The organism is Pseudomonas sivasensis, assembly GCF_021391435.1.
Lineage (GTDB): Bacteria > Pseudomonadota > Gammaproteobacteria > Pseudomonadales > Pseudomonadaceae > Aquipseudomonas > Aquipseudomonas sivasensis.
Genome location: NZ_CP090029.1, coordinates 5,851,296 through 5,962,159, shown reverse-complemented (window position 1 = coordinate 5,962,159; position 110,864 = coordinate 5,851,296). Strand labels below are relative to the sequence as shown.

The following is a 110,864-nucleotide window of genomic DNA, read 5'->3' as shown; positions in this document are numbered from 1 at the left end:
GAATGCCGGGGCCTGCGTGCGGGCTCCGGCTTCAACGATACGGGTACTTACATGAAGCAATATCTCGAACTACTGAACGACGTCGTGACCAATGGCCTGACCAAGGGCGATCGCACCGGCACCGGCACCAAGGCCGTGTTCGCCCGTCAGTATCGGCATAACTTGGCCGACGGCTTCCCGCTGCTGACCACCAAGAAGCTTCACTTCAAAAGCATCGCCAATGAGCTGATCTGGATGTTGAGCGGCAACACCAATATCAAGTGGCTCAACGAAAACGGCGTGAAGATTTGGGACGAATGGGCCACCGAAGACGGCGACCTGGGCCCGGTCTACGGCGAGCAGTGGACTGCCTGGCCGACTAAAGACGGCGGCACGATCAACCAGATCGACTACATGGTGCACACGCTCAAGACCAACCCCAACAGCCGTCGCATTCTGTTCCACGGCTGGAACGTCGAATACCTGCCGGACGAAACCAAGAGCCCACAGGAAAACGCGCGCAACGGCAAACAAGCCCTGCCACCGTGCCACCTGCTGTACCAGGCGTTCGTGCATGACGGCCATCTGTCGATGCAGTTGTACATCCGCAGCTCCGACGTATTCCTTGGTCTGCCATACAACACCGCGGCCCTGGCGTTGCTCACCCATATGTTGGCCCAACAGTGCGACTTGATCCCTCACGAGATCATCGTCACCACTGGCGATACCCATGCCTACAGCAACCATATGGAACAGATCCGGACCCAACTGGCGCGTACACCGAAGAAGCTGCCGGAGTTGGTGATCAAGCGTAAGCCGGCGTCGATCTACGATTACAAGTTCGAAGATTTTGAGATTGTGGGCTATGACGCTGATCCAAGCATCAAGGCCGATGTCGCTATCTAGCGTCTGACGCCGTCCAATGTGGGAGGGGGCTTGCCCCCGATTGCGGTGGGTCAGTCACCCAATACTTAACTGACCCACCGCCATCGGGGCAAGCCCCCTCTCACATTTGGCCCGTTTAATGGCCGTGGCTTCTGCCTACATGTGAGGGCTCAGCCTCGCTGGCCTGCATACTCCCGCTGACCTCCAACTGCTGCAAAATCCCACAGTGATCCCCGCCGCCACAGCGTTGGCGCAAGTCCAGCAACTGCACCTGCAACGCCAATAGCCCGTCGATCCGCGCTTTCACATGGTGGATATGCTCGTCGACCAACGCATTCACGCTTTCGCATTGGTCCTGTGGACTGTCGCGCAGGCTGAGCAGGCTGCGGATTTCTTCGAGGGTCATGTCGAGGCTGCGGCAGTTGCGGATAAAGATCAGCCGCTCGGTGTGCGCCTGGGTGTACACGCGGTAGTTGGCGTCGGTGCGCGCCGGCGGCGGCAGCAGGCCTTCTTTCTCGTAATAACGGATGGTTTCCACCTGACAGTCAGTCAGTTTGGCCAATTCGCCGATCTTCATCGCAGCAATCTCCAAATGGGTGCTTGACCCTATAGTGGCTACAGGGTCTTTACTTGGCAACAGGCACCTTTACGGACGCGACCGAATGAGCGACTCCATCCACACCCCGCATAAACACGATCACGATCACGATCATGATCATGATCATGATCATGGCCCTAAGAAACTCACGCCTGTGCATAACCACGGCCACGGTGGTGCCTGCTGTTCCGGCACTCCAGCACCCGAGTTGGTGCAATTGAGCGAAGCGCCCACCGCCGGCTCGCGCCTCAGCACCTTCCGCATCGAAGCCATGGACTGCCCCACCGAGCAAACGCTGATCCAGAACAAACTGGGCAAGTTGGCGGGTGTGCAGCAACTGGAATTTAACCTGATCAACCGCATCCTCGGCGTCACCCACGACTTGCCGAGTACCGCGCCGATCATCGATGCCATCAAGTCTTTGGGCATGCAGGCCGACCCGATCGAGGAAGGTACCCCGGCTGCCGAACCGCCTGCCAAAAAACACTGGTGGCCGTTGGCGTTGTCCGGCGTCGGTGCGTTGGGCGCCGAAGTGCTGCACTTCACGAATGCCGCGCCGACGTGGGTCATTGCCCTCGTGGCGCTGGTGTCGATCCTCAGCGGCGGCCTCACCACCTATAAAAAGGGCTGGATCGCCCTGAAGAACCTCAACCTGAACATCAACGCCTTAATGAGCATCGCCGTGACGGGCGCGATCCTGATCGGCCAGTGGCCGGAAGCCGCCATGGTGATGTTCCTGTTCACCGTCGCCGAGCTGATTGAAGCCAAGTCCCTGGACCGTGCGCGCAATGCCATCAGCGGCTTGATGCAGATGACCCCGGAACAGGCCACGGTGCAGCAGGCCGACGGTAACTGGGTTGAGCAGGAGGTTAAAAGCATCGAACTGGGCGCCATCGTCAGGGTTAAACCCGGCGAGCGCATCGGCCTGGACGGTGAAGTCACCGCAGGTCAATCCACCATCGACCAGGCGCCGATCACCGGGGAAAGCCTGCCGATTGAAAAAACCGTGGGCGATAAAGTCTTCGCCGGCACCATTAACCAAGCCGGCTCCCTGGAATACAAAGTCACGGCAGCGGCCAATAACTCCACACTGGCGCGGATCATCCACGCCGTCGAGCAAGCACAAGGCGCACGGGCTCCGACCCAGCGCTTCGTCGACAGTTTTTCCAAGTTCTACACCCCGGCCGTCTTCCTGTTTGCCTTGGGTGTAGCGATTATTCCGCCGCTGTTCATGGCCGGTGTCTGGTTCGACTGGATCTACCGCGCCCTGGTGCTGCTGGTGGTTGCCTGTCCCTGCGCGTTGGTGATCTCCACTCCGGTGACGATCGTCAGCGGCCTGGCGGCGGCGGCGCGCAAAGGCATCCTGATCAAGGGCGGCGTGTACCTGGAGGGTGGTTACAAGCTCGACTACCTGGCGCTGGACAAGACCGGCACCATCACGCACGGCAAACCGGTGCAGACCGATTACTTGGCGTTGTTCCCAAACGTCGAGGACAGCGCACCGGCCCTCGCCGCCAGTTTGGCTGGGCGTTCTGACCACCCGGTGTCGTTGGCCATCGCGAATGCGGCTGTGGATAAAAACCTGCCGGTGCACGTTGTGGATAACTTCGAAGCCCTGGCCGGTCGTGGTGTGCGCGGCGATATCAAGGGTGAGACTTACCACTTGGGCAACCACCGTCTGGTGGAAGACCTCGGCCTGTGCTCGCCTGAGCTGGAAGAAAAGCTGTTCGCGCTGGAGAAGCAAGGAAAGTCCGTGGTGTTGCTGCTCGATAAGTCCGGCCCCCTGGCGCTGTTCGCCGTGGCCGATACCGTCAAGGACAGCAGTCGCGAGGCCATTCAGCAATTGCACGAGTTGGGCATCAAAACCCTGATGCTCACCGGCGACAACACCCATACCGCCCAGGCGATTGCGGCCCAGGTCGGCATCGACCAGGCTCAAGGCGACCTGTTGCCCACCGACAAACTGCAAGCCATCGAAACCCTCTACGGCCAAGGCCACCGGGTGGGTATGGTCGGCGACGGCATCAACGACGCCCCGGCCCTGGCCCGCGCAGAGATCGGTTTTGCAATGGCCGCCGCCGGTACCGACACTGCCATCGAGACTGCCGACGTGGCGCTGATGGACGATGATTTGCGCAAGATACCGGCATTCATTCGTTTGTCGCGGCAAACGTCGAGTATCCTCAAGCAGAACATCGCCCTGGCGCTGGTGATCAAGGCGATCTTCCTCGCAGTCACTTTCCTGGGGATGGCCACCATGTGGATGGCGGTCTTCGCCGACATGGGCGTGAGCCTGCTGGTGGTGTTCAATGGCCTGCGCCTTTTGCGCAAATAAACGATGAGAGGGCGGTGTGCTGAGTGCTGAGCTGAAGGCGTTTTTTATGGTCGCCCGCCTGGGCAGCATTACCCAGGCGGCGAAAAAACTCGGCCTGAGCCAGCCCACAGTCACCACCCAGATCCGAAACCTGGAAAGCCAGTACGGCGTTGAGCTGTTCTACCGCGGTGGTCGCCGCCTCACGGTCAGTGATGACGGCGCCCGGTTGCTGCCGATGGTCAAGGCGTTGTTGCAGCAGGAAGCGGACATCGAGTTTTTCCTGCGCAACAGTGGTCAACTCCAGGGCGCTTTGCGCATTGCCGCGACAGCGCCGTATTACATCCTCGACCTGGTCAAAGCCTTTCGCGAACGCCTGCCCCATGTGGAGGTGTCGGTGGACATCGGCAATTCTCAGCAGGTACTCGAAGCGCTGGACGAGTACCGCGTAGACGTCGCCGCCTCTTCGCAGTTGCTGGAAGACCCGCGCCTGATCCGCCGCGTATTGGGCACTGATCCTCTGGTGTTGGCGGTGCATCGCAATCATCCCCTGGCCAAGCTTGATCATGTGCCATTGACTGCCCTGGCCGGACACACCTTATTGATGCGCGAAGCAGGTTCCACCACCCGACGGCTTACCGAGGACATGTTGCAGGGTGCTGGGGTGAGCTATGGGCCGTTGCTGGAGATCGGCAGTCGCGAGTCAATCCGGGAGGCGGTGCTGCGCAATATCGGTATCAGCATCATTGCTCGACAGGAAGTGCCCCATGATCCGCAGTTGCGGGTGTTGACCATTGAGAATGCGCCGCAGATTCCGGAGTACCTGTACTGCCTCAAAGAACGAAAAGGCGCTCGCCTGCCGGCGGCGTTTCTAGGGTTGGCGCAGGAAATGTCGCCAATTTAGAGGTTTGGTGGCTGCCTTGAGGGCCAATCGGGGGCAAGCCCCCTCCCACATTTTGATCTGCGAACACATTCCAAGTGTGGGAGGGGGCTTGCCCCCGATTGCGGTAAACCAGACACCCCCCTCCAAATCACCTACACAAATCCACCAATACCACTATCACTCCCTTTTGCCTTTCTGCCACAAGAGGGACGCATTGCCCGCCTAGCATGGCCTTCATCAGTTTGATGAGGTGCCACCATGAACACAGTCCTGACTCAACCCGGCGCGCCAATGAAAGTGCGCGGTATCCAGAAACGCTTCGGCGCCTTTACCGCGCTGGACCACGTGTCCCTGGACGTCGCCGCCGGCGAGCTGGTGTGTCTGCTGGGTCCGTCTGGCTGCGGCAAGACCACCTTGCTGCGTTGCATCGCCGGCCTGGAGCGCCAGGACAGCGGCGAACTTTACCTGGGTGATCGCGATGTTTCCCTGCTGCCACCTCAGGCGCGGGACTACGGCATTCTGTTCCAGTCCTACGCGCTGTTTCCCAACCTGACCATCGAAGCGAACATCGGCTACGGCCTCACCGGCAGTGGTCGCGATGAAGTGCGCCAGCGTGTCGGGCAGATGCTGGAACTGGTCGGTCTGGTCGGCAGCGAAAAGAAATACCCCGGCCAGCTGTCCGGCGGCCAACAGCAGCGCGTTGCCCTGGCCCGCGCCTTGGCGCCGGCCCCTTCGTTGCTGCTGCTGGACGAACCCATGTCCGCCCTCGACGCCCGCGTGCGTGAGCACCTGTGCACCGAGCTGCGCCAGCTGCAACGGCGCTTGGGCATCACCACGCTGATGGTCACCCACAACCAGGACGAAGCCATGTTGATGGCCGACCGTATTGCCGTAATGAACAACGGTAAGGTCGAGCAATACGCCACGCCCCAAGAAATTTACGACCGCCCGGCCACGCCGTTCGTGGCGGAGTTTGTCGGCCAGGGCAACTGGCTGCCGTTCAGCCGCAACAGTGCCAGCCATGCCCAGGTCGGCGGGATGAACATGCGCTTGGCCGAGGATGCCGGTGTGGCCACGTCCGGCCGCCTGTTCTGCCGACCGGAAGCCATCAGCGTCAACCCGCCAGTGCACGAAGAAAACCTGTTCGCGGCCAAGGTCCGCGAGATCACCTTCCTCGGCAACCGCTGCCGCATGAGCTTTGAACTGGACCAACTGCCTGGCCACCCGCTGCTGGCCGAACTGGCCCCGGAGGCGATGCCGCGCCTGGGCGCTCAAGACATCTGGGTCGCCTTGCCGCCGCGCAGCCTGCAGGTGTTTGCCTGAGATGGCCGCTGTCATGACTCTGCCGCGGCAAGTTTCCCGTGCCGAAACCGGCGACCGTATTTTTGTGCTCGGCGGCAAACTGCTCTGGCTGTGCCTGCTCAGTGTTGCCGTGTTGATGCCGCTGCTGGCGATCTTCTGGCGCGGCTTCAGCAGCGAGGCCGGGCAGGGCGGTGGCCTTGCGGCCGCTCGGGATTTAATCACCAGCGAGAACTTCCACTGGCTGCTGGGCAATAGCCTGAAAGTCTCCCTCAGCGTGGCGGCCATTGTCGTACCGCTGGCCTACCTGTTTGCCTACGCGCTGCAACGCACGTTGATTCCAGGCAAGGCGATCTGGCGAGGCCTGTCGCTGCTGCCGTTGATGGCACCGTCGATGCTGCCGGGCATTGCGCTGGTTTATCTGTTCGGTAATCAGGGCATGCTGCGCGGGCTGCTTTCGGACAACATCTACGGCTTCTGGGGGATTGTGCTAGGGGAAGTGATCTACACCTTCCCGCACGCGTTGATGATCCTGTTGTCGGCGCTGTCCCTGGCGGATGCGCGGCTGTTCGATGCCGCCTCCAGCATGGGCGCCAGCCCGGCACGGGCGTTTCGCAGCATCACCTGGCCGGCCACGCGCCAGGCGGTGTTCGCCGCATTCTGCCTGGTGTTCACCTTGACCATTACCGACTTCGGCGTGCCCGTGGTGGTCGGTGGTGATTACCAGGTGCTGGCGTTGGAAGCCTACAAGGCGGTGGTCGGCCAGCAACAATTTGGTCGCGGCGCGTTGATCGGCATGGTGTTGCTACTGCCGGCGCTGTTCAGTTTTGGCGTGGATGCGTGGTTGCGCCGGCGTCATGGCGACGCCATGAGTGGCCGCGCCCAGGTGTTCCAGCCCACGCCATCGCGGGTAAGGGATGGCTGCTACCTGGCCATCGTCCTACTGATCTGCGCGGTGTTGCTGCTGGTGTTCGGCATGGCGGTGTACTCCTCGCTGGTGAAATTCTGGCCGTACAACCTGTCGCTGTCGCTGAACCACTACCAGTTTGAAGACACGGCGGGCGGCGGCTGGCTGGCCTATCGCAACAGCCTGCGCATGGCCTTGTGCACGGCACTGATCGGCAGTGTGCTGATCTTCACCGGCGCCTATCTGATGGAAAAAACCAAAGGTCAGAAGGGCCTGAACCTGGCGCTGCGCATGCTCAGCTTTGTCCCGATGGCCGTGCCGGGTTTGGTGCTGGGCCTGGGCTACGTGTTCTTCTTCAACCTCAACGGCAACCCATTGCACGTGTTCTACGGGACCATGACCCTGCTGGTGGTGTGCACCATTGCTCACTATTTGACCACTGCGCAGATGACCGCCACCACCGCGTTGCGCCAGCTGGACGCCGAGTTTGAAGCCGCCGCGCTGTCGCTCAAGGCGCCGCTGTACCGTCATTACCTGCGCGTCACCGTGCCGATCTGCCTGCCGGCGCTGCTGGACATCGTGCGCTACCTGTTTGTATCGGCGATGACCACCGTATCGGCCGCGATTTTTCTCTACAGCCCCGACACCATCCTCGCCGCCGTCGCCGTGTTGAACATGGACGACGCCGGCAATGTGGGCGGCGCGGCGGCCATGTCGACCCTGATCCTGTTCACCTCGGCCGGCGTCTCGCTGCTGCTGGCGTGGGCCTCACGTGGCGCGCTGCGCCGATCCCAAGCCTGGCGCCAGACCGCGCCCGGCCAATAACCCTTAAAGGAGGTATTCCATGTTCAAGCCCCTGGCGCTGGTCGCTGCCGTACTCACTGCATTCAGCCTGAATGCCTTCGCCAAAACCGAACTGACCGTGTACACGGCCCTCGAAGCCGAGCAGTTGAAGACCTACAAAAAGGCCTTCGAGCAAGCCAACCCTGATGTTGAAATCAAGTGGGTACGTGACTCCACCGGCATCATCACGGCCAAGCTGCTGGCCGAGAAAGATCGCCCGCAAGCCGACGTGGTGTGGGGACTGGCGGCCTCCAGTCTGGCGATCCTCGACCAGCAGGGCATGCTCGACAACTACGCGCCTAAGGACCTGGACAAGATCGGCAAAAACTACCGCGACGCTGCTAACCCCCCGGCCTGGGTCGGCATGGACGTGTGGGCCGCGACCATCTGCTTCAACACCGTCGAAGCCGAGAAACAGGGCCTGACCAAGCCGGTGAGCTGGCAAGACCTGACCAAGCCTGAGTACAAGGGCAAGATCGTGATGCCCAACCCGGCATCGTCCGGCACCGGTTTCCTGGACGTAAGCGCGTGGCTGCAGGCCTTCGGCGAGAAACAAGGCTGGCAGTACATGGACGACCTGCACCAGAACATCGGTCAGTACGTTCACTCCGGTTCCAAGCCTTGCAAGCTGGCGGCTTCGGGAGAATTCCCGATTGGTATTTCGTTTGAATACCCGGCGGTACAGCTCAAGCGTCAGGGCGCGCCGCTGGACATCATCCTGCCCAAAGAAGGCCTGGGTTGGGACATCGAAGCGACTGCCGTGATCAAGGGCAGCGCCCATGCCGACGCGGCGAAGAAACTGGCGGACTTTTCTGCCAGCCCTGCGGCGATGGAGTTGTACAAGGACAACTTTGCCGTGCTCGCCCAGCCGGGAATCGCCAAGCCGCAGACCGAATTGCCAGCGGACTACGAGCAGCGTTTGATCAAGAACGACTTCGGCTGGGCCTCCAAAAACCGCGACAGCATCCTGACTGAATGGCGTAAGCGCTATGACGGCAAGTCGGAGAAGGTAGCGGGTCAGTAAGGTTTTCGTTAGGGCTGATGGCCCTAGCGGGAGCAAGCCCCCTCCCATAGTCGACCGAGTTCCTGCATGAGAATGCGGTCAACTGTGGGAGGGGGCTTGCCCCCGATGGCGGTCTTGAAAACAGGACATCACTAAATGACACACCACAGCGACCTGCTGATCATCGGCGCCGGCATCCTCGGCCTTTCCCACGCTTATGCAGCCGCCAAACGCGGCCTCAAGGTCAAAGTCTTCGAGCGCAGCGCCACGCCGTTGGGCGCCTCGGTGCGCAACTTCGGCCAGGCTCTGGTCACCGGCCAACCACCGGGGCCGATGCTCGACCTGGCGCGGGAAAGCCGTGCGATCTGGGGGCAGTGGGCGCAAGTCGCCGGGCTGCAACTTAAGCGCAACGGCTCGTACTTGTTCGCCCGCACCGAAGCTGAAGAACACCTGCTGGAAGCCTTCTGCGCCGGTCGCGCGCAGGAGTACGGCTATAACGTCGAGTTGCTGCAAGGCGCAGCAATGAAGGACCTGTACGGCGGCCAGTTCCGCCACCACCGCGCCGCGCTGCACGGCAAGGACGATCAACAGCTGTATTCGCGCGAGGCGATTCCGGCGCTGATCAACTACCTGACGCAAGCGCTGAACGTGGAGTTTCATTTCTCCACGCTCGTGCGCGACGTGGAGCCGGGGCAACTGCACAGCACGGCGGGGAGCTTTCGTGGCGAGCAGATCATCGTCTGCTCCGGCCACGATTACCAAACCCTGCTGGCCGAATCGATTGCGCCGCTCAACCCGCAGGTCTGTCGCCTGCAAATGCTGCGCGCCCGGCCGGTGCTCAACCTGAACCTGCAACACGCCTTGCTCACCGGCCTCAGTTGCGTGCATTACGGTGCTTTCGCCGACTTGCCGGAAGCCGCGCCGGTGCAGGCGCAGATCCTTCGCGAAGCACCGTACCTGCATGAGCATGGCATTCACTTGCTGATCAGCCCAACGCCTCACGGCGAACTGATCATCGGCGATTCCCACGAGTACGGCAGCGATGCGTCGCCCTTCAACGCCGAACAGGTCGACGACTGGATGATCGAACTGGCCCAGCAGACCCTGGGCTGCAAGATCCAGGTAGTGGAGCGTTGGCAGGGCGTTTATGGCTCGCGTGGACCGGCGCCGTTCTCGTTCTTGCGGGCGGCGCCAGGCGTGAGTGCAGCGTTGATGCACACCGGCGTGGGCATGAGCGTGGGACCAGCGATGGCCGAGCGCAATATCCGCGCGTTGTGTGGGGAGGCGTGATGAACCGGGAACAGGTGATTACCGACGTCTTCGGTTTGTACGAACAGCACGGCACGGCGGACTACATCGGTGAGCCGGTGTCGCAGATCGAACACATGTCCCAGACCGCGCAGTTGGCCATGGCAGAAGGTTTCGATGATGAAGTGGTATTGGCAGCGTTCTTCCACGACATCGGCCATCTCTGCGGCCAGGGCGGCGCGAACATGGGCGGTTATGGCGTGGTCAGCCATGAGCGGTTGGGGGCGGATTACCTGCGTCGGGCAGGGTTCAGCGAACGCATGGCCAGGCTGGTGGAATATCACGTGCAGGCCAAGCGCTACCTGACCTTCAGCCAGCCGGATTACTACGCGCGCCTGAGCGAAGCCAGCCGTCGAACCTTGGCTTATCAGGGCGGCGTGATGACGGCCGATGAGGCACGGGCCTTCGAGCAAGACCCGCTCTGTCACGTCAGCCTGCGCATGCGCCACTGGGACGAACAAGCCAAGGACATGCACGTGCCGCTGCTCGACCTTGAAGTGCTCAAGGCCAAGGCTCGCAAGGTGCTGGCAGCTTAGGTCTCGTCGAGGCGTTGGGCGAGGGCCTCGATTTGCTCTTGGCGTTCAGCCTGGCTCAGCTTGGCGTGGGGGTTGAGCGACGACCATTGCGGATGGGCACGGGCTTTGTGCAGCGCCTCCGGCAACTTGCCTTCGCGCCAGGTTTTGTCCTGGGGCGTATCGACCTTAATGCTGTGCATCGCCGCGTGGCCGCGCAGGCTCAGGGCCTTGAGCAACTGGCGTTGGCGCAGGGCGAGCAGGCGCAGGACGCTATCATCGACGGTCAACTCGCGTTGGCCCTTGATCTTGCCCAGCAGGCGGCTGCCATAGCTGCGCGCGGTTTGCAGCGCGCCCCCGGCGATGGCTCCGGCCAGGGCAGCGGCGCCCAGCGTCAGCCCGCCAACCAGCAGATCCACGCCGGCACCCGCCGCCGCGCCGGCAGCGATCCCGCCACCCACGCGCACGCCGAGTTGCTTGAGGGTTTCCGGGTTGAACAGGTCGTCGCCCCAGCGGCCATCCAGCAGCGGCAAGTCGCTGGCGGCCGCGTCTTGTGGGCGGAAACCGAACAGCTTGAGCAGGGCCTCCACACATTTTTGTTCGCGCTGGCGCACGGCCTTGCGCAAATCGCCGATGGCGTGCTGCTCATCTTCAGTGACCACGCTGCGCCTGCACGCGGCGCAGTCGATCAATAATTCGGCGATCAACCGCGCGGCGCTTTGCTGGCGGGCTTGGCGTTGGGCTTGCTGATCAAGGACCAAGCGTTCCAACTGCGGTCGTGCGTTTTCCAGCAGCAGGGCCAGACTTTCATACAGACGACGCTCGCCGTCTTCCGGCGGCGCGACGCTGTCGAAACGCACCAGCGCATGCAGGCCGAGGCGGGCCAGGGCTTCGCGCCAGTCCGGTTCGCGGTGGTCGCTGCTGCTGACGAAATTGAGCACCGGCAGCAAGGGTTTGCCGCAACTGGCCAGTACTTGCAGCTCATCGCGGTACTTGGCCAGAACCGGCTCGCGGGCATCAATCACATACAGACCGGCGTCCGAGGCCAGCAGTTGGCGCAGCACTTTGGCTTCCTGCTCGAAACGCTGGCGCGCTTCGCTGCCTTCGAGGAACCGCGCCAGGCGCGCCGGGCCGTCCAAGCGTTCGCCGGGTCGGTCGAGACGTTCCAGGTAATCAAGCAGGGCGATGGCATCTTCCAGGCCGGGCGTGTCGTACAGCTCCAGCAGGGCTTCGCCGTCCACCGACAGGCGCGCGCCTTCCACATGCCGCGTGGTGCTGGGACGATGGGAGACTTCACCGAAGCCCACATCCCGGGTCAGGGTGCGCAGCAGCGAGGTTTTGCCCACGTTGGTGTGGCCGACCACGGCGAGTTTCAGCGGTTTAGTCATGACCGGTCTCCAGCCAGTTCAACGGCGCGCAGTCGGCGAAGGGCAGCTCCAGCTGATGCAGCGCGGTGTGCCAATCGCCGAGGCGTTCGGCATCCAGCGCTTGGCCGGGCGGCGCTTGCAGCAGCCAGACGCGGGTGGCTGCGGCGCTGCGCGCGAGTTCGGCGATCAGCGCGAGGCTGCCGCGATCCGGCGAACGGCGCGGGTCGCAGGCGATGGCCAGGCGCGCGGGCGGGAAGCGGGTGAGCTGTTCCAACAGCTTGTTGCGCGATTCACGGCTGTCGAGGATGCCGGCGTTTTTCACTTGGGCTGGTAGCTTGGGCGGCCAGGGGTGTTGGTCGTCCAGCTCGATGGCCACCAACAGGGCGCCGTCGCTTTCAAGCTCACTGACGCCGCCGGTAACGTGGTGCAGTTGCTCGGGCGCGGCGTCGTTGACGCCGAGGCGTTCACTGCTTGGCATCAGGCGTTCACGCAGTTGGCTATAGCCCGGTAGGTTCAGGTCCAGGCGCAAGGCCGCGCGTCCTACTTTCCAACGCCACAGGCACAACAGGGCGAGGATGAGTCGGGGCAGCAGGCCGTAGACCAGCAACACGCCCACCAACCAAGCGGCCCAGGCTTGGCGGGCGCTTTCGATATTGAGGGCGGAGTCGCCGCTGGCGCGGATCATCTCGACGGTCGGTACATTGAAACCAAGCACAGCGGGCAGGGCGCCGAGGGCCTGGGTGACGGCGACGAAGGTGTCGGCACCGAGAATGGTGGTTTCCCACACAAAGCCGTAGCGCCTTGTGGCGAGCAGTGTCAGCAGAATGACCAGCGCGCTGAGCAATGCCAGCAGCCACAGTCCGTTGACCAGCACACCGACTGCCCAGCGATTGAGTTTCTGGCGCTGCAACAACAGCAATAACGCCGGGGCCAATTGCGCGGCCTTGGCGTCACGGGCGAGTTTTTCACTGAGCCACAGCCATAAGCGACCAAGGCTGGCGCTGTGCTCTCCAGCAAACAGCAGGCCCAGTGCCCAGCTTATCAACAGGATCAGATTCAAACCGAGCAGGCTGCCCAGGGCCCAGAACACATTCACCGGGGTCAAACCGTTGCTCAGTGCCGCGAAGGCCAGCCCGGCGCCGCTAATAACGGCGACTAGCGCCAGCAGCACCAGTGCCAAACGCGCACCTTGCAGCCAGCGGGTGAGGGCGGCAGTCAACCCATCGCGCTCGGCCAGATGCAAGGCGCGATGCTGGATGCGCGTCGGCAGATCGCCGCCGGCCGTGCGGGCCAGGCGGTTGGCTTCCAAGTCCTCCAGGGCGCCTGCGTGTTCTTCACGCAGGCGCACGGTTTCTGTCAGCCAGAGTTTTTGCAGCGGGTTCAGTGCAGTCACGCGCCGTCCTGTTGAGCAAGTGAGGTTGGAGCATAACCGCTAGGTCTTGGCTCTGGTATTCTCGTCGCCATGAAAAAAACTCTCCCTTTAAGCCTGATCGCAGCCCTCGGTGAAAACCGCGTGATCGGCGTCGATAACAGCATGCCCTGGCATTTGCCGGGGGATTTCAAATATTTCAAGGCCACCACCCTTGGCAAGCCAATCATCATGGGGCGCAAGACCTGGGATTCTCTGGGTCGACCGCTGCCTGGGCGCTTGAACCTGGTGGTCAGCCGTCAGACCGATCTTAAGCTTGAAGGTGCGGAAGTTTTTCCGTCACTCGATGCCGCCGTGGCGCGGGCTGAAGCCTGGGCGCTGGAGCAGGGCGTGGATGAGTTGATGCTGATCGGTGGCGCGCAGCTGTATGCGCAGGGACTGGAGCAGGCGGATCGGTTATATCTCACGCGCGTGGCGCTGAGTCCGGAAGGGGATGCGTGGTTTCCGGAGTTTGATGCGAACCAGTGGACGTTGGTTTCCAATCTGCCAAACCCAGCCGAAGGTGATAAGCCGGCTTACAACTTCGAAGTCTGGGAAAAAGCCTAAAAGCATCGGGGGCAAGCCCCCTCCCACATTGAAGTGCATTCCAAATGTGGGAGGGGGCTTGCCCCCGATGACGGTCTATCAGGCCTGCGCTAACTCCGCATGCTCATCCGCATCCAACAACGCCTTGTCCGTCTGCCCCATGATCTGGCTGGTAATTGCCCCTGCCGTCATCGAACCATTCACGTTCAACGCCGTACGGCCCATGTCGATCAGCGGCTCCACGGAAATCAGCAGCGCCACCAGTGAGACCGGCAAGCCCATGGCCGGCAGCACGATCAGCGCGGCAAACGTCGCACCGCCTCCCACGCCAGCAACACCGGCCGAACTCAGGGTCACAATCGCCACCAGGGTCGCGATCCATAGCGGGTCCAACGGGTTGATGCCCACGGTCGGCGCCACCATCACCGCCAACATGGCAGGGTAGAGGCCGGCGCAACCGTTCTGGCCGATGGTCGCGCCGAACGAAGCAGCGAAACCGGCAATGGATTGCGGAATGCCGAGGCGGCGAGTCTGCGCCTCAATGCTCAGCGGGATAGCCGCCGCGCTGGAACGGCTGGTGAAGGCAAACGTCAGCACAGGCCAGACCTTGCGGAAGAAGCGCAGCGGGTTGATCCCGGCCAGCGACAGCAGCAGGCCATGCACCACGAACATCAGGCCCAGGGCCAGGTACGACACCAGCACGAAACTGCCGAGCTTGATGATGTCTTGCAGGTTGGAACCGGCGACCACTTTGGTCATCAGCGCCAATACGCCGTACGGGGTCAGTTTCATCACCAGGCGCACCAGACGCATCACCCAGGCTTGCAGGGTGTCGATGGCGTTGAGCACTTTCTGGCCTTTTTCCACGTCATCCTTGAGCAGTTGCAGCGCGGCAACCCCCAGGAAGGCAGCAAAGATCACCACGCTGATGATCGACGTCGGCTTGGCGCGGGCCAAGTCGGCAAACGGGTTTGACGGCACAAACGAGAGCAGCAACTGAGGGATGTTCAGGTCGGCGACCTTACCTGCGTAATCACTCTGGATCACTTGCAGGCGCGCCATTTCCTGGGTGCCGGCCACCAGGCCCTCGGCCGTGAGGCCGAACAGGTTGGTCAAACCGATACCGATCAATGCCGCAATCGCGGTGGTGAACAGCAGCGTGCCGATGGTCAGGAAGCTGATTTTGCCCAAGGACGCCGCGTTATGCAGGCGCGCCACAGCGCTGAGGATCGAGGCAAATACCAGCGGGATCACGATCATTTGCAGCAACTGCACGTAGCCGTTACCGACTAGGTCGAACCAGCCGATGGAGGCCTTGAGCACCGGGTTGCCGGCACCGTAAATGCTGTGCAGCGCCACACCAAACGCCACGCCCAGGACCAGGGCAAACAGAACCTTCTTGGCGAGGCTCCAGTTTGTGCGACGGGTTTGCGCCAGGCCCAATAGCAGGGCCACGAACACGAGTAAGTTGAGAATCAGGGGCAGATTCATTGAAGCTCCGTTGAGAAGGCAGCCAATCGCGTGAGCCTGCGATTGCGAACCGGAAATCCTAACAGCTTGAAATATATTGATTTAATACCAATATGGAATGGTGACTGTCGTTTTTGGAATAAGCCTTTGACGCTCAGGCGTATGCCGTTGGCGGGATCAGGACGCGCGCGGTCGCGCTCAACATGGGAACTGTCACGAGTATTTGTTAGCGTCGATGTCTTTCACTCAGGGAGACAACGTCTATGAAGCTCGCGCCGAAACTACTGGTATCCGCCGCACTTTGCCTGGGACTCGCCAGCCAGGCGTTTGCCGCCACGGAGTTGAAACACTGGCCCGCACCTGCGGCCAAGCAACTGAACGACATGATCGCCGCCAACGCCAACAAGGGTAACTACGCGGTGTTCGACATGGACAACACCAGCTACCGCTACGACCTCGAAGAGTCCCTGCTGCCCTACATGGAAAACAAGGGCCTGATCACCCGCGACAGCCTTGATCCTTCGCTCAAGCTGATGCCGTTCAAAGACACGGCCGACCATAAGGAAAGCCTGTTCAGTTACTACTATCGTCTGTGCGAAGTGGACGACATGGTCTGCTACCCCTGGGTCGCCCAGGTGTTTTCCGGCTTCACCCTCAAGGAACTCAAGGTTCAGGTGGATGAGCTGATGGCGTCCGGCAAGCCCGTGCCGGTCAGCTATTTCGAAGGCGACGTGGTGAAGAAGTCCGAGGTGCAGCCGCCGAAAGTCTTCACCGGCCAGACCGAGCTGTACAACAAGCTGATGGAAAACGGCATCGAGGTGTACGTGATGACGGCCGCTTCCGAGGAACTGGTGCGCATGGTCGCGGCGGATCCGAAGTACGGCTACAACGTCAAACCTGAAAACGTCATCGGCGTGACCACCCTGCTCAAGGACCGCAAGACCGGCGAGCTGACCACCGCCCGCAAGCAGATCACCGCCGGCAAATACGATGAGAAAGCCAACCTCGGCCTGGAGCTGACCCCTTACCTGTGGACCCCGGCGACCTGGATGGCGGGTAAACACGCGGCGATCCTCACCTACATCGACGAATGGAAAAAACCGGTGATCGTCGGCGGCGACACGCCGACCAGCGACGGTTACATGCTGTTCCACGATGTAGACGTCGCCAAGGGCGGCGTGCACCTGTGGATCAACCGCAAAGACAAATACATGACTCAACTCAACGGCATGATGGCCAAGCATGCTGCGGCGCAGGCCAAGGAAGGGTTGCCGGTGACGGCGGATAAGAACTGGGTGATCGTCAAGCCGGATGAGATTCAATAACCACGGCTCTACGCCGGTAAATGTGGGAGGGGGCTTGCTCCCGATAGCAGGGTGCCAGTCGGTGCATGTGTTGACTGACCCATCTATATCGGGAGCAAGCCCCCTCCCACATTGTGATCCTCAGTGTTTTGGAGAATTGCTCCAGGCAAAAAAATGCCCCGCACTTGGCGGGGCATTTTTATTGGGGCGAGGCTTACAGGCCGTCGAGCATCGCCTTGTTACGCACAGCACCCTTATCGGCGCTGGTGGCCAGCAGGGCATAAGCCTTCAGCGCGGTGGTCACTTTACGTGGACGTTTTTCAACCGGCTTCCAACCTTTCTTGTCCTGTTCGACCCGGCGCGCCGCCAGTTCTTCATCGCTGATCAACAGGTTGATCGAACGGTTCGGAATGTCGATCAGCACCTTGTCGCCATCCTGCACCAGGCCAATCGCGCCACCGGCAGCGGCTTCTGGCGAAGCATGGCCGATGGACAGGCCCGAGGTGCCGCCGGAGAAGCGGCCGTCGGTCAGCAGGGCGCAGGCTTTGCCCAGGCCTTTGGATTTCAGGTAGGACGTCGGGTAGAGCATCTCCTGCATACCCGGACCGCCTTTCGGGCCTTCGTAGCGGATGATCACGATGTCGCCTTCTTTCACTTCGTCGGCGAGGATGCCGCGAACCGAGCTGTCCTGGCTTTCGTAGATCTTGGCGCGACCTTCGAAGACGTGGATGGACTCATCCACACCGGCGGTTTTCACCACACAGCCATCGAGGGCGATGTTGCCGTAGAGCACGGCCAGGCCGCCTTCTTGGGAGTAGGCGTGTTCGACACTGCGGATGCAGCCGTTTTCACGATCGTCGTCCAGGGTGTCCCAACGGGTCGACTGGCTGAACGCAGTCTGAGTCGGGATGCCCGCCGGGCCGGCCTTGAAGAAGGTATGCACGGCTTCGTCGTCAGTCTGGGTGATGTCCCACTTGGCGATGCCTTCGGCGAGGGACTTGCTGTGCACGGTCGGCAGGTCAGTGTGCAGCAGGCCGCCACGGGCCAGAGAGCCTAAGATCGAGAAGATCCCGCCGGCGCGGTGCACGTCTTCCATGTGGTACTTCTGGATGTTCGGCGCGACTTTGCACAGTTGCGGCACGTGACGGGACAGGCGGTCGATGTCGCGCAGGTCGAAATCGATCTCGGCTTCCTGGGCGGCGGCCAGCAAGTGCAGGATGGTGTTGGTGGAACCGCCCATGGCGATGTCCAGGGTCATGGCGTTTTCGAACGCCTTGAAGTTGGCGATGTTGCGCGGCAATACCGAGTCATCGTTCTCGGTGTAGTAACGCTTGCACAGCTCGACGATGGTGCGACCGGCCTGCAGGAACAGTTGCTCGCGGTCGCTGTGGGTCGCCAGGGTCGAACCGTTGCCCGGCAACGCCAGGCCCAGGGCTTCGACCAGGCAGTTCATCGAGTTGGCGGTAAACATGCCGGAGCACGAACCGCAGGTCGGGCAGGCGCTGCGCTCGTATTCCGCAACCTTCTCGTCAGAAGCGCTGGAATCGGCGGCGATGACCATGGCGTCGACCAGGTCCAGGCCATGGGAGGCGAGCTTGGTCTTGCCGGCTTCCATCGGGCCGCCGGAGACGAAGATCACCGGGATGTTCAGGCGCAGGGAGGCCATCAGCATGCCGGGGGTGATCTTGTCGCAGTTGGAGATGCAGACGATGGCGTCGGCGCAGTGGGCGTTGACCATGTACTCCACGGAGTCGGCGATGATCTCGCGGCTTGGCAGCGAGTACAGCATGCCGTCATGGCCCATGGCGATGCCGTCATCCACGGCGATGGTGTTGAATTCTTTTGCTACGCCGCCAGCGCGTTCGATCTCGCGGGCGACCAGTTGGCCCAGGTCCTTGAGGTGGACGTGGCCCGGTACGAACTGGGTAAAAGAGTTGGCAATCGCGATGATCGGCTTCTTGAAGTCGTCATCTTTCATCCCCGTGGCACGCCACAGTGCGCGCGCGCCGGCCATGTTGCGGCCGTGGGTGGATGTTTTCGAGCGGTAATCAGGCATTGGAGCACTCCGGGCGGCTAATCGGTATCAAAGGGGAGTGAGCTTCTAGTGACGTCTGGAACACCCGAAAAATGGCCCTGGTGTCCGGAAGTTGCCGCAAACGTGACGGGATCGCCGTGCGCATTGGCCTTGAGCTCATAAACCCGCCGGGGGATGACTGGCGATGAATAGGGCCGATTCTACACCGCTGGCGGCTGGAGGGAACGGGGCAATACTCATGTCCGTGGGCTTTGTTTAGACTAGCGACCCTTTGCCCCCCACCCCCCTCCAAAGGAATTGGAATGCCCGGTATCCATCGTTTTCTTGGGTTTTACCTGCTGATCGGTCTGATCCAGGGAATCGTCTTCAATTACTCCGATCAGCTCTATCGCTTGAGCGAAACTCTGTTTTTTGTCACCTACACCGTTGTGTTGGTCGGCGGTACCACCTTGCAGTTGCTGGGGGAAAAAGCCCTGCGGTGGCGGTCGCTGCTACCTACGCTGGCGTTCACCCTGTTGATGGGCGGCATGACGCTGTGGGTCTGTTACGGCCTCGACCATGTCGGCAATAGCCGTTGGGCGATCAATTCCTGGTTTATCAGCGTGATGTTGTTGAGTTATGTCTGTGCCACGTTTCTGTTCGCCTGGCCCGCCGAAAAAGGGCAGCGCTGGCGTTATGAGGACCTGTTTCAGCAGGCCTGGAACAGCGTGTTCATCGTGCTGTACGCCCTGATCCTGGTGGGGGTGTTCATGTTGTTGCTCAAGCTATGGGGCCGACTGTTCCTGATGCTGGGCATCGAATTTTTTGAGCATCACTTCTGGAGCCAGCGATTCCTGTGCATCAGCTTGCCGTTGGTGTTCGCCCTGGGCATGTACCTGGCGGCGCGCAGCGAGAAAGTCATCGGCCAGATGCGCGGCATGCTGTTCAGCGCCTGTGGCTTGTTGTTGCCGTTGATCGCCCTGATCAGTCTGCTCTTTACCCTGACTTTACCGTTCACCGGGCTCCAACGAATTTGGGCGACGGGTTATTCAACGCCCATTCTTCTGGTGCTGGCAGGTGCGCAACTGTTCTTGCTCAACGGTGTTTTTCAGGAGGGTGTTCAGCCTCGGCCGTACCCCAAATGGTTAACGCGTTTTATCGAGTTGAGCCTGCTGTGTCTGCCGATTCTCGCCGCCATCGCGTTTTATTCGAGCTGGCTGCGGGTGGAGCAATATGCCTTGTCGCCACAACGCTTCATTGCGCTGGCGGCGGCGCTATTGTGTGGCTTGTATGGCCTGGCGGCCGTTTGGGCGGTGGTGTTGCGTTCGCCGATCTGGCTCGCCAACTTGCGGGTGACCAACCCGGCCCTGGCGTTGCTGTTTTGTGGGCTGGTGGTGTTGGTCAATACGCCAATCCTCGATCCGGTACGTTTGAGCGTCGACGATCAGGTCCGGCGTTTGCTCGACGGGCGCACCAAGGCTGAAGCGTTCGATGCGGACTACTTGCGGTTTGGCCTGGAGAAAGCAGGCGAGGAGGCGTTTGCAAAGTTACAGGTCGACTTGGATCAGGAACGCATTCTGGACCCGGATTCACGCCGCGCCTTGCGTGAGCGGATGGACGACACGGCGCTGAGTTTCACCGAGCGCTATGCAAAGGAACAGGCGGAGCGGCCCAAGCCCGAACTGGAATGGATCGGCCCGGAGCCCAAAGGTAGCGAGCAATTTGCCGAGCTCAGCCTGAGCACGGACTCCCCTTGCGAGTTGGGTTGCGTGCTGTGGGCGGTCGACCTGGATCAGGATGGCCAACCCGAAGTGCTGGCAATGCCGAGCACCAGTTATCGTCACGACTCCAAGCCGCCACGCATTTTCGTGCTGGATGAGAAGGGCGAATGGGACGATCGTGGTCCGTTGTTGTGGACGCAGCTGCCGGACGGTTATGTCGACACGGAGACGCTGATCCACGATATCCGCGAAGGAAAGGTTTCGCTGGTCAAACCCCGTTATTTGCAGTTGCAGACCAGCGATATGCTGCTTACGCCGGTGATTCGGGAGCCTTAGCGGCCCGCACGGCTGTTGGTCATCAGCCCCCACAGGCTGAGCACAATAAAACCGATGGCGATGGTGATGAGCAGATAATCGCCGGCCTGTGCCAGTGCGGCGCTGCTGATGGCCGCCGTGAGAAACATGATGCTGTTCCCGGCCGATGCCGCGGTGCCCGCACTGCTTGAGAACAACAGCATCGCTGCGGAAATCGCAGCAGGCCGAACCAGGGTGACGGCCAGGGCGCTGATCAGCATTGGGATGAGCAAGGTCACGGTGCTGATGGCTTTCAGGCTCACGATCAGGGTTAACAGTGCGCCAGCAACGAGCAGTAGTCCGAGACCGATGTTGATTTGCCGGGACAGCGTCATGCGTTTTTGCAGGTGCGAGGCTGCGACGCCCCCGAGCAAGTAGGCCACGCCATACACCATCAGCACCAACGCATATTGGTACTCGGACAGCTTCAGCGCATCCATGAAAATCAGCGGTGTCACGCTGATCAAGGCGAAATAGCAGGCAAACACCAGGGCGGCGATCCACCAATAGCGCAGAAAGTCGCGATTGGCGGCGACTGCTTTGAGCGTGCTCAGGATCGAAACGGGTGCGCGGTGCGGGCTGGCAGCCTGGGAAGGCAGAATGCAGAACGCATGGATCAACATGCCCAATGCCATGAGCGCAAACCCATAGAAGCTCCCTTGCCAGTCGAAGGTGGTTTGCAGCCAGGAGCCGATCAGTGGTGCTAGGGCGACAAATGAGCCGCTCAGGGTCATGTAATAGAGGCGTACCCGGGCTCGGTCCTGTTCGTCGAACAGGTCTTCCACCAGTGCATGGCCCAACACGAAGAAGCCGCACCCCATGGCCTGCACCGTGCGAAACAGCAGGAACGTCAGGTAATCCGGGGCCATTGCGCAGCCTATCGCCCCGAGGATCGACAGCGTGATGCAGCCGAGCAGCACTTCCTTGCGGCCCCATTTATCCGACAGCGGGCCAGTGACCAGTTGGGAGATCGAAAACACCAAAGTGAACAGGCTGATGGACAGTGCGATGTCTGCGCTGGGCGTATCGAACTGGGCAGACAGGGCGGGAAACGAGGGCAGCAGGATATTGATCGGGAAGAAGCTGATCAGGGAAATGCAGGTGATTAGGATGAAGCGGGAGAGAGACGGCCCAGACATTGTTTTTGTTTTCCGGAGTAAAACCAGAAACCGATACTAGTCTGCGAAAAGTGGAATTCAATCAAAAGCGTTGAGAGAAATTTCCTGAATGGACGTGGCTTGCTTGGGTATGAAACGTTTTCACGGCAACCACAAAACAAATGTGGGAGGGGGCTTGCCCCCGATTGCGTAGTGTCAGCCCCCTATTAGCTGGCTGACACACGGCTATCGGGAGCAAGCCCCCTCCCACATTTTTATCTGTGCTTGCCTGTTAGCTATTCGGCAACAACCGGCACGTAATGCTCTTGATGTAGCGTGTCTCGGCAATTGCCGGGTGCACCGGGTGATCCGGACCCTGGCCGCCACGCTCAAGCATCTGGATATTGCGGTCCAGATGACGGGCGCTGGTCAGCAGAATGTTCTGCAGGTCGTCTTCCGGCAGGTGCATGGAGCACGAGGCGCTGACCAGGATGCCGTCCTTGCTGAGCAGACGCATGGCTTGCTCGTTCAGGCGGCGGTAGGCGCCTTCGCCGTTCTTCATGTCTTTTTTGCGTTTGATGAAGGCCGGTGGGTCGGCGACGATCACGTCGAAACGCTCTTCGCTGGCTTTCAGTTCTTTCAGCGCTTCGAAGACGTCGCCTTCGATGCAGGTCATTTTTTCGGCAACGCCGTTCAGCGCAGCGTTGCGCTCTACGCCGTCGAGGGCGAAGGCGGAAGCGTCGACGCAGAACACTTCACTGGCGCCGAAGGCCGCTGCTTGCACGCCCCAGCCGCCGATGTAGCTGTACAGGTCGAGTACGCGTTTGCCTTTGGCGTATGGGGCCAGGCGTGCGCGGTTCATGCGGTGGTCATAGAACCAGCCGGTTTTCTGGCCTTGGATCACTGGGGCTTCGAATTTCACGCCGTTTTCTTCCAGCGCGACCCACTCAGGCACCAGGCCGAACACGGTTTCGACGTAGCGGTTGAGGCCTTCGGCGTCGCGCGCGGCGGAGTCGTTCTTGAACAGGATGCCGCTCGGCTTGAGCACTTGGGTCAGTGCGGCGATCACGTCTTCCTTATGGGCTTCCATGGTCGCCGAAGCGATCTGCACCACCAGGATGTCGCCGAAACGGTCGACTACCAGGCCCGGCAGCAGGTCGGAATCGCCGTAGACCAGGCGGTAGAACGGCTTGTCGAACAGGCGATCACGCAGGGACAGGGCAACGTTGATGCGGTGCACCAGTAGCGACTTGTCCAGCGGCAACTTGATATCGCGCGACAGCAGGCGTGCGCAGATCAGGTTGTTCGGGCTCATGGCCACGATGCCCAGGGTCTTGCCGCCGGCCGCTTCCAGGATAGCCTGGTCGCCTGCCTGGAAGCCGTGAAGAGGTGTGGCGGCCACATCGATTTCGTTGCTGTAGACCCACAGGTGGCCGTTGCGCAAACGACGATCGGCGTTGGCTTTGAGACGCAGGCTTGGCAGGGACATGACGTCGCTCCGGAAAAAAGAGCGGGAGTATACCTTGTTGCGTAGGAAATCGCGGCGCCGCCGGACATGTGGCCAGCACCCAAATTTGGTCCGGCTCCATCCGGTTTTTGAGGTGTCGGTCAGCTTTGCTTAGGGGGTAGAATCCTCGCCTAGCCCAGAGTGTGTACTTATGTCCCAAGAGCTTTCCGCCGAACAGATCCAGCAGGCCCTGCAAGGCATCAGCGTACCGCCCCAACCGCAAATCATGGTGGATTTGCAAATGGAGCAGTACATGCCTGACCCGGACCTGGAAGTGATCGCACGGTTGATCTCCCAGGATCCCGGCCTGTCCGGCGCGTTGCTGAAGATTGTCAACTCACCGTATTACGGTCTGAGTAACAAGATTGCCTCGATCCAGCGCGCAGTGAACCTGTTGGGCAGCCGGTCGATCATCAACCTGATCAACGCGCAGTCCATCAGGGGCGAGATGAGCGACGACACCATCGTCACCCTCAACCGCTTCTGGGACACCGCCCAGGATGTGGCCATGACCTGCCTCACACTGGCCAAGCGCACGGGTTCCCAGACCGTAGACGAGGCCTATGCCTTGGGCTTGTTCCACGATTGCGGGGTGCCGTTGATGCTCAAGCGCTTCCCCAACTATATGACCGTGCTGGAGCAGGCCTACGCCAATGCCGGCCCTGACTGCCGCGTGGTCGACACCGAGAACAATGCGTTCAACACCAACCATGCGGTGGTTGGCTACTACACCGCCAAGTCCTGGCGCCTGCCGGAACATGTGACCGATGCCATCGCCAACCACCACAACGCCCTGGCGGTTTTCAGCGATGAGTCGTCGCGCAACCCGCAGGTGAAGAACCTGCTGGCAATCCTGAAGATGGCCGAGCACATCTGTTCGTCCTACCGGGTGCTGGGCAACCAGTCGGTTGACCATGAGTGGAACGCCATCGGCCCTCTGGTGCTGGACTACGTGGGCCTGTCGGATTACGACTTCGAGAGTATGAAGTTGTCGATCCGCGAACTGGGCGCGCACTGACTCCCCCCTTCAAGAGGTACACATGCCCGAGTTACCAGAAGTCGAAACCACCCGGCGCGGGATTGCGCCGCACCTGGAAGGCCAGCGCGTCAGCCGCGTAGTGGTACGTGAGCGGCGCCTGCGCTGGCCAATCCCGGAAGACTTGGACGTGCGCCTGTCCGGGCAGCGCATCGTGCTGGTAGAGCGGCGGGCCAAGTACCTGTTGATCAATGCCGAGGTGGGCACCTTGATCAGCCACTTGGGCATGTCAGGCAATTTGCGCCTGGTGGAAGTCGGTATGCCAGCGGCCAAGCATGAGCATGTGGATATCGAGCTGGAATCGGGCATGGCCCTGCGCTACACCGACCCACGGCGCTTTGGCGCGATGCTCTGGAGCCAGGATCCGCACAACCATGAGTTGCTGATCCGTCTGGGGCCGGAGCCGTTGACGGACCTGTTTGATGGCGAGCGCTTGTTTCAACTGTCCCGCAGGCGGTCGATGGCGGTTAAGCCGTTCATCATGGACAACGCGGTGGTGGTGGGCGTGGGCAATATCTATGCGACGGAAGCGCTGTTTGCGGCGGGGATTGATCCGCGTCGTGAGGCGGGTGGTATTTCACGCGGGCGGTATTTGAAGCTGGCGATTGAGATCAAACGCGTGCTGGCGGCTGCCATTGAGCGGGGCGGCACCACGTTGCGGGACTTTATCGGCGGGGATGGGCAGCCGGGGTATTTCCAGCAGGAGTTGTTCGTCTACGGCCGGGGTGGCGAGGCGTGCAAGGTCTGTGGGACTGAGCTGCGCAACGTGGTGCTGGGGCAGCGGGCGAGTGTGTTTTGCCCCAAGTGCCAGAGCTGATTGTTGTGTGATGGCGGATATAACCATCGGGGGCAAGCCCCCTCCCACATTTGAAATGCATTACAAGTGTGGGAGGGGGCTTGTCCCCGATAAGGCCCTGACAGGCGCTGAAGAACCTCAGGCCTTACCGGTAATCTTCCGGTACTTCTCCATCAGTTCCTCTTCAGTCTCCGGACGCGCCTCATCCAGCGGAATGCAATCCACCGGGCACACCTGTTGGCACTGAGGTTCGTCATAGTGGCCGACACACTGGGTGCACAGGTTCGGATCGATCACGTAGATCTCCTCACCTTGGGAAATGGCAGCGTTCGGGCACTCGGGTTCGCAGACGTCGCAATTGATGCAATCGTCGGTGATGATCAGGGACATGGAAACTCCTGCCAGGGCTGTCAGCCAGGGCATCTGAAAACTAATGCGCGCAATTGTGCCGCATTGGCGCCCGCAGTGCGAGCCGGTCTGACTTGTGGCTTTTGATTTTTGTGGTGAGCGGGCTTGCCCCGCGCTGGGCTGCGAATTAGCCCCAATCCAGGCGACCGGGGTTCACCTAAAGCTACGCAGTGCTCTTATTGGGGGCTTCTCAGCCCGGCGCGGGGCAAGCCCGCTCACTACAGGTAAACCGGCAAACCTCGGCTACTTCTTGAAGCGCAGCGTCAGCGCGTCCGCCACGGCAGGGTGCACGAACTTGGTGATATCTCCGCCCAAAGCAGCGATTTCACGGACTAACGTCGAGGAAATGAACGAATAACGTTCCGAAGGCGTGAGGAACAGGCTCTCAACGTCCGGCGCCAGTTGGCGGTTCATGTTGGCCAGTTGGAATTCGTATTCGAAGTCCGATACCGCACGTAGGCCGCGCAGGAACACATTGGCGTTCTGCTCTTTGGCAAAGTGCGCCAGCAGCGTCGAAAAGCCCACGACTTCGACGTTAGGCAGGTGCTTGGTGACCTCACGCGCCAGCTCCACGCGCTGTTCCAGGGGAAACAGCGGGTTTTTCTTGGGGCTGGCCGCGACCGCGATGATCACATGGTCGAACAAGCGAGAGGCGCGTTCGACCAGATCGCCATGGCCTTTGGTAATCGGGTCGAAGGTTCCTGGGTACAACACTCGGTTCATCGCGTCGTCCTGGCGGAGTCCGTTGGGGAACCGGATGGTATCGCAGCCATCCCGGTCGGCCAAGTCGACTTATGTAGATACATGCCGCTGATCGAGCGTTTTTTCATGCTGTTTTCAGACGTTCGGCCAATGCTGTGGCCAGTTGGGCGGTCAATCCGTACACCGACAATTGGGGGTTGGCCCCAATGCTGGTGGGGAATAACGAGCCATCGTGGATCGACAGATTACGTAATTGGTGATGGCGACCCAGGCTGTCGGCCACGGCGTTTTTCGGGTCTTCACCCATCGCGCAACCGCCCATCACATGGGCGCTGCCCAGGGTCGTGCGATGCAGTTCCAGGTTCAAACCGTCAATCAGTTCGCGGGCTTGCGCCAAGGTCTTTACGTAGCGCGCATCGTGATGCAGCGGCTTGACCGACTTGGCCCCCGCTGCAAACTGAATTTCGGCCATGCTGTGAAAGGCCCGGCGCAGGCCGTCCCAGGCGTAGGGTGAAACCTGATAATCGAGAACGGGAGTGCCGTCGCCCCGCAAATCTACCGTTCCACCAGGGCTGTCGGGGTGAAAACCGTCGCGCAAAAGGGCGAGCATGGCGTGAGTATTCGGCAATTGGCTCATGTCCAGCGCATTCCCGGTGCCGTAACCGCCGAACAGCGTGCTGGCCAATCCTGGGTGTAAGGGCGGCGCTTCCAGCTTGTAGGACATTTTGCCGGTCGTGCCGTCCTGCCATTGGAAGTGATCGGAGTAGATCGACTGCGGTGCACCGTAGAACGGGTTGATCACCTCGTCGAACAACCCGGCGGAGAAATTCACAAGGTGCAAAAAGGTGCGCTTGCCCAAGCGCGAGTGCGGGTCGGGTGCGTCCGAGCGCATCAGCAACGCCGGGCTGTTGATACCGCCGCCCGACAGGACGTAGTGTTTTGCCTTGACTGTGATCTTGCGCCCGGTCGGCGATACGCAGCGCTCATCCATGGCCACGCATTCCAGGCTGCTGATCGTGTCGCCGCTGTATTTGAGGTGTTCGGCGCGGGCCAGGTAGAGCAACTCGCCGCCTTTCTCCAGGGTGGACGGTATGGTGGTCACCAGCATCGATTGCTTGGCATTGACCGGGCAACCCATGCCGCAATAGCCCAGGTTGAAACAGCCACGCACATTGCGCGGGATCACATGCCAGCTGTAGCCAAGTTTTTCGCAGCCTTTGCGGATCACGTCATTGTTGGCGTTCGGCGGCATGGCCCAAGGCGCGATGCCCAGGCGTTGTTCCATTTTTTCGAACCACGGCGCCATCTCGGCGCTGCTGTGGCCTTTGACCGCGTATTCACTGGCCCAGTGAGAGAGGGTGGCGTCCGGTGTGCGGAAGCTGGAGGTCCAGTTGATCAACGTGGTGCCGCCCACTGCCCGACCCTGCAGGATAGTAATCGCGCCGTCCTTGCTCATGCGGCCGATGCCTTCCTGATACAGGCTGGTGTAGGCCTCGTCCTCCAGCAACTTGAAGTCGCTGCTGGTCTTGAGTGGGCCTTCCTCGATCAGCAGCACTTTATAGCCGGCGGCGGTGAGGATCTCGGCCGTGGTGCCGCCACCGGCGCCGCTGCCGATGATGGCGACGTCGGCTTCCAGCGTCAGGTCATTGTCGAGGGCGGCGCCGTTGTGGGTTTTCCAGCCACGGGCCAGGCCTTCGCGGAACAGATCGGGTACGGGCATCAGGATCGTCTCTTGTTTTTATTGTTGAGGGGATGCGGATCAGATCTTCGGCGGGCCGGGATAGCCGCAATGGGCCCAGGATGCGGGCTGGAAGTACCAGGCCATGATCACCAGCTTTAGCAATGAGCCCTGGCCCATGCGCAGCAGGTTCAGGTAGCTGTTTTCCCAGCGGTGCAGGAAGTTGTGGATCTGCTCTGTGCTGGCGTTCTCCCAACTGCCCCAGATACCGGTCAACGGACCTCGGGTGATGGCCATGCCCAATACGTCGAACAGCTGCTGGGTGAGCTTGAACATCTCGGGCGACAGGCGCTGCAGGCTGAAATCGAGTTTTTTCAGAGTGTCTTCAACGCCGTTGGCAACTTCCTGGGCGCTGGCTACACCTTCCAGCAATACCGGAATAACCGCGCGTAAAAACGGCAGATCGCTGCTGCGCAACAGGGCAAAGCCGCTGGCCGGTGTGCTGCTGGAACAGCCGCTGAGGCTGGCGCCAAGCCCAGCGGTGGCGAGGAAAGCGCTGGCGCACAGGCCGATTTTCAAGACGCCGCGCCGCGACAGCGCGGGTGAATCAGTGAGGCTAGGGTTCATTGTTATTGTTATCCCGTGGGTGGCGGTGTCAGCGAACGAACAGCTTCTGGATCAACTTCTGAATAGCCTTGCCATAAGGCGGGTAGATCAACTTAGCGGCGTTCAGGCGCTGCTTCACCAGCACACCCTTAGCCTTGCTGAAGGTCAGGAAACCTTCATGCCCGTGGTAATGGCCCATGCCCGAAGGGCCGATGCCGCCAAATGGCATGTCGTCCTGGGCCACGTGCAGCAGGGTGTCGTTCAGGCACACGCCGCCGGAATGGGTCTCGTGCAGCACTCTGTTCTGTTCGCCCTTGTCGTAGCCGAAGTAATACAGAGCAAGCGGGCGAGGGCGTTGGTTGATGTAGGCAAACGCCTGGTCGATACCGCGATACGGCACGATCGGCAGCACTGGGCCGAAGATCTCGTCCTGCATCACAGTCATGTCGTCGCTGACATCCAGCAGCAGGCTGTGGGCCATGCGGCGCGCCTGGCCTTGCTCGTACAGCGGAATCAGCGTCGCGCCTTTATCGGTGGCGTCCTTGACGTAGCTATTGAGCCGAGCCAATTGCCGTTCATTGATGATTGCGGTGTAGTCCGGGTTGTCTGCCAGGGTCGGATAAAATCCGCGAACGGCTTTGCTGTAAGCCTCGACGAAGCCCTCGACACGGTCTTCTGGCACCAGCACGTAATCCGGCGCCACACAGGTTTGCCCGGCATTCAAGGCTTTGCCGAAGGCGATGCGTTCGGCGGCGTCCTTGAGCGGTACATCGGCGGAAACGATGGCTGGCGACTTGCCGCCCAGCTCCAGGGTGACCGGCGTGAGGTGCTCGGCCGCTGCGCGCATCACGTGTTTGCCGATACTGGTGGCGCCGGTGAACAGCAGGTGGTCGAAGCGCAGCTTGGAAAACGCCATGCCCACGTCGGCTTCCCCCAACACCACGCACACAAGATCCTCGGGGAAGATTTTCGCCAACAGGGTTTTGAGTAGTTCGCCGGTTGCGGGAGTGGACTCGCTGAGCTTGAGCATCACCCGGTTACCTGCCGCCAACGCGCCGACCAACGGTCCGATGGCCAGGTACAGCGGGTAGTTCCACGGCACGATCACCCCGACCACGCCCAGCGGTTGGTAAATGACCTTGGCTGAGGCCGGTTGAAAGGCAATGCCTACAGCACGGCGGGAAGGTTTCATCCACCCTTTGAGGTGTTTGCTGGCGTAGTGAATGCCATGCAGGCTTGGCATCAATTCGGCGAAAAGCGTCTCGTCGGCGCTGCGGTGGCTGAAGTCCTGGCTGATTGCGTTGATCAGCGCCTGACGCTCGTCGCTGAGCAGGTCGCGCAGGGCCTTGAGCCATTGCTGGCGTTGTGCTGCCGGCGGCATGGGGTTGGCGGCGTAGGCGCGACGTTGAGCGTCGAACAGGCCCTGGAGCTGATCCAGCACCTGGGAATCTTGCAGGTAGGCAACGTTGGCAGACATGGCGCAGCACCGATTGTTATTGGTCTGCCTGGATTTTTAGAGTCATTGCTCTAAATTGTCAAATAACATTGCGGCAACATGCAGATTTATCCTGGCAAGGATAGGTCGTAAGATGCGCCATCACGTGTATAGAAGCTGATTCCCCTATGGCACCACGAGTAAAGACCAGCGAGCGCATTGTGCAAACCAGCCTGGAGCTTTTTAACCAGCAGGGTGAGCGCAGTATCAGCACCAACCATATCGCCGCCCATATGGAAATTTCGCCGGGCAACCTGTACTACCACTTCCCCAACAAGCAGGCGATCATCGCCGTGCTGTTCCGTGAGTACGAAGCGCTGGTAGACAGTTTTCTGCGTCCGCCACAGGGGCGCGCCGCGACGGTTCAAGACAAACGTTTCTACCTGCAGGCCCTATTGGCAGGGATGTGGCGCTATCGCTTCCTGCATCGCGACCTTGAACATCTGCTGGAGAGCGATCCCGAGCTCGCCACCGGTTATCGGCGCTTTTCCCAGCGTTGCCTGACCCAAGGCAATGCGATCTACCGGGGGTTCGTCGACGCTGGCATCCTCAATATGGACCCTGTTCAAACCGAAGCTCTGACCCTCAACGCCTGGATCATCCTCACGTCGTGGGTGCGTTTTCTGTGCACCACCAATGAAAATTCTGCCCATTTGAGCGCCGAAGCCATCAAGCGCGGGGTGTATCAGGTGCTGGTGCTGGAGGCCGGTTTTGTCACGCCTCAGGCGAAAGAGGACGTGGATGCGCTGTTCAAAGAGTTTTACGTGCCGCTGAACCAGGCACTGGAAGAAGTGAAGTAGGCCTTTCCCACTGCATTCGTAGGAGTTCGTCATGCCGCTTGCCCAACTGATCAGTCCCCAGCAATTGGCCGAGCGCCAGAAGTCGACCGGGCTGGTGATCCTGGACTGTCGTTTTGCCCTGGAAGACCCGGATTACGGACTTTGCAGCTACGCCGAAGGGCATATCGACGGCGCGCAATATGCCGACCTGGAACGCCATCTCAGCGGCCCGGTAATCAAGGGTGTGACCGGCCGCCACCCATTGCCGGCGGCGGACACTTTTGCCGAGCAATTGCGGGCCTGGGGCATCCATGCCACTACCGACGTGGTGCTCTATGACGACGGCCCCGGCGCATTTGCCGCCCGCGCCTGGTGGCTGCTGGCCTGGCTGGGCAAGCGCGATGGCGTGTTTATCCTGGATGGCGGCCTCAAGGCCTGGCATGTAGCTGGTTTCCCGTTGAGCCTGGACGCGCCGGTGACAGAGCCTGGCACCTTCGCGGGTACGCCGGACAATCATCTGTTGCTGGACGCCGAACACCTGCAAAAACGCTTGGGCCAACCCGGCCTGACCTTGATCGATGCCCGTGCCCAAGCGCGTTTTCGCGGTGACGTTGAACCTATTGATCCGATTGCCGGGCATATCCCCGGTGCGCAATGTGCGGCGTTCAACGAAAACCTGGGCAGCGATGGACGTTTCCTGCCGGCCGACCAACTCAGGCAACGCTTCGCCGCGCAGTTGCAAGGCCGCTCGCCGGAAGATCTGGTGGCGTACTGCGGCTCGGGTGTGACGGCCTGCCACAACCTGTTCGCCCTGAGTCTGGCGGGTTATCCGTTGGGCAAGTTGTATGCGGGGTCGTGGAGCGAGTGGATTACCGATCCTGCGCGGGCAATTGCGACTGGCGACTGATTTACCGGTCGTGTAAACCCAATCCAAATGTGGGAGGGGGCTTGCCCCCGATTACGGAGTATCAGTCGACACATTATTGACTGTTCCACCGCAATCGGGGGCGAGCCCCCTCCCACATGTTTAACCGTGTTTTGACAGTAACCATTGGGGAATGCGCCGCTCCAAGTAGTAGCTGGGGCGTTTCAGTGAGCCATCGACGAAGCCCACGTGCCCACCTTTGGCCGTCAGCTCAAACTCGGTGCACGCCGACAGCTCGCTGGCCTCGGGCAAGCTGTGGGCGAATACGAACGGGTCGTCGGCAGCCTGGATAATCAACGTCGGCGTGCGTATAGCACCCAGGTAGTAGCGACTCGACGCGCGGCGGTAATAGTCCTCGGCACTCAAGAACCCGTGCAGCGGCGCGGTGACCCGGCCATCGAAGTCCCAGAAGGTACGCATCTTCTCCAGTGAGCCGAGCGCATCCAGGGTTTTCAGCCCGTCCTCCCGACCATCCTGCAAAAACTGACGCTGCTTGACGCGGATATACGCGAGCATCTCGCGCATGAAGTGCTTCTGGTAAACGCGCGAGAAGCCTATCCCGATGCGGTCCGCACACTGGTCCAGGCGAAACGGCACCGACACCGCCGCCGCCCCTTGCAACCCGGATGCCTCGCCGGTTTCCCCCAGGTGCTTAAGCAGCACATTGCCACCCAGCGAATAACCCACCGCATACAGCGGCGCCAGCGGGCGCTTGGCGCGTAGATGCGCAATGGCGGCGGCCAGGTCTTCGCTGGCGCCCGAGTGATAGCTGCGGGCCAACAGGTTGGGCTCGCCCGAGCAACCACGCCAGTTCAAGGCCGCACTGGCCCAGCCTTGCGCTGCGAGGACTTTTTGCAGGCCGGCTACATAGGGGGAATTGGACGAGCCGGTCAGCCCATGCAGCACCAGCACCAACGGCGCCTGCGCGTCATGCGGGCCATGCCAGTCGAGGTCGAGAAAGTCGCCGTCTTCCAGCCACAGGCGTTCGCGTTGGCGTTCGATATGGGTGGTAGGGCGCCACAGCGGCCCCCACAGGGTTTGCAGGTGAGGGTTGCCGAGGCCGAAGGCGGGGGTGAATTTTTCAGAGGAAGGGGTCATGCAGATCTCTGTGGCAAGCGCGTTTGCTGTGGTGAGCAGGCTTCTGTGGTGAGCGGGCTTGCCCCGCGCGGGGCTGCGGAGCGGCCCCAGACCAAGCGACCGAGTTCTAGCTGATGGTGCGCGGTGTTTTTATTGGGGCCGCTCCGCAGCCCAGCGCGGCGCAAGCCCGTTCACCACAAAAGCTGGATTGCTCTCAGTTCTCGACCAACCGATGCCACAACGCGTAATACACCCGCCCGGATTTCTGCTCCCGGTGCAGTCGCCACGCGCCCGGCAGTCCCAAGGAAGATGGCGCAGTCTCGCTTTCAGTGTAGATCCAAGCGTCGGGCGCCAGCCATTGGCGTTCTTCCAGCAGCGTGCACACGGTCGGCAAGAGGTTCTGGTTAAACGGCGGGTCGAGGAACACTACGTCGTACTCGCTGGCCGCCTGGGTTTCCAGGTAGCGCAGAGCATCGGCAGTTTGTACCTGGCCATTGGTGCAACGCAGGGTGCCCAGGTGTTCCTTGAGGCTGGAGACCGCCACATTGCTGGCATCCAGCGCCTGTGCCTGAGACGCGCCACGGGACAACGCCTCCAGGAACAGTGCGCCACTGCCGGCGAACGGGTCCAAGACCTTAGCGCCCGCGATATACGGCGCGAGCCAGTTGAACAGGGTTTCACGCACGCGATCCGGCGTTGGGCGCAGGCCCACGACATCGGGGAAGCTCAGCTTGCGGCTGCCCCATTCACCGCCAATGATGCGCAGTTGGCCCACACCGTTGTGTACGTTGTGGACAGGTTTTTTCGGGCGAGATGAACTGGCCATTAATGCTCCGGAACCCCGAGCGGCTGCTCGGCGGGTTTATCAGTGGGGGGCGGTAGTGGCTTTTGCGCAATCGTCGGGCCGGCGGTCACGATGACCATCTTATCGGCGCTCAAGTGTTTATTCATTGCAGCCTTGACCTGCTCTACGGTCAGGGCCTGGGATTGTTTCATGAAATCTTCCAGATAGCTCAGCGGCAGGTTATAGAAACCCATGGCGCCCAGCTGACCGACGATATCGGCGTTGCTGGCGGTAGACAGCGGGAAGCTGCCGGCCAGCTCGCGCTTGGCGTCATCCAGCTCTTTTTGCGTCGGACCGTTCTTGAGGTAATCGGCCACGACGTCTTCGACCAGGCGCAGGGTGCCGCCGCTCATTTCGGCGCGTGTCTGCAGGTTGATCATGAACGGACCGCGTACCTGCATCGGTGAAAAACCGGAGTAAACACCGTAGGTCAGGCCACGCTTTTCACGTACTTCGCTCATCAAACGGGTGCCGAAACCACCGCCGCCGAGGATCTGGTTACCCAGGGACAAGGCCGCGTAGTCCGGGTCGGCGCGGTCGATGCCGAGTTGGGCGAACAGCAAGTGCGTCTGCTTGGATGGGAACTCGATATGGCTCAGGCCGGCCTTTGGTTCAGTCGGCTGGGCAATCTTCGCCAGGGCCGGGCCTTTAGGCAGCGATGCGGACACCTTTGCGGTCATGGCTTCAGCTTCGGCGCGGGTCAGGTCGCCTACCACCGCAATCACCGCATTACCGGCGGCGTACGCCTTGGCGTGGAACGCCTGCAACTGCGCCTGGCTAATTTTCGGCACGCTTTCAGGTGTGCCTTCGCTCGGGTGCGCATAAGGGTGATCGCCGTACAAGCGCTTGAACAGCTCCAGGCTGGCGAGTTTGCCGGGGTTTTGCTTCTGATATTCGAAGCCGGCGAGGATCTGATTCTTGATGCGGGCCAGGGAGTCGGCCGGAAAGGTCGGCTTGCCGATCACGTCGTCAAACAGCGCCAGGGCGGCGTCGCGTTTATCGCTTGCACTCAGGCTGCGCAGGGATACCAGTGCCATGTCGCGGTAAGCGCCATTGCCGAAGTCGGCGCCCAGGCCTTCAAAACCACTGGCGATCTGGCTGACGTCCTTGCCCGGTATGCCTTCGTTGAGCATGGCGTTGGTCATCAACGCCAGGCCCTGCACATCGCCATCCTGGCTGCTGCCGGCGGCGAACAGGATGCGCATGTCGAACATCGGCAGTTCATGAGCCTCAACAAACAGCACCTTGGCGCCTTCGGCGGTGGTCCAGGTTTGCACGTCGAGCTTGCGGTTGGTGGGTGCCTTGCCGTCCAACTCCGCCAAGGATTGCAGTTTGTTGGCTGACTGGGCTTTTTCAAGCGCCGGGCTCGCGACCGATTCACTTGGGCGCAGGAAATACACGGCGCTCGCCGCGATCAGGGTAACGGCGATCAGGCCAGGCAGGATCAGGCTTTTGCGATCACTCATGAGCAGTCTCCTCAGGCAGAACATGGGCGACGCTCAGACGCTCGCGGGTGAAATAAGTACGCGCGGCCTTCTGGATATCTTCAGGCGTCACGCTTTGCAGGTCGGCGAGTTCACTGTCCATCAGCTTCCAGGACAGGCCGACAGTTTCCAGGGAGCCGATGGCCGTGGCCTGGCTGGTGATGGAGTCACGCTGATAGACCAGGCCGGCGATGACCTGAGCGCGGATGCGTTCCAGTTCTTCGGCGGTTGGCGGCTTGGCTTTGAGTTCTTCGAGCAGTCGCCACAGGCCGGCTTCGGCTTGGGCAACGGTCTTTTTCTTCTGCTGGTTTGGGGTGGCCGACAGCATGAACAGGGTGTCGCCGCGGGTATAAGCGTCGTAATTGGTGGAGGCTGCCGAAACCAGCTCTTCACCGCGTTCCAACTGCTCCGAGATGCGCGCACTGTAGCCGCCATCCAACAGGGCCGAAATCAGGCGCAGGGCTTGCACCGAGCGTTTGTCTTCGGCAGTCGCCAGGCCAGGAACGTTGAAACCGAGCATCACGCTCGGCAATTGGGTCTGCACGTGCATCGTCAGCAGGCGCTCGCCGGGTTCAGCCAGCTCCATCGGGATCTTCGCGGGCGGTACGTCACGCTTGGGGATCGGGCCAAAGTAGCGTTGGGCCAGGTTTTTCACCTCGTCCGGAGTTACGTCGCCGACTACCACCAGGGTGGCGTTGTTCGGCACGTACCAGGATTGGTACCAGTGGCGCAGTTCTTCGACCTTCATGCGGTCCAGATCGGCCATCCAGCCGATGGTCGGCGTGTGGTAGCCGCTGGCTGGGAAGGCCATGGCCTTGAAGCGCTCGTAGGCCTTGGACATCGGGTTGTCGTCGGTGCGCAGGCGACGTTCTTCTTTAATAACCTCGATTTCGCGGCTGAACTCGTCGGCCGGTAGACGCAGGCTTGCCATGCGGTCGGCTTCAAGTTCGAAGGCCACGCCCAGGCGGTCACGGGCCAGGACTTGGTAATAAGCGGTGTAGTCATCGCTGGTGAACGCGTTTTCTTCGGCACCCAGGTCGCGCAGGATCAGCGAGGCTTCGCCGGGGCCGACTTTGGCGCTGCCCTTGAACATCATGTGTTCCAAGGCGTGGGACAAACCAGTCTGGCCCGGGGTTTCGTAGCTCGAACCCACTTTGTACCAAACCTGGGAAACCACCACCGGGGCGCGATGATCTTCGCGCACGACGACCTTGAGGCCGTTGTCCAGGGTGAATTCATGGGTGGGTTGTGGGTCGGCAGCCAAGGCTGTAAGAGGCAGACAAACTGTGCTGAACAGCAGGCCTGCGGCGCGGCGGGCTAGAGCATTCATTCGTTTTTAAACCTGTTGGGCTGCCCGCTTGGTCTTAGCGTCAGCGGGCGAGGAGGTGCTAGGATACTGGTCGAATATACGGACGGCCACTGCGGCAGTCTTGTTGAGGCCCTATTTAGGCCTTACAAAATGTTGCGCATGAACGAGCTGGCTAAAAAACAGTCTGTTACGCATCGAATTTTATTTACCGACGTGCCGCTCTGGCACTTCGCTACCTTGAGATAGCCGTCTCCATGTTTGGTTCCAACGACGACAAGAAGACCCCAGCTGCGGCTGGCGAGAAGAAAGGCCTGTTCGGATGGCTGCGCAAAAAGCCGCAGGAAACCGTTGTCGAACAGCCACAGGTTCAAGCTGAGCCGATCCCCGAACCTATAGTAGAAGCCGAGCCGGTTGCCGAAGTGCCTGCGCCGGTGGTGTTGCCGATGGCTGAGCCGGTGTTGCAGCCAGTGGTTGAGGCCGAGCCTGAGCCTGAGCACAAGCCGTGGCCTGAGTTGCCAGTGGCCGAAGAGCCCGTGGCGTTGGTCGAAGACATACAGGCTGAGCACGTGGCCCCGCCGATTCCTGCGGTGGTTGAGCCGGTCGAGGTGGTGGCCGAAGCGCCACTCGCCGTGGAAGTCCCGGTTCCTGCGCCTGTTGTGGCCGCTGAGCCTGCCCAAGTTATCGAGGTTGTCGAGCCAGAGCCCATCGCCCCACCCGCCGAAACAAGCAAGACCGGCTTCTTCGCTCGTCTCAAGCAAGGCCTGAGCAAGACCAGCGCCAGCATCGGCGAAGGCATGGCCAGCCTGTTCCTGGGCAAGAAGGTCATTGATGACGAACTGCTGGAAGACATTGAAACCCGTCTGCTGACCGCCGACGTGGGCGTCGAAGCCACCGCGGTGATCATCCAGAGCCTGACCCAAAAGGTCGCACGCAAGCAGCTGACCGATGCCGATGCACTCTACAAATCCTTGCAGGCCGAACTGGCGGCGATGCTCAAGCCCGTGGAAGCACCGCTGGTGATCACCCCGAACAAGCCGTTCGTGATCCTGGTAGTGGGCGTCAACGGCGCCGGCAAGACCACCACCATCGGCAAACTGGCCAAGAAACTGCAATCGGAAGGCAAGAAAGTCATGCTCGCTGCCGGCGACACCTTCCGCGCCGCTGCCGTTGAGCAATTGCAGGTCTGGGGTGAGCGCAACAAGATTCCGGTGATCGCCCAGCACACGGGTGCCGATTCCGCCTCGGTGATCTTTGACGCCGTGCAAGCCGCCAAGGCTCGTAACATCGATGTGCTGATCGCGGATACCGCTGGTCGTCTGCACACCAAAGACAACCTGATGGAAGAGCTGAAGAAAGTCCGCCGCGTTATCGGCAAGCTCGACGCTGACGCGCCGCACGAAGTGCTGCTGGTGCTGGACGCTGGTACCGGCCAGAACGCTATCAGCCAGGCCAAACAATTCAACCAGACGGTCCAACTGACCGGCCTCGCGTTGACTAAGCTCGACGGCACGGCCAAAGGCGGTGTGATCTTCGCCTTGGCCAAGCAGTTCGGGTTGCCGATTCGTTATATCGGCGTCGGTGAAGGCATCGACGACCTGCGCACCTTTGAAGCCGAACCCTTTGTACAGGCACTGTTTGCCGAGCGGGAGCGTTCATGATTCGATTCGAACAGGTCGGTAAACGCTATGCCAACGGGCATGTCGGCTTGCATGAGCTGAGCTTTCGAGTGCGTCGCGGCGAGTTCTTGTTTGTCACCGGTCACTCGGGGGCCGGCAAAAGTACGCTGTTGCGCCTGCTGCTGGCCATGGAACGCCCGACTACCGGCAAGTTACTGCTCGCCGGCCAGGACCTGGCCACCATCAGTAATGCGCAGATCCCGTTCCTGCGCCGCCAGATCGGCGTGGTGTTCCAGAACCACCAGTTACTGTTCGATCGCACGGTGTTCAACAACATTGCGCTGCCGCTGCAGATTCTTGGGTTGTCCAAGGCCGAAATCGTCAAGCGTGTGGATTCTGCCCTGGAGCGCGTGGCGCTGTCGGACAAGACCGACCTCTACCCCGGCGACCTCTCGACTGGTCAGCAGCAGCGCGTCGGCATCGCCCGCGCCATCGTCCATCGCCCGGCCTTGCTGCTGGCGGACGAACCTACCGGTAACCTCGACCCGCGTCTGGCGGCCGAGATCATGGGGGTGTTCGAAGACATCAACCGCCTGGGCACCAGCGTATTGATCGCCAGCCACGACCTGGCGTTGATCGCCCGCATGCGCCACCGCATGCTGACCCTGCAGCGCGGTCGCCTGATCGGTGACGGGGAGGCTGGCGTATGAGTGCCACACGTAGCCCTAAGGTTTCCGAGCGCGTTGCGCCAAAACCGGCCGACCCGCAACCGAAAAAGAAAAAACACGACGATGACGACGGCCCGGACTTCAGCACCTTGCTGCGCGCCTGGATCGAAAGCCACCGCGCCAGCCTGCTGGACAGCTTGCGCCGTCTGGGCAAACAGCCGATCGGCAGCTTTTTCACCTGCCTGGTGATGGCTGTGGCCTTGAGCCTGCCGATGGGCTTGTCGCTGCTGCTTAATAATGTGGAGCGTTTGGGCGGTTCCTGGCAGCGTGCGGCGCAGATTTCGCTGTACTTGAACCTGGATGCCAGTACCAAGGAAGGCGAAGCGCTACGGGACGATATCAAGAATATGCCGGGCGTCGCGGACGCCGAGTACGTTAGCCGCGACCAGGCCCTTGAGGAGTTCCAACAGCAGTCCGGCCTGGGCGAGGCGCTTAAAGAGCTGCCGCAGAACCCACTTCCCGGCGTGGTGCTGGTGACCCCGAATGAAGTCGACAAGCCGGCCCTTGAAGCCCTGCGGCAAAAACTCGCAGAGATGCCGAAGGTGCAACAGGCGCAACTTGATCTAGTCTGGGTAGAGCGCCTGGCGGCGATCCTCAAGCTCGGCGACCGTTTTGTGTTCGGCCTGACGGTGCTGTTGGTGTCTGCATTACTTTTGGTGATAGGTAATACCATTCGTCTTCATATTGAAAACCGTCGCATCGAGATAGAAGTGATTAAACTGGTCGGCGGCACGGACAGCTATGTGCGTCGGCCTTTTCTGTACATGGGTGCGCTTTATGGCCTGGGTGCGGGGATTTTGTCCTGGGGCGTGCTGGCGTTCGGCCTGAACTGGCTGAACGACGCAGTCGTTGGGCTTGCCGGCTTGTACGGCAGTGATTTTGCCCTGGCCGGGGTACCGGTGGCCGATGGTCTGTCGCTCTTGCTTGGCGCGGTATTGTTGGGTTATATCGGTGCCTGGATTGCGGTCGCACGGCATTTACGTGAGCTGGCACCGAAGTAGTTAATGTCAGATTAATGTGGTTTCGTTTGTATTGACCGTATCAGTGGTTTAGGGAACTTGTCCTACGGTTCCCGGTCAATTTTCGCAGTGCTGAACTGCACGAGTTATGTGAGTCGGAGGTTTTTTCGTATGACCACTTCTTTGCAACCTGCTTATGCCTTGGTCCCTGGTGCGAACCTGGAAGCCTATGTGCACACGGTCAACAGCATTCCATTGCTGACGCCCGAGCAGGAGCGTGAACTGGCCGAGAGTCTCTACTATGAGCAGGATTTGGGGGCGGCTCGGCAGATGGTGCTCGCCCACCTGCGTTTTGTCGTACATATCGCCCGTAGCTATAGCGGCTACGGGTTGGCCCAGGCTGACTTGATTCAGGAAGGCAACGTCGGCCTGATGAAGGCTGTAAAGCGCTTCAACCCTGAGATGGGCGTGCGCCTGGTGTCGTTTGCCGTGCACTGGATCAAGGCGGAAATCCACGAGTTCATCCTGCGCAACTGGCGCATTGTGAAAGTCGCGACCACCAAGGCCCAGCGCAAGCTGTTCTTCAACCTGCGTAGCCAGAAGAAACGCCTGGCGTGGCTGAACAACGAGGAAGTCCACCGCGTGGCCGAAAGCCTCGGTGTGGAGCCCCGTGAAGTGCGCGAAATGGAAAGTCGCCTGACCGGCCATGACATGGCCTTCGATCCGGCCGCGGAAGCGGACGACGACAGCGCCTTCCAATCGCCGGCCAACTATCTGGAAGACCACCGGTACGACCCGGCGCGTCAACTGGAAGACGCCGACTGGAGCGACAATTCCAACCACAACCTGCACGAAGCGCTGGAAGTGTTGGACGACCGCAGTCGTGACATCCTCTACCAGCGCTGGCTGGCGGAAGAAAAAGCCACGCTGCACGACTTGGCGCAGAAGTACAACGTGTCGGCCGAGCGAATTCGTCAGCTTGAGAAAAGCGCGATGAACAAGCTGAAGTTGTCGATCGCCGCTTAAAAGCGCCGCTTAAAAATGTGGGAGGGGGTTTGCCCCCGATAGCAGAGTGTCAGTCGACATCAAAATGACTGATCCAGCGCTATCGGGAGCAAGCGTCCTCCCACATTTTTTTGTGTTGTATCAGTCGGACCAAGGCGCTTTGCGCGAGTTGTTCAGTTCCACCAGATAACCATCTCCGCCTAGCTGGCTCATCTGCTGGCGAATCCACGCCGCCCGCCGCGCCACATAAGCGGTCGGGTGGCTGGCACTCCATACCCGTGGGTTAGGCAACACCGCCGCTAAATAGCTGGCCTGCTGCCGGGACAAGCCCTTGGCGCTTACGCCGAAGTGATGCCGTGCCGCCGCCTCCGCGCCGAATACGCCTTCATCCCATTCCACGCTATTGAGGTACACCTCAAGAATCCGTTGCTTGGGCCACAGCACCTCGATCAACCCGGTAAACCAGGCCTCCAGCCCTTTGCGCAAATAACTGCGGCCAGCCCACAGGAACAGATTCTTCGACACCTGCTGACTCAACGTACTGGCGCCGCGAATCGAACCGCCGCGCTCGTTGTGCAGGATCGCCGCCTGGATCGCGCCGAAATCAAAGCCCCAATGCTGCGGGAAGCGCTGGTCTTCACCGGCCATCACCGCCACTTTGAGCTCATCGGAGATCTCGTCCCACGGCACCCAGGTGCGCTGCAGGTCAATGGGTTCGCCGTCGAACCAGGATTCGACCTTGCGCTCCACCATTAGGGCAGTGAAGGGCGGCGGGACGACACGAAACAGCAGCACCAGCAAAACACTGCCGATGGCAAACCATTTCACGACGTTGAGAAAGCGTTTGAATAGGAGACGCAGCATAGAGATGGCTTGGCCGAACCCGTTGAGCGGGCCATTATACAGACCCTGCCCGATGAGTCTGACTGGAGTTCCCTATGCTGCGTAGCTTTCTGATGCTGGCCGCGTTTTTCGGCTTCACCGGTGTGGCCTTGGGTGCGTTTGCCGCCCACGGCCTGAAAAACCGTCTGAGCGCCGAGTACCTGGCGATCTTCCATACCGGAGTGACCTACCAACTGGTGCACACACTGGCGCTGTTCGGCGTGGCGTTGCTGGCCGCCCATCTTCCCGGCCGCCTGGTGACTTGGGCCGGTATCTCGTTTGTCATCGGTATCCTGCTGTTTTCCGGCAGCCTCTACGCGCTGACCATGACCGGTATCAGCAAGCTCGGCATCATCACGCCGTTCGGTGGCCTGGCGTTCTTGCTCGGCTGGTTCTTCCTCGGTTTGTTTGCCTGGCGCTTGCAGGTCGTCTGACCAAGGGACTTGGGCCGGCAACGCCAATCAAGCTAGAATGCTGGCCCCTAAAAACGATGGCGGCCCGCGGCATGCGCATTCTGTTGAACGGCGAATCCTTTGAACTGCCCGACGGTGAAACCGTTTCGGCCCTGCTGACCCGTCTGGACCTGACCGGGCGTCGCGTCGCAGTGGAGCTCAACCTGGATATCGTTCCGCGTAGCCTCCACGCCGAGACTGCGCTCACCGAAGGTGATCAGGTTGAAGTGGTCCACGCCATCGGCGGCGGCTAGTCGCCTGCCCGAATTCTGCAGAACCTCACCCCATTTCGAGGATTTCCCATGAGCATCGTTCGTAGCGACAAGCCCTTCGTCCTGGCCGGTCGTACCTACCAGTCCCGCTTGCTGGTCGGCACCGGCAAGTACCGCGACATGGAAGAAACCCGCCTGGCCATCGAAGCCTCGGGCGCTGAAATCGTGACCTTCGCCGTACGCCGCACCAACCTCGGTCAGATCGAGGGCGAGCCGAACCTGCTCGAAGTGCTGTCGCCGGATCGCTACACCTTCCTACCGAACACCGCCGGTTGCTATGACGCCATTGAAGCCGTGCGCACCTGCCGCCTGGCCCGTGAGCTGCTTGATGGTCACAACCTGGTGAAGCTGGAAGTGCTGGCCGATCAGAAAACCCTGTTCCCCAACGTGATCGAAACCCTCAAGGCCGCTGAAACCCTGGTCAAGGAAGGCTTCGACGTGATGGTCTACACCAGTGATGACCCGATCATCGCCCGTCAATTGGCGGAAATCGGCTGCATCGCCGTGATGCCGCTGGCCGGTCTGATCGGTTCCGGCCTGGGTATCTGCAATCCGTACAACCTGCAGATCATCCTCGAAGAAGCCAAGATCCCCGTACTGGTGGATGCGGGCGTAGGCACTGCCTCCGACGCGACCATCGCCATGGAGCTGGGTTGCGACGCTGTGCTGATGAACTCCGCCATCGCCCATGCTCAGCAACCGATCATGATGGCCGAAGCCATGAAACACGCCATCGTCGCAGGCCGCCTGGCTTACCTCGCCGGGCGCATGCCGAAAAAACTCTACGCCAGCGCCTCTTCGCCGCTGGATGGTCTGATCAAGTAAGAGCCATTGATGACTGAATCAAACGAAACGCCGAACACCGTGGAAGAAGCAGGCGACGAGTCCAAGCATCGCCGCATCAAGAGCTTTGTGATGCGCGCCGGTCGTATGACCGAAGGGCAGCAAAAAGGTCTGGAGCAGGGCACGCCACTGTTCGTATTGCCCTTGGCCGATGCGCCCGTGGACTACGACCAAGTGTTTGGCCGTTCGGCCCCGCGCTCACTGGAAATCGGCTTCGGCATGGGCCACTCCCTGCTGGAAATGGCCGCTGCGGCGCCGGACCAGGACTTCATTGGCGTGGAAGTACACCGCCCAGGTGTCGGCGCACTGCTTAACGGCGTCCTGACTCAAGGCCTGACTAACCTGCGGGTCTACGACTGCGACGCGATTGAAGTGCTTAACCGTTGCATCGCCGACAACAGCCTCGACCGCCTGATGCTGTTCTTCCCGGACCCATGGCATAAATCCCGCCACCACAAACGCCGCATCGTCCAGGCTTCCTTCGCGGAACTGGTGCGCAGCAAGCTCAAGGTTGGCGGCATCCTGCACATGGCCACCGACTGGGAGCCGTATGCCGAATACATGCTGGAAGTGATGGACGTTGCCCCTGGCTACCGCAACCTGGCCGAAGATGGCAAATGCGTGCCGCGCCCGGCTGAGCGTCCGATCACCAAGTTCGAACGCCGTGGCGAGCGGCTGGGGCATGGGGTGTGGGATTTGAAGTTCGAGAAGCTGGCGTAACTCGCCACTGACTTGAAATGCAATTCAATGTGGGAGGGGGCTTGCCCCCGATAGCGGAGTGTCAGTCGACATCAAAGTGACTGATCCACCGCTATCGGGGGCAAGCCCCCTCCCACAGTTGTTTTGTATTGGATTTGAGGTCAGCGGCGATCGGCGACGACGCCAATCAACACCAGCACCACCACCAACACCGGCGCCAGGCTGTAGTTATTGAACTGGCTCAAGCCCCGCACAATCCACGGTGTGGCGTAGATCAATGCAGCGCCGCTGCCGACCATGCACACCAATGCCATCAGCGGGACCCGCAAGGCGCCGGCGATGCTGCCCAGGCGTGCTTCGACCCAGCCCTTGATATCTGCGCCGAACAGCACCAGCAAACAGCCCACGAGCGCTAGGGAGATTTCCGACAGGTTGCTGCGGCTCCAGCGGGATACGGTGGCGAGCAGGTCGAGTACCAAATCCATTCGAATTCCTTAGAGCGTCAGCTCAAAAACTTCTGCAACAGGTCATTGAGAAAGAGTTGCCCGCGATCAGTGGCCGCCAGGCGTGACGGTTCGACCTGCATTAAGCCACTTTGTTCTGCCTCGCGACGTGCCTCGTCAAGGCTCGCCAGGTCGAGGCCCGTGCGCTCGGCGTAGAGCCTGGCGTCGACGCCGTCGGTGAGGCGCAGAGCGTTCATCAGAAACTCGAAAGGTAGCTCGTCATTGGTCAGCTCCTTCGCCCCAGCCTGGAAGCTTTTGGCCGGGTTCAGGTAGTCCTTTGGCGCGCGGGTCTTCCAGGTGCGCACGATGCGCCCGTCCGGATGGCTGAGCTTGCCGTGGGCGCCGGCGCCGATGCCGATAAAGTCGCCGAAGCTCCAGTAATTCAGGTTATGCCGCGCCGGGCGGCCCGGTTGGGCATAGGCTGACACTTCGTATTGGGCGTAACCGTGCTCGGCCAGCAGTGCCTGGCCTGCTTCCTGGATGTCCCAGAGGGTGTCGTCTTCTGGCAGCGCCGGCGGCTGGTTCCAGAACACCGTGTTGGGTTCCAGGGTCAGCTGGTACCAGGACAAATGCGTGGGTTTGAGCGCGATGGCCTGGCGCAGGTCGCTGAGGGCGTCGTCCAGGGACTGATCGGGCAAACCGTGCATCAGGTCCAAGTTGAAGTTATCAAATCCGGCCTGGCGCGCCATCCCGGCAGCGCGTACAGCTTCGTCGCCATTGTGGATACGGCCCAGGGCCTGAAGTTTTTCCTGCTGGAAGCTCTGGATACCGATGGACAGGCGGTTGATCCCCAGCTTGCGGTACGCCACGAACTTCTCTTGTTCGAACGTGCCGGGGTTGGCTTCCAGGGTGATCTCGATATCGCCGGCAAACGGGATGCGCGCTTCCACGCCTTTGAGCAGGCGACCCAGTGCTGCAGCGCTGAACAGGCTTGGGGTGCCACCGCCGAAGAAGATCGAACTCAGTTCCCGGCCGTAAACGGCATGCAGATCCTGATCGAGGTCGGCCAACAGTGCGTCCACGTACTCTTCTTCCGGCAGCACTTTGCTTGCGGTGTGAGAGTTGAAGTCGCAATACGGGCATTTACGTACGCACCACGGGATGTGGATATACAGCGCCAGGGGCGGCAGCACGGGCAAGGCCGCCCGAGGTGTTTGCGCGCCGCCGTGGATCAGCGGCAGCGCCTGGGTGTCGTGGGTCATTTCAGGCTCAGGCGTTGGCGCAGCAAATCCATTGCGCGGGCGCGGTGGCTGATCTGGTTCTTGTCGGCCGGGCTCAGTTCGGCGCTGGAGACATTGCGTTCTGGCACCCAGAACAGCGGGTCATAGCCAAAACCATGCTCACCGCTGGCCGCATGCAGGATGCGCCCGTGCCACAGGCCTTCGCAAAGGATCGGCAACGGGTCGTCCGCATGGCGCACCAGGGCCAGCACGCAGACGAACTGCGCGCCGCGTTCGGCGTCCGGCACGTCCTTGAGGGCGTCCAGCAACTTGGCGTTGTTGGCCGCGTCACCGTTGCCATCGGCGTAGCGCGCCGAATAGATACCAGGGGCTCCGCCGAGAAAATCCACCGCCAGGCCAGAGTCATCCGCCAGCGCCGGAAGGCCCGAGATACGTGCGGCATTGCGCGCCTTGAGGATGGCGTTCTCGACGAACGACAGGCCTGTCTCTTCCGGCTCGACCTGGCTGAACTCGCCAATCGAGCGCAGTTGCACGGAGTCGCCGAGCATGGCCTGCAGTTCTTTGAGTTTGCCGGCGTTATGGCTGGCGAGTACGAGCTGGGTAAGGTTCATCATTCCGCCGGAAACAGTTCCTGGTTGAATTGGAAGCTATGGGCTTTGCCGCCGGTTTCAACGTTGATGGTAAACGTCTTGTATTCCCGCTGGGTCACGGCGTAGGGCGCGAGATAATTGATCCCGCCTTTTTCGTTGATTTGCTTGAAGGTGAGGATCTCGCTCTTGCCGCCCAGATCCTTGATGGTGCCCGTTACTTGTGCGGCCACGGGGGTCACGCCCTTGATCACGGTCACATTGATCAAGCCCTTTTCCTTACTGCGTACCACGCCGACTTTCTGGGCGGTTTCCGGTTGCAGGAAGCTGGAGGTGAAGGTGTTGTAGTGAACGGTGATATCGCCGAAGTCTTTCTTGCGATTTGCGTCGATAGCGTCGGCTGCCAAGGCGTTGGCACCCAGGCAAGCGGTCAGTAGAAAAATAGCCAAGCGACTCATGAGCGCCCCTCTGGAAAATGATTAGACGGCAATTTTGTGGTCGGTCAGGCCAGGACTGCTGACCCGGTAGATACCGATTTCGCCCAACAGGTTGGGCCATAGTTTACTCGCCCAGCCGTGACGGTGCTGTTGATCGACGGCAAGTCGGTTAATCACTTTGGCTTCACGCTCGCGACACAGCGCTTCGAAGTCTTCGAAGGTGCAGAAGTGGATGTTCGGCGTGTTGTACCAGGTGTAAGGCAGGAAATCCGACACCGGCATGCGACCCTTGGTCGCCAGGTACCAGCGGCAGCGCCAGTGGCCGAAGTTAGGGAAGGTGATGATGCACTGGCGACCCACGCGCAGCATTTCGTCGAGGATGCGGTCAGGGTAGTGCACCGCTTGCAGGGCTTGGGTCATCACCACGATGTCGAAGCTGTTGCTGGCAAAGTTACCCAGGCCCTTGTCCAAGTCCTGCTCGATCACGTTGATGCCCTTGGCCACGCACTGGGCGATGTTGTCCGGGTCGTTTTCCAGGCCATAGCCGGTGACTTGCTTGTTGTCGCGCAGCCAGCTCAGCAGTTCGCCATCGCCGCAGCCCAGGTCAAGCACGCGGCTGCCGGCGGGGATCCATTCTTGGATGATTTCCAGGTCGGCTCTCATGGCGTTCTCACACTGTAATCCGGTTCATGTAATTGCCGAACGCCTGCAAGTAACGCGGGATCGGAATCAGGAAGGCGTCGTGGCCTTGCGGCGCATCGATTTCCAGGTAGCACACGTCTTTGCGTGCGGCCATCAGTGCATCCACCAGCTCGCGGGAGCGGGCCGGGGAGAAGCGCCAGTCGGTGGTGAACGACATCACGCAGAACTTGGCCGTGGCGCCTTCGAAGGTTTTCGCCAGGTCATCGTCGTGGTTGGCCGCCGGGTCGAAATAGTCCAGGGCCTTGGTCATCAGCAGATAGGTGTTGGCGTCGAAACGCCCGGAGAACTCCTCGCCCTGATAACGCAGGTAGCTCTCGACCTGGAATTCGACGCTGTGGAAATCGTAGTTGAGCTTCTCGCTCTTGAGGCCACGGCCGAATTTTTCGCCCATGGAGTCATCGGACAGGTAGGTGATATGCCCGACCATCCGCGCCAGCATCAAGCCGCGCTTGGGAATCACGCCCGCTTCCTGGAACGAACCGCCGTGGAACTCGGGGTCGGTGAGGATCGCCTGGCGCGCCACTTCGTTGAAGGCGATGTTTTGCGCCGACAACTTGGGGGCCGAGGCGATGGCCAGACAGTGGCGTACGCGATCAGGGTAGGTGATGGTCCATTGCAGTGCCTGCATCCCGCCCAGGCTGCCACCGATCACGGCGGCCCACTGGTTGATGCCCAACAAATCGGCAAGACGCGCTTGGCTGTGTACCCAGTCTTCCACGGTCAGCACCGGGAAGTCGGCGCCGAACGGCTTGCCGGTTTCCGGGTTGATACTGCTGGGGCCAGTGGAGCCGTTGCAGCCGCCGAGGTTGTTCAGGCTGACCACGAAGAATTTGTTGGTGTCGATGGGCTTGCCGGGACCGATACAGCTGTCCCACCAGCCGGGCTTGCGCTCGTCGGCGCTGTGGAAGCCTGCAGCGTGGTGATGACCGGACAAGGCGTGGCAGATCAGCACGGCGTTGCTCGCCGTGGCGTTCAGTTGGCCATAGGTTTCGTAGATCAGGTCGTAGGCGGGCAGAGAACGGCCGCAGGCCAGGGCCAGGGGTTCGCTGAAGTGCGCCACTTGGGGCACGACCAGACCAACAGAATCGGGGGGGAAGGCAACTGGCATCGACCCTGCTCTCGTTTAAATGAGGCGTAAGTCTAAAGACCGCTGCACCCAGCGGCAAGCAAAGGCCTGCGCGCTGCGAAATGAGGGAGGGAGCTAGCCCCTCCCTCATTTGTTTGCGTCAGATCAGCAGGCGCAGAATCTCTGGCATCCCGGTCATGGTGGCCAGGTTGTTGATCACCAGCATGTCCAGCAGCTTGAGCACCATGAACGCCAGGATCGGCGAGATATCCAGGCCGCCCAGGTTCGGCAGCAGGCGGCGGAATGGCGCCAGGGCGGGCTCGCAGATCTGGTTCACCAGTTCGGCGCCAGGGTTGTGGCTACCCGGGGCGACCCAGGACAGGATCACGCTGATGATCAAGGCGAAGAAGAAAATCTTCAGGAACAGCGCGGTCACGCCGATGATTGCCCAAATCAGCAACTGTATGAAATTGCCGGTGGTGCCGTACGTCAGCAGCAGTGTCAGCGCCATCAAGGCCAACTGCACCAGGATCGCCAGCACCAGCGACGACATATCCAGGCCGAACAGGCTCGGGATCACCCGGCGCAACGGCTTGAGCAGCGGCTGGGTCGCCTTGACGATGAACTGGCAGAGCGGGTTGTAGAAGTTGGCACGTACCAGTTGCAGCACGAAACGCAACAGCACGATCAGCAGGTAGAGGCTGCCGAGGGTTTGCAGCACGTAGACGGCTGCGGTGTTCAAACCAATCATATTGGCTCCTTAGTTGCCCAGTTGTTCGGCCATTTCGGCCGATCGGTGCGCAGCGGCACCCAATGCTTTTTCCACCAGGGCTTCAAAGCCCCCGGCCTGGAACGATTCAATGGCGGCCTGCGTCGTGCCGCCTGGTGAGGTCACGCGACGGCGCAGCTCGGCGGCATCCGCATCGCTGGACACGGCCATCTTCGCGGCGCCCAAGGCGGTCTGCTCGGACAGTTGCTCAGCGACTTCCCGTGGCAGGCCGAGTTTCACGCCGGCGGCGGTCATGGCTTCAATCAGCAGGAAGAAGTATGCCGGGCCGCTGCCGGAGACGGCGGTGACCGCGTCCAGTTGTTGTTCCTGATCCAGCCACAGAGCAATGCCCACGGCGGACAGCAGCTCTTGGGCCTGGTCACGTTGTTCGGTGCTGACCTCGGCGGTGGCATACAAACCGCTGACGCCTTGGCGCAGCAGAGCCGGAGTGTTGGGCATGCAACGCACGATGGGCTGGGCCCCCAGCCACTTCTTCATGCTGGCGCAGGTTATGCCGGCAGCGATGGACACCACCAACTGATGTGGTTGCAGATTTGGGCGCAGGCTTTCGCACACGGCCTTCATGGCTTGTGGCTTGACCGCCAGCACGATCACGTCGACCCCTTGGATGGCCTCGGCATTGTCGGCAAAGGTGTCGATACCGTGCTCGGCGCTGACGCGCGCACGGGTGTCGGCGCCCGGGTCGCTGGCGCGGATCTGCGCGGCGTCCAGGCCCTTGGCCCGTAGGCCGCCGATCAGGCTGGCCGCCATGTTACCGGCGCCGATAAAGGCAATACGCGTGTTGCTCATGACAGGTCCTTATTCAGAGGGAGGTCAGCCATTTCACGGCTGGCCGTAATCACGGGCGCCAAATAGGGCGGTACCGATCCGCACCCAGGTGGCGCCTTGGGCGATGGCCGACTCAAGGTCGTGGCTCATGCCCATGGAAAGCGTGTCGAGCGGCAGGTTCAGGCTGTTTTGCAGGTCGCGAACGGTAGCGAACGCTGCATCTTGCTCGGTCCGATCTTCAGTCGGCTCGGGGATTGCCATCAGGCCACGCAGCGTCAAGCGCGGCAGGGCACTGATGGCATTGGCCAGGGCCGGCAAGTCGGCGGGCGTGCAGCCGGACTTGCTGGCTTCGCCGCTGACATTGACCTGGATACAGATGTTCAGCGGCGGCAGGTCGGCCGGGCGTTGTTCGGACAGGCGTTGTGCAATTTTGAGGCGGTCCACGGAATGCACCCAAGCGAAGTTCTCGGCGATAGCGCGCGTCTTGTTCGATTGAATGGGGCCGATGAAGTGCCAACTCAAGGGCAGGTCGGTTAATTCAGCCTGTTTGCCCAGGGCTTCCTGCAGATAGTTTTCGCCGAATTCGAGCTGCCCGGCGGCATAGGCTTCGCGCACTGCTTGGGCGGGTTTGGTCTTGCTCACGGCCAGCAGGTGGATGCTGCTTGCGTCACGTTGCACGGCGTCGGCTGCGGCGCGGATGCGCTGGCTAACCAGGCCGATGTTGTCTGCTATCGTCGACATTCAAGATGCGCCCGTGGATATGGAGTCCGCGGCATTCTACTGGAAATGGAAAGCCCTATGGATATCACTGAATTACTGGTGGCCGGCGTGCGCCGTGGCGCCTCCGACCTGCACCTGTCGGCGGGGCTGGCGCCGATGTGGCGAATCGATGGCGAAGTCTGGCCTATGGATTGGCCGGTGCTTTCTGCCCCGCAAGTCGCGGATTTATTGAGCCCTTTGCTCAATCAATACCAGCAAAAGGATTTCGAAACATCTCTTGAAACGGATTTTGCCTTCGAGCTGCCGGGTGTAGCGCGCTTCCGGGCCAACGTATTCCAACAGGATCGCGGCATGGGCGCGGTGTTTCGTACTATTCCGGCCGAAGTCCAGAGCCTGGATAGCCTGGGTCTCGGGGCGGTGTTCCAACGCATCGCCCTATTGCCACGTGGCCTGGTGCTGGTGACCGGACCCACTGGCTCCGGCAAGTCCACCACTCTGGCGGTAATGATCGATTACCTCAATCAGCATCGGCGCCAGCACATCCTTACGCTCGAAGACCCCATCGAATTTATCCACAGGCCGAAAATCGCGCTGATCAACCAGCGCCAGGTACACCGCGACACCCACAGTTTTTCGGTAGCCCTTCGTTCGGCGCTGCGTGAAGACCCCGATGTGATCCTGGTGGGCGAACTGCGTGACCTGGAAACCATCCGCCTGGCCCTGACGGCGGCTGAAACCGGGCATCTGGTATTTGGCACCTTGCACACTACCTCCGCGGCAAAGACCGTGGATCGGCTGGTCGACGTGTTCCCGGCCGGCGAAAAGGCCATGGTCCGCTCAATGTTGTCGGAGTCGTTGCAGGCGGTGGTGTCACAGGTGCTGGTGAAGAAGCTCGGCGGCGGGCGCGTGGCGGCCCATGAAATCATGTTGGGCACGCCAGCCATTCGTAATCTGATTCGTGAGGACAAGGTGGCGCAGATGGTCTCGGCCATCCAGACCGGCGGGGTGTTGGGGATGAAGACATTGGATATGAGTTTGAAGGCGTTGGTCACGCAGGGCGTGATCAGCCGGGAAGAGGCGCTGGAGAAGGCGAGGGTGCCTGGGGATATCTAAGATCGGGGGATATAAGGAGTTCCAAATGTGGGAGGGGGCTTGCTCCCGATTGCAGTGGGTCAGGTACAGATAAACTGACTGATCCACCGCTATCGGGAGCAAGCCCCCTCTCACATTGACGACTGCATTTCAGCTTGAAATCAGCGTTGAACCACTCGCAAGGTGTTCTGCTCTTTCGGCAGAACCCGCTTGGCAATCACGTAGTTCTTGTCCCAAAACGGCTTTTTCAACGTGTCGATGCTGACCGACTTGCCACGACGCGGTGCGTGGATAAAACGGTCATTGCCCAAGTAGATGGCAACGTGATTGACCTGGCGGCTCTTCAATTTGAAGAACAGCAGATCACCTGGTTTCAGGTCCTTGCGATCAACCTTCTGCCCGTGGCCGGCGGCCATGGCATTGGAAGTGCGCGGCAGATCCACGGCGGCTACGTCGTTGAACGCATATTTCACCAGGCCGCTGCAGTCGAACCCTTTACTTGGGCTGCTGCCGCCCCAACGATAAGGTGTACCGAGCACGTTTACGGCGCGGCTGAGGACGTTGCTGCTTTGCTTGGTGTTGACTGCCACGAGGCCGGGAACTGCTTTACCGTGCGCCTTGCTCAATTGAGTCGGGCGGCTGACGGTCGGCTTTACCGATTTGGCAGTGCTTGGCGTGCTGTGGACTTTAGGGGTGAAACCGTTAACGTTCGGAAGTCGTTGCTCACGATTGGTGGCGTGGGCGGCCAATGGCATTAATAGGCAAATGGTTAGCCATGTCTTTAAAAATGGTCGCATTAGGCGTGGCTCTTATGGGTTTGCGCGCAACTTTATAACAGCTTTTTGTGTCGTTCTCAGGCCGTTTGTCGACTGAACCTTGACGTCAAAATCAGGAAATACGCGACGATTCGCCGCAATTGTCCTACACAGGTCAGGTGGCATAAGGCTTTCAGGGCAGTGAAGATACCATTTGCCGTACGTCGGGCGCCCGTAAAAAAGTCACAAAGAAAATGAAAAAATTTATCTATCGAAGCAAAAGAGGTACGTCATGAACACCTATCAACAGGTTGGGCCGCAACAAGACACCCACAGCAAGGTGATCGGTTACCTGCTCTGGATTTTCGGGTTTACCGGCGCGCATCGTTTTTATTACGGCAAACCTGTCACCGGGACGATCTGGTTTTTTACCCTTGGCCTGCTGGGTATCGGCTGGCTGATCGACCTGTTCCTGATCCCGGCCATGGACCGTGAAGCCGACCTGCGTTTTACCGCCGGTCCCATCGAATACAACGTGGCGTGGATTCTGTTGGCGTTTCTGGGGGTGTTCGGCGTGCACCGCATGTACCAGGGCAAATGGATCACCGGCCTGATCTACCTGCTGACCGGTGGCTTGTTCCTGGTGGGGGTGCTGTATGACTTCTGGACGTTGAATACCCAGGTTTCGATCCGCAATGCAGAGCGCAACGGGGGACGCTGATTTCTCAGGCTTTATAGAGAACTAAATGTGGGAGGGGGCTTGTCCCCGATAGCGGTGGATCAGTCAGCTCATTTATTGCTGACCCACTGCAATCGGGGGCAAGCCCCCTCCCACTTTTTTTGCGTGCCCGCTTTAGGCCTGGTAGCTGATGCGCCCATCCACCAAGGTGTAGCGCACGCTCGCCGGCAGGCTATGGCCGATGAACGGGCAGTTTTCACCCTTGGACAGCCAGTGCTCCCCGGCAACCGTGGATCTGGCCGTGTCAAACAGCACCAGATCCGCTGCGGCACCCACGGCCAATTTGCCGGCCGGCAGGCGCAAGGCTTCGGCCGGGCCAGCGCTCAGGCGCTGGAGCAGCGTCGGCAAGTCGAGCAGGCCATCCTCCACCAGCGTCATCGCCAGTGGCAGCAACAGCTCCACACTGCTGATCCCCGGCTCGGTCGCGCCAAACGGTGCCAGCTTGGCATCGCGCTCGTGTGGCTGGTGGTGGCTGGAAATCGCCGAAACCACACCGGATTTGACCGCGGCACGCAAACCGTCACGGTCGGCCAGGGTGCGCAGGGGCGGTTGCACGTGGTACAGGCTGGAGAAGTCGATCAGCGCTTCATCCGTGAGGATCAATTGGTACAGCGCCACATCCGCAGTCACCGGCAGACCGCGAGCCTGGGCCTGTGCAATCAGGGCCACGCCCCGGGCACTGGTGAGTTGGCTGAAGTGCGCGCGTACGCCGCTTTGTTCCACCAGCAGCAGGTCACGGGCAAGAGCGACGGTTTCGGCGGTTTCCGGAATACCCGGCAGGCCGAGGAAACTGGCGACGGCGCCTTCATGGGCCAAGCCGCCTTCGGCCAGGTCGCGGTCCTGGGAATGGAAGATCACCGTCAGATCGAAGGTGGCCGCGTATTCCAGGGCGCGGCACAAGGTGCGGGTACTGCGAAAGCTCTCCAGACCGTTGCCGAAGGCCACGCAACCAGCGTCTCGCAGGGCGATCAATTCGGCGAGTTGTTCGCCTTCCAGACCTTTGCTCAGGGCGCCGATGGGGAACACTTTGCAATTGCCAGCTTCGCGGGCACGGTCGAGGATCAGCTCGGTCACGGCCGACGTATCGAGGATCGGCTTGGTGTGCGGCGGGCAGCACAGGCTGGTCACGCCACCGGCCGCAGCGGCGCGGGTTTCGCTGGCGATGCTGCCTTTACGGCTGTAACCCGGCTCGCGCAGGGCGACGTTCAGGTCCACCAGCCCAGGCGCGGCCACCAGGCCTTTGGCGTCGATGGTCTGGCTGGGGCTGAAATCGCTGGGGGCGGCGCCGATGGCGATGATCTTGCCGGCTTCCAGATGAAGATCGGTGACTTGATCCAGGCCACTGGCCGGGTCGATAACGCGAGCGCCAAGAATGCTGAGCTTCACTGGGCGTTCTCCTGCTCGAATTGACGTTGCGCGGTTTGCCCGCTCATGGCCATGGACAACACCGCCATGCGCACGGCGATGCCGTAGGTCACCTGGTTGAGAATTACTGACTGATTGCCATCGGCCACCGCTGACTCAATCTCCACCCCTCGGTTGATCGGACCCGGGTGCATCACGATGGCATCCGGTTTGGCGCCGGCCAGGCGCGCGGTGGTCAGGCCGAACAAGCGGTAGAACTCACCCTCGCTCGGCAGCAAACCACCGGACATACGCTCGCGTTGCAGGCGCAACATGATCACCACGTCTACATCCTTGAGGCCTTCGGCCATGTCGGTGTAGACCTTCACGCCGTACTGCTCAATGCCGATGGGGAGCAGGGTTTTCGGCGCGATCACGCGAATGTCCGGGCAACCCAGGGTTTTCAGGGCCAGCATGTTCGAGCGTGCTACCCGCGAGTGCAGGATGTCGCCGACGATGGCCACCGATAGGTTTTCAAAGCTGCCCTTGTGCCGACGGATGGTGAGCATGTCGAGCATGCCTTGGGTCGGGTGGGCGTGACGGCCGTCGCCGCCGTTGATGATCGCTACCTGCGGGCACACGTGCTCGGCGATGAAATGCGCGGCGCCGGAGTCGCCGTGGCGCACCACGAACATATCGGCGGCCATGGCTTCCAGGTTACGCAGGGTGTCGAGCAGGGTTTCGCCCTTGCTCGCCGACGAAGTGGACACGTTCAGCGTGATCACGTCGGCCGACAGCCGCTGGGCCGCCAGTTCAAAGGTGGTGCGAGTGCGGGTGGAGTTTTCGAAGAACACGTTGCAGATGGTTTTGCCGCGCAGCAACGGGACTTTCTTCACCGCCCGGCCACCGACTTCGAGGAATGAGTCGGCGGTGTCGAGGATTTCGGTGAGCAGTTCGCGGGGCAAACCGTCGAGGGACAAAAAGTGTTGCAACTGGCCCTGAGCATTGAGCTGCAGCGGGCGCTTGGCATCTAGAGGCGTCATCGCGGGGACTCTTTACAAGGCGGTTTAAAGGGCGAGGTCTTGCAGTTCGAGTTCGAGCGGCGTTGGACCGGACAATTTTACCCGTTGCTGGGCTTGCAGCGACAGGGTCGCGCCAACCACATCCGGGCTGATAGGCAACTCGCCGGCGTCCAGATCCAGCAGGCAGACCAGCGTGATGCTGGCCGGGCGGCCGTAGTCGAACAGTTCGTTCATGGCGGCGCGGATGGTACGGCCGCTCATCAGCACGTCGTCGATCAGCACCAGGTGCTGGCCTTCGACTTCGAACGGCAGGGCCGAGGGCTGCACTTGCGGGTGCAGGCCGTTCTGGCTGAAGTCATCACGGTAGAAGGACACGTCGAGGGTGCCCAGTGGCGAGTCGTTGCCCAGTTCGTCCAGTAACGCCTGAGCGACCCACACACCGCCGGTGCGAATACCGATAAAGCGCGGTTCGCTGATTCCGCGGTGTTCCAGGTGCGCTTTGAGGCGTAATGCCATCTGGCTGATCAGTTCGGCGGGATTGGGCAGGCTCATGGTGGCTCCTTCAAGGCCTTGCTGTAGGCAAGTTCCGGGCTCAAACGTAAGAAGACGCGGCAAGCCGCGTCAGTCAGGATTCAAATAAAGCGGTGTTTTCGTCCAGCCAGCCCTGCAACAGCAAGGCGGCGGCGATGGCGTCTACGGGGTTGTCGCGGTAACTGCCCTTCTGGCCGCCACGGTCGCGGCGTTCACCCTTGGCTTCAAAGGTGGTCAGGCGTTCATCGTGGGTATAGAAGGGGATGTTGTAACGACCATTGAGGCGACGGGCGAATTTTTCGGCGCGCAGGCACATGTCGCTCGGGGTGCCGTCCATGTTCAGGGGCAGGCCGACCACCACCGCGTCGGGCTTCCATTCCTTGATCAGGGCTTCGACCTGATTCCAGTCCGGTATGCCGTTCTGGGCCTTGAGGGTGCACAACTCGCGGGCCTGGCCGGTGATCACCTGGCCGACCGCTACGCCGATCTGTTTGGTGCCGTAGTCAAAACCGAGGATCAGACGCAAGGCCATCAGGCGTGCCCCGCCTGGCTGGTCAGCAGGCTGAGGTTGACCCGCAACTTGGCGGCGGCCGCTTCCAGGCGCAGTTCACTGGCCGTGTTGAACAGGATTTCGGCGTCGAAGGGGCAGGTCAGCCAGGCATTGCTGGCCAGTTCGGCCTCCAGTTGCCCTGCTTCCCAACCGGCGTACCCCAAGGTGATTACGCTTTGCTCTGGGCCTACACCGTCGGCGATGGCGAACAACACGTCCTGGGAGGTGGACAGCGACACACCGTCCAGGTCCACCGTGGCCTGGAACGTCGGCCCGGTCGGGTGCAGCACAAAGCCGCGATCAGTTTGTACCGGCCCGCCAATGTAGATCGGCACCGATTGGCAACGGGCCGGCGGATCGATCTCCGGACGCAGTTGCTCAAGGATATCGGCCAGGTTCAGCGCTTGCGGGCGGTTCACCACCAACCCCATGGCACCATTGGCCGTGTGCTCGACGATGTAGGTCAAGGTCTGCGCAAAGTTCGGGTCGGCCATATGGGGCATGGCGATCAGGAATTGGTGCTTGAGGTAGGTCGGGCTGACATTTTTCATGTCCGCTAGTGTGGCGTTGGAGGGGCGAACTGACAAGCTGGAGTTACCTGTGGCAGGACATGTCTGATCAGTTGCTGGAGAGCCGATCGCCCTTGGCAAACTTCCAGGTACGGATGATTTCCAGGCGGTCCACGTCATTCAGGTCGCCGGTAAACGGGGCAAAGGGCGCGGCCAGGCGCACGATGCGTTGGGCGGCCTGGTCCAGCAGTGGTTGGCCGGAGGACTCCAACACCTGCACTTCATATAAGGTGCCGTCGCGGTTGATCGATACCAATAGACGCAAGTTGCCGTAGATCTGCTGGCGCCGCGCTTCTTCCGGGTAGTTGAGGTTACCGATGCGCTCGACCTTCTTACGCCACTCGTCTTTATACCAGGCACCTTTGTCGCGCATGGTCGAGGCGGCATTCAAGCGGTAGATGCGTGGGCGCTTGGCGTACAACTGCTGTTCGTTAGCCAGTTCGGCTTCCAGGCTGGAGATTTCGTCGGACAGGGTCGAGCTGTCGAAGGTAGGCGCCGGTTTGACGGGCTCCGGCTGCGGCTCGGTCTTGGTCTTTTCGCGTTGGACCGGGGCTTTTTGCGGTTTGGGTGCGATGGTGGCCACCGTAGGCTTGGGCGTAGCCTGCTTGACCTCGGGCTTCGGCGCAGGAGGTGGCGTGACTTTATTGACCTTGTTGTCCTGGAACGGCGCCAGTTCGGTGGTCTTGGGGATGGCTTTCTTATCGAGGGTGCCGCTGCCCTGTTGATTGTCCTGGGCTAGAAAATCTGCCTTCTCGGGCTTCTTTTCACTCTTGAACGTGGCCAGGGTGATTTCCAGGGTCTTGGTGATCTGCTTGGGTTCGACCATGGTGAAGCCCACGCCAAGGAGCAAGGCCAAATGAATCAAGGCAGCCAGAAACAGGGTAAATCCGAGCCGATCAGCCGGGCGCACGCCGCTGTGGGAGAGTTCGGGGGGCAGATCGGACGGGAGTGTCATGACAAAAGAACCAACATCGCGCGTTTCACAGGTGGCGCATGATAACGCAATGTTGGTGTGTGTCCGGCTGTTCTATATCACTTGGCTGCGAGCTTGCGCTCAATGGCGGCCATTAGCATTTCGCCGATGTTCGTGCCAAATGCATTGTCTATCTCGCGAATACAGGTCGGGCTGGTGACGTTAATTTCGGTGAGATTTTCACCAATTACGTCAAGGCCTACAAACAGCAGGCCTTTTTCCCGCAAGGTCGGGCCAACTTGGCTAGCGATCCAGCGATCCTTATCCGATAAAGGCCGTGCTTCACCGCGCCCACCTGCCGCCAGGTTGCCTCGGGTCTCGCCTGCCGCCGGGATACGCGCGAGGCAGTAGTCCACCGGTTCGCCGTCGATCATCAGGATGCGCTTGTCGCCGTCCTTGATCGCTGGCAGGTAAGCCTGGCCCATGATCTGCTGGGTGCCCAGGGCGGTCAGGGTTTCCAGGATCACCGACAGGTTCGGGTCGCCAGCGCGGTGACGGAAGATCGACGTACCGCCCATGCCGTCCAACGGCTTGAGGATCACATCGCCGTGTTTGGCGGCGAATTCACGCAGCACATCGGCGCGGCGGCTGACCACGGTCGGCGGTGTGCACTGCGGGAACAGTGTGGCGAACAGCTTTTCATTGCAGTCGCGCAGACTTTGCGGCTTGTTGACGATCAGCACGCCGGCGCGCTCGGCCTGCTCCAGCAGATAGGTGGAGTAGACGAATTCCATGTCGAACGGCGGATCCTTGCGCATCAGGATCACGTCCAGGTCGCTCAGGGGGCTGTCGATTTCGTCCGAAAGCTCGAACCATTTTTCCGGGTTGGCGAACACCTGCAGCGGGCGCATGCGCGCGCGGGCCTCGCCGTCGCCCTGGTACAGATCGCGCTGCTCCATATAGAACAGGGTCCAGCCGCGGGCCTGGGCGGCCAGAAGCATGGCCAGCGAGCTATCCTTTTTATAGGAAATGCTGGCGATAGGGTCCATGACAATGCCGACGCGAACGCTCATGGGGGATTTCCTCTAGCAAATTGGGCGCATAAAAGTGGCGTCAGAGTGGCGCTGCGGCTGTTGTGGGTCAAGGAAAAACCACCTGGCGGGTGCCTCGATAGATTGCTCTCCGAGACTGTGCTAAAAAGACTGCCACAGCGCAGCAGCCCTTGAAATCCAAGGCCTGCGGCGATCATCCTGTGCAACATCAGGCAGTACACACCGAAAACCGACTCGCTGTGGCGATGGTAGAGCAGATATGGAACAGCATTCCAACGCCTTGAGAGTGATGGTGATCGACGATTCGAAAACGATCCGCCGCACCGCCGAGACGCTGTTGAAGAACTCGGGGTGCGAGGTCATTACGGCCATCGACGGTTTCGATGCCCTGGCGCGGATTGTTGATCATCACCCGCACATTATCTTTGTAGACATCATGATGCCGCGCCTGGATGGTTATCAGACCTGCGCCCTGGTGAAGAACAACCCGGCGTTCAAGTCGATTCCGGTGATCATGTTGTCCTCCAAGGACGGTCTGTTCGACAAGGCCAAGGGGCGCATCGTGGGTGTCGATCAGTTTTTGACCAAGCCTTTCAGCAAGGAAGAACTGCTGGGTGCAATCAAGGCCTATGTGCCGGGGTTCGCCGCAGTAGAACAAGCACACTGACGCCGCCCCACGAGGGCCGGCGCCGACCAATGTAGTGGGGAAAACCATGGCACGTGTTCTGATCGTCGACGATTCGCCGACCGAAATGTACAAACTCACCGGCATGCTGGAAAAGCACGGCCACCAAGTCCTCAAGGCCGAGAACGGTGCGGACGGCGTGGCCCTGGCTCGCCAGGAAAAGCCCGACGCAGTGCTGATGGACATCGTGATGCCTGGCCTCAATGGCTTCCAGGCTACTCGCCAACTGTCCAAGGAGCCGGAAACCAACGGTATCCCGATCATCATCATCACCACCAAGGATCAGGAAACCGACAAGATCTGGGGCGCGCGCCAGGGTGCAAAGGACTACCTGACCAAGCCTGTGGACGAAGAAACCTTGATCGCCACCCTGAACAAGGTGTTGGCCGGCTGACGGCACGCCATCATGACCGAGTCGCAAACCGCCTTCGAGTTGCTGCTGGACATCGACCGCCGCTGCCGCCTGCTGGCCGCCGACCTGCCGTCCCAGGAAACCCGCCTGCAACGCTGGAGCGGTATCGGCTTTCGCCTGGGGCAACATTGGTATGTGGCGCCCATGGGCGAAGTGGCCGAAGTCCTGCATGAACCACGTTGCACTTTAATGCCTGGGGTCAAGGCCTGGGTCAAAGGGGTTGCTAACCTGCGCGGGCGCCTGCTGCCGGTGATGGACCTGGGTGGCTTCCTCGGCCTTGCGCTGTCCAAGGCGCGCAAGCAACGGCGGGTGCTGGTGGTGGAATACAACGATCTGTTTGTCGGGCTGCTGGTGGATGAGGTGGTGGGGATGCAGCATTTTGCACAAGACGCCTTGCTGGCGAACACCAGCCCTGGCGCGCCGTTTATCCAGGGTCACTTCGAGGGTGATCCGCTGTGGCAGGTCTTCAGCCCCTTCGCCCTGGCCCAGGCCCCAGGCTTCATGGATGTCGCCGCATGACCACCGCTACCACGCCCAAACCCCAGGCCGGCTCGCGCAGCCGTTCACAGATCATCGTGCTGTTTATCGCACTGATCGTGTTCATCATGCTGCTGTTCGCCAACTTCGCGTACCTCAACACCCAGTCTACCTACGACAAACAGTACATCGGCCACGCCGGTGAACTGCGCGTGCTGTCCCAACGCATTGCCAAGAACGCCACCGAAGCCGCCGCCGGCAAGGCCGCTGCTTTCAAGCTGTTGGGAGATGCGCGAAACGATTTTGCCCAGCGCTGGGGCTACCTGAAAAAAGGCGACCCGCAAACCGGCTTGCCCGCGGCACCCAGTGCGGTCCGTGCCGAGATGCGTGCTGTGCAGACCGATTGGGAAGCGCTGCTGAAAAACACCGACGCGATCCTCGCCAGCGAGCAGACCGTACTGTCCCTGCATCAAGTGGCTGCGACCCTCGCTGAAACCGTGCCGCAATTGCAGATGGAGTCGGAGAAGGTCGTCGACATCCTGCTGCAACGTGGCGCCCCGGCCAGCCAGGTGGCCTTGGCCCAACGCCAGTCGCTGCTGGCCGAACGTATCTTGGGTGCGGTCAACACCGTGCTGGCCGGCGACGAAACCGCCGCGCAGGCCGCCGACACCTTTGGCCGTGATGCCGCCCGCTTTGGTCAGGTCCTCAATGGCATGCTCAACGGCAACCCTGGGCTGCGCATCACCCAAGTCGAAGACCACGATGCCCGCGCGCGGCTGGCGGACATTGCCGAGCTGTTCGAATTTGTCTCTGGCTCCGTGGATGAAATCCTCGAAACCTCGCCGCAGCTGTTCCAGGTGCGCGCCTCGGCGAGCAATATTTTCAACCTGTCGCAAACCCTGCTTGATGAAGCCTCGCACTTGGCTATCGGGTTCGAAAACCTCGCCAGCGGGCGCAGTTTCGACACCATCGGCGGGTATGTGCTGGGCCTGTTGGCGCTGGCCTCGATCATCCTGATTGGCCTGGTGATGGTGCGTGAGACCAACCGCCAACTGCACGAGACCGCCGAGAAGAACGAGCGCAACCAAAACGCGATCATGCGCTTGCTGGACGAAATCGAAGACCTGGCCGACGGTGACCTCACTGTGACGGCTTCGGTGACCGAAGACTTCACCGGCACCATCGCCGACTCGATCAACTATTCCGTGGACCAGCTGCGCGATTTGGTCGCGACGATCAACCTCACCGCCGGCCAGGTCGCCGGTGCTGTGCAAGACACCCAGGCCACCGCCATGCACCTGGCCCAGGCCTCCGAGCATCAGGCCCAGCAGATCGCCGAAGCCTCCACCGCGATCAACCAGATGGCCCAATCCATCGACCAAGTGTCGGCCAACGCCGCCGAGTCTTCGGCAGTGGCGGAGCGCTCGGTAGAGATTGCCAACAAGGGCAACGAAGTGGTGCACAACACCATCCACGGCATGGACAACATCCGCGAACAGATCCAGGACACCGCCAAGCGCATTAAGCGTTTGGGTGAATCGTCCCAGGAGATTGGCGACATCGTCAGCCTGATTGACGACATCGCCGACCAGACCAACATCCTCGCCCTCAACGCCGCCATCCAGGCGAGCATGGCCGGGGATGCCGGACGCGGCTTTGCCGTGGTGGCCGATGAGGTGCAGCGACTGGCCGAGCGCTCGTCGGCTGCCACGCGGCAGATCGAAACCCTGGTGCGGGCGATCCAGACCGACACCAACGAGGCGGTCATCTCCATGGAACAGACCACCACCGAAGTGGTGCGCGGTGCACGGCTGGCCCAAGACGCGGGCGTGGCACTGGAAGAGATCGAAGGCGTATCGAAGACCTTGGCGGCGCTGATCCAGAGCATCTCCAATGCGGCGCAGCAACAGACGTCGTCGGCAGGGCAGATCTCCCTGACCATGAACGTGATCCAGCAAATCACTACGCAGACGTCGTCGGGTTCCACCGCCACTGCCGAAAGCATCGGCAATTTGGCGAAGATGGCGAGCCAGTTGCGCAGGTCGGTCTCGGGTTTCACCTTGCCTGCGGCCAAACAGGTTGATGATTGAAATGCAGTCAAAGTGTGGGAGGGGGCAAGTCGAATCGTCGCACCGCCCCTCCCACATGTGATCTCCATCTGTCTGGAGATCCAGGCAACCCACGAATTCTAAGCGGAGCAGTTATGGTTGATCGGCACGACTACGTGGCCCTCGAATGGGTCAAGGGCGACATTGCCGAAACCCTGAAACAGGCCCGTTCGGCGCTGGATGCGTTTGTCGAAACCCATGACGATGACGTGATCAGCCAATGCCTGGCCGGTGTCCACCAGGTGCATGGTGCGCTGCAAATGGTCGAGTTCTACGGCGCAGCGCTGCTGGCCGAAGAGATCGAAGAACTGGCCCTTGCGCTAAAGGCCGGGCGGGTCAGTCAGCGCGATGAAAGCATCCGTCTTCTGCAACAGGCCCTCGGCCAACTGCCGCTGTACCTCGACCGCGTGCACAGCGCCCGCCGCGATCTGCCGTTGGTGGTGTTGCCGCTGCTCAACGACCTACGCAGCGCACGGGGTGAAAGCCTGCTCTCGGAAACCAGCCTGTTCAGCCCACAATTGCTGTCGATCGCGCCGCTGCCCGATGAAACCCTGACCCAGCGCGCGCCGCCTGAGCTGCATGAGCAATTGCGTCAATGGCACCAGTTGTTGCAACAGGCGTTGGCCGGGTTGCTGCGTGAAGACCACGGCCCAAGCAATCTGGAAGACATGGCGCGGGTGTTCGCACGCCTCGAAGCCCTCTGCCAGGGCGCGCCGTTGTTGCCGTTGTGGCAAGTGGCTTCGGCGCTGGTCGAGGGCATGCTCACAGGTGTGGTCGCCAACAGCCCGGCTTTGCGCAGCTTGCTCAAGGCCAGTGACAAACAACTCAAGCGCCTGCTCGCCCAGGGCATAGGCGGCATCAACCAATCTGCGCCGGATGAGTTGCTCAAGAGCCTGTTGTTCTACGTCGCTAAAGTCACCCGGCCAACGCCGCGCATGCAAAGCCTGAAAGAGCGCTACGGCCTGGATGAAGCCTTGCCCGACAGCACGGTGGTCGACGCCGAGCGCGCCCGCCTGGCCGGGCCGGACCGCAATGCCATGGGCTCAGTGCTCGGTGCGTTGTGCGAGGAACTGGTGCGGGTCAAGGAACGCCTCGACCTGTTCGTGCGCAGCGACCGCCAACACACCAGCGACCTTGATGCGCTGCTGGCGCCGCTGCGGCAGATCGCCGATACCTTGGCGGTGCTGGGGTTCGGCCAGCCGCGCAAAGTCATCATCGACCAGCTTGCGGTAGTACTGAGCCTGGCCCAAGGCCAACGCGAACCCAACGACGCCGTGCTGATGGATGTCGCTGGCGCGCTGCTCTACGTCGAAGCCACCTTGGCCGGAATGGCCGGCACCGTCGAGCCGGAAAGCCGCGAAGAAAGCCGCCTGCCCACTACCGACCTGACCCAGATTCACCAGTTGGTGATCCGTGAGTGCTGCCAGTGCCTGAAGCAGTCTAAAGAGCTGGTGATCGACTGCATGGAAGCCGACTGGGACCATCGGCGCCTGGAATCGCTGCCGGAGTTGCTGAGCCAGGTGCGTGGCGCGTTGGCGATGATTCCGCTACCGCGTGCAGCGAGCCTGATGCGCGGGTGCGCCGACTACGTCGATGAGCAGTTGATGGTCAGCGAAGGCCCGCCGGCAGAGGCGCAACTGGAGCATTTTGCCGATGTGATCAGCAGCTTGGAGTACTACCTCGAACGCATGCTCCAAGACCCCGACGCGGCGGGTGAACGGGTATTGGAACTGGCCACCCAAAGCCTGGCGACGCTGGGCTACCTGCCCGCCGAGAAACCCTGGCGCCAGGCGCTGGTCGCTCCCGATGGTGCGTTGTCGAGCGAGGTCACGCCCAGCCAGTCGCAGTTCGACGCACTGGCCAACCCTACCTCGCGCCTCAACCCGCCGGCCCTGCAACGCCCCGGTAGTCTGCTGCCGCCGCCAGCCGATGAAGCGCCTATCGACGATGAACTACGCGAAGTCTTCCTTGAAGAGACTGACGAAGTTCTCGAAGTGCTGCACCGCCACCTGCCCAACAGCGCGGACAAAACCGCCCAAGGCGAAATGCGCCGCGCTTTCCACACGTTGAAAGGCAGTGGTCGCATGGTGCGCGCCCTTGTCCTGGCCGAGTTGGCCTGGGCTGTTGAAAACCTGCTGAACCGTGTGCTGGAACGCAGTGTGGCCCTAGGCCCCGAGATCCAGCAGGTGCTGGATGACGCCGTGGCCCTGCTGCCTGAGTTGATCTCCGACTTTGCGACGGACGACCAACACCAACGCGACGAGGTCGACGCCTTGGCCGCTCGCGCCCACGCCTATGCCAGCGGCGGCGCCCTATCTGCTGGCGAACCCCACGACCCGATGCTGCTGGAAATTTTCCGCAACGAAGCCCAGAGCCATCTGGACAGCCTCAACCACTTCCTGCAACAGGCCGCCGAGCATGTGCCGCTGCAGGTCAGCGATGAGCTGCAACGCGCGCTGCACACTCTCAAGGGCAGTGCGTACATGGCCGGCGTGTTGCCGATTGCCGAGCTGGTGCGCCCACTGGATCACCTGACACGCGAATACAAGGCCCATCGTCTGCCGCTGGACCTGGACGAGGTGGAGTTACTGCTGGAAGCCGAAGCTCTGTTTCAGCGTGGCTTACGCCAACTGGATCGCGACCCTCTGGTTCCGATCAGGGGCGCGGCCGACTTGATTGGCCGCACCCAAGCTCTGCTTGACCATCAGTTGGCAACGCTGCTCGACGCGCCCAACACCGGCTTGCGCATCAAGCGTGACCCGCAACTGATCGCCAACTTCCTGGCCCAGGGCATGGATATCCTGCTCGACGCCGAAAGCCTGCTGCGTCGTTGGCAACAGCACCCCGGCGAGCGCCAGGAACTCACGGCGTTGCTGGATGAACTGACCACGCTGGGAGAAGGGGCACACATCGCCGACCTGCACCCTATCGACGAGCTGTGCGAAGCCTTGCTCGACCTCTATGGCGCGGTGGAAGAGAGCAGTCTGGCCGTCAGCGAGCGGTTTTTCCGGGAGGCCGAACAGGCCCATGAAGCGCTGATCAACATGCTCGACCAACTGGCCGCCGGGCAGGAAATCAGCCTGGCCCCGGCACGGGTCGAGGCCCTGCGCGAATTGCTGGACGGAGCCCTGGACCCGTCCGCCACCGGCCTGATCAAAAGCGACGGTAACCGCGCCCTGAGCATCGCTGAACTCGGTGCAGCCACCGCGCAGTTGGAGCATGAAACGGCGATGGACGATGAGATCGTCGAGATCTTCCTCGAAGAAGCCGTGGACATTCTCGACAGCGCCGGGCAGTCCCTCAAGCGCTGGCTGCTGGAGCCCGAAAACGCTGCACCGTTGTCCTCGTTGCAGCGCGACCTGCACACCCTCAAGGGCGGCGCGCGCATGGCTGAAATCGGCCCGGTGGGCGATCTGGCCTATGAGTTGGAATGCTTTTACGAAGGCCTGGTTGACCGTCGCTACAGCTACAGCGCCGAGTTGTCTCAAGTGCTGATGGCCAGCCATGAACACCTGGCCTTGCAGCTGGAAGAACTGCACCACCACCAGCCCTTGAGCGACAGCGTCGAGCTGGTTGCCAAGCTTCGTGAGCTGCGACAGAGCAGTACGCCCGCGACCCAGGCGCCAGCGCCTGAAACGGCGGGCGCCGACCCGGAATTGCTGGATATCTTCCTCGAAGAAGCTGCCGACATTCTCGACAGCTCGGGCAGCGCGTTGCTGCGCTGGCAGGCCGAGCCGAACAATCGCCAGGAAGTCGAAACCCTGTTGCGCGACCTGCACACCCTCAAGGGCGGCGCGCGCATGGTCGAGATCGGGCCGATTGGTGACTTGGCCCATGAGCTTGAGTTTCTGTACGAAGGGCTGTCCGCCGGTTTGCTCGCGCCGTCGGCTGAGCTGTTCGCGCTGCTGCAAGGCTGCCATGACCGCCTGGCGCAGATGATCGACGCCGTGACGGATGGGATGCCGGTGGGCTCAGTGGACAAGCTCATCGAACGCATCAAAAGCCTGGTGCACCCCAGCGTAGAGCCAGTGGTGCCGGTGGCGTTGCCCGCAGGCAAGGCCGAAGCGGTCGCTGATCCTACCGCCGACATGGTGAAAATCTCCGCCGACCTGCTGGACGATCTGGTCAACCTGGCGGGTGAAACCTCGATCTTCCGTGGCCGCATCGAACAGCAGGTCAACGACGCGCGCATTGCGTTGAACGAGGTGGAAACCACCATTGAGCGAATGCGCGATCAACTGCGCCGCCTCGACACCGAAACCCAAGGTCGCATCCTCAGCCGCCAACAGGCCGAGGCCGAGCGCCTGGGCTACGAAGACTTCGATCCGTTGGAGATGGACCGCCATTCGCAGTTGCAGCAACTGTCCCGCGCGTTGTCCGAATCCGCCTCCGACCTGCTCGACCTGAAGGACACCCTCGACCGTCGCAACGAGGATGCGCACGACCTGTTGCAGCAACAGGCACGCATCAACACCGAGTTGCAGGAAGGCCTGATGCGCACGCGCATGGTGCCGTTCGAGCGTATGTTGCCGCGCCTCAAACGCATCGTGCGCCAGGTGGCGGGCGAGTTGGGCAAGGACGTGGAATTCATCGTCGGCAATGCCGAGGGTGAGATGGACCGCAACGTGCTTGAACGCATGGCGGCGCCCTTGGAGCACATGCTGCGCAACGCCGTCGACCATGGCCTGGAGTCCCGCGATGTGCGGCTGCTGGCCGGTAAGCCGGAAAAGGGCCGCATCACCCTGGACCTGACCCACGAAGGCGGCGATATCGTTTTCGACATGCGCGACGACGGCGCCGGCGTGCCCCTCGAAGCGGTGCGGCGCAAGGCTATCAAGCGCGGGTTGCTCGCCCCTCATCAAGAGATCAGCGACCGCGACGTGTTGCAGTTCATCTTGCAGCCGGGGTTTTCCACTGCGGAAAAGATCACGCAGATTTCCGGGCGTGGCGTGGGCATGGACGTTGTGCATGAAGAAGTGCGGCAGCTCGGCGGTTCGATGTTCATTGAGTCGACGCCGGGCGAGGGCGTGCATTTTCGGATTCGTCTGCCGTTCACCGTGTCGGTCAACCGCGCGCTGATGGTGCAATGCGCCGACGACCAATACGCAATCCCGCTCAACACCATCGAAGGGCTGGTGCGTGTGCTGCCCCATGAGCTGGCGGGGCACTACCAGCAAGATCCGCCGCGTTATGAATACGCAGGCCAGCGCTACGAACTGTTTTACCTCGGCGACCTGCTGCATACCGTGGCCCGTCCGAAACTGCTGGGCCAGTACCAGCCGGTGCCGGTGCTCTTGGTGCAGTGCAATGAGCGGCGTGTGGCGGTGCATGTGGATGCCATGGCCGGCACGCGGGAAATCGTGGTCAAGGGCCTGGGGCCGCAGTTCGCGGGGGTGCAAGGCTTGTCCGGCGCGACCATCCTCGGCGACGGCCGCGTGGTGCTGATTATCGACTTGCTGGCGCATATCCGCGCCCGCCAACCGGCCTTGCCGGCGCAGTCGGTGGATGCGCCACTGATCCTCAACGACCCGTTGAAAAAACGCCCCTTGCTGGTGCTGGTAGTGGACGACTCGGTTACCGTGCGCAAAGTCACCAGCCGGCTGCTGGAGCGCAACGGCATGAACGTGCTCACTGCCAAAGACGGCATCGACGCCCTGGCTGTGCTTGAAGAACACACCCCGGACTTGATGCTGCTCGACATCGAAATGCCGCGCATGGACGGCTTTGAAGTGGCCACGCAAGTGCGCAACGACCCGCGCTTGATGCGCCTGCCGATCATCATGATCACCTCCCGCACCGGCCAGAAACACCGCGACCGCGCCATGGCGATCGGCGTCAACGAATACCTCGGCAAGCCGTATCAAGAGTCGGTGCTGCTGGAAAGCATCGCCTATTGGAGCAAGTCCCATGCTTGACCACCGCACCAGCCAACTGACCGGCCTGCTGCTGCCCCTGGCCGACCGTCACCTGGTACTGCCCAACGTCGCCATTGCCGAGTTGATCGACTTCCAACGCGGCGAACCGGCCAGCGACGCACCGCCGTGGTATTTGCGGCAAGTGACGTGGCGGGATCGGCAGATTCCGTTGATTAGTTTCGAAGCCGTGTGCGGCGAGGCCAGCGTGACCGGCGAACGCTCGCGGATCGTGGTGTTGAATGCGCTGGGCGGGCGGACGACGTTGAAGTTTATTGCGCTGGTGATCCAGGGTATTCCGCGGTCGTACAAGCTCGACAGCGAGTTGAGCTATGTTGACGTGCCGCTGTGCCCGCTGGAACTGGCAGCGGTGCAGGTGGGGGAGCATGTGGCGAAGGTGCCGGATTTGATGGGGCTTGAGGCGCTGCTGGTGGAGTCCGGGTTGGCCTGAGTGGCGCATTCTCCATGAGAAATGAAAGGCCCCTGTGGTGAGGGCGGTTTCCCGTTCAGAGACGCTGCAGCAGATGAAAATCAGCAATCAGCATACCCGCGAGGTACACCATCAAAATCACCACGCCGGCGTCCAACAAACGCCAGACCTTTGCCGAACGAAATAGCCCCGTCAACCTTTGGCATCCCAACGCCAAAACCACAAACCATACCAGCGACGCGGTCATTGCTCCGCCGGCAAAGAACGCTTGTTGGCTGACGGGCTTTGCCGCACCAATAGAGCCAATTAGCACCACGGTATCCAGCCAAGCATACGGATTGGCAAATCCAAGTATCACCGCCGTGCGCAGTAATCCGCGCTGTGAGGTGAGGTTGCTTTGAGTATCTGGCATCGACTGGTTACGCACACAAGCCAATAACCGCTGCCAGCCAAACCACAACAGATAGGCCGCTCCCGACAGCAGCAGTAACGCCACCAAACCTGGCTTGCTGCCGAGCAACGAGCCCAAGCCCATGACCCCAAGAGCGATGAGGATGATATCGGCGAACACGCATACCGCCACCACACCCCAGACAGGGCTGCGACTGACACCCTGGCGAATAACCAGGGTGTCCTTCGGTCCAGGAGCGGCGAACAGTCCGATGCCCAGTAGAAGACCTTCGAGATAAAAGACGTTGAGGTCTGGAGTCATGAAGTGCTCGACCGCCTGGGTATCAGTTCAATTGAAGGGGTTGATTACCGAAACCGGTATGGCGCGCGTTGGCGGCGCTTTTCAAGTCGATCGGCTGGTGGCGGAAAAAGCCTCTCAGTTCCTGCTCTGCATCAGGGTTGACGAAGTAAATGAGAGAGCTGCGTGGCATTGGTCTCCGAGGAGTCAGAACCGCGTGGTATGCAGCGGGAATTGCATAGTCTGAGAGGTCAGTCAGTAACGATCCGGCCAAGATTGCAACCTCGTTCTCCAAGAGGCGTACCGGCTCCAGCGAGCTGCCTCGAACCAGGACGAGGCCATCACGAGTCGGCTTGATAAATGACAACAGATGACCATCCTCATGAGGGTCCTGAGCAAACTGGCGCTGATCCGACCCGGAATTAGCTCCATAGACACACAGTTGCAGATAGGACGTTGCACGCAAAGAGTTCAACGAAGTGGCTCCAAACTCCGCGCAAATTCCGTCCATCAATTCCTGGGCAAGCTCGCTGATCTGTTGTTCAAAAGCATTAACGGCGGCAAAAAATTCACTTCGTGTGAATTCAAACGCTCTTCGTTTTGATGAATGCGCAGGCCAGTAACAAAATCGCTCACACAGGTCTGGCTGATCCTCAAGGCTCGAGTACTCAGCGCCAAAGGGGAAAAATCCATCGGTGTCTTTCGCGAAGGAAAACGAGGCCTTGGTGGCTGGCGATATTGCGGAGTATCCCTCAACGATTTTTTTGTAATCCAGCAGCATCGCTTCTGATATTTGCAGGGTGCCAAAGCCTGTTTGAGCAACGGATTTACAGCACGCTTTGATGTGGTTCATGGCTATATCCAAAGGTAGATGTAAAGGAATGCAACAAACACTGGGTTCGCAAGCAGGCGAGAAACTACGACACTGGATATGACTGACTAAAAGGGCCCCATCCATGTCCTTCACAACTTCGCCAGCAGGCGGCGAGTGTGCATGGTTCAAGACACGTGGCGGCGGACAGGTTGTCTTTTTTGGCGGACAAAGAAATGACGTTCACCTAAAAATGGGAACCGCAAACTTCGTATGAATATAAGAACGCGAGATACCCTCAGGTCGCTGGTTGCACGGCGCAGCCGAGAGTTGGGCAAGCCCCTGACTGCGCTGGCCAAGGAGGCGGGAATTTCCAGAACCTACCTGTACGGTCTATCGGCTGGAGCTTCCAGGGACCCGTCGGTGCGCACGCTGATCAAGCTGGCGAAGGCATTGCAGGTTTCTCCCTTGCTGCTGTTTCGCTACTTCGCTGACCTGACAGGTGCGCCCGGTAATGCGTGCTCAATGGCTACCACCAATCGGGCTGCAGGTATTGATGATCCGGAGGACGTTGCGGTGTTCAATGCCGATGTCACGACGCCTGATCAAACCGTCGTGTTGCCAGGGGAAGTTTTTCAGAAAACCTGGGAGATTCAGAACCTGGGCACACGACCCTGGCGCGGGCGACGACTGGTGCGTGTTGATGGGGAATACGTTATTGCCCGCCGCGCAGATCCACAAGGCCAGTTGGAGGTAGTGATGGATATTCATCTACGCAGCCTGCACAGCGAGCTCCCGATTGCCGATACGCTGCCGGGCCAGCCGGTGCATATCAGTGTGGAATTTGCAGCACCCAGGGAGACTTGTACGGTGGCTTCAGTCTGGAGAATCGAGGATGAGCAGGGGAAACCTTGTTACGGGCCTGCGTTCATTTTGCATGTGGTGGTTAACGTCATGGCACGTTGAGCGTCCGGTCGGATTTTTCCTTAATCAATCCGCGCAAACGGCTCAAGCATCGGCTGCTCCCGATGCTCGGCCTGCCACAAGTCGTAGGCGCTTTGCATCGATAACCATAACTGCGCAGTACTTACGCCGACTCGCTCCAACCGGACGGCAAGGTCCGGGCTTACGGGGGCGTGGCCATGCAAGATCCTTGAAAAAGTATCGCGGGCGAAGCCAAGGCGCCTGGCCATTTCGGTGATAGCAATACCGAGGGCCGGGACTACATCCTCAAGCAGAATTTCGCCTGGGTGAGGTGGGTTATGCATACGCAGATTGGGTTTAGAGTTCGGATTCACGATGGTCGCCCGTGGTGGGCTTGGACGAAAAAAGGCTAGAGAGACAGGTTCCGAGCAACAACCTGAACATCTTGTAGGAATGGAGTGCGGTTATTGTCGGCGAGTTCTGCATTTGGATTTATCGGGTTTCCAGGCCTGAGCGCGGTGGCTAAGTTCTACGCTCCTCACTGCCACCAAGGCCCCGAAAATGATCGTACCGTTAATGCCGCCTGGTGTTTCAATACTTGAAAACATGGCGACAGCCAAGTGCAAGGGCACTCATCTCAAGCCCGGTTCGGCATTCGCCTATTCGTGGTTTTATTCCCAGGTTCGTGCAGCCGGTCCATGGAACTACAAGAAGCGAGGGCGTCAGTACGAAGCTTTTGGTAATTTCAATTATGGTGCTACAGGTACGGTACTCGGCATTCCCGAGCATGTTCTGTTGCGGGCAGCCGGCGTCGCTCAAACATTCGCAAAAACCACCAAGCCGGAGTTTGGATCATGGTGGGGCGGTGACCCTTTTGGCGATGATCCCCGAGATCAATATTGGATAAAGAGGGGGATTGAGTATGCAATTTCTCAGGGCTACTAAGGGGCTCTTGCCGGTCCTGCGTAACTGTCTTCTGGTGGCCTGCCTGATATACATCGGGGGCAATTGGATCATGTCATCCGGTACGCCTGACCTGGACGAAGTGGTTTTGAAGCACTCCTTGGGCAATGGCAGCTCAATTTATGGTGCGCGTGACGGGCAGGGCGGCGCGACGGTGGGCTTTTCCTACAGGTACTACGTGCATAAGGACCTGCGTAATGATCACGAAATACTCACGTCACTGGTCTCGGCACATCCATTTCTAAAAACCAAAGAGCCTGATGTGCAAGTGAACCAGGTGGATGGAGTCATCCACCTCATTGTCCGTGGGGAGGTTTATGAGTACCGCAGCTACCCGCTTGAAGCTTTGGGGGCTGTGAGCATCGACATGAGGTTGTAGGCCTGCTGGCTTCGGATTTTTCCTGCACGATTTTGGGCCGTGCATGAACTTGTCGCGTGCAGTCCGCGCGCCTAGTCTTCGGCGCACCAACGCCCATAGCCATTCAACGGGTGTTTTTTATGCCTGCTGTATTTGTTATGGCGGCTGTGCGTGGGAGATCCTTCGGGGTCTGCCGGGGTCCGATATGCCCGGTCTTGCACACCGGCGCACCGCTGCCACCTTAATTCGCGTGCAAGCGAAAGAGCGCAGCCTCCATCACATATCGGCGTTGTAAATCATGGTCAAACCTACCCCCAATCCTCCCGCAAACCTCTTCACCGTAAACCCCCACCAAAACACCGAAACCCTGCTGGTCAACGCCAGCGAATCCCTGTCCTCCCTCAACGCACTCACCTGCAACCTGGCCTTCGACCTGGACACTTCCCAGCGCGCCATCTTGCTCGGGATCCAGCAAATGGCCGAGTTGGGGCAGTTGTTGGTGGATCGGGCGCTGGAGCAGGTCAGCCCTTCGCTGGAAAAGGTGCCAAGCAGGGACTGATCAGTCCCTTTTTGGGACCGCACTCTCACAGACACCAGTGAGCAAATGTGGGAGGGGGCTTGCCCCCGATGGCTGAGGGTCAGTTGAAACATCACTTAGCTGACCCACCGCCATCGGGAGCAAGCCCCCTCCCACATGTTGATCTTCTTTGGGCTCAGGTCAGTGTTTGCAGGTGTTCCATTACTCTAACCGTAACGATCCATCGCTAAGCTTGATTGATGGCTCCCGGATTCACTCCTAAGGTAAGCCTCACGACAGCTAACCTCGTGGAGCGACCATGACAACAACAATAACCCCCGCCTCGCGCTGGACGCGGCGGCGCGACGAGAAGCAGCGGCGGCTCGGGCTGGTCAAAAAGTACGCAGACGGCGCGGTGCTGCCCAGCGACAAGATTGTTGAGGCGCTTGAGGCGCTGATCCTCCCCGGCGACCGCGTGGTGCTGGAAGGCAATAACCAGAAGCAAGCCGACTTCCTCTCGCGCTCGCTGGCCAAGGCCGACCCGGCCAAGCTTCACGATTTGCACATGATCATGCCCAGTGTCGGGCGGTCCGAGCACCTGGACCTGTTTGAAAAGGGCATCGCCCGCAAGCTGGATTTCTCCTTCGCCGGCACCCAATCACTGCGCATCAGCCAGTTGCTGGAAGACGGCCTGCTGGAAATCGGCGCGATCCACACCTACATCGAACTTTATGCACGGCTGGTGGTGGACCTGATTCCCAACGTGGTGCTCTCCGCCGGTTTCATGGCCGACCGCGCCGGCAATATCTACACCGGCGCCAGCACCGAAGACACTCCGGCGCTGATCGAACCCGCCGCGTTCAGCGATGGCATCGTGATCGTGCAGGTCAACCAGTTGGTGGATGACGTCACCGATTTGCCTCGCGTCGACATTCCTGCCAGTTGGGTGGATTTTGTGGTGGTGGCCGACAAGCCGTTCTACATCGAGCCGCTGTTCACCCGCGACCCGCGCCATATCAAACCGGTGCATGTGTTGATGGCGATGATGGCGATCCGTGGCATCTACGAAAAACACAATGTGCAATCGCTCAACCACGGCATCGGTTTCAACACCGCCGCCATCGAATTGATCCTGCCTACCTACGGGGAATCCCTGGGCCTTAAGGGCAAGATCTGCCGCAACTGGACCCTCAACCCGCACCCCACGCTGATCCCCGCCATCGAAAGCGGTTGGGTGGAAAGCGTGCATTGCTTTGGCACCGAACTGGGCATGGAGAACTACATCGCCGCCCGCCCGGATGTGTTCTTCACCGGCCGCGACGGTTCGATGCGCTCCAACCGGATGTTTTGCCAATTGGCCGGCCAGTACGCGGTGGACCTGTTTATCGGCGCCACCCTGCAAGTCGACGGCGACGGCCATTCCAGCACCGTGACCCGTGGCCGCCTCGCCGGTTTCGGTGGTGCGCCGAACATGGGCCACGACCCGCGCGGTCGCCGCCATGGCACGCCGGCGTGGTTGGATATGCGTCACGGCGATGCGCCGGTCGCGCTGCTGGAGCGCGGCAAAAAGCTCGTGGTGCAGATGGTCGAGACCTTCCAGGAAGGCGGCAAACCCACCTTCGTCGACACCCTCGACGCCGTGGAAGTGGCGCGTAAAAGCGGCATGCCCCTGGCGCCCATCATGATTTACGGTGACGACGTCACCCACCTGCTCACCGAAGAAGGCATTGCCTACCTGTACAAGGCGCGCTCCCTGGAAGAACGCCAGGCGATGATCGCCGCCGTCGCCGGGGTGACCGCCATCGGCATGCGCCATAACCCGAAGGACACCGCACGCATGCGTCGCGAAGGCCTGATCGCCTTGCCCGAAGACTTGGGCATCCGCCGCACCGACGCCACCCGCGAGCTGTTGGCCGCCAAGAGCGTGGCCGACCTGGTGGAGTGGTCCGGTGGCCTGTACAACCCGCCCGCCAAATTCAGGAGCTGGTAAATGCGCGCTCTCAAACTGCATGAACTCAGTCTTGCGGATCGCCTGGCGGATATGGCCGTCGATGCGCTGATCGATGAAGCCGACCTGTCGCCTAAACCCGCCCTGGTGGACCGTCGCGGCAACGGCGCCCACAGTGATTTGCACCTGGGGCTGATGCACGCCTCGGCGCTGTCGTTATGGCCGATGTTCAAGGAAATGGCCGAAGCGGCGATTGAAATCGGTGAGGTCGGCTTGCCTCTGCGCGAAGCCCTCGGTCGTATTGGCCGTGAGGGTGAGCAAGCGATGCTCACCACCACTCAGGGTGTGAATACCCATCGCGGCGCGATCTGGGCGCTCGGCTTGCTCACTGCTGCGGCAGCCTTGGAGCCCCGCGCTATAACGCTGAACGCGGCCAGATTAGCCCTGCTCAACGACCGCTACGCCCCACAGCCACTGAGCCACGGCGCCCAGGTCGCGCAACGCTACGGCGCGCGCGGTGCCCGTGAAGAAGCGCAGCTTGGCTTCCCCTCGGTGATGCAGCGCGGCCTGCCGCAACTGCACAAAAGTCGCCGCCAAAACGCCGGCGAACAGAACGCACGCCTGGACGCCTTGCTCGCGATCATGACCGACCTGGCCGACACCTGCGTGCTCTATCGCGCCGGCCTGGAAGGCCTGCATGCCATGCAGCGCGGTGCCCAGGCCGTGCTCGACGCCGGCGGCAGTGCAAGCCTCGCCGGGCGCCGCCAATTACATGAGCTGGACCACCAACTGCTGGCCCTGAATGCCTCCCCCGGTGGCGCCGCCGACCTGTTGGCCGCCTGCCTGTTTATCGACCGCCTCGACGGAGCGTTGTGATGGAAACCTTATCCTTTGAATTCCCCGCCGGGCAGCCGCCAAAAGGCCGTGCGCTGGTGGGTTGCGTCGGCTCGGGCGACCTGGAAGTGCTGCTGGAACCGGGCACGGCCGGCACGTTGACCATTCAGGTACAGACCTCGGTGAATGGCGCCGAACAACGCTGGCAGCACCTGTTCGAACGCATCTTCCAAGAGCAGACGCCACCCGCCCTGAACATTGATATCCACGACTTCGGCGCCACCCCCGGCGTGGTGCGTTTGCGCCTGGAGCAGGGTTTCGAGGAGATCGGCCATGACTGACTTGCTCGCTAAACACAGCTTCGTGGAACTGGGTGCGCGGCAGCGGGCCAAGGCCTTGTTGGATGCCGACACCTTTCGCGAACTGATCGACCCGTTCCAGCGGATCATGTCGCCCTGGCTCAGCCGCCAAGGTGTGGTGCCCCAGGCCGATGACGGGGTGGTGATCGCCAAGGGCAGCATCGGCGACTTGCCTGTGGTGATTGCAGCCATTGAGGGCAACTTCCAGGGCGGCAGTCTCGGTGAAGTGGGCGGCGCGAAAATCGCTGGCGCCCTGGAGTTGGCAGCTGAGGACAACCGCAAGGGCATCCCGACCCGCGCGGTGCTGCTCCTGGAAACCGGCGGCGTGCGCTTGCAGGAAGCCAACCTCGGCCTGGCCGCAATTGCCGATATACACGCGGCGATTGTCGACCTGCGCCAGTACCAGCCGGTGATCGGCGTGGTGGCGGGCAGCGTTGGCTGTTTCGGCGGCATGTCCATCGCGGCCGGGCTGTGCAGCTACCTCGTCGTGACCCGCGAAGCGCGCCTGGGCCTCAATGGTCCGCAGGTGATCGAACAGGAAGCCGGGTTGGAAGAATACGACTCCCGCGACCGTCCCTTTATCTGGAGCCTCACGGGTGGCGAGCAGCGCTTCAACAGCGGCCTAGCCGACCGTTACGTGGCCGACGATGTCGCGCAGATCCAGCAGACTATCAGCGCGTTGTTGCAGCAGGGCGTGCCCGCACAACAACGCAGTCGCCAGGCTGATTATTACCTCACACGCTTGGCCGAGCTGGACGCCGTACCGCAAATTGACCCGGCGACGGTGCGCGAGCTGTATCAAGGAGAACGCTCATGAGAGGTTTGCAGTGGTTCAACGCATTGAGCGCCGGCGCTCCACCTGTAGACGGTTTGCCCGCGTCGCTGAGGGTTGCCGACGGTGTATTGGGTGAGCAAAAGGTGCGCTTTGTCGCCGTGGTGACTGACGCGCAAAACCGCTTCCCTCGGGCGCGCAATGGCGAAGTCGGCCTGCTCGAAGGCTGGGGCCTGGCCAAGGCCGTCGATGAAGCCATCGCCCGCGGCGACAAGCGCCCTATCATCGCCATCGTCGATGTACCCAGCCAAGCCTACGGCCGTCGCGAAGAAGCCCTCGGCATCCATCAGGCCCTGGCCGCTGCCGCCGACAGCTATGCCCGCGCTCGCCTCGCCGGCCACCCGGTGATTGCGCTGCTGGTGGGCAAGGCCATGTCCGGTGCGTTCCTGGCCCACGGTTACCAAGCCAACCGCCTGATCGCCCTGCGCGATCCTGGTGTGATGGTGCACGCCATGGGCAAGGCCTCGGCTGCGCGGGTGACCCTGCGCAGTGTCGAAGAGCTGGAAGCCCTGGCCGCCAGCGTGCCGCCCATGGCCTATGACATCGACAGCTATGCCAGCCTCGGATTGCTGTGGGAGACCTTGTCGGTGAGCCAGATTGAACAACCGACAGCGGACGATGTGGTGCGGGTCAGTGAATGTCTGGTGAGTGCAATCAAGGACATTGGCACACCTGATTTGAGCGGACGCCTCGGCGCCACTAATCGCACCGCTTCCAGCCACGTGCGCGAGTTGTTGCGGGAGCAATGGTGAACGCGCACGACCTGCTCTGGGGCATGAGCCCGGCGCATCTGCCCATCGACGCACCGGCCTGGGCGGTGGACGCGATCAGCGCCGGTCACCCGGTAGTGGTGCGTCGCGCGCTCGCCGAGCCGGGCCAGGTGGCGGTCGGCGTGCGTGGACGTTTGCGCGAACAGCGTTTTGCCGCCGTGATGCCGATTGCAGCGGTGCGTCGGCGTGTGGTGCCGGAGGCGTTGCGCGCCGTTATTTCGACGCGGGATTTACCTGCGTTGCAGGCATTGCAGCAGTTGCGCCCGGTGCTGGCCCAGACAAGCTGGGGCGTCAGCGGCAGTGCGGGTTTTGAGTTGGCGACCGGCATTGAGGCGCTGCATGCTGAGAGTGATCTGGATTTGATCCTGCGCGCGCCTGAGCCGCTGGATCGCAATGACGCGCAGGTTCTTCTGGAACGACTGGATAAGGCGGTGTGCAGCGTAGACCTGCAATTGCAAACCCCGTTCGGCGCCGTCGCGTTGCGCGAGTGGGCCGGGCCATCCCGCCGCGTATTACTCAAAACCACCAGCGGTGCGCACCTTGTAATCGACCCCTGGCAGGATGTGACATGAGCAGCCTGCTGGTGTTTCCGGGGCAGGGCGCCCAGCGCACGGGCATGCTCCAGGCGCTGCCTGCCGATATCCTGGCCGAAGCCAGCGATGCCCTGGGCGAAGACGCGCGCCTGCTCGATTCCGCGCAAGCCCTGGCCAGTACCCGCGCCGTGCAGCTGTGCCTGTTGATTGCCGGCGTAGCCCACGCCCGTCTGTTGGATCGCACCCCGGATTACGTGGCGGGCCTGTCCATCGGTGCCTATCCGGCTGCGGTCATCGCTGGTGCGCTGGATTTTCCCGATGCGGTAAAGCTTGTGAGCCTGCGCGGCCAACTGATGCAAAGCGCTTATCCACACGGCTACGGCATGACCGCGATCATCGGCGTGGAGTTATCCACCGTCGAAAACATCCTCGCCGACATCCACAGCCCCGAAACCCCGGTATACCTGGCCAATATCAACGCCGATAACCAGAGCGTGATCGCCGGCAGCGACGATGCCATGAAGCGTGTTGCCGCGCGCATCAAGGGCAATGGCATCGCCAAGCGCCTGGCCGTCAGTGTGCCGTCCCATTGCGCGCTGCTGGAGCAACCTGCCGAGGCCCTGGCCCAGGCGTTTGTCCCGCTCAAGGCGCCGCGCATCACCTACCTGAGCAGCACCCGCGCGCGGCCGATCCACAACCCCGAACACCTTTGCGACGACCTGGCCTTCAACATGTGCCGCGTTGTCGACTGGCGCGGCACCGTGCAAAGCGCCTATGAGCGCGGCGTGCGCCTGCAAATTGAACTGCCCCCGGGCGCCGTGCTCACCGGCCTGTCACGCCGCGTGTTCGAACAAGGCACGGTGATCGCCTGTGAAGGCGCACGCCTGGATACCCTGCAGGCCCTGCTGGAAGAGGAGGAGCGCCGCCACCGATAAAGCACTACCCAAGGCTGTCGAATCACAAAAACAACAATTTCGATCGAGCACTTCGAGGACAACAACAATGATTATTTACGGTGTGGCATTGCTGGCGATCTGCACGCTTGCAGGTGTGATCATGGGCGACATGCTCGGCGTGTTGCTTGGCGTCAAATCTAACGTGGGCGGGGTGGGCATCGCCATGATCCTGCTGATCTGCGCCCGCCTGTGGATGCAAAAACGCGGCGGCATGACCAAGGAATGCGAGATGGGCGTCGGCTTTTGGGGCGCGATGTATATCCCCGTGGTGGTGGCGATGGCCGCGCAACAAAACGTCGTGACCGCCTTGCACGGCGGCCCGGTCGCGGTGCTGGCGGCCATTGGTTCGGTGGTGGTCTGTGGTTGCACCATTGCCTTGATCAGCCGTACCCACAAGGGCGAGCCTCTGCCCGCCGAAGAGCCGTTGATCCTGCCTGCGGGAGGTCGCTGATATGTGGGATCTCATCGAAAAAGGTTTGGAACATAACGGCCTGATCACCGCGTTTGCCTTTGTTGGCGTGGTGATGTGGATTTCTGTGGTGCTGTCCAAGCGCCTGACGTTCGGGCGTATCCATGGCTCGGCGATTGCCATCGTCATCGGCCTGATCCTGGCCTGGGTCGGCGGCACCATTACCGGCGGGCAAAAAGGCCTGGCGGACCTGGCGCTGTTCTCCGGTATCGGCCTCATGGGCGGCGCGATGCTGCGCGACTTCGCCATCGTTGCCACGGCGTTTGAGGTGCAAGCCACCGAAGCGCGCAAGGCCGGGATGATCGGTGTGATTGCGCTGCTGCTGGGCACGATCCTGCCGTTTATCGTCGGCGCCAGCATGGCCTGGGTGTTTGGCTATCGCGACGCGATCAGCATGACCACCATCGGCGCGGGTGCCGTGACCTACATTGTCGGCCCGGTGACCGGTGCGGCGATTGGCGCGACCTCGGATGTGATGGCGCTGTCCATCGCGACCGGGTTGATCAAGGCGATCCTGGTGATGGTCGGTACACCGGTGGCGGCGCGTTGGATGGGCTTGGATAACCCGCGTTCGGCGATGGTGTTTGGTGGCTTGGCCGGCACCGTGAGCGGCGTGACGGCTGGGCTGGCGGCAACGGACCGACGGTTGGTGCCTTATGGTGCATTGACGGCCACGTTCCACACCGGGCTTGGGTGTTTGCTTGGGCCTTCGCTGCTGTACTTCATTGTGCGTGGGTTGGTTGGCTAGCTTCGGAAGTTGTGTTGTCTGGTTGGGCCTCATCGGGGGCAAGCCCGCTCCCACATTTTGAATTGCGAACACATTCAAGTGTGGGAGGGGGCTTGCCCCCGATGGCTATCTCAAGCCTGCCGATTGGCGTACATCCGACACTCCGCCAACAACGCCAGCAAATTTGGGTCACGTTCCTTGGCTTTCAGAAACACCACGCCAATCTGCTGCTGCAACCGATACCTGGCTTGCAGCGGTATCAGCTTCACGCGGTTTTCATACACCGCCGCAATCCGTCCCGGCAACAACGCATAGCCCACGCCTGAGCTGACCATGCTCAACAGCGTGAAGATGTCATTGACCTGCATCGCCACCTTCGGCTCGAACCCCGCTTGCTTGAACACTCGGTTGCCATCCTGGTGGGTGGCGAAGCCTTGGGTGAGGGTGATGAAGGTCGCGTCGCGCACGTCGGCCAGGTCGATTTCGTGATCACGGTCGAAAGGTGAATCCGCCGGAGTGGCGAGGAAGATGTCGTCGGAGAACAGCGCGATCTGCTCGCAGTCGGGGTCGTTGGCCTGTTCATCGAGGGAGATCAGGATCGCGTCCACTTCCATGTTCTTGAGCTTGTAGAGCAGGTCGAAGTTGGAACCCAGGATCAGGTCGATATTGAGCTCGCTGCGACGAATCTTCAGGCCCATGATCAGTTGCGGCACGGTCTTGACCGTCAGCGAATACAGCGAGCCCAACTTGAAGCGCTCGGCCGAGAAGCCGGCGGCTTCGCGGGTCAGGCGCACGCTGTCGACCACATCGGCCACCAGTTTCTGTGCGCGTTCTTCGAGGACGTAGGCGCTTTCCAGCGGGGTGAGGTTGCGGCCCTCGTGTTTGAACAGCGGGCAGCGCAGTGCATTTTCCAGCGAGTGGATGGCGCGGTGCACGCTGACATTGCTGGTTTGCAGTTCGGCAGCGGCACGGGCCAGGTTGCCGGTGCGCATGAACGCCAGGAAGATTTCCAGCTTTTTGAGGGTGAATTCTTCGTCGATCAGCATGGCCGTGGGCTCTTGTTCGAATGCCCTCGATTGTGCCCGCAAAACCGCGCGGCGTCGCCGGAACGTCATGCGACGCTTGCACTCTTATGCCCAAGGCGGGAGGCTTGCCGCCAGCTGTTAACGGTTACAGGAGGTCGGTGACACATGTACCACGGGGAACGATTCAACGCCTGGAGCCATTTGCTCGGTGCAGTCGCGGCGTGTATTGGCGCTGTGTGGATGTTGGTGGTGGCGAGCCTGGACGGCAGCCCCTGGAAGATCGTCAGCGTGGCGATTTACGGCTTTACGTTGATGGTGCTGTACAGCGCGTCGACCGTGTACCACAGCGTGCAAGGTCGGCGAAAAGAGATCATGCAGAAGGTCGATCACTTTTCGATCTACCTGTTGATCGCCGGCAGCTACACGCCGTTTTGCCTGGTGACCCTGCGCGGCCCGTGGGGCTGGACGCTGTTTGGCATCGTGTGGGGGCTGGCGGTGATTGGCATCCTGCAAGAGATCAAGCCGCGCTCTGAGGCGCGCATCCTGTCCATTGTGATCTATGCGGTGATGGGTTGGATCGTGCTGGTGGCAGTCAAGCCGCTGATCGCTGCGCTGGGGACGGCGGGGTTTACCTGGCTGGCGGCGGGCGGGGTGTTGTACACCGTGGGCATTATCTTTTTTGCCCTGGAGGACCGCCTGCGGCATTCCCATGGGATCTGGCATCTGTTTGTGATCGGCGGCAGCCTGCTGCACTTTGTGGCGATCATGCATTACGTGCTTTGAATGTGAGAGGGGCGATGTCTTTAGAGGCGTCCCAACAACTCGCATGACCGCTTGCCCAAGATCTCCAGCAGATTGGCCAGCATATGCGGCGGCGGTCCGTCGGCGCGGGTCAGGGCATACAGGGTGATCGGCAGCGGCGGGGTGAGCGTGCGGATGCAAGTGGTGTCCGTCGAGGCGCCCAGCGCGGTGAACGGGTCGATCACCGTTAACCCCGCGCCGGACTCCACCATCGCGCGCGCCAGCGAATAGGTTTGCACCGAGATCGTCACCCGGGGCGCAGGGTCGACATTCTCCAGGTAGCTGTCGAGTTTTGCCGCCAGCGGGTCGGCGCTGGACAGGCCAATCAGCGGCGCGCCCGCCAAGTCGGCCAATGGCAGGGGCTGATGCAGCTCAGTCTCCGGCCAATAGCCTTTGGACGCCAACGCCACCAGCACACCGTTGGCCAACACCTGGGTGGTCAACCCTGGATGGCCGGAGAAGTTGAGCGTCAGCGCCAGATCAATCTCGCGCATCAACAACTTTTGCACCAGTTCGCGGCTGTGGTCGCTGGACAGTTCACAGGCCATGTCCGGATAGTCGCGCTTCCATTCCAGAATCGCCGGCGGCAGCAGCGACAGTGCCAGGGCGGGGGTTGCGCCGATGCGCACACTTTGCCCCGGCGCACGACGCAAGCTCTTGGCCAGACGCCGCACCCCTTGCAGGCTCGCGGTGACTTTCTCCACTTCACTCTCCAGCGCCAGTGCTTCCGGCGTGGGCTGCAACTTGCCGCGTACGCGCAGGAACAATGGGAAGCCCAGTTGCAGCTCTGCGTGCTGCAACACTTTGGTTACCGCCGGCTGCGACACGTGCAGCAATTGCGCGGCGGCGCTGACGGAGCCGGTCTGGCGGATTGCCTGGAAGATTTCGATATGACGCAGGCGCATGGCAAGTCCATAACCTTTGTTTATAGGTGAGCCATCTTTATTCATTGTCGGCGGCCTGTCACCTGCCCCTACGCTTGAGCCTACTTAATCGACGGCGAGGGGGCGGGGGATGGCCAGGCAGGTTTGCATCATTGGTGGTGGGGTCATTGGCTTGGCGAGTGCGTATGCGCTGGTGCGTGCCGGCCATGAAGTGACGGTAATCGACGCTCGCGACCGACTGGGCAGCGAAACCAGTTTCGCCAACGGCGGGCAACTGTCCTACCGCTATGTCGCGCCGTTGGCTGATGCCGGAGTGCCGCTGCAAGCGCTTGGCTGGCTGGTGCGCGGTGACTCTCCGTTGAAATTGCGCCCACGCCTCGATCCCCAGCAATGGCGTTGGATGGCGGCGTTTATCGGCGCATGCCGAGGTTCGGTGAATAAGCGTAATGCGGAGCACCTGCTGCGCTTGGCCTCCTTGAGCCAACGCACGTTGCAGCAATGGCGCGAGGATGACCACCTGGACGGTTTCGACTGGCGGCGCAATGGCAAGCTAGTGACTTTCCGCGATAGCCGTTCATTCGCGCATGCGCGCAGCAAGGTCACGGATATTTTGCAGCAGCAGGTATGGTCCGCCGCCGATTGCGCGCGGCTGGAACCGGCGCTGGCGGGCGATGGGTTTGTCGGCGGCATCTACACGCCGAACGAGGAAGTCGCGGACTGTCACGCGTTCTGCCAACGATTGGCTGCGCGGCTTGAGGCCTCTGGGCGCTGCCGATTTTTGCTGGGGCGCAAGGTGACCGGGATTCGTCACGCGGACGGCGCGGTACAAGCCATCGAATTGGCGGATGAAGTGATGCCGGTCCAGCACCTGGTATTGGCCGCGGGGTATCGCAGCGCCGAGTTGGGGTTGCCGGGGCTTTCGCTGCCGCTGTATCCGCTGAAGGGCTACAGCCTGAGCGTGCCGATTGGCCCGCAGCACCAAGCGCCGAATGTGAGCATCACCGACTACGACCGCAAAATCGTCTACGCGCGCATCGGCGAACAACTGCGGGTGGCGGCGATGGTGGATATCGTCGGTTTCGACGCGGGCCTGGAGCCCAAGCGTTTGGCCCTGATCAAGCGCCAGGCGGTCGAGACGTTCCCTCTGGGTGGCGACTATGCCCGTGCGGTCGAATGGGCCGGCATGCGCCCGGCCACGCCTACCGGTGTGCCGCTGATTGGCGCCAGCGTTTATCGCAACCTGTGGCTGAACCTGGGCCACGGCGCCCTGGGGTTTACCCTGGCATGCGGCAGCGGCCAACTGTTGGCCGAGCTGATCGGTCGGCACGCCCTTTCCATTGATATGCAGGGCCTGACGCCCCGCGCCGCTTGAGGATGTAACCATGACCATCAATCGAATCAGCAGCAACGAGCGTCTTTCTGGTGCCGTGACTTTCAAGGACTTGGTGTTCTTGTCGGGTCAGGTACCGGGCGACGGTCAGGATGTCGCGACACAAACCCGCGAAGTGCTGGCCAAAATCGACGGGTTGCTGGCCCAGGCGGGCAGCGACAAGGACCATCTGCTCAATGCGACCATTTACCTCAAAGACATCGGCACCGGTTTTGCGCCGATGAACGAGGTGTGGTCGGCGTGGCTGTCGCCGGGGATGGCGCCCACGCGAACCACCCTGCAGGCGGAGCTGGCGCGACCGAGTGTGTTGGTGGAAATCAGTGTCATCGCTGTACGTAAATAACCAACGGAGCAGAACAATGAAAAAAATCCTGTTGACCGGTTGTACCGTGGGGCTGTTGTTAGGGGCTCAGGTTCAGGCAAATGAACCGGCGCTGAACGGCACGTTGAGCAAGATCGCCAACGCCAAGTCCATCACCCTGGGCTATCGCGATGCGTCGGTGCCGTTTTCCTATGTGGGGGATCACAGCGGCAAACCCATGGGTTATTCGGTGGACCTGTCGAGCAAGATTGTCGAGCGCATCCAGCAGAAAACCGGAGTGGCCGACCTCAAGGTGAAGTACAACCTCGTGACGTCCCAGACGCGAATTCCGCTGGTGCAGAACGGCACCGTTGACTTGGAATGCGGTTCCACCGGAGTGACCGCCGAGCGCCAGAAGCAGGTGGCATTTTCCTATGGGTTTATTTATGTGAAAGGCCAGTTGCTGACGGCTAAAGACAGCGGCATCAAAGGCTTCACCGACCTTGCCGGCAAGAACGTGGTGACCACCGCCGGCACCACCAACGAACGTTTTCTCAAGAGCTACAACGCCGAGCACAAAACCAATATGTTCGTGATCAGCGCAAAGGATCATGGCGAAGCGTTCAAGATGCTGGAGACGGGCCGCGCCGTGGCGTTTTATATGGACGACGCGCTCCTCTACGGCGAACGCGCCAAAGCCAAGGACCCGCACAAATGGGTGGTGGTGGGCGAGGAGCAGTCGCGGGAGATCTACAGCTGCATGGTGCGCAAGGACGATCCGCAGTTTCTTGCGGTGGTCAACGAGACCCTCGGCGACCTGTACCGCTCGGGGGAGATCAACGGGATTTACCAGCGCTGGTTTGAACAGCCGATTCCGCCCAAGGGCTTGAACCTGGAATTCCCGATGACCAGCGAGTTGAAGGCGATTATTGCCAAGCCGGTGAGTGATCCGGTGGAGTAAGAAGGGGTAACCGAATCTAAATGTGGGAGGGAGCAAGTCCCTCCCGCATTACGATCGTTTTTGCAGCTGTGGGCTAGAAGTCGCCCCAGAGTTGTTGGGCGACGGCCAGCGCTACCACTGGCGCGGTCTCGGTACGTAGCACCCGTGGGCCGAGACGGGCGGCATGGAAGCCGGCCGCTTGGGCGGTGTCGACTTCATTGTCAGTCAGCCCGCCTTCCGGCCCGATCAGAAACGCCAGGCTCGCAGGCTTGGCATGGCTGACCATCGGCTCTGCCACCGGGTGTAGCACCAGCTTCAGATCCGCCTCGACCTGCTTCAGCCAGTCCGCCAGCAACAGCGGTGGGTGAATCACCGGCACCGTCGAACGCCCGCATTGCTCGCACGCACTGATCGCCACCTGGCGCCAGTGCAGCAGGCGTTTGTCAGCGCGCTCGTCCTTGAGTCGCACTTCGCAGCGGTCGCTGAAAATCGGGGTGATTTCGTTGACCCCCAGTTCAGTGGCTTTCTGGATTGCCCAATCCATGCGCTCGCCCCGGGACAGGCCCTGGCCAAGGTGGATGTGCAGCGGCGATTCGGTCTGGCCCGTGAAGCTTTCGGTGAGTTGTACGGTGACGCGTTTTTTCCCGACCTCCAGCAATGTGCCGCGAAACTCCAGGCCGGAGCCGTCGAACAATTGCACGGCGTCGCCCTCGACCATGCGTAGCACTCGGCTGATGTAATGCGCCTGGGCTTCTGGCAGTTCATGGTCACCGGGGCTCAGCGGGGTGTCGGTGAAAAAGCGGGACAGTCTCATGTCTGTTCTCTGAAGAATTTAGGTAGGAACCATCAGCCCGGGTCGCGAAAGCCTGGGTGGAAGTCTTTTGGCACGGCGACGCTGACCTTGCTATTGGTCGCGATATCGATGCCTTCGCTGGCAACGGTGGCGAGGAAGTCGATCTGCTCCGGCGTAATCACATACGGCGGCAGGAAATACACCACGCTGCCCAATGGCCGCAGCAGCGCACCACGTTCCAGGGCATGCTCGAACACCTTCAAACCACGGCGCTCCTGCCACGGATAGGCGGTTTTGGTGGCCTTGTCCTGGACCATTTCGATGGCCAATACCATGCCGGTCTGGCGCACTTCCGACACATGGGGATGATCGACCAGGTGGGCAGTGGCGGTTGCCATACGCTGGGCCAGGGCCTTGTTGTTTTCGATGACGTTGTCTTCTTCGAATATATCCAGGGTCGCCAGGGCCGCGGCGCACGCCAGCGGGTTGCCGGTGTAGCTATGGGAATGCAGGAACGCGCGCAGGGTCGGGTAGTCGTCGTAGAAGGCGTCGTAGACATCATCTGTGGTGACCACCGCCGCCAACGGCAGGTAACCGCCGGTGAGGGCCTTGGACAAGCACAGGAAGTCCGGACGGATGCCGGCCTGTTCACAGGCGAACATCGTGCCGGTACGGCCGAAGCCCACGGCGATTTCGTCGTGGATCAGGTGCACGCCGTAGCGGTCGCAGGCTTCGCGCAGCAGCTTCAGATACACCGGGTGGTACATGCGCATGCCGCCAGCGCCCTGGATCAGCGGCTCGACGATCACGGCGGCGACGGTGTCATGGTTGTCGGCCAGGGTCTGTTCCATGGCCAGGAACATAGTGCGCGAGTGCTCTTCCCAGCTCATGCCCTCGGGGCGCAGGTAGCAGTCCGGGCTTGGCACCTTGATGGTGTCGAGCAGCAGCGCCTTGTAGGTTTCGGTAAACAGCGGCACGTCGCCCACTGACATCGCGGCGATGGTTTCGCCGTGGTAACTGTTGGTCAGGGTGACGAAGCGCTTTTTGTTCGGCAAACCGCGGTTGAGCCAATAGTGGAAGCTCATCTTCAGCGCGACTTCGATGCATGACGAACCGTTATCGGCATAGAAGCATCGGGTCAGGCCTTCAGGGGTCATCGCGACCAGGCGTTCGGACAGTTCGATCACCGGCTGGTGGCTGAAGCCGGCGAGGATCACGTGTTCCAGTTGGTCGACCTGGTCCTTGATGCGTTGGTTGATGCGTGGGTTGGCGTGGCCGAACACGTTGACCCACCAGGAGCTGACAGCGTCGAGGTAGCGCTTGCCTTCGAAGTCTTCCAGCCAGACGCCTTCCCCGCGCTTGATCGGGATCAGCGGCAGCTGCTGGTGGTCTTTCATCTGGGTGCAGGGATGCCACAGCACGGCGAGGTCGCGTTGCATCCACTGGTTGTTCAAGCCCATCGGTGATCTCCTCGAAGCGGTCCTGCGAACAGCGCAGGCGAAACAATCGCGCAAGCCTATGCAATGGAGGCCTGGGTCACAAGCCATTGTGGGGAATTCGGAGTAAACGCGGGACGGACTGTCACGTTTGTTAGGGATAGTCCTTAATCCTTGGTTAACTTATTGTGCATACGCTCTAGATCGTATTTCTCGATATTTCAAAGCAAAATTTTCCGCTTTAATTCGATAGGTAAATCGCTAGTCTTGGGCGCAGCTCTTACGGGATTAAGTACATGCAGCTACGTAACTCACCGGCCCGTTATGGCTGGGTCAGTATGATTTTGCACTGGGGTGTGGCCCTGGTTGTGTTCGGTCTGTTCGCCCTGGGTTTGTGGATGGTTGGGCTCGACTACTACAGCGCCTGGCGCAAAGACGCGCCGGACCTGCACAAGAGCATTGGCATCACGCTGTTCGCCATCATGCTGGTGCGTATCGTCTGGCGCCTGATCAGCCCGCCACCACCGCCGTTGGCCAGTTACAGCCGCTTGACCCGCATCGGTGCCGCGTTCGGCCACGCGTTCCTTTATCTCGGGCTGTTTGCCGTGATGATTGCCGGATACCTGATTTCCACCGCCGATGGTGTCGGTATCCCGGTGTTTGGCCTGTTTGAAATTCCTGCCGTGGTTTCCGGTCTACCGGACCAGGCAGACAACGCGGGCTTGGTGCATTTGTACCTGGCCTGGGTGCTCGTGGTTTTCGCCGGCTTGCACGGCGTGGCTGCGTTGAAACACCACTTTATCGATCGTGATGCGACCCTCACGCGAATGCTGGGGCGCAAAGCCTGATGTTCAACCTCGACTCACAAGGAATATAAAGCATGTTGAAGAAGACCCTCGCCGCTCTGGCAATCGGTACAGCGCTGCTGTCTGCAGGTCAGGTGATGGCCGCTGACTACAAAATCGACAAGGAAGGCCAACACGCCTTCATCGACTGGAAAATCAGCCACCTGGGCTACAGCTACATCCACGGTACCTTCAAGGACTGGGATGGTACGTTCAGCTGGGATTCCGCCAAGCCTGAAGCCAGCAAAATCGCCGTCGACGTGAAAACCGCCAGCCTGTGGTCCAACCACGCTGAGCGTGACAAGCACATCGCCAGCAAGGATTTCCTGGACGTTGCCAAGTTTGCTGACGCCAAGTTCGTATCTACCGCTGTTAAATCCACCGGCGAAAAAACTGCTGACGTGACCGGCGACCTGACGTTCCACGGCGTGACCAAGCCTGTGACCTTCAAGGCTACCTTCAACGGTGAAGGCAAGGATCCATGGGGCGGCGAGCGTGCGGGCTTCAACGCCACCACTACGCTGGACCTGAACGACTTTGGCATCAAAGGCCCGGGCCCGTCTTCGCAGACTGTTAACCTGGACATCTCGCTGGAAGGTGTTAAGCAGAAGTAATTTCTGCCCACAGCAGGGCTCATTCGTTTTTGTTGAGTCCAAAAAAAATGCCCCGTCTCGAAAGAGGCGGGGCATTTTTTATGGAGCTTTGAAACTCAGCGGTTGCGAGTCAGCAGCGCTGGTTTTTCACCACGAGGACGGCCTGGCAGTTGATCCAACTGCTCAGGTGTCGGGAAGCGGTCAGCTTTCGACTCCTTGTGGATGATCTTCGGCGCTGGGCCACCGCGCGGGTTTTGCACGGCTGGCTCGGACGAACGAGGCTGGTCGTCACGGGCTGGGCGGCGGTTGTTGCTGCGCGAATCTTCGCGGCGGGCCTGGCCGTCTCGCGGTGCACCGCTACGCGGGCCGCTGCGTTTGGCAGGCGGGGTGCCGGTGGTGCCGCCGCTGCTGTTGCGCGGACCGTTCTGGCGCGCGCCCTGTGGCTGACCGCCACGGGGTGCACCAGTGCCTGCGCCGGCGCCCTGTGCTGGGGCACCTGGACGACGGCCACGGCCTTGGGCCGGTTTGGCCTGTGGCACGTAGTCGACGCGGTTACCGAAGTTATCCACGTCGTCGTCGAGGAACTCGTCCGGGGCACGGTCGGCTGCAGCGCGCGGCGGTTGGCTCGGCTGACGCTGTTCGCGGGCCGGGGTACCTTCACGAGGCTTCTGCTCGCGGGCTGGGCGTTCGCCACGGCCGTTGGTTGGCGCTTTTTCCTTGCCGCCTTTGTCTTTGCCTTTGTCGCGACGACCACCGCCACCACCGCCGCCGTTCGGGCCATCGCCCTTCGGACCGCGTGGGTTGCGTGGGTTACGCACGTCAGGACGTTCGCGCACTTCAGGCTTTTCGGCCTCTACAGCGCTGGCATCAAAGCCCATCAGGTCGCCGTCGGCGATTTTCTGCTTGGTCATGCGCTCGATGCTTTTCAGCAGTTTTTCTTCGTCCGGTGCAACCAGGGAAATGGCTTCACCCGAACGACCGGCACGGCCAGTACGGCCGATACGGTGCACATAGTCTTCATCGACGTTTGGCAGCTCGAAGTTGACCACGTGTGGCAACTGGTCGATATCCAGGCCGCGTGCGGCGATATCGGTCGCTACCAGGATGCGTACGCTGCCGGCCTTGAAGTCAGCCAGGGCTTTGGTGCGCGCGTTCTGGCTCTTGTTCCCATGGATGGCGACGGCGGTGAGGCCGTGCTTGTCCAGGTATTCAGCCAGGCGGTTGGCGCCGTGTTTGGTACGGGTGAACACCAGCACCTGCTCCCACGCACCGTGGGTGATCAGGTGGGCCAGCAGCGAGCGCTTGTGGCTGGCGGCCAAGCGGAAGACGCGTTGCTCGATACGCTCGACCGTGGTGTTCGGCGGCGTGACTTCGATGCGCTCCGGGTTGTGCAGCAGCTTGCCGGCCAGGGCGGTGATGTCTTGGGAGAACGTTGCCGAGAACAGCAGGTTCTGACGTTTGGCCGGTAGGCGGGCGAGGACTTTTTTCACGTCATGGACAAAGCCCATGTCGAGCATGCGGTCGGCTTCGTCCAGCACGAGGATTTCCACGTGGGACAAATCGACGCTGCCTTGGCCGCACAGGTCGAGCAAGCGACCAGGGCATGCCACCAGCACGTCAACACCACGGGACATGGCCTGAACCTGTGGGTTCATGCCGACGCCGCCGAAGATGCAGGCGCTGACGAACTTCAAGTCGCGGGCATACAGCTTGAAGCTGTCGTGCACTTGGGCGGCGAGTTCGCGGGTAGGGGTCAGAACCAGTACGCGTGGTTGGCGCGGGCCGTGACGCTGGGATTTGTCCGGGTGACCGTTGGGGAACAACCGCTCCAGAATCGGGAGGGCGAAGCCGCCGGTTTTACCAGTACCTGTCTGAGCCGCAACCATCAGGTCGCGACCTTGCAACACGGCGGGAATGGCCCGCTGTTGCACCGGAGTAGGCTCGGTATAGCCCGCTGCCTCGATGGCGCGGACTAAAGCCTCGGAGAGACCGAGGGAAGCAAAGGACATGAGTAATCCTGTTTTAGTTAGGGCTTGGCCCAAAGGGATAATCTTGCCGGGCGTGAATGGCGCTTAGGGGAGCGCAATCCCGTCCGGTCCTGCTGCGTCTGGCGGGCACTCCACCGGCTCGCGCGGGCTGAAAGCTGCGCAGTAGCGGGGTTGGGTGCCTTTTTCAAGACCTCAGCGGCCGGGCGTAAGCCTGGCGGGAAGGCCGGAGTATAGCAGAGCAATCACGGTGCGCCGCTTTCCTGCTGCTCAACGGTGTGTCCGGACGCCGTAATCGCTTCGAATCCACCATATTTGGCGCTCAATGCCGTGTAGGCCGGCTCCTGTTTGAAGCGTTTGAGTTCGGCGGCAAAGCGTTGCACCAGCAGGTCCATGCCTGCGCCACGACGTACGGCGAGGTACTGCTGCTGGCGGCTGACGACAACGGGGGCCTGGCTGACCTTGCCTTCCAGGCCCAGTGTCTTGATCACGTGCTGGCCAACCCGGCGGTCGGTGATCACAAGGTCGATGCGCCCCAGCAATAATTTGCCGAAGTTGGCTTCATGGCTGGGGGCCGGCTCGCGGTTGAATAAGGTGGAGTCGCTGAAGGGTAATCCGTACAGGTAGCCTGGCGACGTGCCGACTGTGAGGCCACGCAAGTCGTCGAGGCTTTGGACCGGATGCGGACGGTCGTTGGCGTAGAACATTACGAACTCCACTTCAGACAGCGGTTCGCTGGGGTACAGCAGCAGGGCGTCGCGGTCGTGGCTGTGGAAAATATCCAGCGCGCCATCGGCATGGCCTTGATCAAGCATGGCCAGACAGCGCTTCCAGGGCAGGAACTGCCATTGCACTTCGACCCCCAGGCGCTGGAATACGATCACCGTCGTTTCGTAATCCAGCCCGTGCATGGCGCCGTCTTCTTCATACACATAAGGCGCCCAGGGCTCGGTGACAATGCGCAGTTTCTCGCCGTAAGCGGCCAGGCTCAGGCAAGTGAAAAACGCGGCGATCAACAGCTTCAGAATGACAGGCATGCCCTGAGGTTACGACGCCCGTGCGTTAAAGAGAAGCTCTGGCTTAAGCTTCTGCGGGCCGCTCTATTTTGTGGGCGAGGTCATCAGGTGTTCATAGATGGCTGCGCGTCGCTCCCCCAGAATCAGGCGCACCACGGGGTTGGCGAACCAGTGTTCGAGTTGGTGTGCGTCCACCGGGCATTTCTGGCGTTCTTCCTGGTTTTGAAGGGCTTTTTCCCACCAAACTGGGCCGCAGGCCTTGTCGAATTCATTTTCGTGCTCGTAGCAGCCGTAGAGAATCTCACGGATGAACTGCTGCTTGCGCTTGGGCAGCGCCAGGGTGATCAGTTTGTACATCAGGCGCTGCAAGCGTGGTGGGCGGGGCAGGTGTGCGGAGACCTTGCGTGTATCGGCCAGGGCCTGGGCGCAGAGAGGGGCGGCGGCATGCTTGGTTACCCACGCCTTGACCTTGGCCCGGAACAACTGCTTGCGGCTCCAATAGTGATGGATCAGGTCCGGGCACTGGCGCACGTTGAGCGTGCGGTACGCGGCTACTGACAGGCAGAACTCTTCGAGGGTGTAGGCGCCGTGAGCCATGGGGAACAGCTCATCCATCAACTCGATCGAACGGTCCAGAATGTGCGCATCTTGCCGGGTCAAGCCCATCACGCCTGAGTTGAGCAGCCACATATCATCGTCGGCGAGGCCTTTGTCGGCCAGGTACTTGGCCAGGGCTTCATACAGTACGCTTTCGCGGTTGTCGCCATACTTGGCCTGGAAGGCGTTGCACAGCACGGTGCCCGGTGTTACGCGCTCGAACAATGCCATGGGCGAGTCGTGGAAAAATGTATCGGTGTCGATCAGCAGCGCCAGTTCCGCCGTTTCCAGCACCTGACGCAACAGCACATGTTTGGTACGGAAATGGTAGCCGTGGGGTTCGCTCCAGCGTTGTCGCGTGGCGCTGTCCAATGTGTGGACCTGTACTGGCAAGCCACGGTACGGGGCCGGGTTGTCGCTGAACACTTGGATGTCTAACGGCATATCCTGAGGCCCGCCCAGTTGGGCAACGGCACTGGCGATGCTGAATACGGCTTCCTGATGGTAGGTCTCGGCGCCGAATACCAGGTAAATCAGCTGGGGGCGAGGAGTCGGGGACGCTGTATTCATTTACTGCTGGCTTCCTTTCCGGGGACATGTAGACGAAAAAAGCCCCCGTGATAACGAGGGCCGGGAACTGCTATTAAACCGGCTTAGCGTGGCAGTTTAAGGTTGTTCCAGATAGCGAGGCTCGGCTCAGCCTGGTTCAGGGTATAGAAGTGCAACCCTGGCGCGCCACCTTGTAACAAACGTTCACACATTTCGCTGATGACCTGTTCGCCGAACGCCTGGATGCTCTTGACGTCGTCGCCGTAGGCTTCCAGTTGCTTGCGCACCCAGCGTGGGATTTCGGCACCGCAGGCGTCCGAGAAACGTGCCAGCTTGCTGTAGTTGGTGATCGGCATGATGCCCGGCACGATCGGGATGTTCACACCCATGGCCCGTACGCGCTCGACGAAATAGAAGTAGCTGTCGGCGTTGAAGAAGTACTGAGTGATCGCGCTGTCGGCGCCCGCGTTTGCCTTGCGTACGAAGTTCTGCAGATCGTCTTCGAAATTGCGCGCCTGAGGATGCATCTCCGGATAAGCCGCCACTTCGATATGGAAGTGATCGCCGCTTTCTTCACGGATGAAGCTCACCAGGTCATTGGCGTAGCGCAGCTCACCGCTGGCCATGCCCATGCCGGAGGGCAAGTCGCCGCGCAGGGCGACGATGCGCTGAATGCCGGCTTGTTTGTATTGGGTCAGCAGGCCGCGCAGGTCGTCCTTGCTGTCGCCCACGCACGACAAGTGCGGCGCGGCGGGAACTTTGACTTCGCTTTCCAGCTGCAACACGGTGTTGATCGTGCGATCACGGGTCGAGCCGCCAGCGCCGTAGGTGCAGGAGAAGAAGTCGGGGTTGTAGCTTGCCAACTGTTTGGCAGTCGCCATCAGTTTTTCATGCCCAGCATCGGTCTTGGTGGGAAAGAACTCGAAGCTGTAGCGACGGTCTTGGGACATGGTCATACCCTTTGAAACTCAGAAGCCGGAGTGTGTACACCGTCAATGTGGGAGCGGGCTTGCTCGCGAATGCGGTATGTCAGTGAAGAATAAGTTGACTGAAACACCGCATTCGCGAGCAAGCCCGCTCCCACATAAAGCCCGCTCCCCTTAAGATAGAGAGCGGGCACAGGCAAATCAGTAGCGGTAAGCGTGCGGCTTGAACGGGCCTTCGACGGTCACGCCGATGTAGTCGGCCTGGGTCTTGGTCAGTTGAGTCACTACGCCGCCGAAGCCGCGGACCATTTCCAGGGCCACTTCTTCGTCGAGTTTCTTCGGCAGTACTTCCACGGTCAGTCGCTCGGCTTTCTGGGCTGGCGACAGGTCGGCGTACTTCTGGCCGAACAGGAAGATCTGGGCCAGTACCTGGTTGGCGAATGAACCATCCATGATGCGGCTCGGGTGGCCGGTTGCGTTGCCCAGGTTAACCAGACGGCCTTCGGCCAGCAGGATCAGGTAGTCATCGTTCTGCGGGTCGAAATCGCCAGCGCCGGTACGGTGAACCTTGTGTACCTGCGGCTTCACTTCTTCCCATGCCCAGTTCTTGCGCATGAAAGCGGTGTCGATCTCGTTGTCGAAGTGACCGATGTTGCAGACAACGGCGCGCTTCTTCAGGGCTTTGAGCATGTTCGCGTCGCAAACATTCACGTTACCGGTGGTGGTCACGATCAGGTCGATCTTGCCCAGCAGGGCTTTGTCGATGCTCGCTTCGGTGCCGTCATTGACGCCGTCGATGAACGGCGAAACCACTTCGAAACCGTCCATGCAGGCTTGCATGGCGCAGATCGGGTCGACTTCGGAGACCTTAACGATCATGCCTTCCTGGCGCAGGGACTGGGAAGAACCCTTACCCACGTCACCGTAGCCGATCACCAGGGCTTGCTTGCCCGACAGCAGGTGGTCGGTGCCGCGCTTGATGGCGTCGTTCAGGCTGTGACGGCAGCCGTACTTGTTGTCGTTCTTGCTCTTGGTCACCGAGTCGTTGACGTTGATGGCCGGGATCTTCAGCTCGCCCTTGGCCAGCATGTCCAGCAGGCGGTGTACGCCGGTGGTGGTTTCTTCGGTGACGCCGTGGACACGGTCCAGGATCGCCGGGTATTTCTTGTGCAGCAGCTCGGTCAGGTCGCCGCCGTCGTCGAGGATCATGTTGGCGTCCCAAGGCGCGCCATCTTTGAGGATGGTTTGTTCCAGGCACCACTCGTACTCTTCTTCGGTCTCGCCTTTCCAGGCATAAACCGCGATACCGGCAGCGGCGATAGCTGCGGCGGCCTGGTCTTGAGTCGAGAAGATATTGCAGGACGACCAGCGTACTTCGGCACCCAGGGCAACCAGGGTTTCGATCAGCACGGCAGTCTGGATGGTCATGTGGATGCAGCCGAGGATCTTCGCGCCTTTGAGTGGTTGCTCAGCGGCGTACTTGCGGCGCAGACCCATCAGGGCTGGCATTTCGGATTCGGCGATAAAGGTTTCGCGACGGCCCCAGGCAGCGAGGGACATGTCGGCGACTTTGTAGTCGGTGAAATCTGCAGGCGTGTTGACAGCGCTCATGAAGAGCCTCCATTCGTAGTGTGCGAATGGGCGCCGTTGTGCGTTTAGTATCAGGCCAGGGGAATCAGGCCGGACAACGCCCCATCCGAGCCTGACAGGCCTAGCCTGCTGCAGCGCCCCTCGGACAGGTGGCGGGAGAACGGTATCAATCGAAGATGACCGTTTTGAAACGGGGGCGATTATAGCCGTGTGCGCCAGACTTCCCAAGCCTTTCTGTCGGCGGCATGAAGATCGTTCATGGGCTTGATAGGCAATGGCTCATAGAGCTTGGGCCTGGGCTCTGCCATGATGTCGCCCATCATTCGGCAAGACGCTTTGGAGTGACCATGAACTTCCACACCCGCAAATGGGTAAAACCTGAAGACCTCAACCCCAACGGCACCCTGTTCGGTGGCAGCCTGCTGCGCTGGATCGACGAAGAAGCAGCCATCTACGCCATTGTCCAACTGGGCAACCAACGGGTGGTGACCAAGTACATCTCCGAAATCAACTTCGTCAGTGCCTCGCGCCAGGGTGACATCATCGAACTGGGCATCACCGCCACCGAGTTCGGCCGCACCTCCATCACCTTGACCTGTGAAGTGCGCAACAAGATCACCCGCAAGAGCATCCTCACGGTTGAGAAAATGGTCTTCGTCAACCTCGGCGAAGACGGATTGCCGGCGCCTCACGGGCGTACCGAGATCAAGTACGTCAAAGACCAGTTCCAGGACGACGGCGTCAGCGAATAATCCTGCGTCGGACCAGTGAACGCTATTGATCGGCCATAGGTCGTACCTGAACACCGCCCCCCCGTTCAGGTATCGCCATGGCCACGCAACAAGACGGCAAGACCCCCAACTTATCCCAGGAAGAGCAACAGGACGTTGACGACAACCAGCCGCCCCGCGCGGCGGTCCTGCATGAAATTATCCGCACCCAGGGAGATCAGGAGCTGGAGCGCAGTGTTGCCGCTTTGTGGTGGTCGGCACTGGCGGCCGGACTGACCATGGGCCTGTCGCTGATGGCCATGGGGTTGCTCAATTCACGTCTTCCCGAGGGTGAAGCCTTCAAGGTGATTGCCAGCTTCGGCTACTGCGCGGGATTCCTCGCGGTAATCCTTGCGCGGCAGCAGCTGTTCACCGAAAACACCCTGACCGCGGTGCTGCCGGTGATGAGCAAGCCGACCTTTGGCAATGCCGGGCGCCTGTTACGGCTGTGGTCGGTGGTGCTGGTGGGTAATCTTTGCGGCACCCTGTTGGTGGCGTATGTGATGCTGCACTTGCCGATCTTCGATACAAAGACCGACCAGGCCTTCCTGGAAATCGGGCGCAAGATCATGGAGAACGACACCGGCCAGATGTTTGCCAAAGGCATCGTCTCCGGCTGGATGATCGCCACCATGGTGTGGATGATCCCGTCGATGGAAAGCGCCAAGATGTGGATCATCATCCTGATCACCTACCTGATGGCGCTGGGGGATTTCACCCATATCGTGGTGGGGTCTGCGGAAGTGTCTTATCTGGTATTCGCCGGCGAGTTGCCGTGGAAGGATTTCTGGCTGGTGTTTGCCGGCCCGACTCTGGCCGGCAATATCATCGGTGGCAGCTTTATCTTTGCCTTGATCAGCCATGCGCAGATTCGCAGTGAAGGCAGCTTGCCGGGTAAGAAGGCTGCGGACCCAAGGCATCCGCAACCTATCGACAAGGATCAGTGAGCGTCAGGCGTGGCCTGGGGGGCGTCCCGGGTCACGCGTTTGACCAGTTTGCCGATGCTCAAACCCTGCAGCAGGATCGACGACAGCACCACGATGTAGGTGATGCTCAGCAGCAGATCGCGCTCCGGCCCCAGTGGCAGGGCCAGAGCCAGTGCCACCGAAACCCCGCCGCGCAAGCCGCCCCAGGTGAGGATGCGGATGGTGCCGCGCGGCACGGTACGCCAGCGGCGCAGCAGCAGGATCGCCGGGGCCACAGTTAGCAGGCGTGAGAGCAGGATCGCCACTGCCAGCAAACTGGCCGCGAATACGTGCAGCCAATTGAACGGCAACAGCAGCAATTCCATGCCGATCAGCGCAAACAGCAGAGCGTTGAGCATGTCGTCGAGCAATTCCCAGAAACCGTCCAGGTAGCGACGGGTCATGTCGTTCATCGCCAGCTTGCGCCCGAGGTTACCGATGATCAGCCCGGCCACCACCATCGCAATCGGGGCGGAGACGTGCAGCTCGGTGGCCATCGCTGAGCCGCCGATCACCAGGGCGAGGGTCAGCATGACTTCGATCTGGTGCTGTTCGATGCTCTTGATCATCAGGTAGACCAGATAGCCGATCAGCCCCCCGAACGCCACGCCGCCAACGGCTTCATGGACAAACAACATGGCTGTGGCGCCCACGGTAGGCGTCTCGCCCAATTGTGCGATGCCCAGCAGCACGGTAAATACCACCACCGCTGTACCGTCGTTGAACAGCGACTCGCCGACGATGGTGGTTTTCAGCGGTTTCGACGCATTGGCGGTTCGCAATACACCGAGTACCGCAATCGGGTCCGTGGGTGAGATGAGTGCGCCGAACAGCAAGCAGTAGAGGAAGCTCACGTGCCAGCCGAACAGGGCAAAAATGTAGTACGCCAGACTGCCGATCACTACGGTAGCGATCAACACGCCGAAGGTTGCCAGCAGGCCGATGGGCCAGCGGTAGCTGCGCAGATCGTTGAGGTTGACGTGCAAAGCGCCGGCGAACAGCAGGAATGACAGCATCCAGTTCATCAGCAAGTCGCCGAAGTCGATCTGGCCGATCAGTTGCTGGATACGCTCCTCAAGGCCTGGGTAGCCGAGCACGCTCAAGCCTTGCAGGATCAGGGAAAACAGCAGGGCTGTGACCATCACCCCGATGGTGGGCGGCAGTCCGATAAAACGGAAGTTCACATAGGTGAGCAGGGTGGTGAGGCAAATGAAGGCGGCGACAAGTTCAAGCATCCGGGGTCCTTGGAGTGGGAAAGATCAGTCATGAGTGGGTGGATGGACCGCCACAGCGGCCTGAGGTTGCAGGCAGGGCGCAAAACACCGGTAGAACCTTTTGGCGTGTGGCGGCTCATAGCGGTGGGTGCGGCTTGCCAGAATTGGTGCTAAAACTCTAATTTCTGTTTCAAATTAAAAATAGAAAACTAAAAGGGAATCAGTGATGACGGTAGCTTTCTGGTGTGTGTTGATCGCAATTTTCTTGCCTTACCTGTGCACAGGGTTGGCCAAGTTCAGTCAGGGCAAGTTCGGGCCGAGGCAGAACCATGACCCTCGCGCTTTTCTGGAGACTCTCGATGGGTTCGCTCGGCGCGCCCACAACGCCCAGCTCAACAGCTTTGAAGTCACCCCGGCATTTGCGGCGGCGGTGATTATCGCGCACCTGGCGGGTACGGCCGAACTGGTGACCATCAATGTACTGGCCGTGCTGTTTATCACCAGCCGCCTCTTGTACATCATTTGCTACGTGGCCGATTGGGCGATCCTGCGTTCACTGGTGTGGTTCGTGGGCATGGCGTTGATTGCGAGTTTCTTCTTTGTCTCGATCTGAGCCGTGACGCAGATCCACTTGTGAGGGGCGGCAAGTCCAACCGCCCCCACAGTTGATCTAGAGTATCTCCGGCACCTGCGGCAACGCTGCGCCCTTGGGCCATAGCATCCAGATTTGCCCTTGCTGCTTCATGTTCCCCGCCAGCTCACCTGCCGCATCGCCGGTGCCCCAGAACAAATCCGCACGCACCTCACCGGTAATTGCACCGCCGGTGTCCTGGGCCGCGACCGGTCGAACGATCGGCGAACCATCGGGCTTTGTCGTCGACAGCCACAGCAGGCTGCCCAGCGGGATGACTTTGCGATCCACCGCCACGCTGTAGCCGGCGGTCAACGGCACGTTCAGCGAGCCACGTGGGCCTTCGTTGCTGTCGGGGCGAGCACTGAAGAACACGTAGCTGGGGTTGCTCGCCAGCAGTTCCGGGATTCGCTCCGGGTGCGCCTTCGCCCAGGCGCTGATGGCGCCCATGGTCACGTCTTCTTTTTTCAACTCGCCTTGCTCCACCAGCCAGCGGCCGATAGGGCGGTAGGGATAGCCGTTCTGGTCGCCGTAACCGACGCGCAGTTGGCGCCCGTCTTTCAATTGAATGCGGCCTGAACCCTGGATTTGCAGAAATTGCAGGTCCATCGGGTTGGTCAGCCAGGCGATCGGCTTAGCTGTGGAGCCTTGGCCGTTGATGGCGCTGGCATCGTCATAAGGCTTGAGCACGCGACCTTCAAGACGACCGCGCAGGCGCTTGCCTTTCAGTTCAGGATAAATGCTTTCCAGGTTGACGATGATCAGGTCATCCGGCACGCCATACACCGGCACGTGGGCGGTGGCAGTCTTGGTGAGGCTGCCGGGGTAGACCGGTTCGTAGTAGCCGGTGATTAAACCGTTAGGGGTGTTATCGGACGAGCGCAAGCCGAACACATCCAGACGCTCCTTGAGAAAACCTCGCACCGCTACAGCATTGCCCGGCACGCTGGCCGCTGCCGCGCAGGTCGCGCCCCATACAGGGTCGGTCTTCAGGCGCTGGCAAGCACTGCGCCAGGACTCAAAGCCGGCCAGCAGGTCGCTGTCGGACACCGCCGGCAGTGCTTCCCAAGGTGCGTTTACATAGGTGGCGACGGCGTGGGGTTTGGCAACTTCATCTTTGGCCGTGTCTTTGCCGGTGTCCTTGCCCGCGTCGCAGCCGGCCAGCAGCGCAATCATCGGCAGAGCCCATGCCAGGCGGCGGCTCCAGGGTTTCAATGTGAGACTCATACATGTAATTCCTGAAACGGTTGCCCGCGCCGTAGCGCCGTTGGGCAACCCTTATTATTAATAGGGCTATTGGTCTTTGCGGGTGGGGCGAGGATACTGGCCGCCGTTTCCCGTGACCCTGAGCCACCATGACTTTTAAAAAATTGACGGTTGTATTGTTGGCCTGCCTGGCAGTGTCTGCCTGCGGCGGTGTCGATCCGAATTCGCCCTTGGGCCAGCGCAAGGCGATCTTCAAGCAGATGCTCAAGACCGGCGAAGACCTGGGCGGCATGTTGCGCGGACGCATTGCGTTCGACGGCGCGAAATTCGCTGAGGGCGCGGTCAAGCTCGATGCGTTGTCCCATGAACCTTGGAAACACTTTCCGAGCGTGCGCGAGGAAGATCACACCAGCGCCAAGGATGACGTGTGGCAAAAACAAGCGCAATTCCAGCAGTTGGCCCGCGACCTGGAGGCGGCCACCGGTGAATTGGTGATCGCCAGCCATGTGCAGCCCTACAAGGCCAGTAACCTTTCCCTTGCCGTACAGAAAGTCGAAGATGCCTGCAGTGCCTGCCATAAACAGTTTCGGGACCACTGACCGGTTTTACTGGTCAAGTTCTTCCACGGCGTCCTGCAGTTCCTTGCGGGACTCGGCAAGTTTGTCCTTACGCTTGTTGATCTTCTCCGCGTCGCCCTTTTTCATTGCCTTGTCGAGGTCCGCCTGACGGCGGCTGACGTCGTGCTTGGCGTCGAGCACCTTGTTTTCCCGCTCCTTCCTCAGCGAGGCGTCGGTGCAATTGGCGGTGACTTCGCTCAGGGCTTTTTCCAGGCCGGCTTGTTGGTCGCTGTTGCCATGGGCCTTGGCTTGTTCGATCTGGGTACTGATGGCTTGGCGCTTAGCGGCGCAGCCGGTGAGTTGGGTGGCTTCTTCGGCGGCCAGCAGCGGCGTGGCCATGAAGCTTGCGACGGTCAGCAGGGCAAAAGGGGCGAGGAATTTCATGTGGGGCTCCAGATTCGCAAAGGGCAGGGTGAATTCTGCGGTGGTTTAAAGGTGGCTGGGGGCGCGTTCAAAACCCGTCTATTCCGGCCACACGTAATGTTTCAGCTAAGGACTGTACCTGCGGGTCGCGAAAAAAAGCGCTCAGTTGCGCTGCACGAGCCGGACCTATGCCATCGATCTCCAACCAGGCCTGGGTGTCTCTGGCAACCAGTGTCTGCCAGTTTCCTTCCAGGTTGCTGCGGGCCGCAGGCGGCACACCCAAGGCTTTTAGCCATTGTGCAAAGGGTCGTTGCCGAGCGCTGTGAAGGCTGTCGAGCAGTCGGGTGCGGCTGCGCTCACCCAAGCCATCAATGTTAGCAAGCTCTGCCGCATCCAGGGTTAACCAATCGAGAAAGCCTGCGATTAGACCGGCCTGGATCAATACGTTCCACGTCTCGCGACCCATGTGCGGTAACGCCAAGCCCTGGTTGCTGCTCAGCCAGGTCAGGCGTGCGAGCAACTGTTCTTCGCAGCCTGGGTCCAGTTGCCAGCAACTCAGGGCGTGAAAGTCTCGCGGGTCGGGCACTGGCAGGTCGATCCGCTTGGGATTGCGCAGGATCACGTGGTCCAACCGAGGGATCACCTGGCCCGCCAGGCTGATGGATACTTGGTCGCCAGGGCGAATATCCAGCGCTTGCCAGTGTTTCAAGGAGCCGACGCTGACCCGGCGGATCTGCCGATCGTCCAGCCGCACCGGCTCCAACTCCAGAATGGGGGTGATGCGCCCCGTGCGGCCGATCTTGAACTGCACCTTGCGTACCAGAGCCAACGCCTTGGAAGTGGGGTACTTCCAGGCGACCGCCCAGTAGGGGGCGCTGACTTGCCAGCGTTTGCCGGGCGCTCGTGATGTTTGGTGCAGCACCACTCCATCACTGGCGAAGGGCAGTGAGTGGTTGTACCAATACATGCGCCAGTGCGCGGCTTCGGTGAGAGTTCGGATGGGCTGGCTGTAACGCAGGCTGTCGGTGAAACCCCATCGTGCCAGGGTGGCCAGGCGCTCGGTAAATACGCTTGGGCCGTCCGGCCAGGCCCAGACAAACAGGCCTATACCAGCGGCGTCGGCGTCAGTCAGCTGTCGACGGTTCATCAGGCCAGCCACCTTGCTGCGGGCATTGAGCCCACCAGTGGTCGATTGCACGTGGTCGTCCAAGCGCCAATAGAGCTCGCCTTGCAGTACCACGTCGATAGGCTCCGGCAGTTGCTGGACAATGCCGGGGATCCTGCGGGCGGAAGCTGACCAGTCCTGGCCAAGTGCGCCATCGCCGCGGCTGATCACTTGCTCCAACCGGCCCTGACGATACACCAGCGTCACTGCAACCCCGTCGACCTTGGGTTGAATCCACACGTCTTGTCGGCTATCGAGCCAGGCACCGACGGCCTGTTCATCCAGCAGTTTTTCCAGGCCAGTATGAGCAACGGGATGCCGGAAGGTGCCCCGAGCGCCGGCCAGCGGGTTGTCAGGTTTTGCGAGGGTTTGAGGGAAGCACTGGCGCCAATGGGCCAGGCGCTGGCGGGCTTGGTCGTAGAGTTCATCGTGGACGGGTGATTGGCCGAGGCGGTGGTAGCTGTCGTCCCACAGACGGACCTGTTCGGCCAGGGTGTCGACCTGGGTTCTGGCCTCATCGGTACAGGCTTCGGCCCATGCCAAAAAGGGCAACGCGCTGAGTGACAGAGCAATCAGTAAACGCATCATGAGCATCCTTGCTCGGAAAGGGTGCCCAGCCTAAATGAACCTCCCGGCCACAAAAAAGCCCCGACAGTGCGGGGCTTTTTACCGGGTGTTTCTGCTTACTTGAACAAACCGCCCAAGGCTTTCACGGCATCCGGCTTGTCAGCCTTGGCTTCCTGGGTTTGCTGCTTGGCATCGGCTTTGGCCTGGGCTTCAGACAGTTTGTCACAACCTTTGTTGATCTGGTCTTGCGCCGCTTTGAAGGCCTTCACTTTGAAGGTGTCTTTGCTGGCTTCGGCCGCATCGATTTTGGTTTGCAGGTCTGCGGCTTGCTTCTGGCAGTCGCCGGAGTTACCGCCACCCAACTGGGAGCTCAGGGCGCCACTCAGTGCGCTCAGGTCGGCGGCGTGGGCCGGCAGGGCGAACAGGCTGAGCAGAAGGGCAGCAGGGGCGAGCGTGGAGATGCGCATGAAAAACCTCAATGTTCGATTGCCTGCGCGCGTGTCTATCCCGGGCTGGCGCAGGGCAATATCCAAATAAGGTAGAGGGCCCGAGAGGGCGCGGATTCTAGAGGGCCATCATTGGGCCTGCAAGGTTTGGATCCAAAAAATGTGAAGGTGATCGCGCAGGCAATAAAAAACCCTGCCGGGCGAACCCGGCAGGGCTTTTGGGTGCAACGCGTACTTACAGGCCGGCGGCGGTGCGCAGGTCGTTGGCGCGGTCGGTTTTTTCCCACGTGAAGGTGGTGAAGGTGTCGTCGCCGACGGTCTTCTGCTCCGGGGTGCGGCCGAAGTGGCCGTAGGCTGCGGTTTCCTGGTACATCGGGTGCAGCAGGTCGAGCATGGTGGTGATCGCGTAAGGGCGCAGGTCGAAGATCTCACGCACCAGCTTAACGATCTTGTCGTCGCTGATCTTGCCGGTACCGAAGGTATTCAGCGAGATCGACGTAGGCTGGGCCACACCAATGGCGTAGGACACCTGGATCTCGCAACGCTCGGCCAAGCCGGCAGCAACGATGTTCTTGGCCACATAACGACCTGCGTAAGCGGCCGAACGGTCAACCTTGGACGGATCTTTACCGGAGAACGCGCCGCCGCCGTGGCGAGCCATGCCGCCGTAGCTGTCGACGATGATCTTGCGACCGGTCAGGCCACAGTCGCCCACCGGGCCACCGATGATGAACTGGCCAGTCGGGTTGATGTGGAACTGTGTGTCTTTGCTCAGCAGCTCGGCCGGCAGTACGTGCTTGACGATCAGCTCCATCACGCCTTCACGCAGGTCGGCGTAGGACACGTCCGGGTTGTGCTGGGTCGACAATACAACAGCGTCGATACCGACGACTTTGCCGCCTTCATAGCGGCAGGTCACCTGGGACTTGGCGTCCGGGCGCAGCCATGGCAGCAGGCCGGATTTGCGGGCTTCGGCCTGGCGCTGTACCAACTGGTGCGAGAAAGTGATCGGTGCAGGCATCAGCACATCGGTTTCGTTGCTGGCATAGCCGAACATCAGGCCCTGGTCGCCGGCACCCTGGTCTTCCGGCTTGGCACGGTCGACACCCTGGTTGATGTCCGGGGACTGCTTGCCGATGATGTTCATCACGCCGCAGGTCGCGCCGTCGAAGCCGACGTCGGAGCTGGTGTAGCCGATGTCGGTGATCACGTCACGGACGATCTGCTCCAGGTCAACCCAGGCGGTTGTGGTCACTTCGCCAGCGATGATCGCTACACCGGTTTTCACCAGAGTCTCGCACGCCACACGGGCGAACTTGTCTTCAGCAATGATGGCGTCCAGCACCGCATCAGAAATCTGGTCGGCGATTTTGTCCGGATGCCCTTCAGACACGGACTCGGAGGTGAAAAGGGAGTATTCGCTCATCTCGATGTTTTCCTGATATTACCGATGGTGAGTGTCGCCAGCCGGTCGCTGAAAATGGCGAACCTGGATCTGGAAACCATTACGTAAGCCTACATAGAGGCTTTCCCCGGGAACGAGCCCCGCAGCGGTGGCCCAACGGGCCAGATCGTCCTGTTCAAAACCCAACCAGAGATCACCGCAGGCCTCCCTGGCCCAATTCTGGTTGTGGCTGCATAAATCCGTAACCAACAGGCTACCGCCGGGGTGCAGCAACCCGGCCATTTGCTTTAACGCGTCGGCGGGGGCGGCGAAATGGTGCAAGACCATGTTCAGCACCACGCAGTCGGCTTTGATCTGTGTGCCGCTCAAGGCGTCAGCCAGTTGCAGGGTCACATTGCGCAGCGATTCACGCTCGCACAACTGGCGCGCCAGTTCGAGCATCGCCGGGCTGTTGTCCAACGCGGTTACCTGATGAAAGCGGCGCGCCAACTCCGGCAGAAAACCGCCGTCCCCAGGCCCGACTTCCAACGCGGTCGCCTCATCACTGAAGCTCAGCTTGTCCAATAGCGCCAGCACGCTGTCGCGGTACTGCGGCAGGCCGGCGATCAGGTCTTGCTGCGCGCGAAACTTCTCGGCCACCCGTGCGAAAAAATCCTGACTCGCCGCTGCGCGTTGCCCGTGAACCTGGCCGATACGCGACTGTACGTCGGTTGGCAGGCTCAGGTTGTCGACTTCTTCGAGCAGGGAGGCGTGCAGCTTGCCGCCGAGCAGGTCGGTGTGGGGCAGGGCGCGGCGGTAAAAAATTGCATTGCCTTCGCGGCGTGTGGCCACTAGGTCGGCCTGGGACAGCACCTTCAAATGGTGGCTCATGCCGGACTGGCCGATGGCGAAGATCTGCGCCAGTTCCAGTACGCCGAAGGAATCGTTTGCCAGTGCGCGCAAGACGTTCAGACGCAACGGGTCGCCAGCGGCCTTGCACAAGGCTGCCAGTTCATCGCCGTCGTCGGGACGCAGTGAGGGCACGGGTAGATTCATAAGGGCAGCAGTCTAGTGACGGGTGGATATCCTCGCAAGGTCAATATCAAAAAGTTTTGATATTGATCGATAAGTGGCGGTTATAAGCAGCCGCTATAACTTTTAGACGAACAAGTAGGCGGTCAATGCAGGCGATTGCCGCGCAAAGCACAGGAAAAACAGCCACAAGTGACTATCTGTCATTGCCCGCAGGCGGTGGCTGAGGGAAAATGCCGGTCCTTTTTTCCGTTTCTTTTAATCATTCACTCTTCAAAATCCTCAGGAGAACAGCGATGCCCAGCCGTCGTGAGCGTGCCAACGCCATTCGTGCCCTCAGCATGGATGCCGTGCAAAAAGCCAACAGCGGCCATCCCGGTGCCCCGATGGGCATGGCGGATATCGCCGAGGTACTTTGGCGTGATTACCTGAAACACAACCCGAGCAACCCGTCCTTCGCCGACCGTGACCGCTTCGTGCTGTCCAACGGCCACGGCTCGATGCTGATCTACTCGCTGCTGCACCTGACCGGCTACGACGTCACCATCGATGACCTCAAGAGCTTCCGCCAGCTGCATAGCCGCACTCCGGGTCACCCTGAGTTCGGCTACACCCCAGGCGTCGAGACCACCACCGGTCCCCTGGGCCAAGGCCTGGCCAACGCCGTAGGTTTCGCACTGGCTGAAAAAGTCCTGGGCGCGCAATTCAACCGTCCTGGCCACGACATCGTCGATCACCACACCTACGTGTTCCTGGGTGATGGCTGCATGATGGAAGGCATTTCCCACGAAGTCGCTTCGCTGGCCGGCACGCTGGGCCTGGGCAAGCTGATCGCCTTCTACGATGACAACGGCATCTCCATCGACGGCGAAGTCGAAGGCTGGTTCACCGACGACACCCCTAAGCGTTTCGAAGCCTACAACTGGCAGGTGATCCGCAATGTCGACGGCCACGATCCGGAAGAGATCAAGACAGCCATCGACACCGCTCGCAAGAGCGCGCAGCCGACCCTGATCTGCTGCAAGACCACCATCGGCTTCGGTTCGCCGAACAAGCAAGGTAAAGAAGACTGCCACGGCGCCCCACTGGGTGACGCGGAAATCGCCTTGACCCGTGAAGCGCTGAAGTGGAACCACGGCCCGTTCGAAGTTCCGGCCGACATCTACGCCGAGTGGAGCGCCAAGGAAAAAGGCCTGGCGGCCGAAGCCGAGTGGGACCAGCGTTTTGCTGCCTACTCCGCCGAATTCCCAGAGCTGGCCAATGAGCTGGTTCGCCGCCTCGCTGGCGACCTGCCTGCCGACTTCTCGGAAAAAGCCTCGGCCTACATCGCCGAAGTCGCGGCCAAGGGCGAGACCATCGCCAGCCGTAAAGCCAGCCAGAACACCCTGAACGCCTTTGGCCCACTGCTGCCTGAGTTCCTCGGCGGTTCGGCTGACCTGGCCGGTTCCAACCTGACCCTGTGGAAAGGTTGCAAAGGTGTCTCGGCCGAAGACGCCAGCGGCAACTACATGTACTACGGCGTGCGCGAGTTCGGCATGAGCGCCATCATGAACGGCGTGTCCCTGCACGGCGGCCTGGTGCCTTACGGCGCGACCTTCCTGATGTTCATGGAATACGCGCGCAACGCGGTACGTATGGCTGCGCTGATGAAGAAGCGTGTGATCCATGTCTACACCCACGACTCCATCGGTCTGGGCGAAGACGGCCCGACGCACCAGCCGGTCGAGCAACTGACCAGCCTGCGCACCACGCCGAACCTGGATTGCTGGCGCCCAGCCGACGCGGTGGAATCCGCCGTGGCATGGAAGCACGCCATCGAGCGTAAAGACGGCCCTTCGGCGCTGATCTTCTCCCGTCAGAACCTGCAGCACCAAGTGCGTACCGACGCACAGATCGCCGACATCAGCCGTGGCGGCTACGTGCTCAAAGACTGCGTGGGTGAGCCGGAGCTGATCCTGATCTCCACCGGTTCCGAAGTGGGCCTGACCGTTCAGGCCTACGACAAGCTGACTGCCCAAGGCCGTAACGTGCGCGTTGTGTCCATGCCGTGCACCAGCGTGTTCGAAGCCCAGGATGCCGGCTACAAGCAATCGGTCCTGCCGTTGCAGGTCAGCGCGCGTATCGCCATCGAAGCGGCTCACGCCGACTACTGGTACAAGTACGTGGGCCTGGAAGGCCGCGTGATCGGCATGACCACCTACGGTGAGTCTGCGCCGGCTCCAGCCTTGTTCGAAGAGTTCGGTTTCACCCTGGAAAACATCCTGGGTCAGGCTGAAGAGCTGCTGGAAGACTAAGTCAGTCTGCGTTGTCTGAACTGGCGCTATCGCGGGCAAGCCCGCTCCCACATTTGGATCGCGGTCTAATGTGGGAGCGGGCTTGCCCGCGATGGCGATAGTGCATTCAGCACCGAACTAACCTTGATCGAGAACCCCATGCCCCAACCGCGTCCCTACAAAGTTGCACTCAACGGCTACGGCCGCATTGGTCGTTGCGTCTTGCGTGCTCTGTTCGAGCGAGGGGCGGCAGCGGGGTTTGAAATTGTCGCGATCAACGATTTGGCCGACATGGCCAGCATCGAATACCTGACACGCTTTGACTCCACCCACGGCCGCTTCCCCGGCGAAGTGCGGGTTGAGGGCGATTGTCTGCATATCAAAGGCGACTGCGTAAAAGTACTGCGCAGTGCCACCCCCGAGGGCATCGACTGGGCGGCGCTGGGCGTCGACCTGGTGTTGGAATGCTCCGGTGCCTATAACACCCGCGCCGATGGCCAGCGTTTTCTCGACGCCGGCGCGCCGCGTGTGCTGTTTTCCCAGCCGATGGCCAGCGAGGCGGATGTCGACGCCACCATCGTCTATGGCATCAACCAGGATTGCCTGACCGGCCACGAGCTGCTGGTGTCCAACGCCTCTTGCACCACCAACTGCAGCGTGCCGCTGTTACGCCTGTTGGATCAGGCGATTGGCATCGATTACGTATCGATCACCACCATCCACTCGGCGATGAACGACCAGCCAGTGATCGACGCCTATCACCACGAAGACCTGCGCCGTACGCGTTCGGCGTTCCAGTCGGTGATTCCGGTGTCCACCGGCCTGGCCCGTGGCATCGAACGCCTGCTGCCGGAACTTGCCGGGCGAATTCAGGCCAAAGCCGTACGGGTGCCGACGGTAAACGTGTCTTGCCTGGACATCACCATGCAAACCGTCAGCGACACCGATGCGGTGGAGGTCAACCGGATTCTGCGCGATGCCGCCACCAGCGGCCCGCTCAAAGGCTTACTGGCCTACACCGAGTTGCCCCACGCCAGTTGTGACTTCAACCATGACCCGCATTCGGCAATTGTCGATGCCAGCCAGACCCGCGTTTCCGGCCCGAGGCTGGTGAATATCCTGGCCTGGTTCGATAACGAATGGGGTTTTGCCAACCGCATGCTGGATGTTGCAGAACACTATCTGCACGTTGCCTCATCAAAACCTGCCCTTTAAATAAGTCAATTCAGGAACTGCGACCCATGACCGTGTTGAAGATGACCGACCTCGATCTGCAAGGTAAGCGCGTACTGATTCGCGAAGACCTCAACGTCCCAGTCAAGGACGGTGTTGTCACCAGCGATGCGCGAATCCGGGCTTCGCTGCCGACCATCAAGCTGGCCCTGGAAAAAGGCGCGGCCGTAATGGTCTGCTCCCACCTGGGTCGTCCGACCGAAGGTGAGTTCTCGGAAGAAAACAGCCTCAAGCCTGTGGCCGATTACCTGAGTGAGGCCCTGGGCCGCACAGTGCCGTTGGTGTCTGACTACTTGGGTGGCGTTGACGTCAAGGCCGGCGACATCGTGCTGTTCGAAAACGTGCGCTTCAACAAAGGCGAGAAAAAGAACAGCGACGAACT

110 protein-coding genes and 1 riboswitch (1 of these 111 only partly in view) are annotated in these 110,864 nt (G+C 60.9%); of the genes, 57 read left to right on the top strand and 53 right to left on the bottom strand.

Translation table 11 applies throughout. The features are described from left to right. Window positions 1-51 precede the first annotated feature (51 nt). On the top strand, window positions 52-885 hold the full coding sequence (locus LRO94_RS27170) for a thymidylate synthase (RefSeq protein WP_015886389.1): 834 nt from the start codon (window positions 52-54) through the stop codon (window positions 883-885). Between the two features lie 115 nt (window positions 886-1,000). Here LRO94_RS27170 and cadR read toward each other — a convergent pair whose 3' ends face one another. Next, window positions 1,001-1,441, bottom strand: coding sequence for a Cd(II)/Pb(II)-responsive transcriptional regulator (gene cadR / locus LRO94_RS27165; RefSeq protein WP_032884195.1), 441 nt, complete (start codon window positions 1,439-1,441; stop codon window positions 1,001-1,003). 85 nt (window positions 1,442-1,526) lie between these two features. Here cadR and LRO94_RS27160 point away from each other — a divergent pair, with 85 nt between their 5' ends. The 7 genes from LRO94_RS27160 (at window position 1,527) to LRO94_RS27130 (ending at window position 10,552) form a co-directional block, all read left to right on the top strand. After that, window positions 1,527-3,797, top strand: a complete 2,271-nt coding sequence (locus tag LRO94_RS27160) for a heavy metal translocating P-type ATPase (RefSeq protein WP_179179771.1) — start codon at window positions 1,527-1,529, stop codon at window positions 3,795-3,797. Between the two features lie 16 nt (window positions 3,798-3,813). Further along, complete coding sequence (locus LRO94_RS27155; protein ID WP_122754221.1) at window positions 3,814-4,677, top strand: LysR family transcriptional regulator; 864 nt, start codon at window positions 3,814-3,816, stop codon at window positions 4,675-4,677. Window positions 4,678-4,914: 237 nt separating this feature from the next. Then, window positions 4,915-5,979 carry a putative 2-aminoethylphosphonate ABC transporter ATP-binding protein gene (locus tag LRO94_RS27150; RefSeq protein ID WP_032884191.1) on the top strand — a complete coding sequence of 355 codons (1,065 nt, stop codon included), beginning with the start codon at window positions 4,915-4,917 and terminating at the stop codon, window positions 5,977-5,979. Between the two features lies 1 nt (window position 5,980). Further along, complete coding sequence (locus LRO94_RS27145; RefSeq protein ID WP_122754222.1) at window positions 5,981-7,687, top strand: putative 2-aminoethylphosphonate ABC transporter permease subunit; 1,707 nt, start codon at window positions 5,981-5,983, stop codon at window positions 7,685-7,687. Window positions 7,688-7,706: 19 nt separating this feature from the next. Further along, entirely contained in the window at window positions 7,707-8,729 is a 1,023-nt protein-coding gene (locus LRO94_RS27140; protein ID WP_179179772.1) for a putative 2-aminoethylphosphonate ABC transporter substrate-binding protein, read from the top strand. Between the two features lie 135 nt (window positions 8,730-8,864). Further along, the gene (locus tag LRO94_RS27135) at window positions 8,865-9,998 is read left to right on the top strand and encodes a TIGR03364 family FAD-dependent oxidoreductase (RefSeq protein ID WP_095185148.1); all 1,134 of its coding nucleotides are present in this window, start codon (window positions 8,865-8,867) and stop codon (window positions 9,996-9,998) included. Then, window positions 9,998-10,552: a phosphonate degradation HD-domain oxygenase gene (locus tag LRO94_RS27130; RefSeq protein ID WP_179179773.1), complete on the top strand. Its 555-nt coding sequence runs from the start codon at window positions 9,998-10,000 to the stop codon at window positions 10,550-10,552. The genes LRO94_RS27135 and LRO94_RS27130 overlap by 1 nt, the downstream gene beginning before the upstream one ends. On the opposite strand, the gene LRO94_RS27125 is transcribed toward LRO94_RS27130, so the two are convergent. Together LRO94_RS27125 and LRO94_RS27120 are read right to left on the bottom strand one after the other, a co-directional pair. Then, entirely contained in the window at window positions 10,549-11,916 is a 1,368-nt protein-coding gene (locus LRO94_RS27125) for a DUF3482 domain-containing protein (protein WP_179179774.1), read from the bottom strand. The genes LRO94_RS27130 and LRO94_RS27125 overlap by 4 nt on opposite strands. Beyond that, window positions 11,909-13,288 (bottom strand): DUF2868 domain-containing protein, encoded by a 1,380-nt coding sequence (locus LRO94_RS27120; protein WP_179179775.1) that lies wholly within the window; start codon window positions 13,286-13,288, stop codon window positions 11,909-11,911. The genes LRO94_RS27125 and LRO94_RS27120 overlap by 8 nt, the downstream gene beginning before the upstream one ends. Before the next feature lie 69 nt (window positions 13,289-13,357). On the opposite strand from LRO94_RS27120, the gene LRO94_RS27115 reads away from it, so the two are divergent. Then, window positions 13,358-13,870 carry a dihydrofolate reductase gene (locus LRO94_RS27115; protein WP_032884180.1) on the top strand — a complete coding sequence of 171 codons (513 nt, stop codon included), beginning with the start codon at window positions 13,358-13,360 and terminating at the stop codon, window positions 13,868-13,870. Between the two features lie 78 nt (window positions 13,871-13,948). Here the strand turns inward: LRO94_RS27115 and LRO94_RS27110 are convergent, their stop codons facing one another. Then, window positions 13,949-15,340 carry an L-cystine transporter gene (locus tag LRO94_RS27110; RefSeq protein WP_032884179.1) on the bottom strand — a complete coding sequence of 464 codons (1,392 nt, stop codon included), beginning with the start codon at window positions 15,338-15,340 and terminating at the stop codon, window positions 13,949-13,951. 242 nt (window positions 15,341-15,582) lie between these two features. Here LRO94_RS27110 and LRO94_RS27105 point away from each other — a divergent pair, with 242 nt between their 5' ends. Further along, window positions 15,583-16,644 (top strand): HAD family hydrolase, encoded by a 1,062-nt coding sequence (locus LRO94_RS27105; RefSeq protein WP_095185144.1) that lies wholly within the window; start codon window positions 15,583-15,585, stop codon window positions 16,642-16,644. A 193-nt stretch (window positions 16,645-16,837) separates the two neighbouring features. On the opposite strand, the gene ilvD is transcribed toward LRO94_RS27105, so the two are convergent. Further along, window positions 16,838-18,679 (bottom strand): dihydroxy-acid dehydratase, encoded by a 1,842-nt coding sequence (gene ilvD / locus LRO94_RS27100; protein ID WP_032884175.1) that lies wholly within the window; start codon window positions 18,677-18,679, stop codon window positions 16,838-16,840. 281 nt (window positions 18,680-18,960) lie between these two features. Between ilvD and LRO94_RS27095 the strand changes: the two genes are divergently transcribed. Then, window positions 18,961-20,694, top strand: a complete 1,734-nt coding sequence (locus LRO94_RS27095) for a DUF4153 domain-containing protein (protein WP_122681963.1) — start codon at window positions 18,961-18,963, stop codon at window positions 20,692-20,694. Here LRO94_RS27095 and LRO94_RS27090 read toward each other — a convergent pair. Beyond that, a complete protein-coding gene (locus tag LRO94_RS27090; protein ID WP_179179776.1) occupies window positions 20,691-21,851 on the bottom strand; it encodes an MFS transporter in 1,161 nt (386 codons plus the stop codon). The genes LRO94_RS27095 and LRO94_RS27090 overlap by 4 nt on opposite strands. Window positions 21,852-22,101: 250 nt before the next feature. Continuing rightward, window positions 22,102-23,298 carry a class I SAM-dependent rRNA methyltransferase gene (locus tag LRO94_RS27085; RefSeq protein ID WP_003213799.1) on the bottom strand — a complete coding sequence of 399 codons (1,197 nt, stop codon included), beginning with the start codon at window positions 23,296-23,298 and terminating at the stop codon, window positions 22,102-22,104. Window positions 23,299-23,467: 169 nt separating this feature from the next. On the opposite strand from LRO94_RS27085, the gene LRO94_RS27080 reads away from it, so the two are divergent. Further along, entirely contained in the window at window positions 23,468-24,334 is an 867-nt protein-coding gene (locus LRO94_RS27080) for an HDOD domain-containing protein (protein WP_032884170.1), read from the top strand. A 22-nt stretch (window positions 24,335-24,356) separates the two neighbouring features. Further along, window positions 24,357-25,169, top strand: coding sequence for a bifunctional DNA-formamidopyrimidine glycosylase/DNA-(apurinic or apyrimidinic site) lyase (mutM, locus tag LRO94_RS27075; protein ID WP_095185142.1), 813 nt, complete (start codon window positions 24,357-24,359; stop codon window positions 25,167-25,169). A gap of 117 nt (window positions 25,170-25,286) precedes the next feature. Here the strand turns inward: mutM and LRO94_RS27070 are convergent, their stop codons facing one another. The 5 genes from LRO94_RS27070 to LRO94_RS27050 all read right to left on the bottom strand — a co-directional run bounded on the left by LRO94_RS27070 (window position 25,287) and on the right by LRO94_RS27050 (window position 30,019). Next, window positions 25,287-25,538, bottom strand: coding sequence for a YfhL family 4Fe-4S dicluster ferredoxin (locus tag LRO94_RS27070; RefSeq protein WP_032884168.1), 252 nt, complete (start codon window positions 25,536-25,538; stop codon window positions 25,287-25,289). 261 nt (window positions 25,539-25,799) lie between these two features. Further along, entirely contained in the window at window positions 25,800-26,279 is a 480-nt protein-coding gene (gene coaD / locus LRO94_RS27065) for a pantetheine-phosphate adenylyltransferase (protein WP_003176711.1), read from the bottom strand. Window positions 26,280-26,382: 103 nt separating this feature from the next. Then, on the bottom strand, window positions 26,383-27,978 hold the full coding sequence (locus tag LRO94_RS27060) for a GMC family oxidoreductase (protein ID WP_179179777.1): 1,596 nt from the start codon (window positions 27,976-27,978) through the stop codon (window positions 26,383-26,385). A gap of 39 nt (window positions 27,979-28,017) precedes the next feature. Next, complete coding sequence (locus LRO94_RS27055; protein WP_095185140.1) at window positions 28,018-28,563, bottom strand: twin-arginine translocation pathway signal protein; 546 nt, start codon at window positions 28,561-28,563, stop codon at window positions 28,018-28,020. 28 nt (window positions 28,564-28,591) lie between these two features. Then, on the bottom strand, window positions 28,592-30,019 hold the full coding sequence (locus LRO94_RS27050; RefSeq protein WP_032884164.1) for a coniferyl aldehyde dehydrogenase: 1,428 nt from the start codon (window positions 30,017-30,019) through the stop codon (window positions 28,592-28,594). 146 nt (window positions 30,020-30,165) lie between these two features. Between LRO94_RS27050 and LRO94_RS27045 the strand changes: the two genes are divergently transcribed. Further along, the gene (locus LRO94_RS27045; protein WP_095185138.1) at window positions 30,166-30,837 is read left to right on the top strand and encodes a TetR/AcrR family transcriptional regulator; all 672 of its coding nucleotides are present in this window, start codon (window positions 30,166-30,168) and stop codon (window positions 30,835-30,837) included. Between the two features lie 31 nt (window positions 30,838-30,868). After that, window positions 30,869-31,723 carry a sulfurtransferase gene (locus tag LRO94_RS27040; protein ID WP_095185137.1) on the top strand — a complete coding sequence of 285 codons (855 nt, stop codon included), beginning with the start codon at window positions 30,869-30,871 and terminating at the stop codon, window positions 31,721-31,723. Window positions 31,724-31,843: 120 nt separating this feature from the next. Here LRO94_RS27040 and LRO94_RS27035 read toward each other — a convergent pair whose 3' ends face one another. From LRO94_RS27035 to LRO94_RS27020, 4 genes are all read right to left on the bottom strand, one after another. Next, window positions 31,844-32,839 carry a hydrolase gene (locus LRO94_RS27035; RefSeq protein WP_099601699.1) on the bottom strand — a complete coding sequence of 332 codons (996 nt, stop codon included), beginning with the start codon at window positions 32,837-32,839 and terminating at the stop codon, window positions 31,844-31,846. Window positions 32,840-33,032: 193 nt separating this feature from the next. Further along, complete coding sequence (rsmD, locus tag LRO94_RS27030; protein ID WP_032884156.1) at window positions 33,033-33,644, bottom strand: 16S rRNA (guanine(966)-N(2))-methyltransferase RsmD; 612 nt, start codon at window positions 33,642-33,644, stop codon at window positions 33,033-33,035. Next, window positions 33,644-35,128 carry a M16 family metallopeptidase gene (locus LRO94_RS27025; protein ID WP_032884154.1) on the bottom strand — a complete coding sequence of 495 codons (1,485 nt, stop codon included), beginning with the start codon at window positions 35,126-35,128 and terminating at the stop codon, window positions 33,644-33,646. The genes rsmD and LRO94_RS27025 overlap by 1 nt, the downstream gene beginning before the upstream one ends. Then, complete coding sequence (locus tag LRO94_RS27020; protein WP_032884151.1) at window positions 35,121-36,476, bottom strand: M16 family metallopeptidase; 1,356 nt, start codon at window positions 36,474-36,476, stop codon at window positions 35,121-35,123. Before LRO94_RS27020 ends, LRO94_RS27025 begins: the two co-directional genes overlap by 8 nt. Before the next feature lie 233 nt (window positions 36,477-36,709). Between LRO94_RS27020 and ftsY the strand changes: the two genes are divergently transcribed. From ftsY to rpoH, 4 genes are all read left to right on the top strand, one after another. Continuing rightward, the gene (gene ftsY / locus LRO94_RS27015) at window positions 36,710-38,113 is read left to right on the top strand and encodes a signal recognition particle-docking protein FtsY (protein WP_032884150.1); all 1,404 of its coding nucleotides are present in this window, start codon (window positions 36,710-36,712) and stop codon (window positions 38,111-38,113) included. Further along, window positions 38,110-38,781: a cell division ATP-binding protein FtsE gene (ftsE, locus tag LRO94_RS27010; protein ID WP_003213784.1), complete on the top strand. Its 672-nt coding sequence runs from the start codon at window positions 38,110-38,112 to the stop codon at window positions 38,779-38,781. Before ftsY ends, ftsE begins: the two co-directional genes overlap by 4 nt. Further along, window positions 38,778-39,800 carry a permease-like cell division protein FtsX gene (gene ftsX, locus LRO94_RS27005; protein ID WP_032884149.1) on the top strand — a complete coding sequence of 341 codons (1,023 nt, stop codon included), beginning with the start codon at window positions 38,778-38,780 and terminating at the stop codon, window positions 39,798-39,800. Before ftsE ends, ftsX begins: the two co-directional genes overlap by 4 nt. Window positions 39,801-39,929: 129 nt before the next feature. Beyond that, window positions 39,930-40,784, top strand: coding sequence for an RNA polymerase sigma factor RpoH (gene rpoH / locus LRO94_RS27000; RefSeq protein ID WP_003176698.1), 855 nt, complete (start codon window positions 39,930-39,932; stop codon window positions 40,782-40,784). 120 nt (window positions 40,785-40,904) lie between these two features. Here rpoH and mtgA read toward each other — a convergent pair whose 3' ends face one another. Next, entirely contained in the window at window positions 40,905-41,627 is a 723-nt protein-coding gene (gene mtgA / locus LRO94_RS26995) for a monofunctional biosynthetic peptidoglycan transglycosylase (protein ID WP_032884148.1), read from the bottom strand. 74 nt (window positions 41,628-41,701) lie between these two features. Between mtgA and LRO94_RS26990 the strand changes: the two genes are divergently transcribed. The 4 genes from LRO94_RS26990 (at window position 41,702) to trmB (ending at window position 43,932) form a co-directional block, all read left to right on the top strand. Beyond that, window positions 41,702-42,079, top strand: coding sequence for a DUF423 domain-containing protein (locus LRO94_RS26990; protein WP_032884146.1), 378 nt, complete (start codon window positions 41,702-41,704; stop codon window positions 42,077-42,079). A gap of 71 nt (window positions 42,080-42,150) precedes the next feature. Beyond that, window positions 42,151-42,351, top strand: a complete 201-nt coding sequence (gene thiS / locus LRO94_RS26985; protein WP_032884144.1) for a sulfur carrier protein ThiS — start codon at window positions 42,151-42,153, stop codon at window positions 42,349-42,351. A gap of 48 nt (window positions 42,352-42,399) precedes the next feature. Then, the gene (locus LRO94_RS26980) at window positions 42,400-43,194 is read left to right on the top strand and encodes a thiazole synthase (protein WP_032884143.1); all 795 of its coding nucleotides are present in this window, start codon (window positions 42,400-42,402) and stop codon (window positions 43,192-43,194) included. A 9-nt stretch (window positions 43,195-43,203) separates the two neighbouring features. Further along, on the top strand, window positions 43,204-43,932 hold the full coding sequence (trmB, locus tag LRO94_RS26975; RefSeq protein ID WP_032884142.1) for a tRNA (guanosine(46)-N7)-methyltransferase TrmB: 729 nt from the start codon (window positions 43,204-43,206) through the stop codon (window positions 43,930-43,932). A 140-nt stretch (window positions 43,933-44,072) separates the two neighbouring features. Here the strand turns inward: trmB and LRO94_RS26970 are convergent, their stop codons facing one another. The 9 genes from LRO94_RS26970 to LRO94_RS26930 form a co-directional block, all read right to left on the bottom strand. Continuing rightward, window positions 44,073-44,396: a DUF3392 domain-containing protein gene (locus tag LRO94_RS26970; protein WP_032884141.1), complete on the bottom strand. Its 324-nt coding sequence runs from the start codon at window positions 44,394-44,396 to the stop codon at window positions 44,073-44,075. A 17-nt stretch (window positions 44,397-44,413) separates the two neighbouring features. After that, on the bottom strand, window positions 44,414-45,616 hold the full coding sequence (gene hemW, locus LRO94_RS26965; RefSeq protein ID WP_032884140.1) for a radical SAM family heme chaperone HemW: 1,203 nt from the start codon (window positions 45,614-45,616) through the stop codon (window positions 44,414-44,416). Continuing rightward, on the bottom strand, window positions 45,613-46,209 hold the full coding sequence (gene rdgB, locus LRO94_RS26960) for an RdgB/HAM1 family non-canonical purine NTP pyrophosphatase (RefSeq protein ID WP_179179778.1): 597 nt from the start codon (window positions 46,207-46,209) through the stop codon (window positions 45,613-45,615). Before rdgB ends, hemW begins: the two co-directional genes overlap by 4 nt. After that, a complete protein-coding gene (locus LRO94_RS26955) occupies window positions 46,206-46,640 on the bottom strand; it encodes a DUF4426 domain-containing protein (protein ID WP_032884139.1) in 435 nt (144 codons plus the stop codon). The genes rdgB and LRO94_RS26955 overlap by 4 nt, the downstream gene beginning before the upstream one ends. 21 nt (window positions 46,641-46,661) lie before the next feature. Next, window positions 46,662-47,282 (bottom strand): methionine biosynthesis protein MetW, encoded by a 621-nt coding sequence (gene metW, locus LRO94_RS26950; RefSeq protein ID WP_179179779.1) that lies wholly within the window; start codon window positions 47,280-47,282, stop codon window positions 46,662-46,664. Window positions 47,283-47,289: 7 nt separating this feature from the next. Continuing rightward, complete coding sequence (gene metX / locus LRO94_RS26945; RefSeq protein ID WP_032884138.1) at window positions 47,290-48,429, bottom strand: homoserine O-succinyltransferase MetX; 1,140 nt, start codon at window positions 48,427-48,429, stop codon at window positions 47,290-47,292. Window positions 48,430-48,547: 118 nt separating this feature from the next. Then, window positions 48,548-49,138 carry a YggT family protein gene (locus tag LRO94_RS26940; protein WP_032884137.1) on the bottom strand — a complete coding sequence of 197 codons (591 nt, stop codon included), beginning with the start codon at window positions 49,136-49,138 and terminating at the stop codon, window positions 48,548-48,550. 9 nt (window positions 49,139-49,147) lie between these two features. After that, window positions 49,148-49,966, bottom strand: a complete 819-nt coding sequence (gene proC / locus LRO94_RS26935) for a pyrroline-5-carboxylate reductase (protein ID WP_032884136.1) — start codon at window positions 49,964-49,966, stop codon at window positions 49,148-49,150. 33 nt (window positions 49,967-49,999) lie between these two features. Continuing rightward, entirely contained in the window at window positions 50,000-50,686 is a 687-nt protein-coding gene (locus LRO94_RS26930) for a YggS family pyridoxal phosphate-dependent enzyme (RefSeq protein ID WP_032884134.1), read from the bottom strand. Between the two features lie 57 nt (window positions 50,687-50,743). On the opposite strand from LRO94_RS26930, the gene LRO94_RS26925 reads away from it, so the two are divergent. Continuing rightward, complete coding sequence (locus LRO94_RS26925) at window positions 50,744-51,778, top strand: type IV pilus twitching motility protein PilT (protein ID WP_179179780.1); 1,035 nt, start codon at window positions 50,744-50,746, stop codon at window positions 51,776-51,778. Between the two features lie 140 nt (window positions 51,779-51,918). Here the strand turns inward: LRO94_RS26925 and LRO94_RS26920 are convergent, their stop codons facing one another. Further along, window positions 51,919-52,554 (bottom strand): C40 family peptidase, encoded by a 636-nt coding sequence (locus LRO94_RS26920; protein ID WP_032884130.1) that lies wholly within the window; start codon window positions 52,552-52,554, stop codon window positions 51,919-51,921. A gap of 250 nt (window positions 52,555-52,804) precedes the next feature. Between LRO94_RS26920 and LRO94_RS26915 the strand changes: the two genes are divergently transcribed. Continuing rightward, window positions 52,805-53,233 carry an NINE protein gene (locus LRO94_RS26915; RefSeq protein ID WP_027606088.1) on the top strand — a complete coding sequence of 143 codons (429 nt, stop codon included), beginning with the start codon at window positions 52,805-52,807 and terminating at the stop codon, window positions 53,231-53,233. Between the two features lie 132 nt (window positions 53,234-53,365). On the opposite strand, the gene LRO94_RS26910 is transcribed toward LRO94_RS26915, so the two are convergent. The 7 genes from LRO94_RS26910 to gshB form a co-directional block, all read right to left on the bottom strand. Further along, window positions 53,366-54,637 (bottom strand): dihydroorotase, encoded by a 1,272-nt coding sequence (locus LRO94_RS26910; RefSeq protein ID WP_179179781.1) that lies wholly within the window; start codon window positions 54,635-54,637, stop codon window positions 53,366-53,368. Next, window positions 54,634-55,638 carry an aspartate carbamoyltransferase catalytic subunit gene (locus LRO94_RS26905; protein WP_015886339.1) on the bottom strand — a complete coding sequence of 335 codons (1,005 nt, stop codon included), beginning with the start codon at window positions 55,636-55,638 and terminating at the stop codon, window positions 54,634-54,636. The genes LRO94_RS26910 and LRO94_RS26905 overlap by 4 nt, the downstream gene beginning before the upstream one ends. A 24-nt stretch (window positions 55,639-55,662) precedes the next feature. Beyond that, complete coding sequence (pyrR, locus tag LRO94_RS26900) at window positions 55,663-56,169, bottom strand: bifunctional pyr operon transcriptional regulator/uracil phosphoribosyltransferase PyrR (RefSeq protein WP_122754238.1); 507 nt, start codon at window positions 56,167-56,169, stop codon at window positions 55,663-55,665. Between the two features lie 73 nt (window positions 56,170-56,242). Next, on the bottom strand, window positions 56,243-56,680 hold the full coding sequence (ruvX, locus tag LRO94_RS26895; protein WP_003176676.1) for a Holliday junction resolvase RuvX: 438 nt from the start codon (window positions 56,678-56,680) through the stop codon (window positions 56,243-56,245). Beyond that, complete coding sequence (locus LRO94_RS26890; RefSeq protein WP_122681974.1) at window positions 56,680-57,249, bottom strand: YqgE/AlgH family protein; 570 nt, start codon at window positions 57,247-57,249, stop codon at window positions 56,680-56,682. Before LRO94_RS26890 ends, ruvX begins: the two co-directional genes overlap by 1 nt. Before the next feature lie 67 nt (window positions 57,250-57,316). After that, complete coding sequence (locus LRO94_RS26885) at window positions 57,317-58,222, bottom strand: energy transducer TonB (RefSeq protein WP_032884124.1); 906 nt, start codon at window positions 58,220-58,222, stop codon at window positions 57,317-57,319. A 77-nt stretch (window positions 58,223-58,299) separates the two neighbouring features. Next, complete coding sequence (gene gshB, locus LRO94_RS26880) at window positions 58,300-59,253, bottom strand: glutathione synthase (RefSeq protein ID WP_032884123.1); 954 nt, start codon at window positions 59,251-59,253, stop codon at window positions 58,300-58,302. Between the two features lie 238 nt (window positions 59,254-59,491). Here gshB and pilG point away from each other — a divergent pair, with 238 nt between their 5' ends. The 6 genes from pilG (at window position 59,492) to LRO94_RS26850 (ending at window position 69,277) form a co-directional block, all read left to right on the top strand. Continuing rightward, window positions 59,492-59,899, top strand: a complete 408-nt coding sequence (gene pilG / locus LRO94_RS26875) for a twitching motility response regulator PilG (RefSeq protein WP_095185125.1) — start codon at window positions 59,492-59,494, stop codon at window positions 59,897-59,899. Between the two features lie 46 nt (window positions 59,900-59,945). Further along, window positions 59,946-60,311: a twitching motility response regulator PilH gene (pilH, locus tag LRO94_RS26870; RefSeq protein WP_014720320.1), complete on the top strand. Its 366-nt coding sequence runs from the start codon at window positions 59,946-59,948 to the stop codon at window positions 60,309-60,311. 12 nt (window positions 60,312-60,323) lie between these two features. Then, window positions 60,324-60,848 (top strand): chemotaxis protein CheW, encoded by a 525-nt coding sequence (locus LRO94_RS26865; RefSeq protein WP_032884121.1) that lies wholly within the window; start codon window positions 60,324-60,326, stop codon window positions 60,846-60,848. Next, window positions 60,845-62,896 (top strand): methyl-accepting chemotaxis protein, encoded by a 2,052-nt coding sequence (locus LRO94_RS26860; protein WP_032884120.1) that lies wholly within the window; start codon window positions 60,845-60,847, stop codon window positions 62,894-62,896. Before LRO94_RS26865 ends, LRO94_RS26860 begins: the two co-directional genes overlap by 4 nt. A gap of 113 nt (window positions 62,897-63,009) precedes the next feature. Beyond that, window positions 63,010-68,829, top strand: a complete 5,820-nt coding sequence (locus LRO94_RS26855) for an Hpt domain-containing protein (RefSeq protein WP_179179782.1) — start codon at window positions 63,010-63,012, stop codon at window positions 68,827-68,829. Next, window positions 68,822-69,277, top strand: a complete 456-nt coding sequence (locus LRO94_RS26850) for a chemotaxis protein CheW (RefSeq protein WP_032884118.1) — start codon at window positions 68,822-68,824, stop codon at window positions 69,275-69,277. Before LRO94_RS26855 ends, LRO94_RS26850 begins: the two co-directional genes overlap by 8 nt. Window positions 69,278-69,332: 55 nt before the next feature. Here LRO94_RS26850 and LRO94_RS26845 read toward each other — a convergent pair whose 3' ends face one another. Further along, window positions 69,333-69,968, bottom strand: a complete 636-nt coding sequence (locus tag LRO94_RS26845) for a LysE/ArgO family amino acid transporter (protein ID WP_032884116.1) — start codon at window positions 69,966-69,968, stop codon at window positions 69,333-69,335. Window positions 69,969-69,990: 22 nt separating this feature from the next. Beyond that, on the bottom strand, window positions 69,991-70,797 hold the full coding sequence (locus LRO94_RS26840) for a 2OG-Fe(II) oxygenase family protein (RefSeq protein ID WP_032884115.1): 807 nt from the start codon (window positions 70,795-70,797) through the stop codon (window positions 69,991-69,993). 231 nt (window positions 70,798-71,028) lie between these two features. On the opposite strand from LRO94_RS26840, the gene LRO94_RS26835 reads away from it, so the two are divergent. Beyond that, window positions 71,029-71,721: an NBR1-Ig-like domain-containing protein gene (locus tag LRO94_RS26835; RefSeq protein WP_032884114.1), complete on the top strand. Its 693-nt coding sequence runs from the start codon at window positions 71,029-71,031 to the stop codon at window positions 71,719-71,721. Window positions 71,722-71,741: 20 nt separating this feature from the next. Here the strand turns inward: LRO94_RS26835 and LRO94_RS26830 are convergent, their stop codons facing one another. Next, the gene (locus LRO94_RS26830) at window positions 71,742-72,029 is read right to left on the bottom strand and encodes a HigA family addiction module antitoxin (protein WP_032884516.1); all 288 of its coding nucleotides are present in this window, start codon (window positions 72,027-72,029) and stop codon (window positions 71,742-71,744) included. A gap of 211 nt (window positions 72,030-72,240) precedes the next feature. Here LRO94_RS26830 and LRO94_RS26825 point away from each other — a divergent pair, with 211 nt between their 5' ends. The 12 genes from LRO94_RS26825 to madM all read left to right on the top strand — a co-directional run bounded on the left by LRO94_RS26825 (window position 72,241) and on the right by madM (window position 80,966). Next, complete coding sequence (locus LRO94_RS26825) at window positions 72,241-72,624, top strand: polymorphic toxin type 44 domain-containing protein (protein WP_233896912.1); 384 nt, start codon at window positions 72,241-72,243, stop codon at window positions 72,622-72,624. After that, on the top strand, window positions 72,602-73,021 hold the full coding sequence (locus LRO94_RS26820) for a hypothetical protein (RefSeq protein ID WP_032884113.1): 420 nt from the start codon (window positions 72,602-72,604) through the stop codon (window positions 73,019-73,021). Before LRO94_RS26825 ends, LRO94_RS26820 begins: the two co-directional genes overlap by 23 nt. Window positions 73,022-73,298: 277 nt before the next feature. Continuing rightward, the gene (locus tag LRO94_RS26815; protein ID WP_032884112.1) at window positions 73,299-73,559 is read left to right on the top strand and encodes a DUF6124 family protein; all 261 of its coding nucleotides are present in this window, start codon (window positions 73,299-73,301) and stop codon (window positions 73,557-73,559) included. Window positions 73,560-73,836: 277 nt separating this feature from the next. Continuing rightward, window positions 73,837-75,507 carry a malonate decarboxylase subunit alpha gene (gene mdcA / locus LRO94_RS26810; RefSeq protein ID WP_179179783.1) on the top strand — a complete coding sequence of 557 codons (1,671 nt, stop codon included), beginning with the start codon at window positions 73,837-73,839 and terminating at the stop codon, window positions 75,505-75,507. Further along, the gene (locus LRO94_RS26805) at window positions 75,508-76,341 is read left to right on the top strand and encodes a triphosphoribosyl-dephospho-CoA synthase (RefSeq protein WP_122681978.1); all 834 of its coding nucleotides are present in this window, start codon (window positions 75,508-75,510) and stop codon (window positions 76,339-76,341) included. Then, window positions 76,341-76,640 (top strand): malonate decarboxylase subunit delta, encoded by a 300-nt coding sequence (locus LRO94_RS26800; protein ID WP_032884109.1) that lies wholly within the window; start codon window positions 76,341-76,343, stop codon window positions 76,638-76,640. Before LRO94_RS26805 ends, LRO94_RS26800 begins: the two co-directional genes overlap by 1 nt. After that, complete coding sequence (locus LRO94_RS26795) at window positions 76,633-77,475, top strand: biotin-independent malonate decarboxylase subunit beta (RefSeq protein ID WP_179179784.1); 843 nt, start codon at window positions 76,633-76,635, stop codon at window positions 77,473-77,475. Before LRO94_RS26800 ends, LRO94_RS26795 begins: the two co-directional genes overlap by 8 nt. Continuing rightward, window positions 77,472-78,242, top strand: a complete 771-nt coding sequence (gene mdcE, locus LRO94_RS26790; RefSeq protein ID WP_099601686.1) for a biotin-independent malonate decarboxylase subunit gamma — start codon at window positions 77,472-77,474, stop codon at window positions 78,240-78,242. Before LRO94_RS26795 ends, mdcE begins: the two co-directional genes overlap by 4 nt. After that, a complete protein-coding gene (locus LRO94_RS26785) occupies window positions 78,236-78,832 on the top strand; it encodes a malonate decarboxylase holo-ACP synthase (RefSeq protein ID WP_179179785.1) in 597 nt (198 codons plus the stop codon). The genes mdcE and LRO94_RS26785 overlap by 7 nt, the downstream gene beginning before the upstream one ends. Next, entirely contained in the window at window positions 78,829-79,728 is a 900-nt protein-coding gene (mdcH, locus tag LRO94_RS26780) for a malonate decarboxylase subunit epsilon (RefSeq protein WP_179179786.1), read from the top strand. Before LRO94_RS26785 ends, mdcH begins: the two co-directional genes overlap by 4 nt. Window positions 79,729-79,795: 67 nt before the next feature. Then, entirely contained in the window at window positions 79,796-80,200 is a 405-nt protein-coding gene (gene madL, locus LRO94_RS26775) for a malonate transporter subunit MadL (protein WP_032884103.1), read from the top strand. A gap of 1 nt (window position 80,201) precedes the next feature. Further along, entirely contained in the window at window positions 80,202-80,966 is a 765-nt protein-coding gene (madM, locus tag LRO94_RS26770; protein WP_032884101.1) for a malonate transporter subunit MadM, read from the top strand. A gap of 110 nt (window positions 80,967-81,076) precedes the next feature. Here the strand turns inward: madM and LRO94_RS26765 are convergent, their stop codons facing one another. Further along, complete coding sequence (locus LRO94_RS26765) at window positions 81,077-81,991, bottom strand: LysR family transcriptional regulator (protein WP_032884099.1); 915 nt, start codon at window positions 81,989-81,991, stop codon at window positions 81,077-81,079. 144 nt (window positions 81,992-82,135) lie between these two features. On the opposite strand from LRO94_RS26765, the gene trhA reads away from it, so the two are divergent. Next, window positions 82,136-82,753 (top strand): PAQR family membrane homeostasis protein TrhA, encoded by a 618-nt coding sequence (gene trhA / locus LRO94_RS26760; RefSeq protein WP_032884097.1) that lies wholly within the window; start codon window positions 82,136-82,138, stop codon window positions 82,751-82,753. 20 nt (window positions 82,754-82,773) lie between these two features. Here the strand turns inward: trhA and LRO94_RS26755 are convergent, their stop codons facing one another. Then, window positions 82,774-83,676 (bottom strand): LysR family transcriptional regulator, encoded by a 903-nt coding sequence (locus tag LRO94_RS26755; protein WP_032884095.1) that lies wholly within the window; start codon window positions 83,674-83,676, stop codon window positions 82,774-82,776. A gap of 109 nt (window positions 83,677-83,785) precedes the next feature. Between LRO94_RS26755 and LRO94_RS26750 the strand changes: the two genes are divergently transcribed. The 3 genes from LRO94_RS26750 to LRO94_RS26740 are packed head-to-tail and all read left to right on the top strand — an operon-like array spanning window position 83,786 to window position 86,307. Further along, complete coding sequence (locus LRO94_RS26750; RefSeq protein ID WP_095185116.1) at window positions 83,786-85,027, top strand: D-amino acid dehydrogenase; 1,242 nt, start codon at window positions 83,786-83,788, stop codon at window positions 85,025-85,027. Between the two features lie 10 nt (window positions 85,028-85,037). After that, a complete protein-coding gene (locus tag LRO94_RS26745; protein WP_032884091.1) occupies window positions 85,038-85,388 on the top strand; it encodes a RidA family protein in 351 nt (116 codons plus the stop codon). A 16-nt stretch (window positions 85,389-85,404) separates the two neighbouring features. Then, window positions 85,405-86,307 (top strand): transporter substrate-binding domain-containing protein, encoded by a 903-nt coding sequence (locus LRO94_RS26740; RefSeq protein ID WP_032884089.1) that lies wholly within the window; start codon window positions 85,405-85,407, stop codon window positions 86,305-86,307. A 73-nt stretch (window positions 86,308-86,380) separates the two neighbouring features. On the opposite strand, the gene LRO94_RS26735 is transcribed toward LRO94_RS26740, so the two are convergent. Together LRO94_RS26735 and LRO94_RS26730 are read right to left on the bottom strand one after the other, a co-directional pair. Next, window positions 86,381-87,100, bottom strand: coding sequence for a 16S rRNA (uracil(1498)-N(3))-methyltransferase (locus LRO94_RS26735; protein WP_179179787.1), 720 nt, complete (start codon window positions 87,098-87,100; stop codon window positions 86,381-86,383). Window positions 87,101-87,132: 32 nt separating this feature from the next. After that, window positions 87,133-88,539 carry an adenosylmethionine--8-amino-7-oxononanoate transaminase gene (locus LRO94_RS26730; protein ID WP_032884084.1) on the bottom strand — a complete coding sequence of 469 codons (1,407 nt, stop codon included), beginning with the start codon at window positions 88,537-88,539 and terminating at the stop codon, window positions 87,133-87,135. 272 nt (window positions 88,540-88,811) lie between these two features. Between LRO94_RS26730 and LRO94_RS26725 the strand changes: the two genes are divergently transcribed. Next, entirely contained in the window at window positions 88,812-89,363 is a 552-nt protein-coding gene (locus tag LRO94_RS26725) for a cytochrome b (protein ID WP_032884081.1), read from the top strand. A gap of 32 nt (window positions 89,364-89,395) precedes the next feature. Next, entirely contained in the window at window positions 89,396-89,974 is a 579-nt protein-coding gene (locus LRO94_RS26720; protein WP_032884079.1) for a YceI family protein, read from the top strand. 95 nt (window positions 89,975-90,069) lie between these two features. Here the strand turns inward: LRO94_RS26720 and LRO94_RS26715 are convergent, their stop codons facing one another. The 5 genes from LRO94_RS26715 to ahcY form a co-directional block, all read right to left on the bottom strand. Continuing rightward, a complete protein-coding gene (locus LRO94_RS26715; protein WP_032884076.1) occupies window positions 90,070-91,962 on the bottom strand; it encodes a DEAD/DEAH box helicase in 1,893 nt (630 codons plus the stop codon). 221 nt (window positions 91,963-92,183) lie between these two features. Further along, window positions 92,184-92,975, bottom strand: a complete 792-nt coding sequence (locus LRO94_RS26710; RefSeq protein ID WP_032884074.1) for a substrate-binding periplasmic protein — start codon at window positions 92,973-92,975, stop codon at window positions 92,184-92,186. Window positions 92,976-93,038: 63 nt separating this feature from the next. Beyond that, window positions 93,039-94,121 (bottom strand): hypothetical protein, encoded by a 1,083-nt coding sequence (locus LRO94_RS26705; RefSeq protein ID WP_095185111.1) that lies wholly within the window; start codon window positions 94,119-94,121, stop codon window positions 93,039-93,041. A gap of 83 nt (window positions 94,122-94,204) precedes the next feature. Beyond that, entirely contained in the window at window positions 94,205-95,050 is an 846-nt protein-coding gene (gene metF / locus LRO94_RS26700) for a methylenetetrahydrofolate reductase [NAD(P)H] (RefSeq protein WP_032884515.1), read from the bottom strand. A 177-nt stretch (window positions 95,051-95,227) separates the two neighbouring features. Then, window positions 95,228-96,637 carry an adenosylhomocysteinase gene (gene ahcY / locus LRO94_RS26695; RefSeq protein WP_032884071.1) on the bottom strand — a complete coding sequence of 470 codons (1,410 nt, stop codon included), beginning with the start codon at window positions 96,635-96,637 and terminating at the stop codon, window positions 95,228-95,230. 21 nt (window positions 96,638-96,658) lie between these two features. After that, window positions 96,659-96,765: riboswitch (S-adenosyl-L-homocysteine riboswitch) on the bottom strand. A gap of 198 nt (window positions 96,766-96,963) precedes the next feature. Between ahcY and LRO94_RS26690 the strand changes: the two genes are divergently transcribed. Then, window positions 96,964-97,368 carry an acyl-CoA thioesterase gene (locus LRO94_RS26690; RefSeq protein ID WP_032884068.1) on the top strand — a complete coding sequence of 135 codons (405 nt, stop codon included), beginning with the start codon at window positions 96,964-96,966 and terminating at the stop codon, window positions 97,366-97,368. A gap of 77 nt (window positions 97,369-97,445) precedes the next feature. Next, window positions 97,446-98,333 (top strand): formate/nitrite transporter family protein, encoded by an 888-nt coding sequence (locus LRO94_RS26685; RefSeq protein WP_032884067.1) that lies wholly within the window; start codon window positions 97,446-97,448, stop codon window positions 98,331-98,333. On the opposite strand, the gene LRO94_RS26680 is transcribed toward LRO94_RS26685, so the two are convergent. Then, complete coding sequence (locus LRO94_RS26680; RefSeq protein ID WP_179179788.1) at window positions 98,327-99,586, bottom strand: cation:proton antiporter; 1,260 nt, start codon at window positions 99,584-99,586, stop codon at window positions 98,327-98,329. The genes LRO94_RS26685 and LRO94_RS26680 overlap by 7 nt on opposite strands. A 205-nt stretch (window positions 99,587-99,791) precedes the next feature. On the opposite strand from LRO94_RS26680, the gene LRO94_RS26675 reads away from it, so the two are divergent. Beyond that, entirely contained in the window at window positions 99,792-100,178 is a 387-nt protein-coding gene (locus LRO94_RS26675; RefSeq protein WP_032884065.1) for an MAPEG family protein, read from the top strand. Window positions 100,179-100,235: 57 nt separating this feature from the next. On the opposite strand, the gene mltA is transcribed toward LRO94_RS26675, so the two are convergent. Beyond that, a complete protein-coding gene (mltA, locus tag LRO94_RS26670; protein ID WP_179179789.1) occupies window positions 100,236-101,423 on the bottom strand; it encodes a murein transglycosylase A in 1,188 nt (395 codons plus the stop codon). 128 nt (window positions 101,424-101,551) lie between these two features. On the opposite strand from mltA, the gene LRO94_RS26665 reads away from it, so the two are divergent. Further along, entirely contained in the window at window positions 101,552-102,001 is a 450-nt protein-coding gene (locus tag LRO94_RS26665; RefSeq protein ID WP_179179790.1) for a c-type cytochrome, read from the top strand. A gap of 6 nt (window positions 102,002-102,007) precedes the next feature. Here the strand turns inward: LRO94_RS26665 and LRO94_RS26660 are convergent, their stop codons facing one another. The 5 genes from LRO94_RS26660 to LRO94_RS26640 all read right to left on the bottom strand — a co-directional run bounded on the left by LRO94_RS26660 (window position 102,008) and on the right by LRO94_RS26640 (window position 107,000). Continuing rightward, on the bottom strand, window positions 102,008-102,403 hold the full coding sequence (locus LRO94_RS26660) for a DUF1090 domain-containing protein (protein WP_095185109.1): 396 nt from the start codon (window positions 102,401-102,403) through the stop codon (window positions 102,008-102,010). A gap of 67 nt (window positions 102,404-102,470) precedes the next feature. Beyond that, window positions 102,471-104,135, bottom strand: a complete 1,665-nt coding sequence (ligB, locus tag LRO94_RS26655) for an NAD-dependent DNA ligase LigB (RefSeq protein ID WP_179179791.1) — start codon at window positions 104,133-104,135, stop codon at window positions 102,471-102,473. Between the two features lie 95 nt (window positions 104,136-104,230). Continuing rightward, complete coding sequence (locus tag LRO94_RS26650) at window positions 104,231-104,581, bottom strand: DUF1090 family protein (RefSeq protein ID WP_032884059.1); 351 nt, start codon at window positions 104,579-104,581, stop codon at window positions 104,231-104,233. Between the two features lie 214 nt (window positions 104,582-104,795). Beyond that, window positions 104,796-105,986 (bottom strand): methionine adenosyltransferase, encoded by a 1,191-nt coding sequence (metK, locus tag LRO94_RS26645; protein ID WP_032884058.1) that lies wholly within the window; start codon window positions 105,984-105,986, stop codon window positions 104,796-104,798. 18 nt (window positions 105,987-106,004) lie between these two features. Continuing rightward, window positions 106,005-107,000, bottom strand: coding sequence for an ArsR/SmtB family transcription factor (locus LRO94_RS26640; RefSeq protein ID WP_032884056.1), 996 nt, complete (start codon window positions 106,998-107,000; stop codon window positions 106,005-106,007). A gap of 272 nt (window positions 107,001-107,272) precedes the next feature. Between LRO94_RS26640 and tkt the strand changes: the two genes are divergently transcribed. The 3 genes from tkt to LRO94_RS26625 all read left to right on the top strand — a co-directional run. Beyond that, window positions 107,273-109,270 (top strand): transketolase, encoded by a 1,998-nt coding sequence (gene tkt, locus LRO94_RS26635; protein ID WP_032884054.1) that lies wholly within the window; start codon window positions 107,273-107,275, stop codon window positions 109,268-109,270. A 138-nt stretch (window positions 109,271-109,408) separates the two neighbouring features. Then, complete coding sequence (gene epd / locus LRO94_RS26630) at window positions 109,409-110,464, top strand: erythrose-4-phosphate dehydrogenase (protein WP_032884053.1); 1,056 nt, start codon at window positions 109,409-109,411, stop codon at window positions 110,462-110,464. 26 nt (window positions 110,465-110,490) lie between these two features. Continuing rightward, on the top strand, window positions 110,491-110,864 hold the 5' portion of the coding sequence (locus LRO94_RS26625; protein ID WP_032884052.1) for a phosphoglycerate kinase. The gene runs 790 nt beyond the window's last position; 374 of the gene's 1,164 nt are visible here — the first part of the coding sequence; it begins with the start codon at window positions 110,491-110,493; the stop codon falls past the right edge of the window.

Bases quoted from the DNA above. Each gene is read 5' to 3' on its own strand.
- LRO94_RS27170 (WP_015886389.1), top strand. From the start codon at position 52: ATGAAGCAATATCTCGAACTACTGAACGACGTCGTGACCAATGGCCTG.
- cadR (WP_032884195.1), bottom strand. From the start codon at position 1,441: ATGAAGATCGGCGAATTGGCCAAACTGACTGACTGTCAGGTGGAAACC.
- LRO94_RS27160 (WP_179179771.1), top strand. From the start codon at position 1,527: ATGAGCGACTCCATCCACACCCCGCATAAACACGATCACGATCACGAT.
- LRO94_RS27150 (WP_032884191.1), top strand. From the start codon at position 4,915: ATGAACACAGTCCTGACTCAACCCGGCGCGCCAATGAAAGTGCGCGGT.
- LRO94_RS27145 (WP_122754222.1), top strand. From the start codon at position 5,981: ATGGCCGCTGTCATGACTCTGCCGCGGCAAGTTTCCCGTGCCGAAACC.
- LRO94_RS27140 (WP_179179772.1), top strand. From the start codon at position 7,707: ATGTTCAAGCCCCTGGCGCTGGTCGCTGCCGTACTCACTGCATTCAGC.
- LRO94_RS27135 (WP_095185148.1), top strand. From the start codon at position 8,865: ATGACACACCACAGCGACCTGCTGATCATCGGCGCCGGCATCCTCGGC.
- LRO94_RS27130 (WP_179179773.1), top strand. From the start codon at position 9,998: ATGAACCGGGAACAGGTGATTACCGACGTCTTCGGTTTGTACGAACAG.
- LRO94_RS27125 (WP_179179774.1), bottom strand. From the start codon at position 11,916: ATGACTAAACCGCTGAAACTCGCCGTGGTCGGCCACACCAACGTGGGC.
- LRO94_RS27115 (WP_032884180.1), top strand. From the start codon at position 13,358: ATGAAAAAAACTCTCCCTTTAAGCCTGATCGCAGCCCTCGGTGAAAAC.
- LRO94_RS27110 (WP_032884179.1), bottom strand. From the start codon at position 15,340: ATGAATCTGCCCCTGATTCTCAACTTACTCGTGTTCGTGGCCCTGCTA.
- LRO94_RS27105 (WP_095185144.1), top strand. From the start codon at position 15,583: ATGAAGCTCGCGCCGAAACTACTGGTATCCGCCGCACTTTGCCTGGGA.
- ilvD (WP_032884175.1), bottom strand. From the start codon at position 18,679: ATGCCTGATTACCGCTCGAAAACATCCACCCACGGCCGCAACATGGCC.
- LRO94_RS27095 (WP_122681963.1), top strand. From the start codon at position 18,961: ATGCCCGGTATCCATCGTTTTCTTGGGTTTTACCTGCTGATCGGTCTG.
- LRO94_RS27090 (WP_179179776.1), bottom strand. From the start codon at position 21,851: ATGTCTGGGCCGTCTCTCTCCCGCTTCATCCTAATCACCTGCATTTCC.
- LRO94_RS27085 (WP_003213799.1), bottom strand. From the start codon at position 23,298: ATGTCCCTGCCAAGCCTGCGTCTCAAAGCCAACGCCGATCGTCGTTTG.
- LRO94_RS27080 (WP_032884170.1), top strand. From the start codon at position 23,468: ATGTCCCAAGAGCTTTCCGCCGAACAGATCCAGCAGGCCCTGCAAGGC.
- mutM (WP_095185142.1), top strand. From the start codon at position 24,357: ATGCCCGAGTTACCAGAAGTCGAAACCACCCGGCGCGGGATTGCGCCG.
- LRO94_RS27070 (WP_032884168.1), bottom strand. From the start codon at position 25,538: ATGTCCCTGATCATCACCGACGATTGCATCAATTGCGACGTCTGCGAA.
- coaD (WP_003176711.1), bottom strand. From the start codon at position 26,279: ATGAACCGAGTGTTGTACCCAGGAACCTTCGACCCGATTACCAAAGGC.
- LRO94_RS27060 (WP_179179777.1), bottom strand. From the start codon at position 27,978: ATGCCCGTACCCGATCTGTTCCGCGAAGGCCTGGCCCGTGGCTGGAAA.
- LRO94_RS27055 (WP_095185140.1), bottom strand. From the start codon at position 28,563: ATGAACCCTAGCCTCACTGATTCACCCGCGCTGTCGCGGCGCGGCGTC.
- LRO94_RS27050 (WP_032884164.1), bottom strand. From the start codon at position 30,019: ATGTCTGCCAACGTTGCCTACCTGCAAGATTCCCAGGTGCTGGATCAG.
- LRO94_RS27045 (WP_095185138.1), top strand. From the start codon at position 30,166: ATGGCACCACGAGTAAAGACCAGCGAGCGCATTGTGCAAACCAGCCTG.
- LRO94_RS27040 (WP_095185137.1), top strand. From the start codon at position 30,869: ATGCCGCTTGCCCAACTGATCAGTCCCCAGCAATTGGCCGAGCGCCAG.
- LRO94_RS27035 (WP_099601699.1), bottom strand. From the start codon at position 32,839: ATGACCCCTTCCTCTGAAAAATTCACCCCCGCCTTCGGCCTCGGCAAC.
- rsmD (WP_032884156.1), bottom strand. From the start codon at position 33,644: ATGGCCAGTTCATCTCGCCCGAAAAAACCTGTCCACAACGTACACAAC.
- LRO94_RS27025 (WP_032884154.1), bottom strand. From the start codon at position 35,128: ATGAGTGATCGCAAAAGCCTGATCCTGCCTGGCCTGATCGCCGTTACC.
- LRO94_RS27020 (WP_032884151.1), bottom strand. From the start codon at position 36,476: ATGAATGCTCTAGCCCGCCGCGCCGCAGGCCTGCTGTTCAGCACAGTT.
- ftsY (WP_032884150.1), top strand. From the start codon at position 36,710: ATGTTTGGTTCCAACGACGACAAGAAGACCCCAGCTGCGGCTGGCGAG.
- ftsE (WP_003213784.1), top strand. From the start codon at position 38,110: ATGATTCGATTCGAACAGGTCGGTAAACGCTATGCCAACGGGCATGTC.
- ftsX (WP_032884149.1), top strand. From the start codon at position 38,778: ATGAGTGCCACACGTAGCCCTAAGGTTTCCGAGCGCGTTGCGCCAAAA.
- rpoH (WP_003176698.1), top strand. From the start codon at position 39,930: ATGACCACTTCTTTGCAACCTGCTTATGCCTTGGTCCCTGGTGCGAAC.
- mtgA (WP_032884148.1), bottom strand. From the start codon at position 41,627: ATGCTGCGTCTCCTATTCAAACGCTTTCTCAACGTCGTGAAATGGTTT.
- LRO94_RS26990 (WP_032884146.1), top strand. From the start codon at position 41,702: ATGCTGCGTAGCTTTCTGATGCTGGCCGCGTTTTTCGGCTTCACCGGT.
- thiS (WP_032884144.1), top strand. From the start codon at position 42,151: ATGCGCATTCTGTTGAACGGCGAATCCTTTGAACTGCCCGACGGTGAA.
- LRO94_RS26980 (WP_032884143.1), top strand. From the start codon at position 42,400: ATGAGCATCGTTCGTAGCGACAAGCCCTTCGTCCTGGCCGGTCGTACC.
- trmB (WP_032884142.1), top strand. From the start codon at position 43,204: ATGACTGAATCAAACGAAACGCCGAACACCGTGGAAGAAGCAGGCGAC.
- LRO94_RS26970 (WP_032884141.1), bottom strand. From the start codon at position 44,396: ATGGATTTGGTACTCGACCTGCTCGCCACCGTATCCCGCTGGAGCCGC.
- hemW (WP_032884140.1), bottom strand. From the start codon at position 45,616: ATGACCCACGACACCCAGGCGCTGCCGCTGATCCACGGCGGCGCGCAA.
- rdgB (WP_179179778.1), bottom strand. From the start codon at position 46,209: ATGATGAACCTTACCCAGCTCGTACTCGCCAGCCATAACGCCGGCAAA.
- LRO94_RS26955 (WP_032884139.1), bottom strand. From the start codon at position 46,640: ATGAGTCGCTTGGCTATTTTTCTACTGACCGCTTGCCTGGGTGCCAAC.
- metW (WP_179179779.1), bottom strand. From the start codon at position 47,282: ATGAGAGCCGACCTGGAAATCATCCAAGAATGGATCCCCGCCGGCAGC.
- metX (WP_032884138.1), bottom strand. From the start codon at position 48,429: ATGCCAGTTGCCTTCCCCCCCGATTCTGTTGGTCTGGTCGTGCCCCAA.
- LRO94_RS26940 (WP_032884137.1), bottom strand. From the start codon at position 49,138: ATGATTGGTTTGAACACCGCAGCCGTCTACGTGCTGCAAACCCTCGGC.
- proC (WP_032884136.1), bottom strand. From the start codon at position 49,966: ATGAGCAACACGCGTATTGCCTTTATCGGCGCCGGTAACATGGCGGCC.
- LRO94_RS26930 (WP_032884134.1), bottom strand. From the start codon at position 50,686: ATGTCGACGATAGCAGACAACATCGGCCTGGTTAGCCAGCGCATCCGC.
- LRO94_RS26925 (WP_179179780.1), top strand. From the start codon at position 50,744: ATGGATATCACTGAATTACTGGTGGCCGGCGTGCGCCGTGGCGCCTCC.
- LRO94_RS26920 (WP_032884130.1), bottom strand. From the start codon at position 52,554: ATGCGACCATTTTTAAAGACATGGCTAACCATTTGCCTATTAATGCCA.
- LRO94_RS26915 (WP_027606088.1), top strand. From the start codon at position 52,805: ATGAACACCTATCAACAGGTTGGGCCGCAACAAGACACCCACAGCAAG.
- LRO94_RS26905 (WP_015886339.1), bottom strand. From the start codon at position 55,638: ATGACGCCTCTAGATGCCAAGCGCCCGCTGCAGCTCAATGCTCAGGGC.
- pyrR (WP_122754238.1), bottom strand. From the start codon at position 56,169: ATGAGCCTGCCCAATCCCGCCGAACTGATCAGCCAGATGGCATTACGC.
- ruvX (WP_003176676.1), bottom strand. From the start codon at position 56,680: ATGGCCTTGCGTCTGATCCTCGGTTTTGACTACGGCACCAAACAGATC.
- LRO94_RS26890 (WP_122681974.1), bottom strand. From the start codon at position 57,249: ATGAAAAATGTCAGCCCGACCTACCTCAAGCACCAATTCCTGATCGCC.
- LRO94_RS26885 (WP_032884124.1), bottom strand. From the start codon at position 58,222: ATGACACTCCCGTCCGATCTGCCCCCCGAACTCTCCCACAGCGGCGTG.
- gshB (WP_032884123.1), bottom strand. From the start codon at position 59,253: ATGAGCGTTCGCGTCGGCATTGTCATGGACCCTATCGCCAGCATTTCC.
- pilG (WP_095185125.1), top strand. From the start codon at position 59,492: ATGGAACAGCATTCCAACGCCTTGAGAGTGATGGTGATCGACGATTCG.
- pilH (WP_014720320.1), top strand. From the start codon at position 59,946: ATGGCACGTGTTCTGATCGTCGACGATTCGCCGACCGAAATGTACAAA.
- LRO94_RS26865 (WP_032884121.1), top strand. From the start codon at position 60,324: ATGACCGAGTCGCAAACCGCCTTCGAGTTGCTGCTGGACATCGACCGC.
- LRO94_RS26860 (WP_032884120.1), top strand. From the start codon at position 60,845: ATGACCACCGCTACCACGCCCAAACCCCAGGCCGGCTCGCGCAGCCGT.
- LRO94_RS26855 (WP_179179782.1), top strand. From the start codon at position 63,010: ATGGTTGATCGGCACGACTACGTGGCCCTCGAATGGGTCAAGGGCGAC.
- LRO94_RS26850 (WP_032884118.1), top strand. From the start codon at position 68,822: ATGCTTGACCACCGCACCAGCCAACTGACCGGCCTGCTGCTGCCCCTG.
- LRO94_RS26845 (WP_032884116.1), bottom strand. From the start codon at position 69,968: ATGACTCCAGACCTCAACGTCTTTTATCTCGAAGGTCTTCTACTGGGC.
- LRO94_RS26840 (WP_032884115.1), bottom strand. From the start codon at position 70,797: ATGAACCACATCAAAGCGTGCTGTAAATCCGTTGCTCAAACAGGCTTT.
- LRO94_RS26835 (WP_032884114.1), top strand. From the start codon at position 71,029: ATGAATATAAGAACGCGAGATACCCTCAGGTCGCTGGTTGCACGGCGC.
- LRO94_RS26825 (WP_233896912.1), top strand. From the start codon at position 72,241: ATGATCGTACCGTTAATGCCGCCTGGTGTTTCAATACTTGAAAACATG.
- LRO94_RS26820 (WP_032884113.1), top strand. From the start codon at position 72,602: ATGCAATTTCTCAGGGCTACTAAGGGGCTCTTGCCGGTCCTGCGTAAC.
- LRO94_RS26815 (WP_032884112.1), top strand. From the start codon at position 73,299: ATGGTCAAACCTACCCCCAATCCTCCCGCAAACCTCTTCACCGTAAAC.
- mdcA (WP_179179783.1), top strand. From the start codon at position 73,837: ATGACAACAACAATAACCCCCGCCTCGCGCTGGACGCGGCGGCGCGAC.
- LRO94_RS26805 (WP_122681978.1), top strand. From the start codon at position 75,508: ATGCGCGCTCTCAAACTGCATGAACTCAGTCTTGCGGATCGCCTGGCG.
- LRO94_RS26800 (WP_032884109.1), top strand. From the start codon at position 76,341: ATGGAAACCTTATCCTTTGAATTCCCCGCCGGGCAGCCGCCAAAAGGC.
- LRO94_RS26795 (WP_179179784.1), top strand. From the start codon at position 76,633: ATGACTGACTTGCTCGCTAAACACAGCTTCGTGGAACTGGGTGCGCGG.
- mdcE (WP_099601686.1), top strand. From the start codon at position 77,472: ATGAGAGGTTTGCAGTGGTTCAACGCATTGAGCGCCGGCGCTCCACCT.
- LRO94_RS26785 (WP_179179785.1), top strand. From the start codon at position 78,236: ATGGTGAACGCGCACGACCTGCTCTGGGGCATGAGCCCGGCGCATCTG.
- mdcH (WP_179179786.1), top strand. From the start codon at position 78,829: ATGAGCAGCCTGCTGGTGTTTCCGGGGCAGGGCGCCCAGCGCACGGGC.
- madL (WP_032884103.1), top strand. From the start codon at position 79,796: ATGATTATTTACGGTGTGGCATTGCTGGCGATCTGCACGCTTGCAGGT.
- madM (WP_032884101.1), top strand. From the start codon at position 80,202: ATGTGGGATCTCATCGAAAAAGGTTTGGAACATAACGGCCTGATCACC.
- LRO94_RS26765 (WP_032884099.1), bottom strand. From the start codon at position 81,991: ATGCTGATCGACGAAGAATTCACCCTCAAAAAGCTGGAAATCTTCCTG.
- trhA (WP_032884097.1), top strand. From the start codon at position 82,136: ATGTACCACGGGGAACGATTCAACGCCTGGAGCCATTTGCTCGGTGCA.
- LRO94_RS26755 (WP_032884095.1), bottom strand. From the start codon at position 83,676: ATGCGCCTGCGTCATATCGAAATCTTCCAGGCAATCCGCCAGACCGGC.
- LRO94_RS26750 (WP_095185116.1), top strand. From the start codon at position 83,786: ATGGCCAGGCAGGTTTGCATCATTGGTGGTGGGGTCATTGGCTTGGCG.
- LRO94_RS26745 (WP_032884091.1), top strand. From the start codon at position 85,038: ATGACCATCAATCGAATCAGCAGCAACGAGCGTCTTTCTGGTGCCGTG.
- LRO94_RS26740 (WP_032884089.1), top strand. From the start codon at position 85,405: ATGAAAAAAATCCTGTTGACCGGTTGTACCGTGGGGCTGTTGTTAGGG.
- LRO94_RS26735 (WP_179179787.1), bottom strand. From the start codon at position 87,100: ATGAGACTGTCCCGCTTTTTCACCGACACCCCGCTGAGCCCCGGTGAC.
- LRO94_RS26730 (WP_032884084.1), bottom strand. From the start codon at position 88,539: ATGGGCTTGAACAACCAGTGGATGCAACGCGACCTCGCCGTGCTGTGG.
- LRO94_RS26725 (WP_032884081.1), top strand. From the start codon at position 88,812: ATGCAGCTACGTAACTCACCGGCCCGTTATGGCTGGGTCAGTATGATT.
- LRO94_RS26720 (WP_032884079.1), top strand. From the start codon at position 89,396: ATGTTGAAGAAGACCCTCGCCGCTCTGGCAATCGGTACAGCGCTGCTG.
- LRO94_RS26715 (WP_032884076.1), bottom strand. From the start codon at position 91,962: ATGTCCTTTGCTTCCCTCGGTCTCTCCGAGGCTTTAGTCCGCGCCATC.
- LRO94_RS26710 (WP_032884074.1), bottom strand. From the start codon at position 92,975: ATGCCTGTCATTCTGAAGCTGTTGATCGCCGCGTTTTTCACTTGCCTG.
- LRO94_RS26705 (WP_095185111.1), bottom strand. From the start codon at position 94,121: ATGAATACAGCGTCCCCGACTCCTCGCCCCCAGCTGATTTACCTGGTA.
- metF (WP_032884515.1), bottom strand. From the start codon at position 95,050: ATGTCCCAAGACCGTCGCTACAGCTTCGAGTTCTTTCCCACCAAGACC.
- ahcY (WP_032884071.1), bottom strand. From the start codon at position 96,637: ATGAGCGCTGTCAACACGCCTGCAGATTTCACCGACTACAAAGTCGCC.
- LRO94_RS26690 (WP_032884068.1), top strand. From the start codon at position 96,964: ATGAACTTCCACACCCGCAAATGGGTAAAACCTGAAGACCTCAACCCC.
- LRO94_RS26685 (WP_032884067.1), top strand. From the start codon at position 97,446: ATGGCCACGCAACAAGACGGCAAGACCCCCAACTTATCCCAGGAAGAG.
- LRO94_RS26680 (WP_179179788.1), bottom strand. From the start codon at position 99,586: ATGCTTGAACTTGTCGCCGCCTTCATTTGCCTCACCACCCTGCTCACC.
- LRO94_RS26675 (WP_032884065.1), top strand. From the start codon at position 99,792: ATGACGGTAGCTTTCTGGTGTGTGTTGATCGCAATTTTCTTGCCTTAC.
- mltA (WP_179179789.1), bottom strand. From the start codon at position 101,423: ATGAGTCTCACATTGAAACCCTGGAGCCGCCGCCTGGCATGGGCTCTG.
- LRO94_RS26665 (WP_179179790.1), top strand. From the start codon at position 101,552: ATGACTTTTAAAAAATTGACGGTTGTATTGTTGGCCTGCCTGGCAGTG.
- LRO94_RS26660 (WP_095185109.1), bottom strand. From the start codon at position 102,403: ATGAAATTCCTCGCCCCTTTTGCCCTGCTGACCGTCGCAAGCTTCATG.
- ligB (WP_179179791.1), bottom strand. From the start codon at position 104,135: ATGATGCGTTTACTGATTGCTCTGTCACTCAGCGCGTTGCCCTTTTTG.
- LRO94_RS26650 (WP_032884059.1), bottom strand. From the start codon at position 104,581: ATGCGCATCTCCACGCTCGCCCCTGCTGCCCTTCTGCTCAGCCTGTTC.
- metK (WP_032884058.1), bottom strand. From the start codon at position 105,986: ATGAGCGAATACTCCCTTTTCACCTCCGAGTCCGTGTCTGAAGGGCAT.
- LRO94_RS26640 (WP_032884056.1), bottom strand. From the start codon at position 107,000: ATGAATCTACCCGTGCCCTCACTGCGTCCCGACGACGGCGATGAACTG.
- tkt (WP_032884054.1), top strand. From the start codon at position 107,273: ATGCCCAGCCGTCGTGAGCGTGCCAACGCCATTCGTGCCCTCAGCATG.
- epd (WP_032884053.1), top strand. From the start codon at position 109,409: ATGCCCCAACCGCGTCCCTACAAAGTTGCACTCAACGGCTACGGCCGC.